The organism is Paenibacillus glycanilyticus (assembly GCF_030161375.1).
Taxonomy (GTDB): Bacteria; Bacillota; Bacilli; order Paenibacillales; family Paenibacillaceae; genus Pristimantibacillus; species Pristimantibacillus glycanilyticus_B.
In genome coordinates this window covers 230,686-332,091 of the sequence record NZ_BSSQ01000004.1, presented here as the reverse complement: position 1 = coordinate 332,091, position 101,406 = coordinate 230,686, and the positions used below count along the sequence as shown (strand labels likewise).

The following is a 101,406-nucleotide window of genomic DNA, read 5'->3' as shown; positions in this document are numbered from 1 at the left end:
CGCGCCAGCGCCGCCAGCGCCAGCGCGAGCGCGCCTAGCGCAGCAGCTGCGCCGGCTGCGCCAGGGAAAGCGCCGCCGGCAAGCTCTGCGGCGCCAAGCGCAATTGCGCCGCCGCCAGCCAGCGCCGCTCCAATCCACAGCGGGCCGGCAACGCCCTGGCCCGCCTCTTGAGCGGCTGCCGGCTTCTGCAGCCGCTCAAGCTCCCATTCGCGCAGCGCCGCATCGCACTCATGCCAAGCCGCTCGCATCGCATCGCTTGTTTGCGGCAGGAAAGCTCCGCCGCCCGTCCGCAGCGGACCGCTTGCCGCCGCTTCCGCGCGAGCAAGCTCCGCTTCCGATTCGGCTAGCTGTAGCGTTGCTTCCCGTTCCTGCTGGGTCACCGACTGCATGTCCGCTTTCAGCCGTTCCGTGCTGCGGCCCGCTTCCGCTTCCAGCTGTTTCTGCCCCCGCACATATTCCCGGTCCGACACGGTGAGCTGCAAGTCAAGCAGTTGCTTTTCTCCCCAGTTCGGCGAGATTCGGCCCAGCAGCCTAGCAAGCATCTCTTCGTCTGCCGCTAGCTCGCTTGCCCGCGTGATGCTCTCTTCCCGCAAAAGCTGCATCCGTTCGCTTTCCAAAAGCAAAGCTTCGGCTTCTTCCTTCCGTCCAAGCAGCTCCTCATCATAGCGGATGATTTCGCGCTTCTGGTTGACCAGCTTTTGCTCCTGCTCTAGCCGCTCTTGCTCACGGGTTCTACTTCCGCGTTCCTTCTGCAGTTCATACCAGCGCAGCTCCGCTTCAGCCGTAATTCGCCGAGCATCGGCCATACTCTCACGCTCCCGGCCAAGCTCAAGTTGCTTCAGCCATACCGGCCTGATGGCCTGCGCTTTCACCGCCAGTTGCGCGGCGGATTGCCGATGAGGCAACTTTTGCTCAAGTCCGCCCAGTTCTAGATGAACTTGCTCGATTTCCTGCTGCAGCTCATTATACGCTCGAATCGCATCTGCCTGCTTCCGCAGCTCCTGCTCCGTTTGCTCTAACGTCTTCAGCTCTTTGTTCATCCGCTGGTTAGTGCCGCGCGGCTTAAACAGCTGCTCCATTTCCTGTTGCAGCTTCTTCTCGGCGGCGGCGATAGCTTTGCCGTTCTCCCAGCCCGCATGGTACAAATACTTGCCGAGTTCATCATGCGACAAAGCTCCGACCTGCTGCAGCTCGGTTAACGTAATCGCATACAATTCCCGGAACAGCTGCTCATTGGTCCCGCCGAGAAAATCCCGTTCCCATTCCGCCTGCGTCGGCCAGTTCTCTTCAGCCAGCTGCGTTTCTTTGCCATGGCTGTCGAGCAACCGTCTTAACTTCAACCGGCCGCCGTTTTGGCTTGCATATCGTTCCGCCAAATAGGTATGGCCATGCTCGTCCTCAAATACAAGTTGCCCGCCATGGGTACCCCCGTTCACGGGTTCCTGCCGCTCGGAAGGTTGATTCCGCCTTGCAAACCCGTATAGAATCATCCGGATAAATCCAAACAACGTGCTTTTCCCGGCTTCATTCATCCCGTATAAAATAACGGAAGGACCGTCCAGCCGGCAGCTGAATCCCTGCAGCTGGCCGAAGCCGTCTATCCGCGCTTCCAGCAGCTTCATTCGTCCTTCCTCCCTTCGCTGCCTTCTGATGACAGCAAGCCGATCGTTAGCTCTCTTGCTTGTTGCAGCCAGTCAACGGGCAGCTCCTCCCATTGTCCGCGCAGCAATCTGCCCAGCTTGGCATGTCCGGCAAGCGGAGACACAGCCGATGCGGCTTCCCTTCTCCATGCCTCATGGTCATTTTCCAGCCGCTGCGCGAGCCGGTATAACTCCATGGCAAAACTGTTCTCGTCTTCCAGGTCGGCTAACCGCAGCTCCGCTCTGGTATGTCCATCGAGACTATATACCCACGCATCGGGGGACAATTGCTGAAGCTGTTCAAGCAATGCTTGAACCGTAAGCGGATCTGCCAGTTTTTGATGCAAAGGACCTTGGCCGGTCAACGCGAGCCGAACCATAACCGTTCGTCCGTCTCCCTCCAGCGCGAGCTTCTCCACCTGTTCTTCGAGCCTAAGCAACAGCTCTTGTTCCGTATGTATTCCCGTGATCGGCAGCTCGTCTTCCAGCCACCTGATCTCGTCTAGCGCTAAGAATGTCAGTCGAACGGCCCGCGCTGCGGACACCTCCACCACATAACATCCCTTTGCCCCGGTCTCTCTTGGGTTACGGCCCTGTATATTGCCTGAATACACAATATGCGGATATTCATGAAGCACTTTTCTTGTGTGGATGTGGCCAAGCGCCCAATAATCGAAGCCTTTGCCTGTAAGCTCTTCCAACGAACATGGCGCATACGGGTCATGGGATTGATCGCCGTTCACGTTGCCGTGCAGCATTGCAATATGAAAAGGCGCTCCGGCCACCGCCGAATAACCGGCCGCCAGATTATCCGTCACATGTCTTTTGCCGTACGACATCCCATAAACAAAAGCAGCCAGCTCACCGCTTCTGCAGTAAGCCGGCCTGTATTCCATTCCTGTAGCTCCAAATTGCGTCACGTTGGACGGTAGCTTCAGTTCTGCCCTTGCGCCGTTTAGCGGATCGTGATTGCCATGAATAACAAATACGGCAATGCCGTGCTGCTGCAGCCGTTCCCATTCTTTGAGCAGGAACAGCTGGGCTTTCAGCGAACGGTCCGCTTCATCGTACAAATCGCCGGAAACAACGATAAAATCAACCTGCTCGGCAATGGCCGTCTCCGTTAACCGGCGCAAAGCGGTGAAGGTAGAAGCCATCAGCTTCTCCTTCAACCTTTCGGGCACCTTGCTCATTCCGCGGAACGGACTATCCAGATGCAGGTCAGCCGCATGTATAAACCGAAAAGGAACCGTCACGATTTATTCCTCCGGCTTCAACGATAAATATACTTTTTTGAGCTGCGAAATAACGCGCTGGAGCGAATAGACCTTTTTGGCTTTATCCCATCCGGAACGTGCTAGATTATAACGGTAGGTCGGGTCCACGACGAGCTTCTCAAGCGCATCGGCGAGTGCAGGCGCATCTTCAGGCGGTACCAGCAATCCGTTCACGCCGTCATCGATTTGCTCGGCAATCCCGCCGACATTCGTGCCAACGAGAGCCAGCCAGCATAATGCCGCTTCCGCGAATACCGAGCCGAATGCTTCCGCTCTGGAAGGCAGGACAAACACGTCAAAGAACGGCATGAACTCTTCCGGATGCAGCATATATCCGTAAAATATAATATCGTCATACAAGTCGAGCGAGACGGCAAGCTGTTCCAGCTCCTCGCGGATTGGTCCGTCCCCGATAATGTGCAGGACAAAAGGATGGCCGCGCCGCTTCAATTCCGCGCAAGCATGCAGCAGAATATCCAGTCCTTTCGCCGGTACGAGGCGGCATACCGTAATAAACTGCGGTACCGCGTTTTCGTGGGCGATAGGTTTGAACCTCTTCTCGTCGAAGCCGTTCGGGATGACTTTAATAACGGATGAATCTTTCATAAAAGGAGATAAATAAGTCCGGAAAGAATCCGATACGGTTAGCAGCCGGTCTAACTTCGCTTCCAGCTCTCCGTAGATGGAGACGAGGAAACGGTGTGCGGTACTGTTTTCTTTAATTCGGCCGTTCAAGACAAGCTCCCGTTCAAAGCTGGAGTGGATCGTCATCATAACCGGCGTATCCGGGTACAGCTGTTTCATGACTAGCGCCGCTATCGGATGATGCGCATGTATAATATCGTATGATTTCTTGAGGCGAAGACGCGTCCACCAAATATAATCGCGTATCGTCTGCAAATATTTATCAACGATGGGATCGCCGAGAAACGGCGTCACATCAAACGTTTCAAATACGATTTCTTCTTGTCCCTTGCCCCGTACCCGCTTCGGAAGCGAGAACAATTCCATCTGCCAGCCCAGTTTCAAAAACCGTTCTTGAATGTAAGGCACCATGGAGGACACGCCGCCCGGTTGTTCCGGCGGAAAAAACAATGCCTGCAGAATATTCAATGTCCTTCCTTCTTTCATCTTTAATTTTGCGGTAGAAAAATCCGATAACATTATTATGGGGGACGATGCCGCGCGCGAATGCTAATTCGTTCTTGGGTCATGCTTTTACGGTCCCGTAAATCATGATATATTAGAACATATGTTTCTGTAAAGCAACACTCAAGTAGGATATGGTGATACTAAATTATGACAATACTAACCTGGTTAACCGGGCCAAACGGCCAACTTATTTCATCCGCATGCGTTATTATTATCCTTATACTCATGCTCTTCATGTCAACCCGACTTTATGCCAGCTACCGAAACAAACGCATTTATCGGCTATTAACGCTGACCATTCCGCTGTTTATGGTGCAAAACACGATTCTTGCGATGCTTGCTTACCCCGGCCAAGCGTTGCCTCCTGGGCTTCACGTCATCTCCATGATGCTGCAAATCGTTTCTTTTATCATTATAAACTTTGTATTCATGAAATTATATACTCATCGCGGAGCGCAAATAAAAGTTATGCCGTTTGTGCTTCTCATCTGCGTTACTTTTTTTATCGCGGCTTTTCAATTCATGTTGCTCGATCCGGCCGGGGATACAACGTTAATACCGGGTGGGCAATACCGTTTCCTTGGCCTCGATTTCTATTCGTTAATCGTAACTTTCCTTATATTGCTAGGCAGCAAAGGGGCGGAAATAAACGGAAAGTTCTCGGCCAGCCTCATCACCTATTTCGTTCTCGACCTTTCGAGAATCGCGGACGGTTACGTTTTCCACGGATCGGTGGATTGGCTGGTGCTGCTCGGCTATTTCCTGCCAATCGTATATTTCATGCAGCTCTTCCTCCTCTTGTTTGAGTGGGTGATCGAACGGCTGATGATGACCTATCAATCATCGATTACGGACGGCTTGACGGGCTTGTACAACCGCCGTCACTTCACCTCGAAAGCCGAGCAGCTGCTTCGCAGGCAAAAAGGACTTGCCGTTATCTTTTGCGATATCGACAACTTCAAGAAACTGAATGATACGCAAGGCCATCACAAAGCCGACGGCGTCCTGAAGCAAGTGGCGGAGATTATGAAGGAAGAATCAGCCGGCATTGGAGCAGCTGGGCGATATGGCGGCGAAGAGCTTCTAGCATGCGTCTCCACCGATCGGGTCAAGCCCGAACGCGTCGCCGAATCGATTCGCAGCCGTGTAGAGAAGGAGACTATCGTAACCGTAAGCGTTGGCGTTAGTACCTCCAAGGATAGCCACGAGATCGTCCAGCTGATCAAACAGGCAGACGAAGCGATGTACCATTCGAAGACCACCGGCAAAAACAAAGTGTCCCTATTCAGCTCCTTGCCTGCCAGCAAGAAAAAAGCACTATCTACATAAACAATAAAGCGCGGCTCCTTATTGGGGCCGCGCTTTTCATAAGTTCGGTTTTGTAGCCTTGGAGACTTAAACCGTCCCCGGCGTTCTCTTCCCTGCCGCGTAGGTGCCAGCCGTATTAGCTACGCGCGCTCCAAGGGATTCGCCTAACAACAGACCCTTCGTGAAGAGGGATTGGCTTAACGCGTCATGAGTATCTTCAACGGGAGATGTGACGCCTACGCCGTAATAACTGCCGTACAGAGCATTCTCTGGAATATTGGCCGGTAAGCCAACGATAATCATCCCTTGGTGCAACATTGGCGTAATCAAGTTCAGCAAGGTAGCTTCAATGCCGCCGTGAATAGTTGCCGTCGTGCAGAAGACGGCTCCGATTTTATCGACCAGCTTCCCGTTAGCCCACAAGTAGCCAAGCTTGTCGATCCATTCTTTCATGCCAGAGCTGATGGTGCCGAAATGGCCGGGACATCCCCAGATAATCGCATCCATTTGATCAAGGTCTTTGACGCTTGCCTTTTTAACGTGATTAATGAAGACCTCTGCTCCTTCCACGCTTTCCGCACCTTTGGCAATCGAGCGGGCAAGTTGTTCCGTATGGCCTGCTTCGCTATCATAAACAATGTAAATTTTCATCGATTAATCTCCTCTCTTGGCTTTGGAATCAAACTCAATTCCTCATTCGTTTTCTTTTGTCGACCGGTTGAGCTTCTTAAGCGACTCCCGGTATCCCTTGTCGTTCATTTCTTCCTGGCTTTCATCCTGTTCAGGTTTGCCTTGTAAGCGAAGAATCGCTTTCCGGTATTCCTGATCGCTAAAATCGTTGTCCTTGTCCTTCGCCGGTTCAGGCGTAAGGAACCCGCGAATGGCATTTCGGAAGTCGCCGTCTGCGTTTTGCCGCTCTGAGCGTTCCGCGTTGCCATCCCGCTCCGAACGATCCTCCATACTCGCGCGTTCCGCTGCAGGTGCTGCCTCCATTGCCGCTACTGCCGCCGCTTTGTCCGGTACTTGTGGTACTTGTACCGCTTCCTCGGCAGGCTTCACCTTGCGAATGAAGAAGGCAAGCACAAGCGCAGCGATGGTTAACCATGTAGCAACGACGAATGATTGGTTAATGCCATAAATCGTCGATTGCACGGTGATATCGCCCATAGCCGCTTTGTCGGTCGGGTTAACGTTGCCGGCGATAATTAACTCCTTCGCATGCGACGCGGCTTTGTTCGTCATAATGGTGACGAGGATCGCCGTGCCAAGCGCGCCGGAGACATTTCGGAGCGTCTGGGACATAGCCGAACCGTGCGCATTCAGGCGGCGCGGCAGTTGGTTAAGTCCTGCGGTTTGAATCGGCATCATCAACATGGACATGCCGAACATCCGCAGCGTATAGAAGAGCATCATGTGATTGTACGACGAGTCGATTTCCAAATGGCTGAATTCGTACGTCGTAACTGCCGTAATGGCAAGACCAACGACGGCCAGCCAGCGCGCGCCGATCTTATCGAACACCATGCCTGTGATTGGCGACATGATGCCCATCAGAATGGCACCCGGCAGCAGCAGCAATCCGGATTCCAGCGGCGTGAAATGGCGGATATTCTGCAGAAAGATCGGCAACAGAATCATCCCTGAGAACATCGCCATTGTAATGATTGCGTTGATCAATGCGGTGAGCGAGAACATCGGATACTTAAAGACGCGCATTTCAAGCAGCGGGATCTTCATTAATAACGAACGAACGACGAACAGAATAAGTGCAACCGCGCCGACAGCCAAGCAAGTGATAACTTCGGTTGAATCCCAGCCTTCCGTACCCGCTTCACTGAAGCCGTACAATAGGCCACCGAAGCCAAGCGTGGACAATATGACGCTCAGAATGTCGAGATTCGGCCGGGATGTCTTAATAACGTCTTTCATCGAAAATGCGCCAAACACGACGGCAAGAATCGCGAGCGGCAAGATGATGTAGAACAATACATGCCAGTCGTAATGCTCAACGACCCAGCCTGAAAGCGTTGGTCCTACGGCCGGCGCGAAAATCATCGCGACGCCCATCAGTCCCATTGCTTTGCCGCGCTCTTCGACCGGGAAGATGGTCAAGGTAACGATGGACATCAGCGGCATTAGAATACCGGCGCCGCATGCTTGCACGAGCCGGCCTATAAGCAGCGAGCTGAAGTCGCCCGACAAGGCGCATACGATCGTACCGATCGCAAATAAAGATGATGCAACCAGGAACAATTTCCGGGTCGTGAACCGATTGATCAGATAAGCGCTGATCGGGACAAGCACGCCGTTCACCAGCATATAGCCGTTGGACAGCCATTGGATCGTACTTTCGCCGACGTCTAAATCTGCCATCATTTTTGGCAGCGCAACGTTAAGCACGGTTTGGCTTAACAATGCCACAAACGCGGCAATGAGCAAGGAGGCCATTATCGGCCCTTTGCGCAATTGATTGGACACCATTGTAGTCATGGCTTAAGCTTCCTCCTTGGATTGTTTTAGTAAGCGCAATACTTCGTTCTGGAGGCGGCTGAGCTCGCGGTGATCTTGTTCGGTCATTGACAGCAGCGGACGCATCATATTCATGCGTGTCGCATCCGTCTCGCGCCAGAGCGCTTTGCCTTTCTCCGTCAGCTTCATCGTCATCGCCCTGCGATCCGCTTCCGTCCGTTCGCGCTCCAGAATGCCAGCCTTCACCATCCGGTCCACGGTTCCGCTCATCGTGCTGTTGCCCACATTCAGCTTCTCGGCGAGCTCCGACAAGCGGATACCGGGATTTTCGTGCAGTACGCGCAGCACCAAGAGCTGAAGAGCGGTCAAGTTATGCTTGCTCGCCGCCTTGGACAAGATCTGGAAGAAGGCTTGATTGATTTCGCGATAAGATTGAAAAATGTCCACGATCCGCTGTTCTTCCACTGCAGCTTCCTCCGTAATTAGTTCGCATGCGAATTATTATGAACTAAAACAATCTTTTATGTCAATCGGACTTCAGGCCGTTAGTTTCCGCAATCGCCATGCTGCTTATCCCAGGTTCGAGGTTTGGCACTTCCTTCCCAATGCTGTCAAACAGTGATATGATGGCGGCAAGTGATTAAAAGCTTCCTGTCTCGACAAGCATTACCATAACCCTATACAGTGGAAGGTGACCGGTCATGTGCAGAAATATTAAAACGTTGTTCAACTTCGATCCGCCCGCAACGACAGACGAAATTCACGCGGCTTCCTTACAGTTCGTACGGAAACTGTCGGGCTTCAATCAACCTTCCAAGGCTAATGAAGCCGCATTCCAAGAGGCCGTTCAAGAGGTCGCCGCCGCCGCGGAAAAACTGCTGGCCTCCTTGGTGACAAGCAGTCCGCAGCGCGATCGCGAGGTTGAAATCGAACGGGCCCGCATTCGCTCCGTCAAGCGGTTTGGTCCTCGGGAAGGCTGATTGACAATAGGCCATATCGGCACGGTAAATCGGCTTTATTCTGTTCGTCTGGTGGATGAAGAGAGGGAATATTGTCTTGGATCGGTTTATCGGGGATTCCGCACCGCCAGGCCTTTCGGCCGGGGGATGCGAAGGATTGAAGCGAATTTCTTAAGTCTTAAGAGTCAATCGGGGTTATCCTACAAAGGGGCTACACCGCAGCCATCCAAGGTATCATTGCCTACTCTTCGCGCTGTGTATCTTGTCATTCCGGTTATAATGCAGGGAGCTGGTCAAATTTGACCAGCTCCCTGCCATTTGATTTCGCTTATTTTCTTGCCATTCCAACAAGCAGCTTGCCCAGTTCTTCAACCGTAGCCGCCAAATAGGTCGGTACCGCAAGCTTCAGCTCTTCTTCGCTGCCGTAGCCATAGCCTACTCCGACAGAGTCTATGCCATGCCTCTTAGCCCCGATAATATCGTGCTTGCGGTCGCCAATCATGATGGCCTCTTCCGCATTCAATCCGCAGGTCTGCATCACATGTTCAATAACTTCGCCTTTGTCTACGCGGGTATTATCCAGATTGCTGCCGCCAATGAATTCGAAGTATTCGCTTAATTCGAAGTAAGCAATAATTTTTTCCGCGAAGAAAGTAGGTTTCGAGGTGGCCACGTACAACAAAGCACCTTGCTCCTTAAGCGCGGCAAGCACTTCTTTGATCCCTTCGTACCGTTTATTCTCGTACATCCCTCTTTCCGCGAAGTACTCCCGGTAATACTTGATCGCATCCGTGCACATCTCGTCGGTAAAGCCGTAGAACTCCTTGAACGAACCGGCAAGCGGTGGTCCTATAAAAGGATTAAGGATATCCAGATCATCTACTTGAATGCCAAATTTCCGCAAAGCATATTGGATAGCGCTTGTTATGCCCAGCTTTGGATCAGTCAAAGTTCCATCCAGGTCAAATAATATAGAAGAATATGTCTTGGTCATAGCAGATTCAGCACCTCGGACAGTTGTTTGATTTCGAATTTGGGTTTGACGGGCGTTGCATTTGGCTTGTTATGCGGATTGTACCAGCAGGTGTCGATTCCGCTATTCAGCCCGCCTTGAATGTCCGAGGTTAAGGAGTCTCCTACAATGAGGACTCGGCCTGGATCAATTCCGCCGCCTAACTTATTCCACGTATATTCGAAAATACCGAGATGAGGCTTCTGGTAACCCGTGTCCTCCGAGACAATAATATGTTCGAAATAATGGTTTACCCCTGCTTTGGAGAAACGCGACAGCTGCACTTCCCGGATGCCGTTCGTAATAATCGCAAGTCTGACTTTGGAACGCAGCTGTTCGACAAGCTCCACTGCCCCGTCGATTAGAAATGAGCCTTCGCCAAGGTAATTCAAATACCGGCCGCTGAATTCGTCGGCGCTAATCGTAAAATCCGTTCCCGCAAACAAACGGCTGAACCGTTCTACGCGCAACTCGGCGAGCGAAACGGCGCCTTTTTCGAAATCGTTCCACAACTCCTGATTAATTGTCCGGTACAATGCTACAAAATCGGTATCCGGAGACTGGATGCCAAACTCTTCAAATACGCTGGTTAGCGCATGATCTTCGGCTTTCTTGTAGTCGAACAGCGTATCATCCGCATCAAACAAAATAACGTCATAATTCATTAAGCGCAAACTCTCCTTGCTTCCTGTAGACTAAACTTCCAGAGCTCCTTGCATAATCATCTTGGCTTGGCCGGTTAACAGCACTCGTCCTCCGCTCGCAGAGACCTTGACGATGCCTCCCCGGCTAGAAGCTTGGTAACCCGTCAATGCCTGCTTGCGAAGCCTTCTCGACCAATATGGCGCTAACGCGCAATGTGCCGATCCGGTTACCGGGTCTTCCATAATTCCCGCATTCGGATAAAAAGCTCGGGACACAAAATCATACGGCGAACCTGCAGCAGCCTTCGCCGTCACGATAACCCCTCTGCCTCCTGCCGCCATAAGCTGCTGCTGGTCCGGCTTTAAGCTTCGTACCGTCTGCTCGCTATCGACTTCTACGATATAATCCATGCGGTTTTTGCCCGTGTATCGCGGGATAAGCCCAAGTCCTTGAATTAAAGACTCGGGTGCATGTACGGGCTGAGGCGCCTCCTCGGGGAAATCCATCGTCATCCAACCGTCCGCCGCATTATAGGCGACCGTCAAAACGCCGCTTTTCGTAACAAACCGGGCTGTCTGATTGAAGCGCAACCTGCCCGTATGCCAGAGTATATAAGCGGAAGCCAGCGTTGCATGCCCGCAAAGATCAACTTCCGTCTCCGGCGTGAACCAACGCAGGTCATAACCGTCGTCGATCGGAACCAGAAATGCCGTCTCGGACAAGTTCATCTCTGCCGCCACCTGCTGCATCCACCGTTCATCCTCCGGTTTGTCGCATAGGCAGACCGCAGCCGGGTTTCCGCGGAACGGTTCATCCGTAAAAGCATCTACCATATAGATCGGTTTCATTGTCCGCCCTCCTCGTCGTTCTTATTATAATTATAATTGAAAAAAGAAAAAACAGGGACCCCGGCTAGGTACCCTGTCTCTTCTTTATTCATCCCTGAGCGGAATAAGAAGTTCAACCTCTTCTTCTTCCCAGTGTTGGTCGCTAATATAAAAAACTTCAATGGCGAGCGCGCTATCGTGTTTTTTCAGCTTTTTCCCGTTCATCCAGGCAAACAGCTGCTCATAAGCTTCGCCAATCCGTTTATTGGAGGTAGCCACCATCGCATAACGATGTTCGGGTATCGTGAACTGCACCATGCCTTCGGGCAGTTCTTCCATGTGATGCACCTCGAGACAAGCCCAATAAGAAGCAAAAACCTCATTGCCGAAATACGGGCTGTACAAGACAGGTGATTTGGACACGGTGTTTAACTCATGCTTTCGGGATAAGAAGTCGCTTTGCAGCCGGATGGCCTCATCCGGAAATGCGGAATACGGACCGCAATAGCTGATTCCGGCCAAATGAATGGCTGGCTTCGTAATGATGGAGCAGTTGTCCAATCGGATTCCTCCTCAAAAGTTTTGCGAAGCAAAACTTACTTCGAAAGCATTGGCCAAAAGTTTTGCGAAGCAAAACTTACTTCGAAAGCAATTGCCAGAATGGGCTTTATTTCGCCATTAGTGTAACATGACTGCCATTTTTAGGATAGACTTATAATCGTTTTTTCCGGCCGTATGCATAGAAAAAGCCGGCTTCGGGAGCCGGCTGTCATGATCTTACATATTAAAAACGAAATCCTCGTCGCGCAATTGCTCGATGTGCACGGTACGCACATAACCGTTGCCTTTTTTCGAGAAGAAATCATGCTGTTTCGTATGCGTGCTAATTCCGTTGAAGACGATCGGGTTAACCGGTTCTTCCGGGAAATAAGGATCAAAGCCCAGGTTCATAAGCGCTTTGTTCGCGTTGTAGCGGACATAAGCTTTCACTTCTTCCTCGAGGCCAATCGCGCTGTACAAGCTATCCGTGTAGACCACTTCATTCTCGTAGAGCGTGTTCAGAAGCGCGATCACTTCTTCTTTAATTTGGGTTTGCTCTTCCGGCGTGAACTCATTGAATAGCTCTTGTGCCAGAACGCCAACATACAGGCCATGGATACTCTCGTCGCGCAGGATCAAGTCGATGATCTCGCCGCTGCTTGTCATTTTGCCTTGGCCAGCCAGATAGAGCGGATAGAAGAAGCCGCTGTAGAACAAGTAGCTCTCGAGGAATACGGAAGCCGCCATCGCTTTGTACAGCTGTTGCTTCGTCTCGATGCCTTGGTACCAAGAAGAGATCAAAGTCGCTTTTTTCTGAAGCTGCTCGTTTGTCTCCACCCACTGGAAGATCGCGTCGATTTCTTCGGTCGAAGCCAGTGTCGTAAAGATACTGGAGTACGACTTCGCGTGGATTTGCTCCATCATCGACATAAACGCTAGTACCGCTTTGCGCTGGAGGCCGTCTACGTGTTCAAGAATCTTCGGCATGCCGATGCCGCCTTGAATCGTGTCAAGAAGCGTCAGGCCGCCAAGCACGTTTTTATATACAGAGCGCTCGGTGTCGCTCATTTCCATCCAGTCCATTTTATCATCGGAAAGTGGGATTTCTTCGTCTGTCCAGAACTGCATTACGTTCTGTTGCCAGAAGGTAAGCGTAAAGTCGTCATCCGGACGGTTCCAGTTAACTGCTTTCATCAATCCTGCTCCTTTGGTAGAAGGCTGCCTTCCGAACCTGTCATCCGGCAGCCTTGTCATTAGTTCGTGTTATACGGCGCAGCTTGTGCATTCCTCAACGGAAAGACGCTTCGTTCTCGTATAGTAGAGCGATTTGAGCCCCTTCTGAGCCGCATAGATATAGAAGCGCGCCAGTTCGCGGGTTGTTACGTTGCTGTTCACGTGCAGGACGGTCGAGATGCCTTGGTCCACGTGTTGCTGAATTTCCCAGATCAGGTCAATCAGCTTGAATTGATCAATATTGTAAGCCGATTTGTAGTAGAAGTAGTTATCTTGAGCCAGGTACGGCATCGGATAATACGTTGTCGAGTTCGCGTAAGTACGGGTCTCGATATGCTCTACGATCGGCATAACGCTCGAAGTCGAGTTTTGGATATACGAGATGCTTTGCGTTGGCGCGATCGCCAGACGGTACGCATGGTACAAGCCGTTCTTTTGCACTTTTTCTTTCAGAGCAGCCCAGTCTTGCGGCGATGGGATTTCCATACCTTCGAACAGTTCTTTCACTTTATCCGATGTTGGACGGAAGTCGGTTTCGGTGTAACGAGTGAAATAAGTGCCTTTTGCATATTCGGAGCGGTCGAAGTCTTTGAAGGAAGCGCCGCGTTCTTTGGCGATCTCCATGCTTTTCTCGATCGAATAGTAGTTCATCATCATGAAGAACGCGCTCGCGAATTCTTTCGCTTCGTCGCTTTCGTACGCGATTTTGTTCTTCGCGAAGAAACCGTTCAGGTTCATGGCGCCAAGACCAACGGAATGCAGTTCTTCATTCGCTTTGCGCACGCCCGGAGCATTGTCGATCTCGGATACGTCGCTGACTGTCGTCAAAGCTTCGATGCCGACATGGACGGATTCTTTGATTTTCTTGCGTTCCATCACGTTAACGATGTTGAGCGAAGCCAGGTTGCAGCTGATGTCGCGGCGAATCACGTCGTCAAAGCCGTAATCGTTAATTGTCGAAGTCTCTTGTACTTGGAAAATTTCGGTACAGAGATTGGACATCTTAACTTGACCGATATCCTTCAAAGCGTGAACTCGGTTAGCGTTTGATTTGTTCATGATGTAAGGATAGCCGGATTCGAGCTGGATGGAAGCAATCTTCGTCAGCATGTCGCGCGCGCTCATGACGGCTTTTTTCACAACTTTATCGTTAGCAAGCAGCTCTTCGTACATAACATCCATGTCCATGTCGTCGAGATGCTTGTCGTATGCTTTATGAACGGAATGAGGACCAAAGACGAACAGCGTTTCGTTCTTAGCCGCTAGCTCGTAGAATTTATTAGGAATGATCAGGCCGATCGACAGGGTTTTGATCCGCGTCTTCTCGTCTGCGTTGATTTTCTTGCAATCCAGGAACTCGATGATGTCCCAGCCGAAGATGTTGTAGTAACCTGCGCCGGAGCCTTTGCGCTGACCCATTTGGTCGGCGTAGGAGAACGCATCCTCCATCAGCTTCAGTACCGGCATAACGCCTTTTGCAGCGCCTTCCACGCCTTTGATCGCTTCGCCGCGTCCGCGCAGCTTGGACAGGTTAACCGCTACGCCGCCGCCGATCTTCGACAGCTGCATGCATGTGCCAAGGACGTAGTTGATGGAGTTCAAAGAATCGTCCATCTCAAGCAGGAAGCAGGATACCATTTCGCCGCGGCGGCTTTTGCCCGCGTTCAGGAACGTTGGAGTCGCCGGCTGCAGGCGTTGCTCGATCATCGCTTCCGCGATGCGGAGCGCTTTGGCGCCGTCGCCTTCTCCGAGGTTCAAAGCTACGATCGCTACGCGATCCGGATATTGCTCCAGGTATTTCGATTTATCGTTGGTCTTCATTGCATAGTCTTTGTAGAATTTCGAAATTGCCATGTAGGATTCGAATTGGAAGCCGCTGCTCTCGGTCAGCGTGAACACCGCTTCAATCTCCTCATATGTATATTTCTCATATACATTCTCGTAAAAGTCGTTCTCGATTAAGTAGTCCAGCTTCTCGCGGAGGGATCCGAATTTAACGCTTTTCGCATCGATCTCCTCCATAAAAGCGGCTACCGCCTCTTTATCTTTATCCAATTGATAGAAGCCGTCCGCTCCGCGTTGCATCAATTCGTTGTTCAACTCGATGTGTTTCAATATTTCGCACCCTTTCGACAAAGTATTCCATATCTAGATTCGTGCCGGACAATTCGAACTTCGAAATAACAGGCACGTTGAACAGGCTCGAGATCGTGTCTGCGCTTTTTGCGAAGCCGTCTCCCCAGTTCCGATTGCCGCTTGCGGATACCCCTTGCAGGTTGTTGCTGTTCCGGTTCAGGAAGCTCATGACACGCTCCGGCACCTGGCCAAAACCGGTTGTATAGGTGACCAGAACGTAAGGCTCGTCCACGATATCAAGGTCGCCAATGGGCATCGCTCTCATATTCAATTTATTGATAAAGCGTTTCACATTGCCTGTTCTTGAATCGTAAACAACCAGCATGGTTCCCTCTCCTTAGACGAATAAAGCCACGGCTATTACTGAAATTTCAGCAATATAAAAGCGCTTCTGACAGCAAAGATGTCAAATGCGCTAGTTGACAATTTCGTTGAAATCTGACTACATAACTCAATATGTAGTTGATGAATTTGATGATACATCAATATATAGGTCTCGTCAATGAAAATTATGGAGAAAATATTTATTCGCCCTTTTTCGGCACTCGACTATTTTAACAGATGCGGATATGATGGGATAGTGACATTTTATTGCTATTATGGAGGTACAAATGGACAAGCCAATAACGCCGGAACAGGCAAGGGAAGCGCTGCTTCAGCTGTTCCAGGATGCCGGTTACGCGGTGCCCGAATTGTTGCCTTACATAGATGGTTTGACGAGAGAGAACGAACGGCTCAAGCAGGAAGCGAAACGTTTGAGACTGGCCGCTTCCCGCGGATCGTCATCCGGTGACAACATGAACAGCAGATTGAAGGATGCGTTAAGGGAATAATGAATAGATCGGATTTTGGAAGACAAACGTTTAGAGCAAAATCTAGATCTAGTGCCGGCAACGCAAAAAATATGTCGAATACCCCTGTTGCAATTCCGACTTATTCTGCTAAAATGATACAACCATTGAAGTAAAGGTAAGGGATAAGTCATGGAGAGAGGATTCATAACGGTCATTATTGGACCCATGTTTTCGGAGAAATCAGGGGAACTCATCCGTCGCTGCCAGAAGCTGATGAAATACGGACGCAAGAAAGTCCAGGCCTACAAACCTGCCGAGGACCAGCGATTCAGCCAAGAAGAAATCGTCAGCCGGATCGGTTATCATCTTCCCGCGGCCAACGTGCCCCGGGAGCTGCCTCCTTCATCCGTCGAGCAGATCTTGCTCGAGACTAGCGATGCAGATGTTGTGGCGTTCGACGAAGCTTCCTTCTTCGGCAAGCCGATTATAGGCCTGGTCGAAGAACTGGCCTATCAAGGCAAGCATATAATCGTGGACGGCCTCAACATGGATTACCGCGGCAAAGAATTTGGCTATATCGGCGGTTTACTGGCGATTGCTGACGAGATTGTGAAGTTGACCTCGTTTTGTGCCGTATGCGGCGACGCCAACGCAACATTCACCCAGCGGGTCGTGAATGGCAAACCGGCAAAGCTTGGCCCGGTGTTTCTAATCGGCGATACGGAGAGCTACGAGCCCCGCTGCCGCTCCTGTTTCGTTCCGCCGCATAAAGTGACGGATGAAGATGCCAAGGAGCTTACAGACACCATTTCAACGCCCCAATCGTAATCGATTGCCCCTCTGCAGAAGAGCATCATTCGTTCACGCAAGGAAACTCAAAACAGGGTTGTCTTCTGTCACTTGGAAGTGACGAAAGACAACCCTGTTTATTTGGTTTGCTGTCATTTATTTTACTGCCGCAAAAAACAATCGTTCCGAGCCGTCCGCCGCCGGTTCAAGCTCGAAGTCCGCATAACAGTCAACGGTTCGAAAACCTGCGCGCATCAGGGCAGCCTCCATCCAGCTGCGGTCGTATGCCCGCTGGGCGTGCATTTCCTCGAAACGTTCGAACTTGCCGCTCCGCTCCTCGGCGAATATCGTCAGATGATGCTCAATCTGGAGGCGCGGTTCGTCCAACTCGCAGGTCCATATATAGGCCACCTCGTCCTCGTCCAGCACAAAAGGCTGCTCCTCCGCGTAACGAAGAAACACTTCAGGCGCATGAACATCAAACAGGAACAATCCGCCTTCCCGCAAATTGTCGTACGCAGACTTAAATGCCGCTTCAACATCCTCTGGCTCGGTCAGGTAGTTCACGCAGTCGCAGAAAGAAATAACCGAATCAACGGGCACAGCTAAGGTCCAATCCCTCATATCCTGCTCCAGCCAAGTCACGTTGCCCTTGGCCCGGACGTTATTGGACGAACCTTCATCCCATTTGCTGCGCGCAACGGTCAGCATATCGGCAGACAAGTCGATGCCGTACACTTCGAGCCCGGACAAGGCAAGCGGGATCGCGATGCTGCCCGTGCCGCAACCCAGATCCGCAACCGTCTTAGGCATGCCGTAACGTTCCCAGCTGTCCCTTGCGAATTGCAGCCACTCTTCATAAGGCATGTCCTGCATCAGCCGGTCATAGACCGATGCGAATTGACCATATGCATCCATGCCGCTATTCCTCCGAAATGTCTGAAGATGCAGGTGCCGCATCTTCTTTGGACGGATCCGCCAGATAAGTCCAGCTTCCCTTTTGCGTGATCTGACCTTCGCGCATCAACTTTCCTAATGCCCGTTTGAAAGCCGATTTGCTAATGCCGAAACGCTGCTTGATCGTATCGGCCGGAGAATCGTCGGAATAAGGCATCCCGCCTCCCGGACGTTCCTTCAGAAACTCCAGAATACGGTCGGCATCTTCAATCCGTCCTTCTTGCTTCAGCTTGGCCATCGACAGATTAACGCGGCCATCTTCGCGGATGAACGTCACGCGCGCAGATACTCGTTCGCCAAGGCGAAGAGGACGAACTCGTTCAGGCGCCGGTATCAATCCGTATACGCCAAAGCCAACAACTCCGCCGTCCACAAGCACGAAGGAGCCCATTTGAAGGGATTTGGTTACCCAGCCTTCAACCCACTGATTGCGCCAAGCTTGGGGAGCTTCGAATACAAGCGGTCCAAGTTCGTCTTCACCCGCGGTTCTAGCGAGAAGCCTGCCCGCTTTATCGTGGCCAAGCACCACATGAACTTCGTCGCCGGGAAGCGGACGGAACTCCACCTTCTCCGGCAGCTCGGAAATCGGCAGCAGCAGCTGCCGGCCAAGACCAAACTCGAGGAAGCAGCCAAGGCGAGGATGAACGTCGGCAACCTTTAGTCGCGCCATCTCTCCAAGGAGCAGCTTTGGACGTTTCATCGTTGCCGCAATCCGGTCCTCGGAATCATAGAAAATAAATACTTCCACTTCATCGTTCATTTTCGGCTTCTTGCCAACCAGTTCCGTGTAGTGCAAGAGCACTTCCGACTCTTCATCCGTCAAAAAATAGCCGTAGGGCGACACTTCGCGTGCCACCCTTAACGTTACAATCGTACCCGCAATCAGACTCATGCGAATTCCACTACCTTCGCATCGGACCACAGGCGTTCGATATTATAGTAATCGCGCTCGTCGCGATGGAACACGTGGACAATGACGTCACCGAGGTCAATAAGTACCCAACGGGCGGAATCCATTCCCTCAATGCCTTTTACGCGTACGCCGCGCATCTCCGCCTGTTTGCGGATTTCCGTTGTGATCGCTTGCACCTGCGTATCTGAATTACCGTGACAGATAACGAAAAAGTCTGCCACCAGCGAAATTTCTTTCAAATTTAATGCTACGATGCGCTGCGCTTTTTTGTCTTCCGCAGCCTCCACCGTAATTTGCAGCAATTCGTCCGAATGTACGGTCATAGCTCAACCTCCTGTTTTTACTGTTCAATTAAATCATTGCGGCATTCCACGGTTAATGGATAAATACGATTGCCTTTCTCCAATAAGAAAGAGATCGTGGAGTTAAAACCGGCGATAAGCGCTTGCTCGAGATCGGTCTCGCTCAGCTCGCGAATACGGTCTACCCCGGGAAAATCCCGTCCGGGCTCCATATAATCGGCCAGACAAACAATCTTGTCCAGCTTGGTCATTCCGACCCTGCCGGAAGTGTGGTACCTGATGGCGTCCAGCACTTCCCGATCCTTAACGCCATATTCATTCTCGGCTACCCAATAGCCAACTTCGGCATGCCAAAGCGCTTTATCATGCAGCAGCAGCCCTTGGTCAAGCTGCTGCTCCCGAATAATTTGTTCCATCTTTGCGATCGGCCAATACTTGGCTACATCATGCAGAATAGCCGCAAGCTCCGCTTTGACCGGGTCTTCCCCGTACCGCTCGGCCAGCAGGATCGAGGTCTCCATGACCCCTTCTACATGCTTCCAGCGTTTCTCCGGCATTTGCGACTTGACCGATTCAATCATTTGTTCACGATTCATAAAGCCCTCTCCTCTTTATAAACTGATGAACGGTGTCCGGCACAAGGTAGGCGATGGAACGGTCCGCCTCTACCCTGCTTCGGATATCTGTCGATGATATGCCGATCGGCGGCATGGCCGTCATCATCACGCGCTCGCGGATATACGCAGGAAGCTGTTCCAGCCGCAAAGGCGTACCTTCGCGCTCAAGGCCGATGAAGGTGACGAGTTCGGCCAGCTCTTCGATCCGGTGCCACCTAGGCAAATCGTTGATCCGGTCCGAACCTATAATGTAAGAAAACTCGGCACCGGGATACCTGCTTCGCAGCTCAAGCACCGTATCGATGGAGTAGCTCATACCTCCGCGCTTCAGCTCAATATCCAGAGCCTTGAAGGCTGATTGGCCTCCAATCGCTTCCTGAATCATCTGAAGCCGAAGTTCGCTGCTTACACCCGGTTCATTATCCTTTAGCGGAGGATGATAAGTTGGAATGAACCATACCTCGTCGAGTCCGCAGCCGTCGCGCGCCGCTTCCGCCGCAATCAGATGGCCGGTGTGGATCGGGTCAAACGTGCCGCCCATAATACCGATTCTGCTCATGAAACGCTACCTTCCTCTTTTGAATAAAGGGGCTATTACTTCGCAGCCTTGGGCAGCTCGATTTTACGGTTTTTCTCTTCCGTCGCTCGTTTGTACAGCACAATCGTTTTGCCGATTACTTGTACCAGCTCGGCGCCTGCAGCTTCTGCCACTTCCGCTCCGATTTCTTTCGGATCGTCCATGCAATTGTTCAGCACCGAAATTTTCATTAATTCGCGCACTTCAATGGCCTCTTCAATATGGCGGACCAGCTGTTCGTTTGTACCGCCTTTACCAACTTGGAACACTGGCGTCAGGTGATGGGCCAGCGATCTGAGGTGACGTTTTTGTTTGCCTGTTAACATAGTTGTTCCTTCTTTCATCTCTATAGGGTTGTCATTCTAGTTAGTACTTATTATTAGACCAAGGACTGCAATACCGTCTCGCGCATTGCCGCGACCGGAGCCGATTGACCTGTCCAATATTCAAAAGCGTAAGCCCCTTGATAAATAAACATGCCAAGTCCGCCGTGAACGCGGCAGCCTTGCTTCTGCGCATCGAGCAAAAACTTGGTACGCAGCGGATTATAGATCAAATCGCTTGCAACGGCGCCGGGCTTGAGCCAAGCCGCATCTACCGGACTGGCATCCACATGCGGATGCATGCCAACGGAAGTCGTATTGATCACAATATCCGCTTCCTCGCACGCGGCCTTAAGCCCGTCACCCGCAACAGCTCGTACCTCCGCAACAGTCTCGAATGCCGCAGCTAGCTCCTCCGCACGCTCGACCGAACGGTTCGCAATCGTAATGGAAACAGGCTGCTCGCCGGCTAGCGCATAGACGATGCCGCGGGATGCGCCGCCTGCTCCAATAACGACAATTCGTTTACCGGCCAGATTCGGCTCCGCTTCTTCCTTAAGAGAGCGGACATAACCGATACCGTCCGTGTTGTAGCCGATCAATCTTCCGTTATCGTTAACGATCGTATTGACCGCCCCAATCGCTTGCGCGCCGGCGTCAATCTCATCCATATACTTCATAATATCCAGCTTATGGGGAATCGTCACATTAACGCCCCGAATGCCCATCGCCCGAATAGCCGCGGCGAAATCTCCGAGTTTGTCCGGGGCAATATGGAAGGCCATGTAGGCACCGTTAATCCCCGTCTCGCGAAATGCGCGATTCATCATAATCGGCGATTTCGAATGTCTGATCGGATCGCCGATCACGCCATACAACACCGTTTGGCTGTCAATCCGGTTTCCCGTAATCCCATGGTCGCTTACCGTCAATGTTCCCGTTCCCCTCTCTCGTCTATACAAGCGAATCGCGAAGCAGTACCTTAATCCCCTTAGGCGCATAAATATCTACAATCGCCCCGGATGTTCCGTTAGCTTGAATCCAGCCAAGACCGGAAATGAAGACGTCCTTCTTGGTGTTGCGCGGAATCCGGATCGAATGGCGAGTCCAAGCCGGCATCTCGTCCAATTCTTCGGGCGAAGGCCCTCCAAGCAGCTCGCCGCGGTGTTCCTTGTACAATTCTTCAGCCCGCTCCAGCTTTGTACGATGCACGTTCAGCGCATTCGAAATGTACAGCGTGAACGACTGGCGTTCACCTTCAACAAAGTCGAACCGCACCAAGCTGTTAATAAACAGCGACTGCTGATCATTTAATTGGTAAACAAGCGGTTTGATCGGCTTATCCGGCAGCAAGGCTTGCAAAGTGCCGCGAGGTACGATTTCAGTCATCCGGGTCGGATAAATAATGCCCGGAGTATCGATAATCGATTTGCCGTCATCGAGCGGAATATGGACCGCGTCGAGCGTTGTTCCCGGGTAACGGGAAGTCGTAAGCTCGCGTTCCATATCGCTGTAATCGCGAATCAGCCGGTTAATCAAGGTCGATTTGCCGACGTTGGTCGCGCCAACGACATAGACATCCCGGTCATGGCGATGATGTTCCAGCGCTTCAATCACATGATCGAAGCCGATATTGCGTTTAGCGCTGCACAGAACAACGTCCACCGTGCGCAGCCCTTCCGCTTTCGCTTGCTTCTGTACCCAGTTCCGAAGACGGTTCAAGTTAACTGCCTTCGGCAAAAGATCGATCTTGTTCACAACGAGCAAGACCGGATTATTGCCTACAAACCGCTGCAGGCCGGAAATCAAACTGCCCTCAAAATCAAATAAGTCGACAATATGGACAACAAGGCTGTCCGTCGACCCGATGCTGCCAAGCAGGCGCAAGAAATCATCCTGGTCGACCGTTATCGATGAAGCTTCATTATAATTACGAATGCGGAAGCATCTTTGGCAAATGACCGGTTCGCGGTTTAATGCCGCTTCGGGCAAATAACCCGACTCTTCCGGACGTTCCGTCTGGAGCTTTACTCCGCAGCCCGCGCATGCATGCGACTGACTATGCTGCTCTTCTCTCACTTTGTATCCTCCTCATACCATGTCCCTTTTTTGCGTACGCGAGAAAGAACAAACCGTTCAATTCTCCTGTTCACGCGGGTCATGATTCCTTCGTCAGCAGGAGCGATAGGCGTGACCAGAATCGTATAAAGTCCCATACGTTTCCCGCCAAGCACATCCGTTAACATCTGGTCGCCGAGCACAACGGTCTGCTCCACAGGCAGTCCCAATACGCTTAGCGCTTTATGGAACGATTTGTTCGCCGGTTTGCGTGCGGCATGAATAAAAGGAATGCCCAGCGGATCGGCGAATTTGGACACTCTCGTCCTATTATTATTCGACACAATCACAACTTTAAAGCCATATTCCCGAACTTGTGCCAGCCATGTCGTAAGCTCTGGTGTCGCAAGCGGCTCGCGCGCTCCAACGAGCGTATTATCAAGATCGGTGATAATACCGCGGACACCTTTGTTGTACAACTCGTCCAGCTGTATATCGTACACCGAATTTACGCGTAAATGCGGCAATAATCTCTCGAACATCTTGTCTTTGACCCCTTTGCTCTTCGCACTTCTCCTGCTATCTTACGAAACTATACCATATATTCGGATTTTGTTGCAAAGAAATACCGCTCGCGTGCAGCGAGCGGCTTAAGCTTACCTCATGAAAGGATATCTTATCATAATTCCTCTTTGATCGCTTTTATCTTCAATATAAAACGGTCAGTATCTGCGCCGGTAGACTGTACGCTGCTGTATTTGGCCCGCTCGAAATCATCCACTACCTCATGGAATAACTGATTCAGCCGTTTATGGCTCGGCGACCACCGCTGGATCGCTTCGCGCAATGTCTCATGCTCCTTGCGGTCGTAACCTTTGCGCCGGCACAAGCGGAGCAGCTTTTCGGTCTCCCATACAATCCGGTCATTCCCGCCGTACGAACGGTACCTGGAACGGATCCAAGGCAGGCGAATGAACGCCAGAAGCAGCAAGGCAACGACCACGACAGCTGCCGCGATCCAAATAATCGCCGAATAATTCGTTCCGGCCTTGTTATTGGCAACTTCCTCTGTCACCGGATCCGTCTTCACTTCGGGAGAAGGTGTCGGCAGCGCTTCCTGCTTAACTTCGGTAACCGAATACGGGAAAGTAAATCCAGCCGTAGGTTCAAACGGAATCCAGCCATAGCCGTCAAAATAAATTTCCACCCAAGAATGGGCATCCGAGTTGCGTACCGTATACGTACCCGCACCATCCGGATTCAATTCCGCTCCGGTTGGAATCCCTCCGGCCTGCGGCACATACTCGGAGGCCGGCAGCACGCCGGGCGCGAACCCTTTGACCCAACGTGTCGGCAAGCCGGCGGACCGGGACAATACAGCCATCGCCGTGGAGAAGTAATCGCAGTACCCTTCCTTCAGCTCGAACAAAAATTGGTCAACGAAATCCTTGCTGTCACCGTTCAGCTTCGATTTATCAGGCTTATTCGTATATTGGTAATTCGTGCGAAGATAGTTCTCGATCAACTTCGCTTTATCGTAATCATCCACCGCGCCGGAAGTTATGGTCATGGCCAAAGCCCGTACGCGGGAAGGCAATGACTTCGGAAGCTGCAAATAAGCTTTCGTTTCGGCGGGATCCGAGAATTCCGCCTCGGTCTTGCGAAGTCCTTCTTCATCTAATATAGGAACTTCCGAAGTGACGGAATAGCTCTGCGGGAATTTCCGCTGCGGTTTGTCGGACCAGATCAGCTCCTGCTCATTAACCGCCCATTTCAAGCTTTTTGGCAATACCGTTGCATCCGGATCGTCTACCCAATGAACGGAAGTGATCGGCGAAGCCGCGAACAAAACCGGGTAATTATCATTCTTGGCCATTTTGACTACTTGATCAACCTTTATCGTCTCCGCCTTATCCCGGCTTTCGATCAAAGGAAGCTCCCAGTCTTTCCCGACCGAAGCGATTCGTTCGCGATTTGTCTCATCGTTAACTTTCCAACCGGCTCCGGTATACTCCGTCTTCGTCTCGCCGCGCCAATAACTGCGATGGGAAGTCGTAATGGTCATGACCGGCGAGTAATCAAAATCAAATCCGCCGCCAAGCTGGGAATCTTCCCGCCCGTAACCGGAGCTCGAGTCGCTGCTGCTTACGTCTACGGGAGCCTCGATTCCTTTATCCCCTAGAAATACATTAACCTTCTCGCCTTTAGACTCTTTCCACACCGTGTATGGATCTTGAATGACGGGCGAAATGGAAGGCATCAGCACGCCTGCCGTCATCAGCAGGGATACGACAACAACAATCGGCAACATCAGTTGAAGCGGATATTCGATCAGCTCTTTCCAGCTTCCCGGATGTTGTCGCTCCAGCTTATGCAGATGATTGGCAACGAGCCATAACAAGCCCAATAACACAACCCATGCTACCTCATCCCATAACCAGATCGGGGTGAAAGAATCCGCAATCGTCAGAACGAGAATATTCACGCTGATAAAACCAAACAAGCGGGGTCTTGTCTTTATCCATTGGTCAAATAGCAAATATATAAGCAGTAATGCGCCGCTAATCCAAATCATAGGATGAAGTTGCTGCGCATAACCCCAAATCGTCCGGAACGAATCGTTAACTGTCCGCTCCTGCTCGGGCAAGGTCAACGTTACTTTCTTGAAATCAACGAAGTAGACCGTTGACAGAGCAGCAAGCACAACTTGCGATACGATTCTTATTGCCCGCATTCGGCGCGGGAGCAGCCAATCCACGGCAACGGCTAAGAGCAGCGTTGAAGTGGCGGCTGCCATCGTCTCTTCCCACCAGTACCCTTCAAAAATCCGCAAAGTGTTGATGACGATAAGAGCTATAAATAATTGCGAAAGCTTCATATACCAATCCGAAACAACGACTATACGGCGGACAAAAGCTGAAACTCGCGATAATAGGCTCATGCCCGGCCTCCTTCCAGAACAGCCGGCAGCTCTTGCAGCTGTTTCAGCTCGAATAAAGACCAGCCTTTGCTGCGGATCATCAGGCGCGATTGCTCTTCCAGCCGTTTGACGCCGCCAATATGCATCAGGCACGGAGTTAATCCTTTGCGCGACAGCCATTCCATGGACAGGATCGCTTCTTTGCCGGAGGTTCCGCTAATGATAATCGCGTAGGAGCCCGGTTCCAGCCGCGAGTCGGCTGCCATCACGGATTTGTACAAGCCTTGCTCCGCATCCGCGTCCACAAACGTTAAGTGCCTCAGCAAGACGTTGCGCTGGTCCACGCCGGACTTCGGCGGCAGCATCGTCAGCTTTTTCCCGGAGGACATTAGGCCGATAGCCGTATCGCCTTTTAGCCCGCTGTCGATGAGCGAAGCCGCGGCTGACACCGCCAGCTCGAATTTGTCCATCGCCGGGGCCGGGTAGTCGGCCGAGTAACGATCCAGAATGATAAGAGTCCGGGGCAACGATTCCCGCTCGAACGCTTTCGACTTCCAATCGCCTGTCTTCGCCGTCGCATTCCAGTGAATCCGCGATAACCGGTCCCCGTACAAATACTCCCGTACCCCGTTAATTTGCGTCGTTTCTTTCGCGGCGCGCGGGGCAACCGCATGCGAATATGGTCCACGGAAACCGCTCTGGATACTATGCCATTGACGAAGCGGTATGATTTGCGGAAGAACGCTGAATACCGCCTCCGAGCCGAAGGAGCCCGAATGCTCGAACAAGCCAAAAATATCATGGGAGATACACTCCGTGGAATCGAAGCGGTATTCCCCGCGCTCCAGCGGCGGTGTCTGGTACAACACTTCGCCGGCCCTCTTAAAGTTAGGAACAAACGAGGCTTCGAACTTAAGTTGTTGTCCGTTATGCCGAAGCAGCTTGTCTCTTAAGAGAACGTAAGGAATCGGGTAAACACCCGGAACCTTTACCGTTAGCTGGACATCGAGCGTACTTCCCGCCGTCAAGGATTGGTCGCTAAGCGCCGCTGCGCCGCTTAGGCGATAGCTGCGAATGCCGGATACCTTGCTGATTCCGCTCCATCGCCCTAGAACGAGATATAGCAGCAATACGTTTAGGATGACAAATAACATGAGTGCTGTTTTACCGCCTTGAAATAATAAATAGAGCAAAGCGGCTCCATAAATGAACGCGATTAGCCTCCATCGTTTACGGGTTTTCATTCCCTTCACCGCGCTCATCCGATCAACGCTCCAGTCTGACGGGAACCTTCGTCTTCTCCAACACCTCGGCAATTATATCTTCGGCTCTTAAGCCGTTCATCCGCGCTTCCGTCTGTAGAATCAGCCGGTGGGCAAGAACATGGGCCGCTAATTGCTTGATGTCGTCAGGGGTAACAAAGGTACGCTGCGCAAGATACGCGCTTGCCTTGGCCGCACGGGACAGAGCAATAGCCGCGCGGGGGCTTGCGCCAAGAAGAATTTGCGGATGCGTTCGCGTCGCGCGGACAACCTGAACCAAATAGTTGCCAACGGCCTCATCCATATGAACCGCAAGCACCTGGTTTTGAATTCTCTCGATATCGTCAATCATCGTAATCTGCTCGATCCGGTCCGACGGATGGCCGGCTTCTCTTGCCAGAATCATTCGTTGTTCATCGGCTTCATTCGGATATCCAAGCGATAGCTTCATCATGAAGCGGTCAAGCTGGGCTTCCGGCAAAGCATACGTTCCGTCGAAATCAATCGGATTTTGCGTTGCAAGCAGGATAAAAGGAGCAGGAAGCATATAGGTTTCGCCGTCGACCGTGACATGCCCCTCTTCCATTGCTTCAAGCAACGCGGATTGCGTTTTGGTCGTAGCGCGGTTAATCTCGTCTGCGAGCAGAACATTGGTCATGACCGGACCGGGACGGAAAATAAACTGCTCGTGTTTGGGATGGTAGATCGATACGCCGGTAATATCCGTCGGGAGCAAATCCGGGTTGCATTGAATGCGGCGGAACTGTCCGCCGATGGTTTTTGCCAGCGCTTTCACCAATTGGGTCTTGCCCGTGCCGGGAACATCCTCGAGCAAGACATGGCCGCCCGCCAGGACGGCTATCATCAAACGTTCAATTTCGCTTTGTTTTCCGAGAATACAAGCATTCAGGCTATTTAGAATCGAAGAACATAATTGCATATCAGCTAGACGGGTTTCCATGAATACATACCTCCTGCGGAATAATGAGTGCATAAAAAAGGGGATTTAGTACTATTTTACAGCAGTACCTTCAGCTAGCACAAATGAACGAACTGCCGAAAATAATTGGAGGATTCCACATAGACCTCATGCCGCTCGCCGACAAGAGGAAAAGTGGGAATTGCCCGGTCCGTGTGATATATTGGCAATATCCTTACTTGTAGACGAACGTACAACCAAAAAGGTTCTGTTCGAGTAAAACATTCCCGTAAGAAGGTGCCAAACGTTTGCTGAATCATCTATCCCGCTTTACTAACCGGTTCAAAAATGTATTCAAACTGCTGCTCCCCGTCGCCATTCTTCTCTTCCTGTACACCCAAACAAGCGGTTTCATCAAAGAAATCAAACCGGCAGCCGCCTTGCATTTGCTGAAGCATCTGCACTGGATCGACCATATCCAGCTTGCCGCAATATGTTTCCTTGCGGTAGCGGTCATGTCCGGGTATGACTTTCTATTAATCAAATGGAATCAGGCTCGAGTGCCTAAGACGGCCGTATTCAAAATTAGCTGGATCGCCAATTCCTTCAACAACGCTATGGGATTTGCAGGATTAACCGGCGCAGGCCTCCGTGTCACGCTTTACCGCAAATGGGGACTTCAAGGGCCAGCCTGGCTCCGGTCGCTGGTGTATCAATCGTTGTCGGCGCTGACCGGCTTGTCCATTCTGGCCATTATGCTGCTCGCGGGCATATGGAATGACCATAGCCTGCTTGCCCATCATCTGTGGCTGTATCTGGCTGTCATTCTAATCGCGGCCTATGTTGTGATCTTCGCCTCGCTCGGCAGATTGCCCCGGCTGCGGAATTTGCTTGGACTGGCCGATAAGGAGCAGGAGGAGGAATTGTCTTTATCGAAACCTCCGGTTCTTCGCATGATCGCGACATCGTTTGCGGAGTGGCTGATGGCCGGTTTGTCCTTCTGGCTGATCGTCCATTTGATGCACCTGGATATCGGACTGCGGGAAGCGATGAGCATCTTTGTCGTTGCCGCCGTTGCCGGCGTGGCAAGCTTTGTGCCAAGCGGTCTAGGCTCCTTCGACGCCATCGTCCTGCTTGCTTTCCAGCATCTTGGCTTATCGCCGGATCAAGGGCTAGCCGTACTTGTGCTCTACCGGATCTTTTATTGCTTCCTGCCATGGGCAGCCGGATTAGCGCTAGCCACAACGGAATGGATACCGGGCAAGGAACGGTGGACACAAACGCAGGAGCAAGTGTTGAAGCCGGCCATCAAACGCTGGCATACGGTGTGGAATTGGCCTAGCCAATCTGCGGTACTTAGCGATATCAGCACATGGGCGCTGTCGGCGCTCGTGTTCATAAGCGGCATTCTGCTGTTGCTATCATCCGCCACGCCGGGCAGCTGGCACCGGATGCATCTGCTCGAGCAATTCGTTACGCCATTTACGATGAAGGGCTCCCATCAGCTGGCCGTCCTCATCGGCCTGCTTATGCTGATGGTGTCCGAAGGCATCCGTTTCCGCGTCAAACGGGCTTATTTTCTTGCTATGGTCCTGCTCATTGGCGGGACATTCGCTCTAATTCTGAAGGGCTTCGAGTACGAAGAAGCGATCTTCCTGCTGTTTGTGTGCTTGCTCTTATGGCTCTCCAAGGACAGATTCAACCGGAAAGAGGCCATCTTCACCTTGCGCAAAACAATCGGATGGGCAGCCATTTCGCTGATCGTTATGGTGCTCTATCTTTCTCTCGGATTATCCACCAACGAGCTTCCGCCAGGGCTACTTCACCATGCCAAATGGTATGAACGCTATACGCTGAAAGACGAAGATCTGCTGCGGGAAGGCATTGTTGCCCTAACGGTGAGCTGGATTCTGCTTACGGTGAGACGAATCTTTGTGCCAAGCCTTCCTCCCGCCCCGCCGCCGGGGCCGCAGGATTGGGAGAAGCTGCAACGGCTGCTCGAGCAGCATCCCGGCAATTATCTCACCCATCTGCTCTACATGGGGGACAAAAGCTTCATGTGGACGCCCGACCATAAAGCGGTGCTTGCCTATGGCCGCATCGGCAAAATACTCGTTGCGCTCGGCGACCCGATCGGCGATCCGGCGTCCATACGGCAACTCGTCAGACAGTTCCGGGATTATGCGGACCGTTACGCGGCTACGGCCGTCTTTTACCAGGTCAAAGCGGATCAATTGCCGGTCTATCACGAATACGGCTACCGATTCTTCAAGCTTGGCGAAGAAGCTGTTGTCGAGTTGGATAAATTCCAACTGTCAGGAAGGCGCAAAGCGGACTTGCGGTCAGCCTGCAACAAATATGAACGGAACGGCTTTACGTTCGACATCCTGAAGCCGCCTTTCTCAACCAAGCTGCTTGCCGAGCTGAAGGAAGTATCCGATGAATGGCTGGATGAGGACAAGGAAAAAGGCTTTTCGCTTGGCAGCTATAATGAAGCTTATCTGGAGCTGGCACCTGTCGCCGTTCTACGGGATAACGATGGCCGGGTTGCCGCTTTTGCCAGCATCATGCCCGTGTACGACAACCACAAATCAATCTCCATAGATTTGATGCGCCATCGGGACGGACTTAGCGGCGTAATGGATGTCTTGTTCGTTCATTTGCTTCAATGGGCTAAATCCGAAGGGTACGAAGTATTTAATTTGGGAATGGCGCCTCTCGCAAGCGTTGGGGAATCGGTCTACGCCTACCGGGGAGAGCAGCTAGCAAGATGGGTATTCCTGAAAGGAAGCCATTTCTACGGGTTTCAAGGCATCCGAAAGTTCAAGGACAAATTTGATCCTGCGTGGGAGCCCCGTTATCTGGCCTTCCCGCAAAACGGCTTATTCCTGAAGCTGATTATTCAAGTGACGCGATTGATTTCGGGTAAAAAATAAAAAAGAGGTGTCCCATCGTCATCTTCATTTCATGACTTAAGGGACACCTCTTCCTATTTATCCCTTCGGACGAACGACTAGCGCCGCCAGGAAAGAGAATATAATCGCGGCGGATATGCCCGCGCTTGTCACTTTGAATATGCCCGAGATGACGCCAATCCAGCCGGAATTCTCAAGCTCGGTAAGCGCTCCATGTACAAGCGCATTACCGAAGCTTGTAATCGGGACGGTTGCGCCTGCTCCGGCAAAATCAACAAGCGGTTCATACCAGCCGATCCCGTCAACAATAGCCCCCACCACAACAAGCGTAGCCATCGTATGCGCAGGGGTTAACTTGACAACGTCAAACATCAGTTGGCCAACGACGCAAATCGCTCCGCCTACTACAAAAGCCCATAGAAATTGCATCTTCTGCTTACTCCTTTCCGCCGCTGATCGCAACGGCATGCGCGATACAAGGAATGCTCTCTCCCTGTTGGAAGGAAAGCGGGGACAACAACGCGCCGGTTGCGCAAATCAACACGCGTTTCAGCTCTCCCTTGGCGACTTTCTTCAAGATATGGCCGTAAGTAACAACAGCGGAGCAGCCGCAACCGCTTCCCCCTGCTTGTACCTTCTGCCGGTTCACGTCATACACCATTAACCCGCAGTCTTTAAACGTCGTGTCATCCATCGGCACGCCGTCACGCATTAAGAGCTCCTTAGCGAGCGGATGGCCAACGCTGGCCAGATCGCCCGTGACGATCAGATCATAATCTTTCGGCGTCCGGCCGGTATCGTTGAAATGCGCTTGGATTGTATCCACGGCCGCTGGCGCCATCGCCGCTCCCATATTGAATGGATCTTTGATTCCAAGGTCGACAACCTTCCCGATCGTCGCGTATTCCACAACCGGGCCTTCGCCGGATGCCGCAACAACGGCGGCGCCGGCGCCGGTTACCGTATATTGCGCCGTCGGCGGCTTCTGCGAGCCGTATTCCGTTGGGTAACGGAATTGCTTCTCGGCCGTGCAGTTGTGGCTGCAAGTTGCTGCGATCACATATTGACCGGCCCCCGAATTGACCATCAAGGACGCAAGCGCCAGCGACTCCATTGACGTGGAGCAGGCGCCAAATACGCCGATATTGGGCACGCCTAACGTTCTTGCCGCAAAGCTGTTGCTTATAATTTGATTCATCAGGTCCCCGCCGACATAAAATTGCAGCTGCTCTTTGGCAATGCCAGCATTATTCAGCGCAAACTCCGACGCTTGCTCAAGCAGCAGCCGCTCGGCTTTTTCCCAGCTTTTCTGCTGCATGTCCAGCTCCGGATGCACCAGATCAAAATCCGCGGCAAGCGGACCGTCCCCTTCATCGGGACCTACAACGGTAGCCGCCCCGATAATGACCGGACGGTTCTCAAACTTCCATGTTTGTTTTCCTTGCAGCATCGTTAATGAGCACCACCCGTACCAAAGATCAGATGAGCGATGCCGACAAAAAAGGCCGCAACCGTGCCAAACACGATAACCGACCCGGCCAGCTTGAACATATTGCCGCCTACGCCAAGAACAAGCCCTTCGCTGCGATGTTCCAAAGCTGCCGAACACATGGAGTTGGCGAACCCGGTAACCGGAACGGCGGAACCGGCGCCGGCCCACTGCGCGATTTTGTCATAGACGCCAGCGCAAGTCAGGATGACGGAAAGAATAATAAGCACGGCTACCGTCGGATTGCTCGCCTCCTGCGGCTTCATCCCGGCCAGATGGATAAAGAGCTGCTGGATCGCCTGACCTAACAAGCAGATCGTGCCGCCCACAAGAAAGGCGCGAATGCAATTGCCGAATATGGAACGCGACGGTTCGCGTGATTTGGCAAAAGCTTGATATTCTTTTGGCGACATGGACATTTTGCGGTATTTGCCGCCTCCAGCGCTTTTTACGGCCATAACGTTACACTCCTTTATAGGTACACAAGCTATGTACATTATTTGTAAATGGAAGAAAGGATATGTATGAATGGTTGAAATGCGCAAGCAGGCGCGCTACAAAAAACCGCAGGCGCGAGGCATGCGGCTTCATTCGTACAATTTATCCTTTTGGCTTCACAAACAACGCAGCGATGAAGGAGAAGATGATCGCGGCGGAAACCCCGGCGCTTGTTACTTTGAAGATGCCCGTAATAATGCCAATCCAGCCCGTCTTCTGCATCTCGTCCAAAGCGCCGTGAACGAGCGCATTCCCGAAGCTAGTAATCGGAATGGAAGCGCCGGCGCCGGCAAACTTGATCAGCGGGTCATAGATGCCAACGCCGTCTCCGATCGCCCCAAGCACAACGAGCAACGTCATCGTGTGGGCCGGCGTCAGCTTGAACACATCAAAGCAGATTTGGCCAAGCACGCAAATCGCGCCGCCAATGAGAAATGCCCATAAAAAAATCATTGCTGCCTCACCTCGTTTTCGATGGAAACCGCATGCGCGATACATGGAATCGTCTCGCCTTGCTGGAATGAGATCGGAGACAATAAAGCGCCGGTCGCAACGACCAAAATCCGGTTCAATTCCTTCTCGCGCAGGCGCCGTAGCAAATGGCCGTAAGTGACCGTTGCCGAACAGCCGCAGCCGCTGGCTCCGGCTTGTACCTTCTGTTTCTCGTAGTCGTACATCATCATGCCGCAATCCTTGTAGACGGTCTGGTGAATCGGAAACTTATGTTTCTCGAACAGCTCATTGGCAATCGCATAACCAACCTTGGATAAATCACCCGTTACAATCAGATCATAATAACCGGGTTCGATGCGCAAATCACGGAAATGGGCTTGAATCGTATCGACTGCCGCCGGCGCCATTGCCGCTCCCATGTTAAACGGATCCGTAATTCCCATATCCACAACCCGGCCCATCGTGGCTGAAGTGACAAACGGGCCTTTGCCTTGTTCGGTCACGATGCTCACGCCTGCGCCCGTTACCGAGAACTGCGCCGTCGGCGGTTTTTGCGAGCCGTATTCCGTCGGGTAACGGAATTGCTTCTCGGCAGTGGCATTGTGGCTGCAGGCGCTCGCCATCGCATATTTGGCCGATTTGGAATTCACCAGGTTTGCCGCAATCGCAAGGCTTTCCATAGAAGTTGAGCAGGCGCCAAATACGCCGATGTATGGGATTTGAAGCGTTCTTGCGGCAAAGGTCGAGCTGATGATCTGGTTCATCAAGTCGCCGCCAATCAGGAAGTTGATGGATTCCTTCGTAATCTGCGCTTTCTCGATCGCCAGGTTAGCCGCTTCTTCGAGCAAGGTCCGTTCGGCCTTCTCCCAGCTGTCCTGACCAAGCCTAAGATCGCCGTGAACGATATCGAAATCTTGCGCCAGAGGGCCTTGCCCTTCGAACGGGCCAACGATAGCAGCGGCTCCTGCAATGACGGGATTATTTTCAAAAAGCCAGCTTTGATGGCCTTTCAGCATAATTAATGCCCTCCTCCAACGGCGTCCGGGTTAAAGATCAGGTGGACGATGCCAACAACAAAAGCCGCCACTACGCCAAATACGATAACGGGGCCGGAAATTTTGAACATTTTGCCGCCTACGCCCAGTACCAGCCCTTCGCTCCGGTGCTCGATCGCGGCGGAAGACATCGTGTTCGCGAAGCCGGTTACGGGAACGGCCGATCCTGCCCCCGCCCATTGGGCGATTTTATCGTAGACCCCCAAGCTCGTCAGAATAACGGAGAGCATGATCATAACCGCAACGGTTGGATTGCTGGCCTTCTTCTCGTCGAAGCCTGCCCAATGCACGAACATTTCCTGAATGGCTTGGCCAATAATGCAAATTAATCCGCCAACGAGAAAAGCTTTCAAACAGTTCATCAATAGCGGCCTTTTAGGCTCGTGTTTTTTGGCTAATGCCTGGTATTCCTGCTGAACAGGCGTGAACTTCTTGTTCTTGCTCGACATGATACATGCCTCCTCCAGTATTGAATCATCGAATCAGTGATGGAGCAGCGGCTTCATCTCCGTAATAACCTGCCGCATTTCTTGGGCGCATCGCTCGTACATATGTTTGGCATCCGTGTTTTTCGTCGACAGTCCGAATAGTTCGAGGTCTGCTTCGATTTTTTTGAGCTGAGCATACAACTCGGCTTTGAGCTGCGGCTGCGGAACCTTGATATGATCGTCAAACAGATCGACGTAGAGCTGACGGTACGCATCTACTTGTCCGATAAACACATTGTCGGGTGTTACGCCGATTTTCTCGAGCTCCGTAGCAAGCCATCTGCGGTTTAGTCCGATCGTGGACAAAGGCTCGTCCATAATTTTGCCGTCCATGATGACCGTCTGAGGCTCATGCTCGGGCGCAACCTTGATGCCGAGATGCGCAGGGGTGATCGGTTGATTTTCCCTGGTCAGCAGCACGCTAAGATCTCCGCTTGGCTCCATAATGGCGAACTCGACGTCCGCCAGACGAAAGATGTCTTTCTTGCGCAGCTGCTCCAGCAGCTCATCGGTAGTTAACCGTTCCTTCTTGAGGTTATCCTCCAGCACTTTGCCGCCTTTCACGAGAACCGTCGCTTTGCTGTCGATCAAGTCGCGGGCACGCTTGCTCTTTAATTGTAGGAACTCGATAACGACGGAAACGGCAACCCAGACGCCTAGAGAGATCAGTCCCAGATACCAAGTCGCTTCCAGATCAAGCGATACGTAAGCAGCCAGGTTGCCGATCGAAATACCGGTAATGTATTCGAAAAATGAAAGCTGGGATATTTGCCGCTTCCCTACGAGCTTCGTAAGCAGGAAAAGAACAAATATCGACAGTAAGGTGCGTAGAGTGATCTCTAACCAGTCCTGCACAATGCTTATCCCCCTGTCGCTTGTTTCTACGTTAAGATTATTTGTCAAAAAGCCCACAACAACACGAATAACCATTTTCCACAGCAGGAAAATGGTTCAGGAACATGTGGATTTTATTTCCATGGATGGCAAAAGTCAAAGCCTGCCATATTAGTTTTGTTGCCAGTTCAAGTTCGTGAGGGAGGTGTTAGAGATGACCGTAGCATCCGATGTAAAAACATGCGTCGCTTCTCTGAAAAGCGCGCAAGCAAGCCTGGAGCAGTTCGCTCTGTCGACGGAGAACAAATCGGCTAAGCAAATGTTCGAGCAGGCTGCCCAGCAAACGCAAACGATCGTTGATCAAGTAGCCGCGCGCGTCCAAGAGCTTGAGAATGAAGAGCCTCAATATATAGGTTTTTAAGGACGGAGCATTTAAACAGAGCATTTAAACAGAGCATTTAAACAGAGCATTTAAACATAACATTCTGGGAACTGAGCATTTAAATGTTCTTCCGATCGCCATTGCTCAGGGATTCCTTCTAATTGAATTTGGAATGGAGGGAATCCCTGAGCAAAAGCGAACACTTCGTTTCTCCAGAATCATTTAAATGCTCCGTCCATTCGGGGGAGACGAGAAACGGCCGTGCGATTGATCCGCACGGCCGTTTTTTTATTAGAAGCAGAAAACAATAAAACAACAAGAAGCACATAAAGGCTAATAAGGTTTTTAAGGACGGAGCATTTAAACAAAGCATTCTGGGAACTGCGCATTAAAATGTTCTTCCGATCGCCATTGCTCAAGGATTCCTTCTAATTGAATTTGGAATGGAGGGAATCCCTTCACAAAAGCGAACACTTCGTTTCTCCAGAATCATTTAAATGCTCCGTCCATTCGGGGGAGACGAGAAACGGCCGTGCGATTGATCCGCACGGCCGTTTTTTTGTGATTAAAAGCAGAAGAACAATAACACTACAAGAAGCACATAAAGGACTAGTACAAAGGTCGTTATGGATGGCCTGCGGCCAGCTGATGCTGTGATGCTTTTCATTGGCACTCCCCCAGGTAGGCTTCTGCCAATAGCGTATGCAGCTTGGGCGGTTGCGGTTCATCTTTTATACAGCAACGATGATCTCCTTGCCTAACGGACTGACTGCCCGCACCCGATTACCTTCCAAATAGACTTGGACTCGTTGGCGCCAGCCATCCGGATTAACCGGTTCTTGAGCTCCCGGTTCTCCGTACACGGCGATTATTAATAGATGCAAGCCGGGTTGCAGCTTTGTTTGAAGCGTTGGAATGGCCGTCCGCTCATGCATCAGATTCGTATTCGCCTGGACAGAAATCCATTCCGCTCGTTCATAACCTATTAGGCTTGTAATTCCGCTGCCTCCAAAGCCGGTCAGGCCACATACGCTGCCGGTTGTTTCACTGACGGACAGCGACGCGTCAAGCGGAAGGGCAAAACCTCCTTCTGCCGCATCCAGAGCTCTCGCCGTTTCGATCCGGTGAATTCTGACATGCCAAGGCAATCCGGCAATTAAATGAGTCGTCACCGTTACATCCCGCCAAGGTTTCCATATGGAAGTCAGCACATCGCCGTCCAAGTTTGTTGCCTCGTTGTTCCGGCGAACGCGGTATAGGTTGTCTCCTTCACTCAAGGCGAGCATGGAGTCGTAAGCTCCTTGGGACAACCCCCATTCCGCACGGGGAACACTGAAACCAAAGGATGCGGAATAAACAAACTTTTCGTATTTGGCCGATGAATGGGTATGATCGTTAGTACTCCGGTGTCCGGCATTAAAGGCGGCAACATGGTCGCGGTTGTTGTCTCTGCAGATAACCACATGCGGCGCATGTTGGACGGACACATCGGTTAGCTCCGGCAACGGAAGCTCTTCCGCCAACCAGAACGGATGATCATCCGGCAAAGCCAGCGGCAGAAAAGCTTTAAACGCCCAATAAACGGAGCCCGGCGCATTATAGTTTTCGGCCATAATTAGATTCGGATAGCGGTAACCTACCGTTAATAAGCCATCCGGCGAAAATATCGGCTGGCGAAGCCACCAGCGGAGATGACGCATGTACAATCCCTTTATGACTCCAAGTTCGAAAGGCTGTACACCGGCAAACGCATACGCCCCCCATACCGCTCCTTGGGCAAAACGATAAGTCAAGCTTCGCCCATACGGAACAGCTCTCCCGTCTTCCGTGAACCAATTCGCAAATTGCCCCGCAAACAAGGCAGCACGTTCCTCGAAGCGCGCGGACCGTTTCGGATCTTCTTCCTTCATCAGAGCCGCATAAATCAGTCCGCAATAATGGAATGCAAGCGGGACGTAATAATCGCTGTGACCGTTCGTCCCATCCTCATACCAGCCATCCTCCAAATAAAACTGTTCCAGCCGGTCCAGATTCGCTTCAAGCTGCTCCTTCGCATACGGGAGGCCAAGCTTATAGAAGCCTACATTGACGAGTACGTGGAAAAACAGCCAGTTGCAATCATGAACCTTAAGCGAGTTAATCTGATTCAGCCAGTCATAGAAATGCTGCTTCGCCTCCGCGCTGAGCGGTTCCCACATGCGGTGGGGAGCAATCGCTAAAGCGAGACCGAGAGAAGCCATCTCCACTAAACGCTGATCATAATCTGCAGGTATCCCCCAATATTCCTTGTGCCCCGGATTCGTTCCGTTGGTTATTCCTCTTAGGACTAGCTGCAGCAAGTCTTCGTCAACATGCCCACTGCCTGCCGCAAGTGGCGCCAGCCCCCAAATAATCCGCGAGAAACCTTCCATCTGGCTAATGTCAGGCGATTGGCCCGCACCCGATCCAGGCAGCTCCAGCCGTGCTCCGCCCGCTGAATAATAAGGCAATAGCGGTTTGGTTAACTGTCTGAACGCCCGCTCCAAGTCCGCTTTGCTGCAGAGCGGGTTATCCGCAATCGGCAGCTTTACTCCCATGGGATAGTGACGTCTCCTCTAAGACGCGCCAATCCTTCCACGAAGAAATAATCGCCGTAAATAAGCGGTACGTCCATGTTTTTGCGTTCCGGATAATGGCTCGTCCCGTGCAAAATAAGTCCTTCTTCCTCGTCTTGGCCAAACGCCCCGTAGTTCTCATACAACGATCTCAGAATCCGCTCGCCGGCGCTGCGGTAACCGGCCGCTTCAGCGGACGGCACCAGCTCGGACAGCAGCAGCAAGCCGCATGCCGCGCAAGCACCCGCCGAGGAATCGCGCAGCGCTTTCGTCTCTTCCGGCGCGCGGAAGTCCCATACCGGCACGCTGTCTTCAGGCAGCTGCGACAAGAAGAAATGGGATACCTGTTTGGCCGTGTCCAGCAGTTCCTGACTGCCTGCGTGCTTGGCCGCCAAAGTCAAGCCATATACCGCCCATGCCGTTCCCCTTGACCAGGCAGATTCCGGTCCGTAACCTTGTCCGCCAATATATTCCGCCACTTCGCCAGTCTGCGGGTCGAATCTTACAATATGGCGAACCGAACCGTCTTTGCGAATAAAATGGTTCCTTACCGTTTCCATATGGGCTTCCGCCACTTGCTTGTATCTAACGTCGCCCGTCTCTTTGGTTGCCCATTGCAGAAGCGGCACGTTCATCGCGCAATCGATAATCGCCCAGCCGCTGTTGTCCTCCCCGGCGCTCCATGGGTTCCACGCGCGGATGAAATTGCCTTTGAGATTAAAGCGCCCCATCAAATAGTTGGCTGCTTTCAGCGCTCTTCTCTTGGATAACTCCCCGCCATATTGCTTATAATTAATCACGCTAGTTAGCGTCCACATAAATCCGATATCATGGTCGAGTCGGTCATAACCGTCCAGCACCTCATCGAGCTTGAGCTCGCATTCTTCCGCAATCCGGCGGAAAGGCAGATCGGCATTCCCCTCTCCTTCATGCAGAAGCCATAGCAAACCCGGCCAGAAACCTGCCGTCCACCAATGCGTCGCTTCCAGCACATATTGGCCGCCTTGGCTGGCATGCGGAAATTCCGCGCCAATGCGAGCGCTCGTTCGCAGCACTTTTTGCACCGTTTGATTCCAAGCTTCATTCACCCATGGTGCCGTTTCAAGCTGAGTTGCAGCAGTCGTATTTATCGTCATATATGATTCCACCTATGCTTGAAATTTGAAATTCAGATTAAAGGCATGATTCAAGGATGTAACGTCTGTCGAATGAAGGGATATGCGATAATAGCTTTCTTGCTCGCCTGAATGATTAGAGTAGAACCGTTCTTCATAGGAAACGTCCAGCAGACGAGGTTCATACGACAATATCGCGGTATGCCGGCTGCCCGTCAGTGCAATGCGACCTTCCGCCAATACGACCGGTTTACATTTGCTCACGATCACTTCCGTAATCGGTCCGCCCTCTTCATGGAATTGGAACGTATCCGTCAGATCAAGCTCCGGAACAAGACCCGCTTTGCGCCAAGTGAACTTGCGATCGCAGGAAGCAAGTCCGCTGCCTGGGTAACAAGCAGCCATATCAAGCTCGAACCGGTCTTCCAGCTCGCCGTTTTCCACCTGCCGGACGACTGCTGCTCTTGTTCTTCCAACCGATTGAAGTTGTCCTTTGACCATAGGCAAAGAATGGCCTTGCGCTCCGTTGCAGTCAAAGCCGTATCTGCCTTCGCCGAAATATTGCGCGGTGTACTCCCCGCTCCCTAAATCAACGGCAAACGCCGGATCGTCATCTGCAATGAGAATAAAGTGACCCACGTCAATATGGTTATGGGGCTCATCGTTATGGCCGCCTTTGGCGGCAAATCCAAAGCTGCCTGCCGTAGTAGTAACCCGTGATACTAACCACTGGGCATCCGCCAAATACGAGCTGCCGCTTGTCCAGTCCAACTGTCTTGGCGCATCCGGCCTATACCATACCAGATTGCGCAAAGCGTGGGCGAACCGGCTGCAATGATCGTCCGTAAAACCGGCACGGATAGATATTGGCGCATAACTGACTCCGCTTATCTGAGTCGCCAAATAATCGGACAAGCCCATGTTTACGCTTACATGATGAGCGGCATCCGAGAAGTTGGCCGGACGATTCCGCACCAGATACGCTTTTTGCTGAAAGCTTGCGATTGTCCTGACATGCCCGGAATCTAGCAAATCCGCCTTGCCATCGGTTCTTCGTTTCAGAAGATCGGCAAAATAAACGAAATATCCAAAGCCATAATTCCAGTAGCCCGGTCCTTCGGCACAAGCGCCATCGTCTCCAAATCCGGATAAATAACAGTCCATCGTCCTTACAGCGCGGTGAATGATCGCGGCTCTGCGCTCTGACTCCAGCTCCAGCAGCAACGCTGCCGAACCAATCGATCCTGCGCATACCGCGGCCCAGTTATGATCGGCGGTCTCCCAATGGTACGGCGGATATTGTTCGTCCAGATAGTTGGCAAAGATTCTGCGTTCAATCTGCTCGCTCATCGCTTCCCGAAGCGCCGCCGGAAGCGATAATTCCGTAATCGCCAATATTTCGGCTAACGCAAAGCCGGTCTCGGATGCAAACAAATCGATGTGGCGTTCGAGCGACTGCCCTCTCATATGAGCCGGCAAGCACCAGGTTTGCTCCTCCAGAACCGCTTCGATCGTCTCTATCAACGCTCCGCGGTATTCGGATATTTCCGGAAAAAGACAATGCAATAGAGCAAACGATGTCAATCTGCTCCTGCGCTCGAAATACAGACCTTCATAAATAAGCCGATTGCCGTTCAGTTCAAACAGATCATATATTTCCTGCGTCAACTCGGGAATCGGACGGTCAAGCAACCTCTCGCCTTCCGCTTGAATCTCCCTAATCAAGTCCGCATACAAGGGGGATGACGCCATGCCGCTCCAATCCGCCTTGTTCCCGGAGTACGTGTAGATTCGGCTGTCTGCCGCACGCAAATTGTCCAGCGAAGCTTCCAGGACATCTTTCTCCCAAATGTCGATGATTCGCAACTTTCTCTCCTCCTAACCGCGGTATTCGGTTGGCGTTAAGCCGGTCTGCGTCTTAAATGTCTTAATAAAATAACTTTGATTATCATAGCCGAGCATCTCGCAAATCTCGCTGACGTAATAATTCGTCTGATCGAGCAATTCTTTCGCTCTTTCAATCTTCTGGTCGGTGACATACTCAATAAAGGTTAAGCCGGTCTCCTTTTTGAAAAAACGGCTGAAATAACTTGGATTCATATGCAGATGGGCCGCTACTTCTTCCAACGAGATCCGTTTGCCTAGATTCAAAGAGACATATTTGCAAGCTTCGGATACTTCGCGGCGTTTGCTTACCGGCAAATCTCTGGCAACAATATACGATTGCAATTGGGACCCAAACCACTCGAACAATCCCCATAACGAATCCAAATTAACGATTTCTTTGTGCAGCTTCTCAGCCGTCATCGCCTGTGACGCAAACAACATCGCATGAAGCTTCAGGCGCATGTCGATAAGCAGCTTCAGCACCCAATCCCGCACTTCTTCCGAGGTGTACCGTTTGCTGCGGACATGATTCTCCCACGTGCCGGCCAATGATTCAATCTTCTTGCCGTCTCTTGCAACCAGTGCTTCCCGGATTTCCGCCGCAGCCTGATCGTACTTAGCAAGCAAGCCAGAATTAGACGTTACCGCCTCCTTCTGCCATTTGGCGATTTCCCCTCGGGACAAGTAAAACCGCTGCTCATCCGCTTTCAGCAAATTGCACAAAGCCTGCTTGAGCAATTGGGGGTTGTCGCAGCTTGTTCCGATCACGAAGGCCATTTGAATTTTGAGCACTTGGCCAAGCGTCCGCTGTACCTTCTGTAGACTGGTTTGCACTTGATCGTATACATTTTGCTTAAGCCCTGGCTTAAACGAGAACAGAAGCAAGGATTGTCTGCTGCTGTAGCCGATATGAATGGCGTGAAGCGGCAGTTCTGACAGCAGCTCCTCCATTACGTTGCTAATGGCAAAATGCAGCGTCTGATCCGAGTCGAACCGATGTTTTATCATGTTGTAGCTCTCAATAAATCCGGCTACCGGCAAACATAATTCGCCGGGCTGAAATAACCCGTACGACCCGAAATCCCGCTGCCATTGTTCCGCGGAGATGAGCGGCTGCTGAACAAATTCGCGGAACAATTTCTCCTTCCGCAGAACCTGTGTTTCGCTAACCACTTGTTTCATCCGGTTTTGTTCGGACAACAGTTGGCGTTCGCCGTCAAACCCCGTTTTAAACTTCTGCAGAAGCTCAACCAATTCCTCCGGATCAAGCTGGTCCTTCAGCAAATAATCCTGCACGTCAAGCCGCATCGCCTGCTGGGCATATTGAAATTCGCTATGGCAGGACAAGATGACAATCCGTACCGAAGGATTTAATTTTTTTGCTTTTTGCGCCAATTCCAAGCCATCCATCTTCGGCATCCCGATATCCGTCACCAGAATATCCGGCGCTTCCTCCTGCATGTGTTCCCAAGCCGCGAGGCCATTCTCATGTTTGCCGCATAAGGAAAGACCCAGCTTCTCCCATTCTACCACTTCCGATAACAGCTCAATGACCGGATAATCGTCATCCACGAGCATCACTTTATACATGAGGACGCCCCTCCTCCCGAACCGGGATATGCATCATAATTCTTGTTCCTCTATCGCTATCAACGGTTATACGGAAGGCATCGCCAAACATAATCCGCATCCGCTCCGCTACATTCGTTACTCCAATGCCGGACAATCCCGGTCCTCTCGAGCGCTCCGTTTCCTGTACCGGCTCCATGCCGGTAGCGGTTAACCTCGCCCTCAGCCTATCCAATGCTTCTTTCTCTATTCCAATCCCGTCATCTTCTACCGAAAGTTCAAGGAAATAATCCGATCGCTGCGCGACAATCCGGATAATGCCCGCGCTTTGATTCAAACCGTGAATAAGCGCATTCTCGACGAGCGGCTGCAAAATAAACCTCGGCACCAGAATGTCAAAGCAATTGACATCCACCTCGACAACAAGTTGGACTTCTTCCTTCTGACGAAGATTCATCAGCTCTACATAATGCGTCAGCAGCTCGATCTCTTCATGCAGCAGAATGGCGTCTTCGTCCCGGCTGATCGTCATGCGCAAGAGCTTGGATAAGGACGCGATCATCTTCGCGCTGTCTTGATCGCCGCCGCGCATCACTTTCATCCGAATCGAATTGAGCACGTTAAATAAAAAATGCGGATTGATCTGCGCCTGCAGCATCGCAAGCTCGGCTTTGCGCTTTCTAGCTTGGGTAAGCGACACCTCGCTGATCATCTCTTTAATGCGGTCTAGCATTTGGTCGAACAGAAAACCCAATCTCCCGATTTCATCCGCTCCCCGAATACTCGAACGAACTTCCAGATTTCCCCGCTGCACGCTGGAGGCGACTTTGCCAAGTTTGATGAGCGGCTTCGTTAATTGCCTCATTAAGAGCAGCAGCAATACAAGAAAAGCGATGAAGGAAATGATCTGGAATAGAAATACCCGGCTAAAAATCGAGCTGATGTTCACGATCGCATCCTGATAAGGCTCCGTTGCTACCAGATGCCAGTCATTAAAAGATAAATCCGCCGTCGTCAGCAGAAGTTTCGTATCTTCGTCTTTAATTATGGAGGAGCCCGCACGGGGATCTCTCTCCGTCATCTGCCTGCTGTAATGGAAGGTTTGATTCACTTGATTCTTATGAGGAGAAGACAAGATCTTCCCGTCGCCATCCACAAGCAATACCTCTTGACTACCCGTCAGACTGCCCAAAATTTTGCTGAATTTGTTCTCCAACATCGTAACAATGACATAGCCGTATATTCGGGTGCTGTCAAACCGGAGTGTCCTCGCCACCGAAATTTGATATGGACTTGTCACTTTGTCATAAGGGAAAATCGTCGGCGACGTGCTGACCCAATAAGACTGCAAGCCCGACAGCTGCTTCAGATTGTTGAACCACGGCTCTTGCTGAAAGGTCAAAGGATCTACTTCATCCTTGGAATAATTCGTGAACGTCTCCCCGTTCGTCAGAATAATCGTAATGTAGCTCTTCTCCCCGATATACGTTAACGTCTCCAGCTGCTGCATAATCCGGTTGGTTGCCGTAAACTTCTCGTTGAAATCAAGGTCGGCATTAAACATCTTAATGAAGCTGGATTTCATGTCGGAATTAACGGTGAGGTAGTTTGCGGTGTTCAGCATGCCTTGGAACAAATTATTAATCGAGCCGTTGACCAGCTGCATGGAATCGTTTGCATTTTCCTTCGCCTGCTGCTCAACGGCTTCACGTGTCAAAGAGTTATAGATCAACATCGTTAACACCGCGGGAATCAGAATACAAATAACCGCCACAAGCGAAAGTTTGCCGCGCACAGAGTGAATATAAGACCGGATGCGGTACATTCCTGATGCCCCCCTTAGAGAAGAAAAGGGGGACAGTAACTCCCGTCCCCTTTGGTTATTCATTATACCGTATTATTTTTTGTTCGCCGCAATAATTTCGTCCACGCGTTTCTTCGCGTTCTCAACGGTCTTGTCGATGTCTTGGTTGCCAAGGATCAACTTCTCGTATTCTTCGTTAATCGCTTTGTATACTTCGGCTTGGTAGGAAGCCGGAGCAATAATTTCAGTCGCTTTCGAGTTCACAAGCGTGTTAACCAGGCTTTCTTTATCAACCAGCTCTGGGTTTTTCGTGCCGCTAAGAATCGTATCGATAATGCCGGCTACTTGATCGTTGCTTACGCCATTCCAAGCCGGAATGTTTTTGCCTTGCACGACTTGGCCTTCCGTTGTGTACCAACGAACGAATTTATAAGCTTCTTCCTTGTTTTTGGAGCTTTCCGATACCGCTACATAGTCGGTTGTTACCGGCGTAATGCCGGACTGGTCGCCAGGGTTGTTTTTCGGGAATGGCGCAACCGCTACGTGGAAGGTCAGAGGCAAAGTGTCCGTGCCGCCGATTTCCGTATTCATCCAAGAGCCGATCGTGAGCATGCTTGCCGATTGGTTAAAGAACTGGTTACGGTAAGCGAGCTTTTGCGAGATCATATCCGAATAAGGAACGGAGGACTTATCCTCTTTCTCCATTTTGACGCGAAGCTCAAGCGTTTTCTTGAAGTTAGGATCATCCAGGTTGGACGTGCCGTCTGCCTTCAGGAATTCGGAACCGGTAGGCTGGTTCTCCATCATCAGCTTCAGGTATTCCATCCAGCCGCCGTTTTGCGGACCATGGAAATAAGTACCGTAACGTTTCGTCGCGCCTTCGCCTTTCGTCAACTGTTTCGCATAGTCCGCGTATTCATCCCAAGTCCAGTCCGTCGGAACCGCAAGTCCCGCTTCGTCCAGATTGTCCTTGTTCAGAAGCACGTACCAAGGGTTGAATTTGCCTGGCAACGCGTAAACTTTGCCGTTCAGATGCGTGTCAACCTTGTAATCCTCTTCTACCTTGTAGCCGTCTTTCGCGAGGAAATCATCAAGCGGAGCAGCCATGCCAAGCGCTACGCGTTGCGCATAACCCGCCGGGTCGCTGAACATCAGGACGTCGATCTGCTCGCCGGACGCAACGGCCAAATCCAGCTTTTTCATCGATTCTTGCGTATCGCCTTTTTCGCTCAATTGCACAAGGTCCACGGTTACGTTCGGATTCTTCTCATGGTAAGCATCAAGCGTTGCTTTCCAGTTATAGGCTTGCTCCGTGCCGTAAGTGTAGAGTCGCAACTTTACCGGATCGCCGCCGGCACTGCCGCCTGCGTTCGAGCTTGCTTCCGTTGATGGCGCTGCGCTTCCATTGTTGCTTTTGCCATTGCTCGAATCATTGTTATTGGAGTTCCCGCAGCCCGCAAGTACCCCGGTAAGCAATAAACTAATCGCCAATCCCGATGCCCATCTCTTTTTCATTTCTAAATGCCCCTCTCGGAAATGTAAGGTTATAGGATGTTGATAGTTCTCATTATAGTGAGCGGCAATTCGGTAAGGATGAAACTATCTTTACCTAAATTGCAACAAATTCGACTTTCTTGCTAACGCTTTCATGATCACTACCCTTTAACCCCGCCAAGCGCAATCCCCTCGATCACGCTTTTTTGACCGATAATGAACACGATCAGAAGCGGCAGGATCGCCGATACGGCAGCAGCCATAATAAGCGAGTAGAATTCACCGCTAAGCGACGTGAACTTTTGCATGGCCAGCGGAATGGTGAACAAGCTGTCCGTCCGGAGGAAGATGAGCGGATTCTGGTAGTCGTTCCACGTCCAGATAAAGCGCAATATGGCGTATGTCGCAACCGCCGGCTTCACGAGCGGGAATGCGATGCTCCAGAAAATCCGGAAATGATTAGCCCCGTCTATTTTAGCAGATTCGATATACTCCTGGTGAATGCCCATGAAGAACTGCCGGAGCATAAAGGTGCCAAGTACGCTGAAGCTGCTAAGAATGATCAGACCCCAATGGCTGTCGAACAGTCCAATCTGGCGGTACAAAATAAACTGCGGGATGAGGATCGCTTGGCTCGGCACCATATACGTCGCTAGAACGATCAGGAACACAAAGTTGCTGCCTTTGAATTTGATCTTCGAGAAGCCGTAAGCGGCAAGGGATGAGAATAATGCCGAAATACAGGTCGTAATGACCGCGATCTTAACCGAATTAAGATAATATTTCCAGAACGGATAGTCTCCCACCCACACTTCCTTGTAATTCTCGATCGCATGCCAGTGGCGAGGAATCCATTCGATCGGATAAACAAAGACGTCCTTCTCGATCTTAAACGAGGTAACCAGCATCCAAATGAACGGAAGCAGGAACAAAATACTGACGGCAAACATGAGGACGGTGAGAACGCCTTTGCGCCAGTTGAAAGCAGTTTTGGATGTCTCCATGAGCGTAATCTCCTTCCGTTAGTAATTAACCCATTTTTTCTGCGCGAGCCATTGTCCGAATGTAATGGCCAAGACGAAAATAAACAACATAACCGCGATGGACGACGCATAACCCACTTTCAAATTAACAAAAGCCGTATCGTACAAATACCAAACCATAAGCGAGGTTGAGCCAATCGGCCCGCCTTGCGTCATTACGGCGATAATATCGAATACTTTAAACGTTGAGATGATGCCGGTAACAAGCAGGAAGAAAGAAGTTGGCGATAGCAGCGGGAACGTGATCCGCGCGAATTTGGTCCAGCCGTTCGCTCCGTCGATATCGGCCGCTTCATAAAGATCTTTCGGAATCGACTGCAAACCCGCAATGTAAATAATCATGTTGAAGCCAATGGAGGTCCAGACAACGATCATCATAATAGAGATAAGCGCAAACTTCGGATCCGCGATCCATTTCGGCGGATTGCTTACGCCAAGCGTATGCAGAATCTGGTTGATAGGGCCAAAGGACGGCTGGAACAAAACCTGCCATACGATCGCAACGGCAACGATACTGGAGATGTAAGGCATGAAGTAAGCAACCTTGAAGTAGCTTTTCAAATAAACATGTCGGTCAATGACGACGGCAAGCACCATCGAAATAATCATATAAATCGGTACCGCGAACAAGAAAATAAAGTTATTGCGCACGGAACGGATAAATTGATCATCGTGGAACAACTTCTTGAAGTTCCCGAAGCCGACCCAGTCGATCCCTTTCCAGCCCTGAACAAAGTTCCAATCGGCGAAGCTGAGCACGATTGTCGCAACAATCGGGAGCAGAACGAGAATACATACGCCAATGAGCATCGGACTGACGAACAGCCAGCCTGCAAGTGTCTCTCCGCTTTGCAGCGAGCGTACTTTGCGCGGCTTCTCCAGCTTGCCCATCACTTGTGGTGAAGTCTCCATATAAGCACCTCGAATTTCTTAGAATAGTAGGATGTTGTGAAGTTGTTTTTATTATAGATAATGAGGGGGCGCGGCCTATGCCGTTATTTTTACTTTTTTATGGTCAGAATTGACTTCTTGGTTTGATAGAAGGACTCGGGTCTGTGCTGCGGCTAGGCTATTTGGCTAAGCAATCTGCTAAGCATTTGGCTAAACCTTTGGCTTAGTATTTGGACAACCATCGGCTAGCCCTTTTGATAACCATCGGATAGCCCATCGGATAACCCTCGGTTAGCCTACTCCGGCTCTAACGAAACTGGAGAATCTTATTGCGAGAAAATCAGCAGTGTTTAGAACTCTAACGAAACCTCATCACGTTATTGCCTAATTTCTAGTCTTACCGAGGTGACCAATAGGGAATTAACGATATGACGTTTCGTTACAAAATAAAACGCTTCCCTATTGAACTCATAACGCTATGAGGTTTCGTTAGGAACAAAATAAGACTGTCCTGTCGTCAGCTTCACTGGCGATAGGACAGCCTATTGATTGCGGGAGTTCTATAACTCCCCCTTTAAATAATTGACCTCGATGAGATGTTCCATCTTCATCTCCAGCTTATCTCTCAAGTGATTATACTTATTCAATAAATCGAACTCGTCTTGGAGGTTCCTTGCGATCAATCCGATAATCGAATCGTCATGGTCACTGTTGCTCCACTCAAACAGCTCACGATAAATATCAAATATCGATTCATCATTGGTAGCCGCAAACCGTAATGGCTGATGTTGCAAGGTCAATTTGCATTCCAGCATCTCAGACAACACGGAGAGGCGATGGAATAGATCCCTCTTGGGGATCTGAGCGGATTTCAAATCTTCAATTAGCTCGCGGAACGTTAACTGAACATGCTGCATAGCCGCGTAAGACCAATTGCGCGTCCCCGTGCTTGTATCGTGGGCTTCCCAATTCTCGCTCCACAAAATATCCTTGATGACGTCTTTATAGTCGGGTCCATACAAGGCAATGCCAAGTATGATTCCAGCATTACAATCCGTTGATACTATGCTGTTTCCCCATTCAAATAACTTAGGCACCATCTCGTTGTTTGCCACTTTATAGCTTAATGCCGGGACAAACTCGTCAAATAGGCTTTTCCCGATTGAATTGTCTATGATGGTTCTAATTTGTTGTTCATAGCCATGACAAGGAAGATGCAGCAATCCTAATGCAGCGTCTTTTGAAAGGTGCCAATCCTCAGATGTTAAGAGCGATACGAGCGTTTCCGTGCATCCCGTATAACCGAGGTATCCCAGGACGTGAAGGATTTCACTCGGCATGTCTTCTTTTAGCTTATGCTGCTCTATAGCGAACTCATATAAATCTTCAGCTAGCTCTAAATCTCCATGCTTCATAATTGGTTCAAGCAGCAACGTCCTATTGTAATCCGCCGGTTCTTCCATAAACACTTGTAATAGTCCCCTTGCGTCTTCAAGCCCACCGTAATTGGCAATAACGGCTAGATAGGAACGTACAATACTGGAATCTAGTTCGGGATTGCAATGTATAATGTCTTTTAGTTTTTTAGTCGTTGCAAGCAATCTTGTTCCCTGCCTTAAATTTTAATCTTTATCCTGCTCGAAAATATTGCCTATTCGTTCAATCTTCATACCTTTTGCCCGTATAGGACTAGTACCAAAAAATTTCCCTGTGAGTTCATATTTCACGGTATCGCCGATTTGTAATGCTTGGATCTCCTCATGATGGTCCACAACGATCCATATCGCCTCCGGAAACGCGTCACCCATTATTTGATCCGTACGGCTAGCACGCAGCTCATTAGCAGTAATCTCTCTAACAATCGCAACTTCTTTATCTTCAATTCCGACAACGATCCCCTGCTCATAATCCCAAGCCTGTTTCGGACCTTCCCATCCCACGACTTTTCCTACAATTGTTGAACGGACAATCGGCCCTATCGTTTGACTGTCATGAAAGCTGCGCTGCCAATAATCCCCAAGCACAAAATATTGTCCCGCTTCTAATCCAACAGGTTGTCGCATCGAGGTCGGATGGTTCTCATATTGTTTATTCCCGCTGAACTCGCTGGCGTAAAACGCCTCAAGTTTCTTCGAGTTAATATAAATACGTCCGTCTTTCAAGTTCACTTCTTCCTCGGGCAAGCCTATAATTCTCCCATAATCGAGAGGAAAATCCGCATCGCCTGTCTTATATAACACGATGTCGCCACGAGCAACGTTTTGGTCCTTATAATAGGTTTTATCTACATACACATCATTGCCCATCGCTACTGGATTATAGGTCGTATTGTTCAACATGGAATCGGTATGTACGGCTAGCTTCTCCTGTGTAGCGCTAGGACTCTTTATGATCTCCAGTTTTTCTTGGGTTACGGTATCTTTTACCGTGTCTGCTGTACAACCGCTAGCGAGTAGGAGTGCCAATATACAAAATAATCGTCTTCCCATGTCCGATACCACCTTTCAGCAATCAAGAAAAAAGCAGCCGACCGGCTGCCTCTACCTTCTAATCCTTCATAAACGGCATGCTGCCTTTGTAATTGCAAACGGGACAAGTTGCAACACGCTCATTGATAACTCCCGTTTTGCGCGCAAAAGCAAATTCCTTCTTGGATAACTTGAATCGGCTGCGGCATGCGGGGCAGACAAAATGAGTCGTTTTGGTTCGAACATCGATGTATTTGTAGACCAACAAAAAGACCAAAGCCATTGGCACAACAATCTGAATGAGGATAAAGCTGTCTTGATTCATTTACTACCACCCCAATTAATCTTCGACTACCGCAACCGCTCTAACAGGGGATCCGTCTCCTCCGGCAATCCGCAACGGAAACCCGTAGAACATAAAATCCGTATAGGCAGGAAGCCGATCCAGCCCTTGCAGCCCCGTATAAGTGACAATGCCGATCCCGAGCAGCTCCCTCTCCAACGCTTCAGACAAGTCACCGCCAACAAATGGGGGCCGTAATGCCGCGATGCGATTGAAATAGGGTTCGTCGACGGATTCGATAAAAAATAATCCCCGGCCTTCCGGCCAAACCGGGTCCGAGACTCGTACGATGCGCGATTTGCCGAAGAATCGTTCCAATGGCAGTTCATCCAGCGTCGCTGCACCGTGGTGCATATGCGAGGGCGCATCCACATGCGTTCCGGTATGGCTTCCCATGGACAGTTGGCGCAATTCCCACGAATGGCTCTCATACGTATGCGCTACCCGGACTCTCACTTCCGGATCGCCAGGGTATACGGGCATTCCTTCGTCAATTGGCACCGACAAATCGTATATTTTCACTCCGGTACTTCCTTCCATAACTAAAATACAAATAAGTATCTATTGATACTCTCCCTGTTTGCGAAAGTTGCGACCTCACTTTTTACTCTTTTTAGAGGCCATCCAAAAGACCAGAATAACGGCCGGAATAAAAATGAACCAAGGGATGTGAATCGAACTTTGCGTAATAACCGCAATTACGAACAATCCTAACACGCCAAGGATGAGCCACAGGCAACCTCTGCCGAACGTTTCCATCTGTTTTTCCTACCTCCTCTTTCCTTCGCTTATAAATACGATTGTATGTTCCGCTTTTGTCCATTAATACAAAAAGCGACTGCGCATGACAGCACAGTCGCTTTCCTATTGCATACTCTACGAATTCATCAATTCTGCCGATACGAGCAGCCGCTTCAGAAGCGTTGCCGCTTCGGCGCGCGTCACGTTGCCTGTTGGCGCAAAAGACCCGTCCGGTTTGCCTTTCAGCAAGCCTGCGCCCGTCGCTTTTCCTACGGCATCGGATGCCCAGTCGGAGACCTTGCCAGCATCTTTATAGTTAAGATCCCCAGCTGCCAATTGACTGCCTGAAGCAAGCTCAAATGCTTTGACGGCCATGATGGCCATCTCTTCCCGGGTGACCTTATTGTTCGGACGGAAGCTTCCGTCCGCATAACCATTAATGATCCCTGCCCCGGACGCGATGCTTACCGTCTCCGCATACCAGCTGCCGACTGCCACATCCTTGAAGCTGCGGGCTTCATTCGCGGAGCGAATGCCCAGCGCGCGTACCAGCATCGCGGCAAACTCCGCGCGGGTAACGGCTTGCTCCGGCGCAAACGACTTCGCCGACACGCCGTTCAAGATCCCCTTCTTCGCGAGAAGCGCAATATCCGCTTGTGCCCAATGATTCGCGATATCGGCAAACGCACGATCCAGCTTCGCAGCCGTATAGATGCTGTTCCCCATGCTCTTGATGGTTAGAACGGTTTTGCCGTCTTTCACGGAGACAAGAGCAGGAACCGCGCTAAAACTTCCGGATGCCGGATCATAGACAAGGACGGTCATTTGATCCGCATCCTGGACACCGTCAAGCGTAATGGAACGTTCTACATAAGATCCGCCAAAAGCCGTAATCACGACGGTCCGGCTTCCGTCTTGAACCGTAATGCTGAAATCTAACGGATTGCCAACTGGCGTAATCCCTTGTTTGCTTGCATCCTGCTGCAGCTTGCTTGCCATATCCGCGCTTAGTTGCTGAACGCCAAATGTCCAGATCGCCGACGGATTTGCAAGGCTATTCGCTTGAAGCACCTGCTTCAGCAAATTTAGCGGGAAGCTGTAGCTGGCATTGCCTGCTTGAATAACTACGACCGCATTTGGATTTGCTAATGCGCTATCCAGCAAAGCCTGCACGCTGAAGGAAACTTTCCCTCCCGCAGCTGCCGAGCCTGCATCAACAATTACACTGCTGCTTGTTTTGACCGCTTCTTTTAAAGCTTTGTCGTTGTCTTCCGTTTTTGTGGAAGCCGTCATATTCGGGCCGGCATTATTGACGCCGGACCCGGAGCCGCTGCCGCCCGTCCCCGGATTCGTATCCGGCTTCTTCAGGCTGGCAAATCCTTTGCCCTGTTCTTCAAAAGCGAATTGCGCATTGGTATCGTTCACGACGGAGATCCGCTCGCCCCGTACAATCACGTTGTCTACGATTGCTGAGCCCTTCACGTTTGGCGTGACTTCAACGCCGTTTGTGCCTGCGCCGTCGATGACGATATTCTCGATCGTGACGCCACTCACCTTATAATCGCCATGAACGATTAATCCGGCATACGTGCTATCTAGCACCGTGTTATTGCGCACGATCACATTGCCGCTGAAATCCTTGTCGCTAGCAAATAGCCAGATCGCTCCAAGATTTACGCCGTAGCCCGTATCAAAGCTGCCCGTGCGGATAAGCGTATTGCGTTCTACAACGGTCGTACCGCTGAACGGTACCGGATTAAACCGCGTCGATACGGCAAGACCCGCGCCGTTTGTAATCGTATCCTTCGCGATATTATCCGTCATCTTATTGTCCTTGCCGCCGAATATAACCATATTGTCGGCCAGCCACGGCAGCGATACGGTATTAAACCGCGCCGTATTATTGACGCTTGCCACCCCTTCAGCCGACCACATCGCAATGCCGTCATCGCCCGGATAACGAATATCGCTTTGCTCCATCAAGCTGTTGCTCGTACCCACGCAGAAGTTGATGCCGTCCGCCATCAGATTGCGGAGCCGAAGACCAATCATGTGCAGACTGTCGGTGAAGCCGGTGCTGCCTTTAAGTCGGGTCAGCCACAGACCGGTCTTGGAATGCTCCACCCACACATTCTGTATGACGGAGCCCGGGCCAAACTCGCCTTCAAAACCATGCGTGCTTGCTTCGTCGTCACGGACATTCAAATCGCCGTCGACCAGCAGATCGTATACGCCGATTGTGCCGCCTTGACCGATAAATCGGGCGCCAAGCAGCGTCGTATACCACATGCCCGCTCCGCGGATGGATATGTCGCTTATATTCACGACGCTTTCGCGGAATTCGAATGTGCCTTCCGGAATCCAGACGCCAGTACCCGCTTCTTTCGCTGCCGCCATCGCGGCCTGAAGTGCGGCGGTATCGTCTTGACCGTCATTAGCCGTTGCCCCATAACCCGTAATGGACAAGAACCCGTCCGGCTTCGCAAGCGGACCATCCACCTGCTCCATATCGGCCAAATCAATGACATAATAGTCTGCTGTGCTATCCGCGTCCTTCTCGAGTCTAATCGTTGCGCCAGCCGGTACATCGCCGATCAAGGCATGGATCTCGTCAAAAAAGCGGTGCGCGCTGCCCTGCTTCGGATCATTGGACCATGGATAGCTGCCATATTCCCAGGCGTATTTAGAAGTTAAATTCAACTTCTGCTTAAACTCGCCGTTTACGTATAAACCAAGCGTTTCCTGTAAGCCGCTGCCATCCGCGCTATCCGGAATGGCGTAACGAAGCACGATTGAATTTGCCGGCTGCGTCAACGTAAACTCCACGTATTCGCCAGTCTCATCAAGCGAAACCGCTTGTCTGCCGGAAGCTTCGGACGCCATTTCGCGGTATGCTCTAGACGGACCGATAAGGGTTCCCGTCGTGTCGGCATGTTCAGCCTCATACGTGGTATACCCCACTGTCGCACCGCGATAGTCGAGATTGACATCGTTAAGCAACGTAAGCGAATCAACCGAGAGGATAGCGGAACTATTATTTTGAACCGTTACCGTGTTGACGCCTGCGCGAAGATCCAGTTGAATTTCCGCAGACTTCCAAGTTTCGGTTGCCGCCGTAAGTGTCGCCGATTCGGCATCCATTCCATTCACCGATACGCCTACCGACCCAGAGTCGGAAGACAAATACCGGATGGTAGCCCGATACGTCCCCGCTTCCTGCGCATGCACAACAAATCGCACAAGCTCATCCGAGGAGCTGAATCCGTTCAAGTATCCCGTTCCCGTATAGCCGGATACGGAATCTGCCGTCGCAACAGCCATGCTATGGAAAGCATTTTCCGCTTCATAAACGACAATACCCGCTACCGGGTTGAACAGCCATGCTGCCGGATTAGCCAAACCTTCCTCTCCATAATGAAGTCCTGTATTGTCGGCATAAAGCGCTCCTTGTTTCGAAGCGTTCACTAGAATGAACCGTCCAAGCCGTTCTTCCATCGTCCATTGCTCGGCATCCGTAATCGAGTTGCTGTTCTTGAGCTTCAGATCAGCTGACAGCAGCTTGCCGGTTGCGCGGTTCTTGATCAGCTTGCGGCCGTTATAATCCTGCAGCAGCCACTGAGCGGAAGGTTGACCAGAAGCCGATGCGCCGCTTAGCGCAGCCGCTCCCGACGATGCGTTTAACGCTTTGCCGCCTGATGTGATCGTAATGTAATTGGTATCATCAAAAATCGGAGTTGACGTTACTTCGTTCCGGTCCTCGCCCATCTCCGGAGCCGTAAAAGCTTCCGGCGCGCTTACGACGTTCCATTGCAGCGTGCCGTAGGACGCCGGGAACAATCCGCGCTCCGCATAACCCGCTCCGTTCTGCACGTTGATATATTCATCCTCGTAACCGTCTAACAAGCTATGGATTAAATAGGCGGAGCCTTGAGGTTCTACGGACCAGCTGTCCGCTGCCGCGCTGCTCTCCTGCTTTGGTCCGGTCGTAATGTACCGGTAGTCGCCGGTAACCATCATGTAGTCCCCGGTTACCCGGTTGCGGATTCGAGTCTGTCCGTTCTCCGTTTCGAGCAGCCAATGGGAGTACCCGTTATTGTCCGCTATATTACCGTACAGGACAATTCCGCCATGATTCTCATAGAGGAACTGACCGGTTGCAGCGTTCTTCAGCCGAATTGGGGTTGCAGGAAGCGGCGCTTCCGGCAGTGCAATCTTTTCCAGCGCGAATTGGCCTTCATCATTGCTAGCTACTAGTTTACTTACCTTCGTGTAACCCGCATCATTACCGCTTGCGGCATATACGTAATGTCCTGCCCATGCGCTTTTGATGTTTACGTATCCGGCATTTGCACTATCCTGCAAATACCATTTGGCGCTGCCCCATTGCGGATAGATGCTTTCCGCAACAAGCTTGAAGTCCGGCGCATCCTGCTCGACCGTTCCGCCAACGCCTTCCATAGACAAATAATGGCCGGTTCCCTGGTTTTTCAGCCGTACGGATCCAACGCCGTCTCCCGCATCTTCCGGGAACCAGATGGAATCTGCATCCGACGCGGCAACGTCGCCGTATTTCACTTTTCCTTTGTCTGGGCCGTCTGCCGTTACCTCATACAAGTATTGATTGTTCAGTTTGTTCTTAATCCGAATGTTGCTTGGGGTATCCGCAGGCACATTCACAAACCGCCAGCGCGGGCTACCCCAATTCGGATTAATGATGCCGTACTCGGCGTATTTCGTAAGGTTTTGCAGATTGATATATTTCTGCGCGCCAGCCGTATCATTCACATCTAGCACATTATGAATCAGCCTGGAGCCGCCGCCTTTGTCTTCAATGACCCATACCGCGCTTTTCCAATCCTCCTCCACATCCGTAACCTTGATGCGTCCATCCGTGATGTTCTGGAGATTGACGTAATGGCCGGTCTCCCGGTTCTTAATCCGCTTGCGGCCTTGGAACCGTTCAATCAGCCATTGATCACGCTGATCGTCATTTCTTATGTTGCCGTATTTCAAATCGCCATTTGTATCTTCATACCAATACATCGACTGCCAGTCATTCATGATCCGAACATATTGCGGGGAACCGTCCGTCGATGCGGAAGGATCCGCAAACAGCCACTGCGCGGGATTCGTGTCAGGGTCGAGCTGTCCAGCCTGAGCCGAACTTGCCCCCTCGGCCGCATTCACGTATTCATCCGGCCTTGCAGCGCTTTGAATCGTTTTGTAATCGTCATAAATGTTGGAATTATCGATTGTCCACTGGTAGGTGGCATCCATAGCGGAGCCATTATCGGCTTGAAGCGGATCTGTCGGCGCGCTAGCGCTGCCGTTATGCACGTAATGGCCGGTCGACAGATTGCGAATCAGCGTATTGCCGTCATAGTCCTCCAAGATCCACAAGTAACTCGGATCCGCCGAATTGACGGTGCCGTATTGGACAATGCCGTTACTCTCGTGCAAATACAAAGCTGCCGCCGGATCATCCGCATACCCGGCAATGCGGACCGGCTGTACATCGGATGCAAGCTCCAGCCTCCACTCCGAACTGCCCCAAGTGATATCCGCCCAGTCATTGGCGCGAACGTTCGTATCATCCGGAAACTGGGTGTTCAGCACATAAGGCTTCGCCGGAGCTTGCGGACTGCTCGCATTCGTGAAGGTGACAAAACCTGCTGTTGCGGCATCCGCCATTAGCCACTCGCTTTTTACGCCGTCCGCCGCGCCAGCCTTCAACTGCATCCACGCTTCCGCTTGCTGCGTTATATAATGGCCGGTGGCACGGTTGCGCAGCAATACGCCAGAGGATGCTCCGTCATGCATTGCGGTCTCAAGGAACCAATGCGAAGCGGTATCCGTCACGGCCGCATCGCCAAACTTCACAAAGCCATCTTTGTCTTCATACAAATATTTGCCCGCTTTGAACTGGTTCGCGATTCTAACGGGAACGCCAGCGGGATCCACCGGTTCAAGCGCCCATTGCGGACTTTCGAACGTAATGTTAATATCGCCGCTCACTTCGGCGAACCCAAGCTGGTCCTCCTGGTGGATCACCAGATTCGCTGCCGGCGCGCCCGCATTCTTAATGACAACATAACCGGGACGGCTGGACTCCTCGATCATCCACTGGTCATTTGCCGTGCTTTCGGTGATGCTTCGGCTGTACAACGCATCGCCGCGCTTCGCCGTTTCGGCCATCGTCACATAGTGGCCGGTAGCGCGGTTTTTAATCCGCTTTACGCCATTGCTTTCTTCAATAAGCCATTGCGAGAACGTATTGTCCATTGCCGTATTTCCATATCGGACAACGCCGTCCGAGCCTTCGTACAAATAGTTGCTTTTCCATTTGTTCTTAATCCGTACATAGTTGTCTGACCCGCTGCTAACGGAGCTGACTGCTTCGTTGCCCTGATCCGCCGCATAGACCGGAAATGCGGTGAACAACAGCAGCAGCGCCATTAAAGCAGACAACATGGTCTTGCTTCGTGCCATTCCTACTCCCCCTTAATTCCTGTTCAAGAGTTAGTTGCATCTCCCATCTTAGAATGTAAGGGTTTACAGGACGAGGTGTATTATTGGGAATATTAGGTGTTATATTAAGATACTTGCCAGTTGCGCTCATCATCCGCTCATTTTTTTGCCAATAAGAGCCAGGGAGAGCAAAGCCCCGCCGAACAAAATAACAGTAATGATACCAAGCGAGAGATGCATGCCGGAGATAAACGAATCACTGCCGCTGATCACCGCCCCCAGAAGAGCAACTCCGAGAATGGATCCCATCTGGCGGCTTGCATTTACAGCTCCGGTGACGGCACCCGTCTCATTTTTTGCGATCGAGGACATCACCGCCGACATCAGCGAAGGAATGGTTAAAGATATCCCGAAGCCGATTAGTAGCATGCCTATACACGTCCAGACATAAGAGGTAGTCAGATCGATCCGCGATAGAATCACAGTTCCTCCTGCCCCTAGGCTAAAACCGGCTGCCATTGGCAAGCGGGCTCCGATTCTGCTTACGATTTTACCGGTAACAATGGGATTAAAAGCTAGAGGCAGCATCATCGGCAGTAGAGATAGACCGGAAGAATGGGCCGACAATCCTTGCATCTGCTGAAAAAACAAAGGCAAAACAAACAATACGCCAGACAAGCCGAGATTAATGACTAAGCCCGCAACCAACCCCGCAGATACGGTCGTATTGCCAAACAAACGCAATGGGAACAACGGCGAGGTCCCTTTTGCTTCAATGATAACAAACAGCAGCATCCCCAAGAAAGCCAAAGCAAATGCTCCAATAATCCTTGATGAATCCCAGCCAAACCTTTCGCCCTCCATCAGACCATAGGATACAGCAGCAATGGCAATCATTGCGGCAAGCTGACCGGCTAAGTCGAAACCTTTCTGCACGGTGCGCTCTGTTTCCCATGCGTAAATCCAAGTCAGAAGTAGACTAATCGCGGCAATTGGAACATTCAGAAGAAAAATGCTCCGCCATCCAAGGGAATCCGTCAATAGTCCGCCAATTACAGGACCGGATGCCATCGCCGCGCCGGTGACCGCCGTCCAAATGCCAAGTGCCTTAGCCCGCTCAGCCGGCTCAGGATAGGAATGGGCCATAAGCGCAAGCGAAGCTGGCAACAGTGCGGCTCCCCCAATTCCTAGTAGCGCGCGCAAGACGATTAACGCGCCTATCGACGCCGCGGTTGCCGATATGGCAGACGCGACAAGGAATAGGATCAGACCGCCGATATATACGCGTTTCGCGCCTAATCTGTCCGCAAACACCCCCATCGACAACAGCAATCCGGCAAATACAATCGTATAAGCATTTACTACCCATTGAAGATCAAGGAGACCGCCGCCAAGATCAGCATGAATGGCGGGCAGCGCAACGCTAACAACCGTCATATCCAGCAGCACCATGAAATAACCAAGCGAAAGTCCAAGCAGAAGCATACTCTTTCGGCCGGATGTGATTGGCAAAGCTTTTTCCATTTGCATTCTCCACCTTTAATTGTCATTTCGGATTCTTGGTAGAGTGTATAATGGATTAGAAACGAGATTAAGAGGAGAGCTTATCCTAGGAGTATTTCTCCTACGATAGACATCCGATATTGGGAAAAAGAAAGTAGGTACTGACTCATGGATGATTCGGTGAGATTAAGGGAGCTTGCGGAATTCCTGACGTCGAGGCGAGCCAGGCTGTCACCGGAGCAGGCTGGACTAATAGCAAGCGGCCGCCGGCGAACGCCTGGCTTAAGACGCGGGGAAGTAGCATCGCTGGCAGGAGTAAGCGTAGATTGGTATACATGGCTGGAGCAAGCCCGTCCCATTCAGGTTTCCGCGCAAGTACTCGACAGCATCAGCCGCGCGCTTCAGCTAGATCCGGACGAACGGAAACATTTGTATCTGCTTGCCCTCCAGCAAATACCCGCCGAACAGTCGCACGTCCTGAATGATGTCAGCGGGACTTTGCAAAACTTCCTTGATCTTCAAGGTTCAAGCCCCGCTTTTATAACGGATCAACGACTGATTATAAGAGCATGGAATAAAGCGGCAAACCTCATTTACGGCCCATTCGAACGGATGTCGGAACGTGAACGCAACACGGTATGGAGATCCTTCCAAATGCCTGAAGTCAGAGAGCTGCTGCGCGAGAACTGGGAGAAACATGCCAGACACCGGCTAGCCCAATTCCGTGCGGGTTACGCTAAGTTTCCCGGCGACTCTTGGTGGATGGAGTTGATCAGCGAGCTGCAGCAGACAAGCGTGGAATTTCGGGAATGGTGGCCTCAGCATGACGTGCTGAACGGTCCCGAAGGAAAAAAGATCAATTATCACCCGTCAGCGGGCAGATTAGAGTTCAATCAGCTTTCATTTATTGTGTCTGACTCTCCGCAATACACCGTCACCATTAATATGCCGGCCGATGAACAAACAACTTCCAAGATCGAGCAGCTGCTACATTAGATATAGACCATAGATGCCCCTCTCCAAAACAAAAATAATATATTTCAATTCAATCGAAATATATTGTAAAACGATAAACAACATCATATAATAGCATTGACATCTGCCAAAGAGGGGTAAAAGGATGAAACATGCTTCTGTTCTTTTCTTACAACTGACGGTCTTTCTAATGGGCTTGCCGGCACTAGCGGCATGCGTAATTGGGGTGATCGGATTATTACAAAACAACCCAGATCAATTTCCCGGCAAAATGCATCCAACCGACATCGGATTTTTTGTTGCCGTCATTCCCTATTTCATTGCCTTGTTCCAGGCTTATAGGCTGCTTGGGTATATCGATAAAAGCATTGCCTTCTCCGAACTGTCCGTTCAGGCTCTTAAGAAAATTAAAATCTGCGGCTACAGCATCAGCCTAATATTCCTCGTTATGGAGCCGGTATTGTACGTTGAAGCTATGCAGGAAGATGCGCCCGGCCTTATCGTGCTCGGCCTCGCCGTCGTGTTTGCTTCCTTTATTATTGCCGTGTTCGCGGCTTTGCTGGCCCGATTACTGCATAATGCCATTCAATTGCAATCGGAGAATGATCTCACGGTTTGAAATAAAAAACAGGCTGTTGAGAGCTCTCAACAGCCTGACTGCATATCCACTCTATAATCTCACCGACCGGGCTTGTTCCCGATAATCGTTTGGCGCGAGACCGGTAACGCTTTTGAATACCCGGTTGAAATGACGAATATTTCCAAATCCGGTGCTTTCGGCAATGATCGTCACCTTCTCGTTCGAGGAAGCCAGACGTTTCTTCGCATCATTAATCCGCAAATCCGTCCAATATTCCACAAGCGAAGTACCCGTCCGCTGCTTGAACAACGTTGATAAATACGCCGGGTTCAAGTACACCTGCTCTGCTACCTGCGTCAGCGATAGCGGCTCCTGATAATGTTGGTTCACATATCGGATGACCTTATCGATCGGATCCTGCTCTGCCTTCCGCTGGCCATCCGCCGTACATTCGGCAAGTTTGCCCAAATAGCCGCAGCAGCAATCGATTAGCTCCGTCCGGGAGTTCAAGGAGCAAATTTCGAGCAGTACCGCTTGAATCGTCCGCTCTCCTAGCCAGTTTTGCGTAATCCTCAGCTTTTCCGCTTCCTCGTAGCCATGAATCAACAGCTTGCAGATTTGCTGATGGATCACTTCGGGACTTTTTGCTTGCGAACATAATCCCGTGATAAAGGCCGCGGCATATTGCTTGGTCTGCTCCGGCTTCCCTTCCCGAATCGACGACTCAAGCAGTTCAAGCGGCAGTTCAAGCAAAGAGCTCCATGGGAGCTCAGCATTACTCTCTTTAATTCTTTCATAACTGATAACCCGGTCGCCGCCTACGATTAACCGGTGCAGCTGGGCGATCTTCGCTTCTTGGAACGATTGCGGGATCTGCTTGATACAGCCAACCGTCCGCCCAAGTCCAATCGTTACCGTTAATCTCGACAAAGAGATCATCCGCCTGCGGATCGTCTCCGACAGTTCGAATAACGGATCTCCCGCCTGCGGCCGGTCGGCCAGATTCACGAGCGCCACAACTTCCGTCTCGGACAAAATAAACGAAAACCCTTTCGCCCGTTGATCCAGCAGTTCCTGCACAATCTGTTGGATATAGAGCTGGAACAAGCTTGGATCCGCTTTATCGTAACGTTCCTGGTCCAGCGTATCCTTGTCCAGTTTAATGATCATGCAAGCAAAACTTGGCTCCTGGAAAGTAACGCCAATCCGCGAAAGCAACGCCAGATCGCTCTCGTTGACATATCCTTTAAGGAGTCCTGCCACAAGATGCTCGCTCACGTGCTGGCGGATCATCCGGGCATCCGCCGGTTCATCCGTGTATAACTCCGTAGTTGGCTGCGGCTTCACCGCGAGCTCCGCCTCCAGCTTCCCAAGCGTCTTGAACAACTCTTCCCGCTCCACGGGCTTCATCAGATAATCCCGTACGCCATGCCGCAGCGATTGCTGCAAATAAGTAAATTCATCAAAACCGCTAAGCACGATGACAAGCAGCTTCGGATAACGCTCCTTCGCGATTTGGATCAACTGCAGCCCGTCCATCTTGGGCATCCGGATATCCGTCAGAAGCACGTCGGGCTTCAGATTCTCCACCATTTCCAAAGCTTCGTATCCGTCTTTGGCTTCACCAGCCACCTGCCAGCTGCCGGAAGAGGACTCGATGATTTTACGCAGTCCCCTGCGGAATATCGCCTCATCATCAACGATTAGAATGCTCGGCATACTCTGTCTCCTCCTATCCAGTCATAGAATAAGCGATTGGCATGGTCAATATGACCTTAAGTCCCTGGAATGGCATGCTTTCCAGCTGCAACCCGTATTGCTCTCCATAATGCAGACGGATTCTGCGGTGCACGTTCATCAGGCCGTTGCCGGACGTGCCCCCTAGATCGTGAATTTTATTAAGCCGCTCGCGCATCGCGTTAAGCTGCTCGCTCGTCATGCCGATGCCGTCATCCTCGATCACGATCATCAGCATCCCCTGTTCCTGATAACAAGACAGCTGAATGCGACCTTCCCCGATTCCTTTGTCGAGCCCGTGATTGATCGCATTCTCCACAATCGGCTGAATCATGAGCGGGATCACCGGACAACCATACAGCGATTCATCAACCTCGAGGCGGAAGTCGATCCGGTCCTCGTAACGCATTTTCTGAATCGTCATATAGCCCTGCACATGATCCAGCTCATCGCGCAGCGTCACAATGTCCTTGCGTCCGCTAAGGGAATAACGGAGCAGCCTGCTCAAATTGTTCGTCATCTTCACGACTTCCCTATTGCCTTCCACTTCGGCATACATGGAGATGGAACCAAGCGTATTGTATAAAAAATGCGGGTTGATCTTGCTTTGCAACGCCGCGATTTCGGCATCCTTTTCCCGGATTTCCGTCTCGTATAACCGGTAACCCAGCTCGCTCAGATGCGACACCATCATGTTAAAGGCATTGCCTAGCTGACCTACCTCATCCCATTGGGTAACGGGGAAAGATACTTTCAGATCGCCTCGCTCGACCTTTCTCATTAAGGAACGAAGCATCCGAAGCGGACTTGTTATGCGGAAAGCGATAAACACGGACAATAATACGGCCAGGCCAATACAAATGCCGCCGATTAATATAATCGAATTGCGGACAACCAGACTGTCCTTCATCAGCTCCGATATAGGGACAACGCCAATCGTCGTCCAGCCGGTTACTTCCGAACTGACATGGGCGACCAGCAAGCTTCTGCCGTCCACCTTATGATGGGAGACGCCCTCCTCCGACAAACCTTCAATAGGAGGATAAATGGCCGTTTTTTCCTTACGGAGCACGAGATCGCCCGCGCTGTCGGTCATATAAAGCGATTCCTTGCTGCCAAGACTAACCTGCGACATCAGCTTGCGTACGGCAGCCGGGTCAATATCGATCACGATGTAGCCAATCGTATCCCCGCTGTCAAAACTTCGCAGTTCGCGGGCGATCGAAAATACCTGATAGACCGTGCCGCTGGTCGAACTGACATCATGCGTCGTAATAAAAGTCGGCTGCCCGAAGCGGCCCTTCGCTTTCTCCAGCCATTCCGTATTGCCGCCAAGCTGATAAGTGGTCATATATTGGCTTTCCGGCAGCACGACATAAGAAGCGCCATGCTCGCCGAATAAAGAAATGCCCATAATATCCACGCGGCCGTTCAAGAACACTTTCGAAACAAAGTTGTTCAGGTCATCGATCTCCTGTAAAGATAACGGCTCCCCTGACTTTCTGGTTGTCGAGAGAAAATCCAATATCTCCTGATACTGGTACGGCATAAGCGACAACCGGTTCAGTTCGTTCATATACGTATCGATGTTCAGCGTCACTTGCTTCAGCATTTGCAGCTGATATTTACCAACCTGCTCCTCCATCTTGGAAGCAAATAAGGAGAAGGAATAAGCTCCAATCACGCTAAGCGGCACAACGATCAGAAGCACGTTGACCAGAATCAACTTGCGGGCCAGCGCCAAATTTTTGAACCATTGCTGCAGACGTCCGAGAAGTTTGATCATATGGCTCCTCCCGCTACTTCGACAACTCTAGATTGATTTGATTCTGAGCCTTCTGAAGCGCCTGCTCCGGTGATTCCTGGCCATAATTCATGCGCTCGAACTGCTTGATAATATCCTCGATGAAGCTATGCTGCTTCGTATTCTTAGGCCATAACGCAACTGCGTTTGCGGCCGCCGCATAATCGCTGCGATAATTAAGCGCCTTGAACGCTTCGGTATCCAAAATCGCCGATTCGCTTGGCACATGACCGGCTTCCGCCCATTTGGCCCCATGCTCGGCTAGCCACTTCATGAACACCATCGCCGCTTCGCGTTTCTCCGCGGACATCTCGTGCTGCGTCGGAATGGCTAACGTATGGGAATCTGCCCATGCCGCGGGTTTATCGTAGATCGTTGGCAGCGGAACCACGCCGAAATTAAGCTGGTCGTTTTTCTCCAGCGCCCCGGTCGCCCACACGCCCGTAATCAAGACCGCGGCTTTTCCTTCATTAAAGAGCTTAAACGCATCGGGAATATTAGGCGGGATAAGCTTGCTCTTGTACAAGCCGTCTACGTAACGGAGCGCCTTCAGAGCTGCCGGATTATTAAATACCGCCTGGGAGCCTTTCTGATTGTAGAATTGTCCCCCGCCTTGAATCTGATTGTACAAACTCCACCATAACCAGACCGAATCAATCCGGGTGCTTGGCTGCGCCAAAGGAGCGACATCGCTTGGAACCGCTTGTTTAATCGTCTGCAGAAATTTCGTAAACCCGGCCTCGCCCTTGCTGATGACAGGTTTGCCCGCCGCATCCAGAACTCCAGCCTGCTCAAGAAACGTTTTGTTGTAATACATGACAAGCACATGTGTATCAAGAGGAACGGCATAAGGCTTGTCTTGGAATAAAGCCGCCTTCATGATCGCTTTGTTATATACGTTCCAATCCAGGCCAATCTCTTGCGCCGGCCTGGATAAATCTTCAATGTAACCGTTCTGCACGAATTGAGGCAGAGAACTTGCGTGGATAATTGCAACATCCGGCGCATTGCCGGACAATATGGCTGTTCGCAGCCGGGAATAATAATCGTCCAGCCGGGAATTCATCTGGACGACTTGAATATCTTCATGCTCTTGGTTGAATTCATCCACCATCTCGGTCATGAACAAATTGTCTCCCCCGCTGAAGGGGGTCCAATAGTTGAGCTGGATGGCGGACGCCTTGCGTTCGGCGGATGCCGCCTCGTTATTATTGTTATGGCTGCAACCAGTCAAGATCAGGCTTGCCGCTATTCCGAGTGTGAAGCCAACCTTGATGAATGATCGATAGGACAAACCTTTCATGACTAGCGCCTCCTGAAAAATCTTATTACATGATCACGAACTTATGAATTGCTTCTAATTAGGTCCAGATAGTCAATGCGAAGCTCTGCAGTCGCATTCTCCAGTATAATGGCGTTCTTGCCAGCCTTCAATTGCAATGTGATCGTTTGGGTCTGGTAATTGTTGCGCTTTCCGGCTGGGAAAATTATCTTTTTCCCTTTTCCGTCCTCCACGCGAACCTGAAGCTCGGCTTCATCGCTCTCGGACGGATTGGCCGCGGCAATCCGGATATCATATTTGCCGCTAACCGGCACTTGAATATTCGTAAACCGAACCGCTTCGCCTTCACCTGCCCCCGCAATTACGATTCCCGTGCCCGAAGCAAAAGCATTATCCTCCGCTTGGCCAAGCTCTCCTTCCGAAGCATATTCCGCTTCGTAGCGCGGAAGTTCAATCGCCTTAATAAGTCCTTCTCCGCCTTGAATGGAGAGAGTGATTTCATTCATGCCCGCATCAAGCGGAATGTCCGCATAAGCATAGCCGGTACCATCAAGCGCCGGCAGCTCGACGGTTGTTGCCTGCTCGCCGTTCACACTAATCGCTGCCGTAAGTGTCTCAGCCGCTGCGATCTCATAGTGGATCATAAGCGGCGCCGTCGTATGCACATTCGACGAAATATGGTCAAACGCGACTTCGGCCGAAGGTACCGCCGCCTTGAAGATTCCCATTCCGGATGGGACCTCAATCGCGGTAGTCAAGCTTAATGGCTTGCCAAGCTGCAGCTTGCCCGTTTCATCCCACGCGAGCTTTTGCGCTCTAGCTTTGCGGTTGCCCCATCCATCCGTTGGCGCGGTTGTCGCGTGATACACGATCCATTGCTCGGTACCATCGGGCGAAGTAATGAAGGAATTATGCCCCGGACCGTATACTCCGGCTTCTTCGTCCATCTTCAGAATCGGTTCTTGCGATTTCGTCCAATTCTCCGCGACAAGCGGGTCCGCCCCTTGCTTCAGCGTCAACATGCCAAGCGCATAATACGGCGTCCAGCTTCCCGCGCCCGAGTAGACGATCGATACGTCCCCGTCATGATGCAAGATGGAATGCCCTTCATTAATATAAGGAGGGCCGCCGGCTTTCTCCCAATCCAGATCAGGCTCGGACAGCAGCACCCTTGGACCGCTGATCGTGAGCGGATCGCTCATAGGCGCGATGTACGTATTTTGCTGGACGTTAATATCGCCTTCCCATCCCGACCAGACAAAATAAAGCTTGTCGCCGAGCTCCATGGCTAGACCGTCAATCGCCCATTTGTTGCTATCGTCCGTTACCTGGCCTTTGAACGTGTAGCTTCCCATCGGATCATCGGTGTCCGCTTCCAATACGAACATCCGGTGATTTTCGTTCAAGCCGTCATCCGCAGCGAAATAGATGTACCATTTCCCTTGAATGAACTGAATTTCCGGAGCCCACAGCTCCGCGGAATAGTTGGTGCCTATATCCGGGTACCAGACGACTTTGCGCTCCGCCTGTTTGAAATCGATGGTGCGCGATTTCATGACCATGATATCCGCGCCGTTATGCGTAAACGTCATATAATAGTAGCCGTCTTTGTACACAACCGCGGGATCGGGCGTATCGATTTCGGCAAGCGTATTCTTGAACGTACCGCCATGTCCGTTATATTCGGCGGCTGTCTCGTTTTCGTTATTTGTGTTACCGTTCATTGCCCACGCTCCTATTCCGGCTGCCGCAACCAGCAGAATCGCTGCCGTTAGGACAAGCCAACGTTTTGAACTCATTTCACACCTGCCTGCGTAATCGCTTTAACGAAAGATCGCTGACCGATAATAAAGATAATAAATACCGGAAGCGTCGCAATAACCGTCATCGACATCAGCTTGCCGTATGCTTGCGTATAGCTGCCTTGCGCCATCATCGCAATACCGGCCGTAATCGTGCGCATCTCCGGCGAAGTCGTCGAATAAAGCGGCCATACAAAATCATTATAAATGCCCATAAACGTAAAGATCGCCAGCGTCACCATAATGGACACCGAAGCCGGCAGCAAAATGCGGGAATAGATCTGCCATTTGTTCGCGCCGTCAATGCGGGCTGCTTCTTCAATTTCCTTCGGGAAAGCAACAAAAAACTGGAACAGCAGGAACACGCCAAACGCGCCGGACGAGTATGGCAGAATAAGCGCGGCATACGTATTGATCAAGCCTAGTCCATTAAACTCCAGGTACATCGGCAGGAACGTCAAGACGCCCGGGATCATCATCGAACCGATAAACATCGGGAACATCAGCTTTTTGAGCGGAAGATCCTGCAGACGGGCCAGCGCAAAAGCGGCCATGGAAGAGAACAATAGCACAATCGCCGTTCCCGCTGCGCCTACGAATAAAGAGTTCGTAATCCAGCGCGTAATAGGTACGTTCATCAGGTTGCCTTTGAGGCCGTCCAAATAGTTCTCAAAGGTGGGTTTCTTAGGGATCAGATTCATTTGCCCCGCTAATGCTTCGAAGTCATTTTTGAAGGAAGTTGATAACATCCAGATGAGTGGAAGCAAGAAAAATGCGGCGATAATGACTGCAAGTACGATAAGCAATGTTTTTTTCATGCTTCTACTCCTTCCTTCCGTAAGCGATCTTGTATTGAACAGCCGAGATGATAATGATGATAAGTGCCATCAGAATCGCCATTGCAGAAGCCGAACCGACTTGCTTGCCTTTAAAGGCTTCGTCGAGAACGTTCATGAGCAATACTTTCGTGCTGTCGCCAGGACCGCCGCGCGTGAGCAAGAACGGCTGCGCATACACGTTAAAGGAAGCAATCGTCGAAGTGATAATAATAAACAGCATTACCGGACGAATCGACGGAAGCGTAATGCTGACGAACTTTTTCCAGGCGTTGGCGCCATCGATCGAAGCCGCCTCGTAATAATCCTCCGGCACTTCATTAAGCGCATTCGTGAAAATAATCATATTGAAACCAATCGTCCACCACAGCGTGGTGAGCACAAGCGATACCCACACCCATGGCAGGTCCGTCAGCCAAGCAACCGGATCAACATGCATCTTAGCGAGCAATCCGTTCAAGAATCCGGCGTTTGTATCAAACATCATGAGCCAGATCACTGCCATGACGGAACCGGAAATCGCGTAAGGCATGAAGTAGAACGTACGGAACAATCCGCGGATCCGCTTCGGCAGCTGGTTCAGCAAGATCGCGAGTGCAAGGCCGAGGATCACAAGAAGCGGCACCGAATACAAAACGAACTGCAGCGTATTCCATAGACCGTTAAAGAACGAATCGTACAAGTAAGTGCCTGGCGTAAAGATTTTGACATAGTTATCGAAGCCTACGAATTTATGCGAATCCGACAGCAGCTCGAAATTATGGAAGGAAATATAAATGCCGTACAAAATCGGGATCAGCAGAAACGCACAGAAGCTGAGTAAATACGGCAGGACAAACAAGGATGACGTGATGCGGGATTGCAAACTGCTCTTCATCAATTACAGCTCCTCCATTTCCGGTTAAAGGTGAAAACAGAGGAACGAAGAAGCTTGTTGCCTGCTTCTCCGTCCTCCATTCTTCTTTTACGCAAGTTGCGGTTTATTTTTTCATTGCTTGTCTGGACTTCGCTACTGCATCGTCCATCGCTTTTTGAGCGTCCTTCTTGCCAAGAATCGCATTGCTCAGCTCGCCCCATACCGGATCGATAATCGTACCCCAGTTCAATACGTTAGGCGCGAATTGCACGTAATCGAACGATTTCGCTACGTTGCTTTGCATATCAAGAGCTTTGAATTCTTCGCTTTCCAGCATTGGCTTGGAAGCCAGTGCTTGACCGGAAGCCGCCCAATCCATCGAGTTGGTCGATACGTATTTCAGGAAGTCGCCGATGCCTTTAACCACAGCCGCGTCCGTTACGCCTTTAGGAAGCACGAAGTTATGGGAGCCTGCGTATACCGCTTGTTTCGCTTTGCCGATTTGCGGAACCGGCGCTACGCCGTAGTTGATGCCCGCTTCGTCGAATTGGCCTTTCATCCAAGGACCATTGAATTGAATCGCGTTTTTGCCTTGCAGGAACAAGGTGTTCTCGCCGTCTTGCTGTACGTTGCCAGGGGACACGCCTTTGTCTACGAGGCCGCGCAGCCATTGCACCATCTCAACCGCTTCAGGCGAGTTGTAAGCTACGTCCGTACCATTCCACAGGTCGCCGCCATTTTGCCATACGAGCGTCGGGAAGATAAATTGTTGCGGCCAAAGCGTCGGAACAACATAACCGTATGTGCCTTTAGCTTTGTCAGTCAGCTTCTCTACGTCCGCCTCGAATTCCGCGCGGTTCGTTGGCGGAGCCGTAATGCCGGCTTTCGCGAACAAATCTTTGTTGTAGTACATTACAAGCGGATGGATATCGAGCGGAATACCGTACCATTTGCCGTCGATTGTCTCGTAGTTCACCGGAGCGTCTACGTAATCCGTTTTGTTGATTGCCGCTGCCCCCGCCAAATCGTCCATCGGTTGAAGCTGGCCTTTGTTCACGTACGTCGGAATTTGGTCCACGTGCATGATCGCCAGATCCGGACGGTCTTTGCCCGCGCTCAGCGCAACGTCAAGCAGCTTGTAATATTCGCCGTTTGGCTGGATAACGAGTTTTACTTTGTAAGTGTCCTGGGACGAGTTGTATTTCTCTACAATCTTCTTCATGAACTCGCCGTCGGCGCCGGAGAACGGCGTCCAGAACAGAATGTCTGCCTTTTCCGCTTTTGCTTCCGTGCTATTGCCGGCAGCAGCGTTTGTACCGCTGTTTGCTTGTTTATTGCCTTCCGCATTGTTGCCGCCGTTGTTGCTGCCGCATCCTGCTGCCGCAACCAGGCTAAGTGCGATTAACGATGTACCCAAAAGCTTGAACGATTGTTTCATTGTCGCTTCCCCCTAGAATGTTTGTCGCTCTTTCTGATACTCATTCTAGCTGGCGGGGAATCGCGCGCACATGTCGCTTTTTTAGAAGGAGTGGACATATTTATAGATGGTTGTACAACCGTTCGACAAAAAAACCGGACAGCTTGTTGCTCATGCTGTCCGGTTTCCGCTGCGCGTTATTTGCCTTCGTTAATCGCTTTAATCAGCTCAAGAGGTACCTTCGGCTGACGGTCGTACGTGAGTAGTCCATTGATCTCTTGCTCGACGTCAGTCAGCTGCGTATAGCAATAGCCTTGTACAACGCCGGAGAAGATCATCGGCTGGATAACGTTGCGAAGACGTTCTACGAAATCCTCGTCGCTAGAAGCGCCGGAATAACCCCAGCCTTCCCATTCGCTTTTCTTGTACGCGATGCCGCCGAACTCGGTGATGATGATCGGCTGGCCGTCATATTCGTAACCCGCTACGCTAAGGCGGCGGTTAGCCGGCATTGCCGAGACCGCTTTCTGGGCGCTGCCGTAACGGTCTTCCAGTACTTCGCGTCTCCACTCGTAGTCATGGATGTTGTACAGATCGGTAGCAACCATTTCCCAACCGTCGTTGGAAATAACAAGACGCGTTGGGTCAAGCGACTTGGTCAAATGATACATCGCTAGCGCATGCTGCTGCTGGCGCACGTCGATCTGAATGTTTGGCACGCCCCAGCTTTCGTTCAGCGGTACCCATACGGCGATGGAAGGGTGGTTGAAGTCGCGGTCGATCGCTTCTTGCCATTCCTTCGTAATGCGGCGGACGTACTCTTCCGAGTAATCGCAAGCGTTAGCCATCTCGCCCCATACGATAAGACCAAGCTTGTCACACCAGTACAGGAAACGCGGGTCTTCCACCTTCTGATGCTTGCGCGCGCCGTTAAAGCCCATTTCCTTCATCAGAACAACGTCTTTCTTAATTGCTTCATCCGAAGGAGGAGTCAGATTGCCGTCCGGGAAGTAACCTTGATCCAGAACCAGCTTGCTATAGTAAGGACGGTTGTTCAGATTGAATTTGCCGTTCTCGATGGAGATTTTGCGCATGCCGAAGTAGCTCGTTACGCGGTCAACTTCAACGCCGTCAACCGATACCGCGTATTCCACGTCATACAGGTTTGGACGTTCAGGCGACCAGAACCGGTCCATGCCGTGATCGTTCAAGCCGCTCAGCTTGATCTTCCGGCTTTCTTCGCCCGCGCGAACCAGGAACGTATCTTCGGAGATAACTTCACCGGCGAACGAAATGTTAACCGACAGGCTAACGTTCTTCGCGCCCGGAACATAACCGCCAACAAACGAACGGATCTGGATTTCGTTGGTATCGATATCCGCCACGTATTTCACTTTGCGAAGATGAACCGGCGATACCGCCTCCATCCATACGGACTGCCAAATGCCCGTAGTACGGGTATACCAGATCGAACGGGATTTCTCTTCCCAGAACTGCTTGCCGCGCGGCAGGAATACGTCCGTGCCATGATCGACAGCTTTTACGACAAGCGTATTGTTGCCGCCGGACTGCAAAGCGTCCGTAATATCCGCCTGGAATGGGGTATGCCCGCCTTCATGCATTGCAACCAGTTGTCCGTTCACCCACACCGATGCTTCATAATCTACGGCGCCGAAATGGAGAATGATTCGTTTTCCTTGGAAAGCTGCCGGAATATCCAGCTGTCTGCGGTACCATACCACGTCATGGAACGTTGGATCGCCAATGCCGCTTAATGCGCTTTCGAAGCTAAACGGAACTTGAATCTTTTTCGTGAAATCTCTTTCCCCGGTAAACCAGCCCTCAGAGCTGCCTACGCGCGCATCATCAAAATCAAAATCCCATTCACCGTTTAAGCAAACCCATGCATCGCGGTTGAATTGTGGTCTTGGATATTCTGCTCTTGGCAAGTTTGTCATCGTTTACGCCTCCGTTAGTTAACCAATAAGTTGTTATATTAACGTATAAGTTTGATTCTGCAGCTTATTCTAACGTGCGGATGCGTTTATCGTCAACTAAAAAGTTGTTTTATTAACATTTTAGTTATATAATTGCCAAGAAGATAGAAAGCGAGGAACCAACGTGCATATACAAGTCAGCACCAAATATATGGCCATGCTCGAATGCTTCTCATCGGAGACGCGGGTGAGAATGATTGAACTGCTTAATGTGAAATCCATGAGCATCAAAGAGCTTGCAGAGACGCTTGGCCTCTCCTCGGCAATCGTCACCAAACATATTCAAAAGATGGAGGAAGGCGGCCTCATCAAGACCGAAAGCTTGTCCGGTACGAGAGGGAGCCCGAAGATGTGCTCGCTTGCAATCGACTCGCTTACTCTGCAGCTACGCTCTCTGCCAACTGATTCCGGTGCTGAAGCGGAAACGAAATATTCCGTCGAGATTCCGATCGGCCAATATTCGGAATATGCCGTCAAGCCAACCTGCGGGCTTGCTTCGGAGAGCAAAATATTAGGACTCGTTGACGATCCGAGATATTTCTCTAATCCAGAACGGATGAATGCTGCTCACTTGTGGTTCGGAAGCGGATTTGTCGAATACCGGATTCCGAATTACTTGCATGCTGCCCAGGATGCAAGCCAGCTTGATATTTCGCTCGAGCTTTGTTCCGAAGCGCCTTCTTATAATGAGAACTGGCCCTCCGACATCAGTTTCTATATCAATGATATCGAAGTTGGCATATGGACCTGCCCGGGCGACTTTGGCAGCAAACGCGGCGCGCTTACTCCTTCCTGGTGGCAACTCGGCACCCAGAACGGTTTGCTCAAAAGCTTATCCATCCAAGCGAATGGCACCTTCCTCGACGGCATGAAATTATCCGATGTAACCATTGAAGATGTTGGATTAAAGCTTGGCGAAGACTTCCGATTCAAGCTCGCTTCCCTGGAGTCGGCCCGGCATTGCGGAGGAATCAGCTTGTTTGGCAAGCAATTCGGCAATTACAAGCAAGATATTCTCGTAAATGTGTATTACAAGGATCGGAGCAAAGCGGACTAGCGCCGATCTATTATTAGAATATTCTAACAATTATATTTTGTCGGTAAGCGATTGCATTCGTTGACTCTTCCACCCCCTTCCAGTAGGATGAAAGTACGCTTAATCTAACCTCTACAGGGGCAGATCGGTCGTGCAATTAACTTATTGCTTTTTAAGCGTGACCCTGTGCATACAGGGTCTTTTTGCTTATCTGCCCCCTTACGTACGCCGGCATCACGCCGGTACCACGACTACGAAGCGCTGAGAGCGCAAGGAGGAGAACGCAATTGGCAAAAGCACTTATCTTTGATTTTGACGGCACTATTCTTGACACCGAGACGCCTTGGTATGAGGCATTCCGCGAGTTGTACGCAGAGCATAATGTCGAACTCACCCTCGAGCAATATTCGCAATGCATCGGGACCAGCTTGCATCTATTTAATCCTTATGAATATTTAATAACGGATTGCGGCATAACGATTGACCGGGATGCGTTCCGCGCGCGAGTGCACGAGAAACATGCCGAACTTATGAGAAATGAGCTGGTGCGGCCCGGAGTTGTCTCCTTCCTGGATTCCGCCAAAGCCGCGGGTCTCCGCATCGGTCTTGCGTCAAGTTCCAAGCTGGACTGGGTGACGCGCCATCTTGACCGCCTTGGTCTTGCCTCTTATTTCGAATGTATCCGTACCGCGGATCACGTTACCCATGTTAAGCCCGACCCTTCCCTTTACCTTCAAGCGATTTCTGAGCTTGGCATTGAGGCAGCAGATGCCATTGCGATCGAAGATTCCCCCAACGGCGCCAAAGCAGCTTTGGCAGCAGGACTTCATTGCGTTGTTCTTCCGAATAAGATTACGAAACTTCTTGACTTCGGTACCATAACCAAGCACGGTCAATCGCTTGAGGATATCAGCTTTGAACATCTCATCCGCGATCCTTCCGGCTTCTTAGCAAGAGCGGCAGTATAAATTCCCTTACCTTCCTTAAGTCTTTGCCTATCCATTCGGACGAGGCACAGGCTTTAGACCGCTTTAATTATCTGAATATTCAATTAATTATATGGAGGGATGCAAATGAAAGCCGTACACTTTGGAGCAGGAAACATTGGCCGGGGCTTTATCGGGATGATGCTCTCAAAATCCGGCTACGAGGTATGTTTTGTCACGAGAAACCGCAAGCAGGTCGCCGCCTTGCGCCAGCGGCAATCGTATGTCGTCACTACGGCGGGAGATATTCGGGAGCACTTTGAAGTAAAACACGTATCGGCTTTGCATATTGACGATCTTGATGAAGTAAAAGCTCGAGTCGCGGATGCTGACCTCATCACGACAGCTGTTGGGGCAGCCTCCTTACGAAATGTGGCGGCTCAAATCGCACCCGGAATCGAGCTTCGGCTTCAGCGCGGAACTAAACCGCTGCATATTATGGCTTGCGAGAATGCAATCAAAGCTAGCACGCAGTTAAAAAAATGGGTCTATTCCTTGTTGCCAAGCGAGCTGCATGATCTCGCGGACCGGTTGCTCGCTTTTCCCAATACGGCCGTTGACCGGATCGTTCCCGTTCAGAGAAACGCGGACCCGCTAAGCGTTGTTGTTGAACCGTTCAGCGAATGGGTCATTCACAAGGATGCGCTGCTGGAAGGATTCCCGGGCATTCAAGGCGCCAAATTTGCGAATTCCCTCGAGCCCTATATTGAACGCAAGCTGTTTACCGTTAATACCGGACACAGCAGCGCTGCTTACCGCGGATATTTGAAAGGTTTGTCTACCATCCAAGAAGCGATGCAGAATCGGCAAATTCGCAGCCACGTGGAGCAAACGCTCGCAGAGACCTCCAAGCTGCTTGTTGACAAGCATGGCTTTGACGCCAATGAGCAACAGAGGTACGTCAATCAAACGATTCGCCGGTTCTCCAATTCGGCTCTGACCGATTCGATTACCCGCGTTGGACGTTCACCGCTGCGCAAGCTTTCCACATCCGAGCGGCTCGTTCGGCCAGCCATGCAGGCTTATGACCGGGCTATTCCGACCAAGCATCTTGCCTCTTCGATTGCATCGGCCCTTCATTTTGACTATATGGCCGATCCGGAAGCCGAAATTTTGCAGCTTGCTATCGGGCAAAAAGGAGCCAAACACATCATTCGCAAACATATGGGGATCCCGGAGGAGCATGCGCTCCATGCCGAAATCATCGAGCAATATAACCGAATGTTAACGACGAGAGACTAACATCAGCAAAAAAAAAGAGGCGATTGATAGCTGCTTGGCATACTTCTGCCTTAGCGCTATATTCGCCTCTTTCTATACGAATGGACAAGCTGCCTACCGTACCAAAGGGAACTCGGCTATGCGAAGTCTTGCGCAGCCATACGGGATAAGTTCTAGCCGTTCAAGCGGCTCTTTACTGGAAACCGGGCTTTGCGGAGGCGTGCCAGCCGAATTCATCTCCATCGTCCACTCTGGAATTCTCCGGCCGCTTACCTGCATGCGAAGCGGCGGATGTTCGGCGGAGAACGGCTGACGGACGATTTCATTGGCGAAGACATGTCCCAACTCCGCGGCTGACTCTTCATTTAACTGCAAGCCGTAATTCCATGGTGATGCCGGATACAGCTCCCAGTCGTCATAGGGGGGGAAAGTGCGATGCTTCTGCCATTGCTCCTTTACCGGAATAACGAGCATTAAAGCTCCGTACTGAACCCCGGCTGCGCCATTGGCTCTCGGAACCAGCCGCGCTGTCTTCGGCAAAGTCAGCAGCAATTCATCTCCCTTCTGCCAGATCCGGTCTATTGAAGCAAAGCCTCTTTCTACATGCAACTGGTAGCGTTCGCCATTAATAAGCAGTGTAGGAGCTGCGCACCAGCTAGGTATGCGCAATTTTACGGGGAACCTAACCGGCATCTCCGGGTTAACCGATATTTTGACGGTATCCAGGAACGGGTAGGAAGTCTCCACTTGTATGGATGCAGCGGTTCCATTCCCTTGGCCTACCTTAGTAGCAATTAAGCAAGGAGCATAAGAGATCGCCGCCAATCCGCCATCCTCGGCAGACATCCACAATCTGGCGGCAAACTTCGGCCAGCCTTGATGCATGTTAGCCGTACAGCAGCCAAAATGAGGCTCAATGCCGAACATATTTGCTTCATTGTTATTTTCCGTCCAATTGCGTTTGGCATGCGTGCACATGATCTGGTTCGCCTGCTGGTCGTATTGATGGACCTTCCAGTCCGGACTAATCGCCGCTGGCAAGGCATTATAAGCAACCTTCTCCAGCAAATCCCCGAAATAACCGTCTCCCGTAATCCGAACAAGATGCTCTAGCGAATACATATACTCCACGACGGCGCATAATTCGGTGCCTTGGCTCGGATGCGTACCCGCTAGCCATTCGTCTCCGGAGAACATTCCGTTTACTTGGCCGTGATAGTTCATCACGCTTCGAATACCTGTATACACGGATTCCAAATCCGCTGTTTCCCCTGACAATAAGAAGCGGAGCGCAGGTTGTTTGAACGACATGGCAACATTCACGACATGCACGCGGTGATCAAAGGAGGTTTGACGATACCAGTAAGGATATTGCTCGTACAACCCTTTCCAATCCTCGGTCTGTTCACCGATGAGACGGGCAAGTTCCAGCAGAAACGGCTCCCGAGTCCGGCTCCACCAATCATCATTGGTTGAAGGGCCGAATTGCCCGTCTTCCCTGCCGCTTCCAAGCGTCCATTCAATCCAAGGCTTGACCTTCTCGATCAGTCTCTCGTCTTCCAGCAGATAAGCAAGCGGCAATAAGCCATCTAAGTAATAGGGCCCTCTCTCCCAGCTTTCTCCGGTTCCTCCCAGCCACCCGCTGTTTGGTCTGACAGAAGGCCAGAACTCATCCAAATGTCCTGTCATGCCTTTTGCTTGAATGTCCAATTGGTCTTTGAGCCAACCTTGCGGCTTAATTGCGCCTAGCGGCAGCTCCGCGAAAGTTGTTGCCGTAAGTGAAAGATTCATCTGCTACCTGCACCCCAATCTTCTTCATGCTGTTCTTTAAAATTTAATATAGCATTTATTTTAAATATAATAAATAATACATTTATAAAACTTATCGTTTTTTGCCCGAGTTGACATTAAATCTCTCAGCTTTTATTCTCATTAATAGAGGAATTTAGGCAAAAATTGGAGGACTGATTGCGTACATGGACATTCGAACCGAATTTGGACAACGAGTGAAGGAGTTGCGTGCGCGCAGCGGCATGTCGCAAGAGCTGCTCGCTCACCGGTGCGGACTTGATCGGACGTACATCAGCGGCGTTGAGCGGGGAGAGCGCAATCTCAGTCTTGTTAATATGGAGAAGATCGCATCCGCCCTTCAAGTGTCTATCAAATATATGTTCTCCGGCGAGCGATTCTCCGCTAATCCGGCTTATCAAGCCAATAATTTCGCCGTGCCCTTCAAAGATCGTTTTCATTATCACCTCGACCATGACAAGAAGGTGCTGGCATTTCAAGTTAACGGTCTGTTCTCCGGCCAAAAAGATGTCGATTACCTAACTTCGGTTATTATTGGCATTTGCTCCGCTTATGGCAAAGACGAACTAAATATATTGGTAGATCACCGGGAAATGAAATCGATCGATGGCGAAGCCGTTGTGTACTCACCCGAAATATCGGAAGCGGCCGTGAAATTCCAGCAGAAACTGATGACCTATAGCAAGAAGGTCATTGCCTTATGCAACTCGGAGTTTATGGTCCAGCAGTTGAACCATGTCGCCCAAGAAAGCGGCATTCACGAAAAAGCCCTCCATCTGTTCGAAAAGGATAAAACGATGGTTGAACGCGCTTATTCCCTGCTCGATATTCATGGCAATGAGCTGATTAGAACTTCCGGCTAAACGGCAAAAATCCCCTAACGGCCCAAAAAGCTGTCCGTAGGGGATTTTTTCATTTCGATTTATTTCTTTTGCAGTTCCTCAATCGCTTTTCGCGTCTCGGCGCTGAACTCCTTGAAGAACTTCACGAGCTCCGCGTTGCAAAGACCCGCGTTGTACAACATTTGAATCGTAATAAATTCCGGCATTCCCTTGTCGTTAACCGAAGTGATGATACCCGCCTTCATCGCGGCTGATGTGGATGTCTTCGTCCAGCTTGGCGGCGTTTGGTTACCCGACATGTTCACATGTTTCTCTAGTAGAGCTACCCGATCCTCAAGCTCTTTCATTTGCTCTTTTTCCGCATCCGTCATTGGCTTATCCTCCTCTGGTCCATAAGCGTTCAGCAGGTCGTCTTCCGTTCCCGCGTATTCGTTCAGATCGACGTTCCCGGCAATGCCAGCTACCTTTCGGCTGCCATCCGGCAATGTTCCGCCGGAGCTTCCGTCGCTATATTGCCAAAACGTCCATTTCTTCCAGGCTTTTGCATCGTCCGGCGGCTCAGAAGCGTTATATCTGGCTATCCATAACGGATAACTGCCTAGCGACGAATCGAAATGGTTCGCAAACGCATTACCCGTATAAAAAATTGGCTTTTGGCCAAATAATCGCTCCGTCTCCTCCAAGAAAGCTTTCGCTACCGCACTCATGCTGGCATCGCTCAGATTACCCGAATTGACCTCGTAATCCATCACCGGAGGCATAAGCAGCTTGGAAGCCTTCGAAGCCGCCTGATAGAAGAACTGCGCCTCCCGTTTGGCCGCTGCCGAAGAAGTAGCCCGCAGAAAATGATAGGCTCCTACAAGAAGTCCCGCTTCCGCTGCTTCATTCGCATTGCCGAGGAAGGTTGGATCCTGGTAAGTTTCTCCTTCCGTTGCTTTTACAAACACGAACGAAATGCCATCGCCTGCCACTTTTGTCCAATTAATGTCTCCCTGGTAATGGGATACGTCAATGCCTTGGGCGTATCCTTTGGTTCTTCCTTGCATGACTTTCCCTCCTTCAGGCCGTATATATACTATTCTTACTATTAATAGATTCAACTTTAAGTAGCCAGGTCACGGCACATTGGCATGAAAAAGCCGCCCTGCGCGAGGGCGGCTGCTCAAAACCTATTGTCTCTTTGCCTGTTACGGTGCAGCAGTGAGAGTAAAAGCTTCCCAACCGCTGATACTGTCCCGATTTGCGATCAGCATGCCAAGGTTCAAATCCGCGCTGACGTATTTGTTGTTGGCTACCGACTTGAAGGACACGGTACCGTCGGCATTCGTTATTTTGGTGAATTTCTCCCACGCCGCAATCCCTTGAGCCTGCGCAATCAGTCTGCCGCTGTTGTTCTGATCGGCGCTTACGTATTTGTTGTTGGCAAGCGACAGGAACGATACCGTACCGTCCGCATTGGTCACGACAATAAATTTCTCCCAGGTGCCAACGGACGTCCGGTTAGCCACAAGCGGCGAAGTTCCGGTATTCTCAGCCGTCACATACAGGTTGTTTGATCTCGCTTGAAGGCTGGAAGGAGCGCTTAGTTTGGCGTAAGCTTTGAACATGTTAATCAGCGTAGTATTAGGCGTAAAATAATTCGTCGTAAATTTCGACAGCTTCGATTGCATCGTTGCGATGCTGTCGCTGCTTACGTTCGGGAACGGGTTCGTATTGTTCTGGTACAAGCCCCAGTTGCCGCCGCTTGTTACTTTGTAAGACCAGTTCGTCCAGGATACATCCAAGGCGTCAAGGCCGGACAGCCATTTCTCCCAGAGGTCATTATGCGTAAACAACGTGAATTCGCCGGAATAGACCGGCACGTTCCAGTTATTCTGATGCCAGATGATATCCGTGAACCATTGGTTAATGCTGTTGTTCTGGCTGTTCCAATCGGTGTCGTTCCAATCATAACTGTGAACCTCGTATACGACGTTCGTCCAGCCGTAGGTGGAAGGTGCCACGATATTGTTCCAATAGCCGAAAGCTTCCACGTAAATCATATGATCCGGGTCTATGGCACGGACGGTATCATACAAACGATCATACATCTGGCTGATCGATAGCGCGCTGTTATTGCTTACCGGCTCATTGAGCAAATCGTAACCGGCAATCGTCGGATTGCCTTTGTAATGGGTAGCGATCCGCTGCCACAGCTGAACGACCCAGTTCTGATAAGTCGTATTGCTCCACAGCTCGTTAGCTCCTTCGCGTCCGCCGCTCTGCCAGCCGTTCATATTGCCCGGAACGCCGTGCAGATCAAGCAGCACATACAGACCGCGGGATTGCGCATTCGAGACAAGCCAATCCAGATTGCCAAACGATACCGCATCTGACTTCATCGTGCCGTCCCGGTTCATCATGTTCTCCCAATAGATCGGTACCCGAATGAAGTTAAGACCCATATTCTTGATCGTATCGAGATCGCTTGCTTGAATCCATAAGTCCTGATAACTGTCCTTCAAGGTATCTACCGCAGATGAGCCAAACCGGTTAATCAGCGTTCCGCGCACCGTCCATTCATCCGTTCCTCCAAGCGGGGACATCCAGTTTTCTTCCATCATCCAGCCGCCCAGATTAGTACCGTGCAGGCTGACTACGCTGCCATTACCGTTATTATTTCTAATCTGCTTCCCGTTTGTCTTCAGGAAATCGCTTGCTCCAATTGCCGCATCCGCTTGCCGCACGTGGATAGATCCAACCATGCCTAACGCAAGACATGCCGTTACCGCCAAGGTTAATGCCTTTTTCCAATTCATTATAAGCCTCCTCGAATGGAATGAAATGAGTTACCACTTACAAATGAAATCGATTTCAAACAATAATATAACGATCCGGCAGAAAAAAAGCATTGGCTATTTTTTAGATTCAATTGTATGGTTTTCAGGTTTCCCAAAAATAAATAAGCGCCCGTGACCTTGGTCACACCGGACGCTCTGCTATCAATTCAATCAACTTTTGGGCTGCTTTGCTCAAATAATGCTGCTTCAGCCAAATGATCGCGGAGCTCGAGGTCACTTCCGGGCCGGCAATCGGGTACGCTTTGATCCGATGGTTCTGGTATCGGTTAACCGAGGTGCGCGGCAAGATGGAAGCCCCAAAGCCGGAAGCAATCAGCTCGATGAGCATGCCGATATCCGAGCATTCTCCGATTACGGACGGAGACAATCCCCTCGAATGAAACTGGTCAAGAATCAGGTGATACAAACCAAGACCTTCCGTGCTTGGCAGTACTAGCGGATATTCCGCAATACGATGATAAGTAATGGCATCCTCCTCCGGATGCCCGGTACCCGTTACGAAAAACAACGGCTCGGCGCCAAGAATGACATGATCAAATTCTTCCAGGCTGATTGGAAGGCGGACAATAGCGAGATCTAATGCTTTGTCCTTAATAAGCCGAGTTAACGTTATGGTCTCGTTTTGTTGAATTTTGAACGTCACCTTCGGATATAACAGCCGAAATGCGCTAAGCACGCTGGGAAGGCGTTCATCCGACAGCGTATTGATGCCAATGGACAACTTCCCTCTTAGTCCAAGGCCGGATTCCGTGACCTCCTCTTTCGCTTCTTCCATAAGCCGCGTAATGGTTAAAGCATGCTCATATAACGTTTTGCCCGGAACGGTCAACTCCAGATGGCGGCCGCTGCGGATAAATAACGGAACGCCAAGCTCCTCTTCCATTAATTTTAACTGTTGGCTAAGCGGAGGCTGCGACATATGGAGTCGCTGTGCGGCTGACGTCACCTGCAGTTCTTCGGCGAGTGCAATGAAATAACGCAATTGTTTGATATCCATCTCGTCTGTTCCCACCCGCTAAGCCCGATATATGTTTTTCATATACGAAGGCAATTTATTTAATATTTTTAATATAGTTATGCCCATGATACCATAAACGGAGCATTCGGGAGAAAAACGAAGCTCGAAATGAACGGAAATTGTGAAGAAAGCTGGGGATAATCATGTTTAAACCAAAAGAAAGCTTTACTGTATGGCTTGCGGGTATGCAGTGGCTGTTCTTTATTTTTACGAATACAGTTATGGTGCCGCTCTCGATTGGCCATGCACTCGGACTTGCACCGGAGGATATCGCCTCTTCGATGCAGCGGTCCTTTATTTTGACCGGCGTGCTGTGCATCGTGCAAGCCGTGTGGGGGCATCGTTACGCTTTGATGGACGGACCGGCAGGCGTATGGTGGGGACTTGTTCTTAGCATTTGCGCTTCCGCGCCGGCAATGGGAATGGATGTCGGAACGGTAGCGGCCAGTCTAAGCAGCGGCTTTATTTTGTCCAGCGCGATCGTCATCGTACTCGCTTTAAGCGGTTTTCTCAACGTGTTGAAACGGATTTTCACCCCGATGGTTATGGGCGTGTTCCTGCTGCTCCTCACCTTCCAGTTGGCGAACACCTTCTTCCAAGGGATGATTGGTTATGATCAAGGCGGCAAATGGGATTTGAAGATGGCTGCTTTATCGTTGTTTATTATCATCGTCGTGGCGCTTATCCATCTGAAGGGCAAAGGGAAATGGGGACAATTTTCTTTGCTTGGAGGCATTATTATCGGCTGGACGTTGTACGCGATCCTGTTCGGTAGCTCAAGCCGGATGGGGACAGCCGGCGGCAGCAACGGCATTTGGCATTGGCTCCCTTGGGGAACGCCTGGTTTTGAACCCGGCATTATAATGGTCGGCCTGTTGGCGGGCCTTGTGAACATGACGAATACGTTAACCAGCCTGACGGCAGCGGGCAGACTATTCAAGCGGGAAGCTACGAACAAGCAGTTCGTACGTTCGATTCTGTTCACGAACGGTTTCTCTATCCTTGCAGGGTGTCTAGGGCTCATTCCGTTCGGAACGTTTGCTTCTTCGATCGGGTTTCTGGAGAATACGAAGGTGCTGCGCCGCGCCGCGCTTATTGCGGGTTCCATGATGTTTATTATCGTGGGCATCTTCCCAGCATTGGGAGGCTGGTTGTCCACACTTCCGTTATCCGTCGGGAATGCCGTCTTATTCGTCGCTTATCTGCAAATGTTCGGCACGGCGATCCGTTCTTTCCAAGGAACAACGTTTAATGCCAAAACGATATATAGAGTTGCCCTGCCGGTGCTTACCGGTATCAGCATCATGAACATTCCCGCTTCGGCCTTTGCGGAATTCCCGCCACTCTTGACGCCGATTTTGTCCAATGGCCTGATCATTGGCGTCATTCTGGCGATCATACTTGAAAATCTTGTCCGCTGGGAATTATTCGAGACCAAAGCGGCTGAACCTAAAGCTGCGGAATCCAAAGATCACGCGATGAAACCGGCAGCGCAAGCTTAGAAAATAGAGCTATCCCGTTAATCTTGCTAACGCAAGGCATGGGGTAGCCTTTTTTCGTCTCCCCAATTCATTCACCCATTCGGACCATTTCTATTGTCCATAAGCTAGAAGATAAGCCTCAGCTAGCGGGGAGATGCGAGTCTTGTATGTTTAACTGTATCGGGAAGGTCATTATCATTAATAACAACGGCATTATTCATTTTGGATTTGCCAAGCAAATTGCTCCCGAATCGATTCAGGTCGGTAATGGGAACGGCTCAACGACATCGGAGGTAGAGCTCGAGGAAACGGGAAGGGAGACGGAAAGCCAAGCCATCGGCAATGGCGTGAAGAGCAGCGTTAACGGAAGAGCCTCAACCGGGAAAAGCAAAGGCGCGAAGAGCAAAAGCAAAGGCAAGCAAACCGTCAAGACGCCTGCCGCCGCGAAAAAGCAAACGGCACAAGCTGCTCCAGCTGCATCTAATCAGCCATTAGGCAAATCGCCTTTCGAAAACTTCGGCCGCAACCATCCGCTCCATAAAATGCTAAAAGGGTTCAAATAAGCAACTTAAGCTTATTGAACCCTTTTATTTATTCGATAATATGGGATAAACGCGACCCGTTATTGTTCCATAACCATTTGCGCGTTTTTGAATTGCCTTTTTCCGCATCCTTCAGTTGACCGCTAAGCTCCATAAACCAAGCTTGATCCTGCGCCGATAACGCCAGGTCAACCAAGCTTCGGATCTCGTCTTCATCCGGCGACCAATCTGCCTGTTTTCTCAAATGATGAGCCTTGGCAAGAGCAATCCGTCCGGCAGAATCTTCGTTATCCGATTTCACAACATGTACTTTCATAACGCCTTGTTCCAAGTCGATTTGTTCGACATAGCCGAAAATAAATTCGCCGCTGATCGTTTGTCCCTGCACCCAATCGCTGACTGCAATATTCACGGTCATCACCGCCTTTTAATGTAAAGTAAGCAACTGTAACTTTTGTTGTTACTGTTATAATAATGTATACAGTTATTGATGTCAACAGGCATATGGTATTTATTCCTTCAGCAAACTTTCGGCTAAGAACTCCTCTATCCGACTCAAGTATGGCGTCTCCAGTACGATGCCTTTCCGGTCGAGAAGGACATACATCGGGAAGTCTTTAATCCCGATTGCTGAAGCCCATTTCACGTTCCGCTCCTGCTCCTGGTCCCAGAACTGAACTTTCGTTATAGCTGTCGTTAACCTCTGGTCTGAGTTATGAAACTTATTGAGCTCTGTAGTCTCACTGTCAGGGAGAATGTTCTCGTAAAACAAATGAAGAGCGTATGTTTCATTGTTGTCAGGTTTCAGCTGATTTAGTACGTCATCTTGCGAAGGATCTCCTCCACAGCCAGCGATCGACGCAAGAATGAATACGGCTGCCATGCAAATTCCGGTTACTCTGATTCTGGTTCTGATTCCGTTCATGTCCTCCTCCTCTACGTACGGGATTACCCTATATACGTAAATACTTGGAAGAAGTTTTACTCAAAGTCACCCAAAATCATCTCATCCAGAGCCGTGCCGCCAAGAACCATCGGATATACATTCTCGTCCATTGGGATAACAAACTCCACAAGTACCGGACCCGGCGTCTCGAGCGCTTCCTTCCAGGCTGCATTTGCCTCCGCCTTATTCGATGCACGGAGTCCTTTAAGTCCATAAGCCTCGGCAAGCAAGACAAAATCCGGACTGCCCGCGAGATCGATCTGGCTTAAACGGTTCTCGTACATAAGTTCCTGCTGTTGTCTAACCATTCCGAGTACTCGGTTGTTCAATACGACGATCTTTACGGGAATCTGCTGCACCGCGCATATCGCCATTTCTTGGGCGCACATCTGCATGCCGCCGTCGCCGTTAATCGAGATGACGAGCCGGTCGGGATTGCCGATCTGAGCGCCTACCGCTGCCGGAAAACCAAACCCCATCGTGCCAAGTCCACCGGAGGTGAGGAGCGAACGCGGCTGATTAAACTTGTAGAACTGCGCGGTCCACATTTGATGCTGGCCTACGTCCGTTGATATTATCGCGTCGCCATTGGAAGTCTGGTGAAGCATCTCGAGAACATATTGCGGCTTCAGCTCCGTATCCGAGTCGTTATAGCGCAGCGGATGCTGAAGCTTATATTCGCGCAATTGTTCCATCCAACCCGTTGCAGGGGATGGCGCCGCTATTGCCGAAGCATACGCCAGAATTCCTTTCAAATCGCCTACGATGCTGATATCCGCTTTAACGATTTTGTCTATCTCCGCCGGATCAATGTCGATGTGGACGATCCGTCTCGCTTGCGGCGCAAATCCGCTAACCTTCATTGTCAGCCGGTCGTCAAATCGCGAGCCAAGCGAAATGATCAGATCCGCCTGTTGGATAGCCATATTCGCTGCGTAATTACCGTGATGACCCGCCATGCCAAGGGCCAGAGGATGTCCGCTTGGGAAGCCGCTCAGTCCATGCAAGGTTGCTACAACCGGAATTTGGGTCTGATCAATAAAACGAATAAGCTCATCCGAAGCATTCGCATGCACAATACCGCCTCCAGCGATAACAACAGGCCGCTTCGCTTCGGAAATAGCCAAGAGCCATTCCCCTATGCGTTCCGCATCGATCTCAGGATCCGGCTCATACCCGCGAAATTTCACCTCCGCCGTGTACGGTTCATAGAGCAGCTTCGCATTCGAGATATCTTTCGGAATATCGATCAGCACCGGACCTTTTCTCCCCGTATTGGCCAGATAGAAAGCTTCATGCAAAATCCGCGGAATGTCTGCCGCATCGCGCACCGAGTAGCTATGCTTCGTAATCGGCATCGTAATGCTGATGATGTCCGCTTCTTGGAAAGCATCCGTTCCAATCATGTACGTAGGGACATTGGCCGTGATGATAACCATCGGGATGGAATCCATATGCGCCGTTGCGATGCCGGTTACCAGATTTGTCGCCCCCGGTCCGGAAGTCGCAATACATACCCCGACTTTACCGGTCGAACGCGCGTAGCCGTCAGCGGCATGTACGGCTCCTTGCTCATGGCGGGTAAGAATGTGCTTGAACTCTTTATTTTGCGTCATCGCATCGTAAATATATAACGCGCTTCCACCCGGGTAACCAAATACCGTATCAACACCTTCATCCAATAATCCTTGCAGCAATGCTTCCGAGCCCGTCATCCATCTTTGCGTTTGCGCTTCTGTCATTTGTTGCATAATTAGCAGCCTCCCGAAAAAAATAATAACCCCTTTCTTCCCCGGCTAATCACAGCAATGCTGCAAGGCCATAAGGGACGAAAGGGGTTTAGTCTTCGCGGTACCACCCTGGTTCACCGAAATTCTCGCGAATCCGGTCTCAAGAGGCAGGAGAGCTCCTGCCTGCTGCACGTTAACGTGTGCAATTCCGGTTGAGCCTACTTGGCTGAAGTTCAGCTTTCGGTCAACAGCTCCGAGATGACCGCGTCCATCGCTTATGGCAAAGGTTTCACCAATCCCTCTGCTCTCTGGGCATAAGCCGCATGACGCTATTTCTCTTCCACGCTTCTTTTATGAAAATCATAAAACCCCTTTCTTCCACAGGCGACAGCATACAGCTGAACGTGCCTAGGGACGAAAGGGGTTATCTTCGCGGTACCACCCTGATTCACCGGCATTATTGCATTCCGGTCTCATGAGATAAGCTTCTGCTTACCTGCCGCACGGTAACGTGTGCCAATCCGGTTGAGCCTACACAGCCGACATTCAGCCTTCAGTCAACAGCTCCGAGATGACCTCATGCATCGCTTAAGGCAAAGGTTGCAGCGTTCCCCTTGCTCTCTGAACATAAGCGGCTTGCATGTTATTCTCTTCTGCGCTTTTTGCTTTTGCACATCATAGCATATCGATTTCGGCTTTTCAATCGGTATTTTTCCCGATCATGTTGTTCTTGCGGTTCAATGCTTTATGCACAATCAGAAATATAACGATAGCAATAAGTACTCCGGCAAGCGCCGAAGTCATATCCTTCTGCGAATCAAACGGATCGCCTTCAAGCCCGATATACTTAGCCGCCATCTTCTTGTTAAACAGATAAGCCGACCACATTTCGAGCAATTCGTACAAAGCGCTTGCCGTCATAATCATCGTAAAGGTCACGATATAGGAGGGCCACTTCCTGTGCAGCTTCAGAAAATACTGAACCGCCTCCCGTACGGGAAAGGCGATCAACAGGCCAAAAGCGAAATGGACAATCCGGTCGTAAAATCCTCTTTTGATATGAAAAAGCTGCTTCAGCCAATCGTCTATCGGCGTTTCCTGATACGTATAATGCGCGGCATAGGCATGCATCGCCAGGAAGATTGCGATTAGCACATAAGATAAATTGCTGAGCGGAAACTTCCGGTACACCACAATCAGAACAACAACAAAAGCAACCAGGAGCGAATTCTCGACCGCCCATATTTTCCAATCGGATGGCTTGATCGCCATGATGATCCAGAATACGGCTAGTACGGCAATCGCGACCTGCAGCAACCTGTTCTGCTTGAACGGAATCAGATGGCTTCGCAGCCATTTGGAATTGTCAGTCATGCGGATGCAACCTCTTTTTCTTCATGTTGAGGATTATCTTGCCCCAAATGGCACAGGTTATATAGCAAAAAGAGAGGGTCCTCCCTCTCCTCGCTCAAACCTTATTTCGCAGCCTTATGCGCCCAGAACTCCACGATACTGTTCCAGCCGTTTAGTTCGTTGCCGTAACCTACATATTTGATGAATTTGGCTTTTACCGGCTTAGGGAACGGAAAATTCTCAATCGCATTGGGCGATGGCTTCCGACTCTTCTGGTGATCGAGTATTTTCTCATAATGGACGCCGTCCTCCGATACTTCAATGTCGAAGGTACTGTACCGCGTATTGCCGTTGTAGAACAAAATACTTACCTGGTCAATCTTCTGCGCCTTCGCCAGCTCAACCAGCAAATATTGACCGCTGCCGTCCGCCGACCAGCGGGAATCCGGATCTCGGTCCATCGTATTGACCGGCAGATTGCCGTCATTGGCGCTAGCCGTTACTTGGCGGATGTCCGCAAGCTTGCCTTCCGGCTCCGCCATCGGTTCCAGCACTGTAAAGGTTCTGGTACCCGTAACCGTTACGCCGTTCATTTTGCTTGTTGCGGTAATCGTAACCGTTCCCGGCTTTTTCGCTTTGAACACATTGCCTTTCATGTTGCCAAGCTCCTTGTTGTCCAACGTATATTTCACCTTGATTCCGGCTTGCAAGGGATCGATGGTTTCTCCGTTGTTAAGCGTAATTAACGATTTCAAAGTACCTTCATGCCCGGCGCTGATCGCATCGCTTGTTGTTCTCCAGCCCAGAACGGAACGGTCGGGAGAAAGCGTAATGCTCTGCGGCAGAGCCGGATTCGCCGCAACCTGGAAGGTCACTGTGTAATCCTGTGTCCGGCCGTTATTCGTGACATGAATCGTACCGCTGCCGTTTGGACCGGCCGGCTGTTCGATTTGAATGGATGCGCTGCCGGCAAGTGGCGTTGCCTCAAGGATTGGCGTGTTTTTCGTTCCGTAAGGAAGGACAACCGTATACGCGGTTTTCAGGAATTGTACGCCATCCACCGGCTCCCCGTTCACCAGCACCGAAGCAAGTCCTGCCGCAAGCTGGCTGTTCCGCCTCTCGAACTGATCCTCATAGAGGCTTTGCGGCGATAACCGGTCGCCTTCGCCAATACCCTCCGCCATATCGAACGGCTTCGTATCGGCTTCCGGAATGGAACCGGTGATTTGTACGTTAACCCCGCTTACCGGACCTTTTGTTCCGATGACATAGCCGTTGCCGAATTGCTCGGATTCCACGATGATGCCGTTTTTGCTGCTATGAGCTTTAAGCCCCGTCGTGTTCCAGAACACGCTTTCTGTAGTAACAACACCATGCCGGTTAGTTGCCGACGAGCCATAATCCCGCGTAATGGCAGAGATGCCATCGCCGTTTACCGTCATGTTGTCTATCAGATTCGCCATGCTCAGATACATATGAAAGTCGGTCATTAACGAGGAGTTCTCCGAGTACACGTTGTGCATCACGTTGCCGTTCGCGGAGAAGTTCGCATAGGTAAAGCTATGTCTGGCTCCTATCGCATTGCTGTCCGTAATCAGGTTGTCATTGCCGATGAACTGGTACAGGTATCCGTTGCCGTTAGCTCCGCGATATTGCGGGTATTGCATCGTGACGTGGTCGACGGTTATATTTTTGGTCCGGTCAAGGATGATGCCTTTCGATAAAATGTGGTAGGTAGAGTTGCCCTCCGGCTTATACGTGCTAATGTTGCGGATCCAGCTGTTAGCGGCCGCTATGACGTTGATGGCTTTTGCGTTATCCGTCTCGTAGCCGGCCGTTCCTTCCACCTTGTAATCATCTTCGCCAAGGCCGCTCTTGGAATTCTGGACGTTTGCTATCGAGAAGTCTTCCAGTCCGATCTCCGAGATTGGCGCTGCCGTCTTGGTTATGGTGATGTTATCTCTTATCTTCAGCGGATAACGGGTAGGAACGTCTACCGTCAGCGTATTATGCGCTTCGTCTACGGCGACAATCTGCCGGTAAAAGATCGGCTCCACCTTGCCAAGGCGCGAAGCCCACTTGTTTTGCATCCCCAGTTCCGCCAGAAACTCCTCCGTTGTATCGAAAGTAATCAGCACGTAATCGCCAACGGCAAAACCGGCCGCATGGTCAACCGGCAGCAGAACGGTAGGTTTGGTAAGCGATTTGCTCAGCTTGGCGGACGTATCCGTCTTCGCCCAGTCGCCGCCGCCAATCCGGATAATGTCCTTCTGTTTCATATATTCGGAGGCATTGTATAGGAATGTCTTGCCGATCCCCGCGCCTTTGAGCACCACGTTGCTTGCGTTGATGCCAAGCGCATAGGCTTGTCCGGCAGGCGGATTCACCTTATAGGTGCCTTCGGGCAAGTAGACAACACCGCCGCCAGCGGCAGAAGCATCATTAATCGCCTGCTGGATAGCCGAGGTGGCATCTTTTTGTCCCGTGGAATCCGCAAGGTAAGGCGCTTTCGTCACATCAATGCTTCCGACCAGACCGACAGTGGGAAGCGGTGCTTCGCCCCGGTGATAACCAGCATAGGAGAAGTCATGAAGAAACCTTCCTTCCCCGTCCTCAAAACCCGGATACCAATTATCCGGGTAGAGCTGGCTTCGCCCGTCCGCTCCAAGCGGAATCGTTCCCGGCTGCAACGCTGCGTCGGCCGCATAAGCGGCTTGCCCCTGCGAACCCGTGATTACCGTGCTCATTAGCAAGCAAGCCGTCATCATGATTAACAACCATCTTCTCTTCATCCATCAATTCCTCCTTATCGCGATTCCATATCAAATTCAAATGATAACGATTACAAAATTTCTCCTGCCCTCCTTCCGCCTTAAACATCCAAATTATAGAATGTCTGTAATCCAAATGGGTATGGGCAAAAGCTTGATTCCGATTGATGATTTGTTCAGCGAATTGGCAAAACGAACCATTTTATTGATTATTTCTGTAAAACGAACGAAAAAAAAAGCTGTCCCAAAAGTCATTAACTGACTTTGGAACAGCCTTTCTGTTGATGCGATAGATTAACTGTTGATGCGATAGATTAACCTAGATCTTTTGAATTATCGAATGGTTTGCTGACTGGCCGCCTCGGCAACAACCTCTTCCCACAGCTCCTCGGCGATTTGCTTCAGAAGCAGCGCCTCCTGCCAGCGGTCGGTTGTCTCGACCTCGCGGCCGTCCTCTACCAATCTCGTAATCGCGTATCCAGGTGGACCAAGTTCCGGGATAAAGGAGAGAATATCGCCAGGAACGGCATTCGCATACCAATTCTGCATCCCTTTGCGCCACCAGCGTTTGAAATGGTTGACCATCGGATGGGCTCCGCTCGCCATATCCACCTGAACCTGTTCTCCATTGGAGATTCGGCCGTGGATGCCGGCAGTCCGCTGAAGAAGCACGTCAAATTCCGCTTCCGCACGGCTATGGTTGCCGTCTAATTCGCCGCCAACAATGTAATGCGACAGATCGATAATAAGCTTTAACTGCGGCAATGCCCGAACGTAATCGGTCGTGCGGAGCAGATCCTGCGTAATTCTTCCCCGATGGGTTTCGATAAATTGCGGAATGCCCGCTTCCGAAGACGCGTCCAGAAGTCCTTCCAGCAATTGAACCGCTTCATCGCCAATAACAAACGCATCCATAACTTGCGAGTTGATATACTGTACCCGTCCGAACTGTTTCGCGGTTTCAAGCGTATCCAGCATGTCCTTCACGTTCGCCGGAAAAGCAATCGTGCTGAAGCTGAACTGATGTTTATCCAGCAGACTGTGCCACTGCGCATAATCTTGTTCGGAAGGCATCGTTGCGCTAATGCCGGTAAAGCCGGCTTCGGCAATCTTCTCAAACTTCTCCTCCATCGTCCATTCCCGGCCGTTCTCGCCAAGCCCAATCATCGCCCACCAGGACTGTTGGATTTCCATTCTCGGTTGACGCGAAGAACCGTCGTTCAAATGATAGTTAGAACTCATAAATTCGCACACTCTCCTAATTTCGCAGGTATGTTGCAGCGTTTACAGCGCCTATTATATCAAGCTGGGAAAAAAGAACAATCCGGAAGAATACCTACTTCCGGATTATCTTTGTCTCTTATTCTAATTCTTGTAAATATTGTACAGCATGACGGCCACTTCTGCTCTTGTTGTTGTCGCCAGAGGGGACAATTTGCTTCCCGAGCCTTGAACGATGCCGTTCTTCACGAGCGTCGCAACGCCAAGAGCGGCATAGTTGCTGACCTGATCCGCATCAGCGTATCCGCTCATGTCCGCGGCTGTCCCGTTGATGGCAGGCAGCTTGCGAGCAACGACCAGCGCTTGCGCCGTTAACGTCATCATATCTTGTCTGCTGATGCTCTCGCGCGGGTCAAAGCGGTTACCGCCAGATCCGTTTGCAATGCCAAGTTTTCTCGCGATGCCTACGGCGTTATAGTAATAATCGGTAGAATGGACATCGTCGAAGTTGGATTCAAATGTAGCTGTCAATCCAAGCGTAGATACAAGAAGCTTAATGAAATCGGCTCTCGTTACGGCCGAATTCGGCGAGTAGGTTTGAACGGAAGTTCCGTTAATAATCCCTTTCGACGCGAGTGCTTCAATCTGCGTTTTTGCCCAAGGCACCCCTGTCAAATCGGCAAACGTTTTATGAACGTAAGCAACGGCGTATTTGCTAAAATGCGTCGTCGCAAACACCATGACGCCTGCTGCTTCATCGTAACGTCCGCTTGGCACCGGCTCGGTTGTGCCGTCATCCTTCACGTACACAATAACGAGATGATCCGGAGATTCGCCGGCAGCCGGAGTGTACGGAATCGTAATGATGACCGGTGCATCTTCATTATGGAATGCGAGCGGTTTGTTGTCTGCCAATAAGCTCACTTCAATGACGGGTTTGGCTGCTGTAGAGGAATCGGCAAGCCCGATGTGCAGGGTGACCTGTTTGGCAGAGGCAAGCTCATCAACCGGGAACATACCCGCAGGCAAAGTAACTGTGCCAAAAGCTGTCTTGATCCGGATCACTTGATTGTGATCAAGCGATGCAAGAACGGAAGCAGGCAGTTGTTGCCGGTACGCCGCTGCTCCTGTTGCCTGCGGCAGCTCAATCTCGACGACTTTTTCCCCCGTACGCAATACGGGAGCGAGCAATATCGCTTGATTCAGCTCAGCTTCGGTTACCGTTCCTTGTACAATTTTACTGCCTGGATCCATAACGCCATTTACCGTCAATTTCGCCATATCCGTCGTCACTACGGGCGTCAAGCTATTAGATGAGCCTGTCCCGCTGCCGTTGCCGCTTGGGCTAGATTTCGCCGGTACAACAACCGCGATCGACATGGTATCCGCCGTCGTGCCGTCCGATGTTCTCGTGACACGCAGAACGAGATTCACCGTCGTGTCAGCTGCAGGCGGCGTAATGGCGCCATCCGTGCCGATTGTTTCATTGTCCGAGGATAGGATAGCCGCGGTGAACGCCGCTGGAACGGCTGGCAGCGTCAACGTTGTTGCATTGGTTGCCGGCGCCGTAATGCTCGTAATGCTATCCGCAACCTCCTGCGCGGTACGGGCGATGGCAACGCTTGTTGAAGTGGACACGGCAGACTCCGTACCCGAAGCGCCGATAACGCCTACTTTGTAATAATAGGCATGTTCTGAAGGCAAGCCCGAATCGGTATAGCTTCCAGCCGTGCCGCTGTACACTAATGCGTACGTGCCGTCTTCGCTGCCTGAGCGGTACAGGTTATAACCAAGCGCACCGGTTGTTTTGTTCCATGCCAGTTGAACGCTTGTCGAAGATGCTGCCGTTGCCATAAGTCCCATCGACGGATCGGCTGCCGGCGTTAAATCCGGATCCACGATCATGATCCAGCTGATCATCGGATCTTGTGCCGCCGTGTTTCTGACTGTTATATTAAGCGATCCGTTTGTTACATTTACGCCGGTGAATGCCTTTGTATTGCTTGGCGTAAAGGTGATAGCCCCTTTGTTCTCGCCGTTGAGAAGCAGATCCGCTTTTCTCGACGCGTTGGACCATGGATCGTTAAAGCCCAAATACACATCATAAGAGCCGCTCGCAAGCGTGAACTGATAAGACAGATCCGTGCCTTTTGGCGAGTTCGCCACGTTGCCGCCGTTCAAATAACGGACCGTGGATACAATATCCCCCGATACTGAACCCGAAGGCAGCGAGTCTGTGCCAAGGTAACCCCAAGGCGTTGCGTCGTCCGCGTTATAGGCTTGTTCAACTACCCCTTTATTCGCCAATGAACCTTGCATATAAGAGGCAAGCAGGTTGTAGTCGGAAGTCGCATATCCGCCCGCATTCACAAAATAAAGCGCATTATCAGGCACGACATACATTTTGACGCTTTGTACCTTGTTGTGATATTCCGGCAATGTCATTTGAACCGTTATCGGACCCGGGTTGGCAAAATCCGCAGCGGTAAGCGCATGGGAATTGACTGACCACGTAACCGGTGTCGAGACGGTTCCCGTCTTGCCCGATACATCCACTTGATTCGGCAGACTTGGTACTGCTCCAAGCTTAACGGCTTCCGGGAATTTGGTCGTTACATTCACTTGTCCCATGGCATCAAGCAAATCCGGCGTCCAGCTCGCATACCATTTGATCGCAATATCCGTACCCATTCCAAACTCGATTGGCAGGAATACATACTTCGCGCCGTCATTGGCAAAGTTGCCGCCGTTCCAAATATCACCCACATAAATAAATTTGCCGTTCTCCGGATCAACCGGAATGACATAGGTGGACTGCGTATTAAACGCTTTGGCCGGATCCGGATCGCTTGCCGAAGTACGGACGAACGGATCCTGCATCGGTGCCCAAGTACCGAAGATATTGTCGGCTACCGTATATTTGTTCTGGTTCGCCGCCCATCCGGTTGCGCCGGAAGTAATCATGTAATAATGGCCGTTGTATTTGAACATCGCCGGCGCTTCGCGCTGCGCGCCCGGGAATACGCGCACATAGTCTACGCCGTATTCCGCTTTGTAGGCCGTGTCGCGGACAGCGTTCCCGTTCTCGTCGTGGTTGCCGTCTTTATGCCAGCCGGTTACATCCAGATAATCCGGCGTCAGCTTCGAGATGTAGATAGACAGATTCTCTTCGCTCGAATAGATGAGATAAGCGGTTCCGTCGTCATCCTTGAACAGGTTCATATCCCGTGCCATCCCTTTATCATTCGGATGGTAATCGGTCTCTCCGGCCGGAGCCAGATCCATCCGGTAGCTGCTCTGATAAACGAACGGGCCGGTCGGCGAATCGCTGATCGCTACGCCAGCTTGGGCTTTGCCGTAGTTGGCACTGTTGTTATAAGGGTCTTTATCGCCGTCGATGTGAGCCCACATGACGTATTTCTTGGTCTCGTCGTTATAGACGACTTTCGGCCGTTCAATAATGCGTCCTTTGCGGATATCCGCCCAGATGTTAACCGTATCCGTTCTTCCTTCATACAGCTTGGAGATGAGCGGATCATTCGTGAAGTCATCCATTGAATTGATTAACGTCAGCGCCATGCCTTCGTCTTTCCAATTCATCAGGTCCGTCGAGGAATACACGCGGACGCCGGCAGCAGGCCAACCGCCTTTGTGATATTCGCCGTACCAGTAGTACTTCTGCGTCTTCTCGTCATACATGACTCCTGCGCCATGCGCGTCAATCGGATTGCCGGTTGTATCCGCCCATAAAGCACCAGGCGTCAAAGACGTACGCACCGCGCTCGCGCCAAGCACGTCGGAAACGGAAGAAGCCGTGCCGTCTACTGTCGCGCTAATGGTATAGAAGTAACCGGTACCTTGCGTTAATCCGGTGTTCGTATAGGTCGTATCCGTTCCGTTATAGATCTCTGCGTAAGTGCCGTTCGCGCTTGCCGCGCGTTTCACCGAATAAGTGACCGCCGTCCCCGGTACCGCATCCCAAGTCAGCGTTATGGAAGAATCGGTAACGGTCCCTGCCGTAAAGTTCGCCGGCGCGTCGAAGGAATACGTCGTTGCTTGAACCGAAGCTTTCTCCGACTCGCCAAACGCGTTATAAGCTGAAATCTGATACTTGTAAGCCTTGCTTGCCGTTAGTCCCGTAGCCTGGAAGCTTAATGCCGTACCGTCGTAAATGACGTCATACGTCTCGCCGCCGTCTGCTGACTGGTACACTTTATAACCGGTTGCTTTGGCAACAGCCGCCCAGCTTAGATTGATCTTCGAGGCATTGACTGCCGCGGCCATCGGACTTGCAGGTGCGGCCGGAGGCGCGCCATCCGTCTTCGCGTTAAATTCCGGAGACCATTGCGATTCGGTCACTCCCCCGTTCACATAAGCCATTTTATAATAGTAATCCGTATCGGAACTAAGTCCCGTGTCCGAATAACTGTTTGTGGTAGAGTTGCCCACATAACTGTATCCGCTGCCCGCTGTAGAAGATCGATACAGATTATAGCTGCTTGCCCCGTCTACAGCATCCCAGGTCAAGGACACCGAGGAGCTTGTTCTAGAATCCGACCGGATGGCGGCCAAATTCGAGGCAGGAATATCCGTAACCGTCACATCGTCCACTTGAACGGACTGCCATTTGTTGCGAATGCCGATTTGACCGCTTGCATAAGTCGTATCCACGGCATCAAAAGCTAGCTTATCCTTGCCGTTCTCGACGATGTAACCTTTGATCGAGCTGCCGATCAGCACAAGCTTGAGCGTATACCAGGTGTTCTTGCTGAACGTATAGGCAACCGACTTGATAGTCGTATCCGTCCCGTTTATCCGCTTGGACAACACGAGATTGTTCGAAGCTTGCATCTGGAAGTAATAAAAGTTTTTATAGTCTTGGACCCGGGCCAGTATCCCCGGATAAGCACCGCCGGCGCCGGTATAAATGCGCATCGTAACGGTGGAATCGGTCCAATTGTCTCCTGTCGTTATAATGCCTTCGCCCGCATCAGTCTGGCTGAGCACTTTATTGCTTGCATCAGCCGGATCCGCTGCGACGGTCCATGTGCCGGAGGCGACGGTCCACTCCGGATCAGCCGTTAAATCTCCGTCCGTAAAGTTATCTTGAAAAGAAATCGTTTCTTCTGAAGCTGCCGACACCTTCGGAATCGGCGATGCAAAGTTTAATAATGAGACACTAAGCGATAACAGCAATAGCCAAGCGATCGGTTTTTTCCGCACTTTCTTTTCGCTCCTTTGGATGGATTAGAGTACGTTCAAACGCGGACTATACCTCACCTCCAAGATGAGGTTCATCTAAGAGCTCCCCCCTTTTTGTTTCGGAAACCGGTTTCATGAAACCCGTTTCACAATAGGCATAAAAAGATGAAACCCAGCATGGCTTCTCGCGGCCACAAAAAAGAAGAAAGCGGTTTCATGAGACCAATTGTACTGCTTTCTCTACAACTTGGCATCCAACTTTCTTCTCATATCTAGTATTGGTCCCGCGAAATTTTTGTCAAAACTTGCCGGATTTCATTGTCTGCCACAGCTAGCGCTACAAGCTGATCTGTTCGCCGCCTTTTACGACCGCAACCTCTCCGTCAACATTAAGCCATACGCTGATCGCCGTCGGATTGTAGACAAAGCTTAGGTCTGCCGCAAACCTTAAGTTTTCGAATGCTTTCGCATAATCCACAAGTTCCATGTTCGTGCAATACCAAATGTCCGCTTTACCGCTAATGAACTGTCCGAATTGTTCCATCAGCTCCCAGTTGTTGTCATTGTCAAATTCATAACTATGGCCCCACACGTACATGAGATACAAATGTTGCGTCTTGTGAAGACTAACGAATTCCTCCGCGTGTTTCATCAAATCCCGGTTATGATGGCAGGTCGGCTGCCACTCGAGCCAATCTTCCGGCATATGATATTGTCCCGTGCTTGGAACAACCCGGGCATATTCGATGCCAAGACCGGGCAGTAGACTTTTAATCCTCTCGTTATAGGAGCCGTTAGGATAGGACATTCCCCGGACCGTGTAACCAACGATACGTTCCAGATTGCGCCGATCCTCCGTCACCTCTTGGACGATTTGCGCATTCGGGCAGCGGGCAATCGACGGATGCGTGAGCGTATGGGCCGATACCTCGTGGCCGGCATAAAGCGGCTTAATGTCGTCCTCTCCCAACCGGTCTTTGGAACCAAGCAAACCAGAATTTAGATGAAATGACCCTTTCAGCCCATACCTGTTAAAAATCTCGACAAGCCGCCGGTCGGCGAACCTGCCGTCATCGTAGCTAAGCGTTAGCGCCTTATGTCGCCCCTCCGGGAAGCACATTACAATTGCCATTTTTTAATCCCCTTTACTTTTTATTATCGCGGACAACAAACAGATGTTTGAAATGTTTCGTACTGATTATGCCTTTCGTCAACTGCCCCCTGTCTTCCTGCGTCTTACAAAACACCGGCATATAAAATAATCGCCAGCTACCTGTACGAACAGGCGAAGCTGGCGAATGTTTTTTACATTATCGTTCCGACAATCTCTCAATTTGAGGGGGACTTAGCGCTCCGTCAAACAGTTGAAGCTCATCAAGCTGGCCTTTGAACGGGGCATCCCACCAGTTCACGCCTAAGCTGAAGACCGAATCCGATCCGGTGAAGATGTCCGGGAAATTCGAACCGCTGAATGTCTGCTTTCCGTTGACGTAGACTGAAAGCGTGCCGTTATCTACCGAATAAGCCAGATGCGTCCATTCTCCGGTCGGTATAGTTAATCCGGTAGCGCCGTCGTACCAGACACCGCTGCCGGACCATACCATCGTCTGGTTGGCTGCCGGTCCTTGCGGCACTAGACTTACCCAATTAAAGCCGTCCTTCGCGCCAAAAAAGGTAGTCGTATAAGTCGTCAGCTGATCCGGCTTCACCCATAGCGATACCGAATATTGATTGCTGTCGATCAGCTTATTCGGCAGCTTTACGCCGGAATTGCCGTCAAAGACAGCCGCTTGCCCGGCTACTCCGGTTGCATACGACATCGTGCCGCCCGTGTTATCGATTCGGTTGCCGGTAATCGTGCCATCGCCAAAGCTGCCGGTCGAATCGCTTAAGTCATTGTCAAACGAGTATTTCGCGAGCAGAGCCGCATCCGTATACGGCAGAACGGTTAATTTAAAGCTTTTGGTTCCGCTAGCCGCTCCTTTGGCAACCACTGCGGTTAAGGTCACTTCCGCGGCCGGCGTTCCGGATGCCGGCCGCGTCACCACGCCTTCTGCCGACACGATAGCCGGATCGCTGGACGTCCATGCGATAGAAGCATGCCGCGCCCCTTCGGACGGCAAATCCAGATTCGCAATTACGCGGCTTGTGTCCCCTACGTTCAGATCAGCTATTACATCCCGCACAAGCTGAACGTCCGTCTTCTCTTGTTGTTTGCTGCCCCAGATTGCCACTCCGTCGCTGGACATCGCGGTAAATGTCATCACAAACGACTCGGCGAGCGGATCCCAACCTTGCACGAACACCCCTTTGTACGTCTTGCCATCCAAAGTTAGTTCCGCATCGTTATGGCCGGTTGTTTTCCACGAGCCCGATTCATCTCCGGTCACTTTATTGTTTTTGTTCAACGTCACATAGCTAGACTCTACAATATCGGCCGTTGTCCCTTTGCCGTGATTAATAAACTTATATTCGCCAATCAGATCCTGACGATTCACCTTCGCAAGCGATTCTCCCGCATACCGGTAAGGCGAAGCGACGAGCCAACCGTCCTTGTTCATAAACATTTGATGCACGCGAACTTCGTGAACCTCGCCTTGTTTCGGGAACCGGGAATGGAATACGAGAAACATCTTGCCCGTCTTTGGATCCTGGTAGAAAGAGTTATGCCCCGGAGATACGTAACCGTATCCAATGCCCGTACCCGGGTCGCCAACCTCCCGCTTGAACAGGAAATTGCCCATCAGCTTGTTGCCCACGGACGAGTTGTCCGTGTCTTCCGCAAGCACGGCGCTTTGGCCAGCCGCATCCACAAACGGTCCAAGCGGATTGTTCGAACGGTACAGCCGCATGTTATATCCGCCGTCTGCGCCTAGCCACCCAATCGTTTCAAACAAATAGTAGTAGTCCGTATCTTTGTTATAGACCATATAAGGTCCTTCACCGGACTTATAATAACCGCCTGCAATCTTGGTACCGAAGTAGCGGTCTACCATCCGGCCGTCCTTCGTTACGGAATCTTTGCCCGGATAAATCGCTTTGCCCGTCGCCGGATCAATCTGCAGCGTATAAATGCCGCCGGACCAAGAACCGTAGGACATCCATAGCTTGCCGCTCTTATCCCACATCAGCTGCGGGTCGATGGCGTTAGGATATTGAAGGTTAGCGAACGTTCCGTCCGCATTAAACCACTTGTCGCTCTCTTCGCTCAGCTTGCCTTCCTTGATTAACTGAGGAATATTGGTGTTCGTCCACTTCTTGTTAATAACGCTATTTGCATCATAAGCCTCGTTTGCCGTAAAACCGGAATACAAAAGCGTATCCCCATACGTATAAGGACCTTCGATATTTTGCGACACCGCAAAGCCAATCGCCGAACGGATATACGTGGATGACGTGCAGTAAAAGAGCATATATGCGCCTTTTGTCCCGTCCGAATTTCGATAACTGGCATTCCAG

Annotated in this window: 82 protein-coding genes (1 of these 82 only partly in view); 14 read left to right on the top strand and 68 right to left on the bottom strand. The window is 51.0% G+C overall.

Going from position 1 to position 101,406, the window contains the following annotated elements; translation table 11 throughout:
* The 3 genes from QQK89_RS06040 to QQK89_RS06030 all read right to left on the bottom strand — a co-directional run.
* Positions 1–1,622, bottom strand: a 1,622-nt coding sequence (locus tag QQK89_RS06040; RefSeq protein WP_284237589.1) for an AAA family ATPase, incomplete at its 3' end; no start/stop codon positions are given.
* Positions 1,619–2,896, bottom strand: a complete 1,278-nt coding sequence (locus QQK89_RS06035) for a metallophosphoesterase family protein (protein WP_284237588.1) — start codon at positions 2,894–2,896, stop codon at positions 1,619–1,621. The genes QQK89_RS06040 and QQK89_RS06035, both read right to left, overlap by 4 nt.
* A 3-nt stretch (positions 2,897–2,899) precedes the next feature.
* A complete protein-coding gene (locus QQK89_RS06030; RefSeq protein WP_284237587.1) occupies positions 2,900–4,030 on the bottom strand; it encodes a glycosyltransferase family 4 protein in 1,131 nt (376 codons plus the stop codon).
* Between the two features lie 186 nt (positions 4,031–4,216).
* Here QQK89_RS06030 and QQK89_RS06025 point away from each other — a divergent pair, with 186 nt between their 5' ends.
* Positions 4,217–5,398 (top strand): GGDEF domain-containing protein, encoded by a 1,182-nt coding sequence (locus tag QQK89_RS06025; RefSeq protein WP_284237586.1) that lies wholly within the window; start codon positions 4,217–4,219, stop codon positions 5,396–5,398.
* A 66-nt stretch (positions 5,399–5,464) separates the two neighbouring features.
* On the opposite strand, the gene QQK89_RS06020 is transcribed toward QQK89_RS06025, so the two are convergent.
* From QQK89_RS06020 to QQK89_RS06010, 3 genes are read right to left on the bottom strand one after another with little or no spacing between them, the layout of a single operon-like run.
* Positions 5,465–6,028: an NAD(P)H-dependent oxidoreductase gene (locus QQK89_RS06020; RefSeq protein WP_284237585.1), complete on the bottom strand. Its 564-nt coding sequence runs from the start codon at positions 6,026–6,028 to the stop codon at positions 5,465–5,467.
* A gap of 42 nt (positions 6,029–6,070) precedes the next feature.
* Positions 6,071–7,867 carry a DHA2 family efflux MFS transporter permease subunit gene (locus QQK89_RS06015; protein WP_284237584.1) on the bottom strand — a complete coding sequence of 599 codons (1,797 nt, stop codon included), beginning with the start codon at positions 7,865–7,867 and terminating at the stop codon, positions 6,071–6,073.
* 3 nt (positions 7,868–7,870) lie between these two features.
* Positions 7,871–8,311, bottom strand: coding sequence for a MarR family winged helix-turn-helix transcriptional regulator (locus QQK89_RS06010; protein ID WP_284237583.1), 441 nt, complete (start codon positions 8,309–8,311; stop codon positions 7,871–7,873).
* A 236-nt stretch (positions 8,312–8,547) separates the two neighbouring features.
* Between QQK89_RS06010 and QQK89_RS06005 the strand changes: the two genes are divergently transcribed.
* Positions 8,548–8,826, top strand: coding sequence for a DUF2277 domain-containing protein (locus QQK89_RS06005; protein WP_284237582.1), 279 nt, complete (start codon positions 8,548–8,550; stop codon positions 8,824–8,826).
* Between the two features lie 307 nt (positions 8,827–9,133).
* On the opposite strand, the gene QQK89_RS06000 is transcribed toward QQK89_RS06005, so the two are convergent.
* The 7 genes from QQK89_RS06000 to nrdI form a co-directional block, all read right to left on the bottom strand.
* Positions 9,134–9,799: an HAD family hydrolase gene (locus tag QQK89_RS06000; protein WP_284237580.1), complete on the bottom strand. Its 666-nt coding sequence runs from the start codon at positions 9,797–9,799 to the stop codon at positions 9,134–9,136.
* Complete coding sequence (locus tag QQK89_RS05995) at positions 9,796–10,482, bottom strand: YjjG family noncanonical pyrimidine nucleotidase (RefSeq protein ID WP_284237579.1); 687 nt, start codon at positions 10,480–10,482, stop codon at positions 9,796–9,798. Before QQK89_RS05995 ends, QQK89_RS06000 begins: the two co-directional genes overlap by 4 nt.
* A gap of 30 nt (positions 10,483–10,512) precedes the next feature.
* On the bottom strand, positions 10,513–11,310 hold the full coding sequence (locus QQK89_RS05990; protein ID WP_284237578.1) for a PhzF family phenazine biosynthesis protein: 798 nt from the start codon (positions 11,308–11,310) through the stop codon (positions 10,513–10,515).
* Positions 11,311–11,394: 84 nt separating this feature from the next.
* Positions 11,395–11,850: a GyrI-like domain-containing protein gene (locus QQK89_RS05985; RefSeq protein ID WP_284237577.1), complete on the bottom strand. Its 456-nt coding sequence runs from the start codon at positions 11,848–11,850 to the stop codon at positions 11,395–11,397.
* A gap of 216 nt (positions 11,851–12,066) precedes the next feature.
* Positions 12,067–13,023 carry a class 1b ribonucleoside-diphosphate reductase subunit beta gene (nrdF, locus tag QQK89_RS05980; RefSeq protein WP_284237576.1) on the bottom strand — a complete coding sequence of 319 codons (957 nt, stop codon included), beginning with the start codon at positions 13,021–13,023 and terminating at the stop codon, positions 12,067–12,069.
* 69 nt (positions 13,024–13,092) lie between these two features.
* Positions 13,093–15,177 carry a class 1b ribonucleoside-diphosphate reductase subunit alpha gene (gene nrdE / locus QQK89_RS05975; protein WP_284237575.1) on the bottom strand — a complete coding sequence of 695 codons (2,085 nt, stop codon included), beginning with the start codon at positions 15,175–15,177 and terminating at the stop codon, positions 13,093–13,095.
* The gene (nrdI, locus tag QQK89_RS05970; protein ID WP_284237574.1) at positions 15,110–15,523 is read right to left on the bottom strand and encodes a class Ib ribonucleoside-diphosphate reductase assembly flavoprotein NrdI; all 414 of its coding nucleotides are present in this window, start codon (positions 15,521–15,523) and stop codon (positions 15,110–15,112) included. Before nrdI ends, nrdE begins: the two co-directional genes overlap by 68 nt.
* 286 nt (positions 15,524–15,809) lie before the next feature.
* Between nrdI and QQK89_RS05965 the strand changes: the two genes are divergently transcribed.
* Both QQK89_RS05965 and QQK89_RS05960 read left to right on the top strand, forming a co-directional pair.
* A complete protein-coding gene (locus QQK89_RS05965; protein WP_284237573.1) occupies positions 15,810–16,031 on the top strand; it encodes a hypothetical protein in 222 nt (73 codons plus the stop codon).
* Positions 16,032–16,181: 150 nt separating this feature from the next.
* The gene (locus QQK89_RS05960) at positions 16,182–16,820 is read left to right on the top strand and encodes a thymidine kinase (RefSeq protein WP_284237572.1); all 639 of its coding nucleotides are present in this window, start codon (positions 16,182–16,184) and stop codon (positions 16,818–16,820) included.
* A 117-nt stretch (positions 16,821–16,937) separates the two neighbouring features.
* Here QQK89_RS05960 and QQK89_RS05955 read toward each other — a convergent pair whose 3' ends face one another.
* The 12 genes from QQK89_RS05955 to QQK89_RS05900 form a co-directional block, all read right to left on the bottom strand.
* Positions 16,938–17,699 (bottom strand): class I SAM-dependent DNA methyltransferase, encoded by a 762-nt coding sequence (locus QQK89_RS05955; RefSeq protein WP_284237571.1) that lies wholly within the window; start codon positions 17,697–17,699, stop codon positions 16,938–16,940.
* Positions 17,700–17,703: 4 nt separating this feature from the next.
* Positions 17,704–18,630 (bottom strand): CvfB family protein, encoded by a 927-nt coding sequence (locus tag QQK89_RS05950; RefSeq protein ID WP_284237570.1) that lies wholly within the window; start codon positions 18,628–18,630, stop codon positions 17,704–17,706.
* Positions 18,627–18,974, bottom strand: coding sequence for a ribosome silencing factor (rsfS, locus tag QQK89_RS05945; protein WP_284237569.1), 348 nt, complete (start codon positions 18,972–18,974; stop codon positions 18,627–18,629). Before rsfS ends, QQK89_RS05950 begins: the two co-directional genes overlap by 4 nt.
* Before the next feature lie 17 nt (positions 18,975–18,991).
* Positions 18,992–19,549, bottom strand: coding sequence for a bis(5'-nucleosyl)-tetraphosphatase (symmetrical) YqeK (gene yqeK, locus QQK89_RS05940; protein ID WP_284237566.1), 558 nt, complete (start codon positions 19,547–19,549; stop codon positions 18,992–18,994).
* A complete protein-coding gene (gene nadD, locus QQK89_RS05935; protein ID WP_284237565.1) occupies positions 19,539–20,129 on the bottom strand; it encodes a nicotinate-nucleotide adenylyltransferase in 591 nt (196 codons plus the stop codon). Before nadD ends, yqeK begins: the two co-directional genes overlap by 11 nt.
* Before the next feature lie 35 nt (positions 20,130–20,164).
* Complete coding sequence (gene yhbY, locus QQK89_RS05930; protein WP_284237564.1) at positions 20,165–20,473, bottom strand: ribosome assembly RNA-binding protein YhbY; 309 nt, start codon at positions 20,471–20,473, stop codon at positions 20,165–20,167.
* A gap of 53 nt (positions 20,474–20,526) precedes the next feature.
* Positions 20,527–21,402, bottom strand: coding sequence for a shikimate dehydrogenase (gene aroE / locus QQK89_RS05925; protein WP_284237563.1), 876 nt, complete (start codon positions 21,400–21,402; stop codon positions 20,527–20,529).
* A 22-nt stretch (positions 21,403–21,424) separates the two neighbouring features.
* A complete protein-coding gene (gene yqeH, locus QQK89_RS05920) occupies positions 21,425–22,549 on the bottom strand; it encodes a ribosome biogenesis GTPase YqeH (protein ID WP_284237562.1) in 1,125 nt (374 codons plus the stop codon).
* Positions 22,546–23,070, bottom strand: a complete 525-nt coding sequence (locus QQK89_RS05915; RefSeq protein WP_284237561.1) for a YqeG family HAD IIIA-type phosphatase — start codon at positions 23,068–23,070, stop codon at positions 22,546–22,548. Before QQK89_RS05915 ends, yqeH begins: the two co-directional genes overlap by 4 nt.
* 137 nt (positions 23,071–23,207) lie before the next feature.
* Positions 23,208–25,469: a DUF4129 domain-containing transglutaminase family protein gene (locus QQK89_RS05910; RefSeq protein ID WP_284237560.1), complete on the bottom strand. Its 2,262-nt coding sequence runs from the start codon at positions 25,467–25,469 to the stop codon at positions 23,208–23,210.
* Positions 25,466–26,710, bottom strand: a complete 1,245-nt coding sequence (locus QQK89_RS05905; RefSeq protein ID WP_284237559.1) for a DUF58 domain-containing protein — start codon at positions 26,708–26,710, stop codon at positions 25,466–25,468. Before QQK89_RS05905 ends, QQK89_RS05910 begins: the two co-directional genes overlap by 4 nt.
* A 4-nt stretch (positions 26,711–26,714) precedes the next feature.
* Positions 26,715–27,671, bottom strand: a complete 957-nt coding sequence (locus QQK89_RS05900) for an AAA family ATPase (RefSeq protein ID WP_284237558.1) — start codon at positions 27,669–27,671, stop codon at positions 26,715–26,717.
* A 266-nt stretch (positions 27,672–27,937) separates the two neighbouring features.
* Between QQK89_RS05900 and mprF the strand changes: the two genes are divergently transcribed.
* Entirely contained in the window at positions 27,938–30,565 is a 2,628-nt protein-coding gene (mprF, locus tag QQK89_RS05895; RefSeq protein WP_284237557.1) for a bifunctional lysylphosphatidylglycerol flippase/synthetase MprF, read from the top strand.
* 57 nt (positions 30,566–30,622) lie between these two features.
* Here mprF and spoVAE (QQK89_RS05890) read toward each other — a convergent pair whose 3' ends face one another.
* The 7 genes from spoVAE (QQK89_RS05890) to QQK89_RS05860 all read right to left on the bottom strand — a co-directional run bounded on the left by spoVAE (QQK89_RS05890) (position 30,623) and on the right by QQK89_RS05860 (position 35,382).
* The gene (spoVAE, locus tag QQK89_RS05890) at positions 30,623–30,973 is read right to left on the bottom strand and encodes a stage V sporulation protein AE (protein ID WP_284237555.1); all 351 of its coding nucleotides are present in this window, start codon (positions 30,971–30,973) and stop codon (positions 30,623–30,625) included.
* 7 nt (positions 30,974–30,980) lie between these two features.
* Positions 30,981–31,994 (bottom strand): stage V sporulation protein AD, encoded by a 1,014-nt coding sequence (gene spoVAD, locus QQK89_RS05885; RefSeq protein ID WP_284237554.1) that lies wholly within the window; start codon positions 31,992–31,994, stop codon positions 30,981–30,983.
* Positions 31,995–31,996: 2 nt separating this feature from the next.
* Entirely contained in the window at positions 31,997–32,491 is a 495-nt protein-coding gene (gene spoVAC, locus QQK89_RS05880) for a stage V sporulation protein AC (protein ID WP_284237553.1), read from the bottom strand.
* A 142-nt stretch (positions 32,492–32,633) separates the two neighbouring features.
* Complete coding sequence (gene spoVAE, locus QQK89_RS05875; protein ID WP_284237552.1) at positions 32,634–32,984, bottom strand: stage V sporulation protein AE; 351 nt, start codon at positions 32,982–32,984, stop codon at positions 32,634–32,636.
* Positions 32,981–34,000, bottom strand: a complete 1,020-nt coding sequence (gene spoVAD / locus QQK89_RS05870; RefSeq protein ID WP_284237551.1) for a stage V sporulation protein AD — start codon at positions 33,998–34,000, stop codon at positions 32,981–32,983. The genes spoVAE (QQK89_RS05875) and spoVAD (QQK89_RS05870) overlap by 4 nt, the downstream gene beginning before the upstream one ends.
* Before the next feature lie 2 nt (positions 34,001–34,002).
* Positions 34,003–34,488 carry a stage V sporulation protein AC gene (spoVAC, locus tag QQK89_RS05865; RefSeq protein WP_434481627.1) on the bottom strand — a complete coding sequence of 162 codons (486 nt, stop codon included), beginning with the start codon at positions 34,486–34,488 and terminating at the stop codon, positions 34,003–34,005.
* Positions 34,489–34,521: 33 nt separating this feature from the next.
* A complete protein-coding gene (locus tag QQK89_RS05860) occupies positions 34,522–35,382 on the bottom strand; it encodes a DUF421 domain-containing protein (RefSeq protein ID WP_284237550.1) in 861 nt (286 codons plus the stop codon).
* A gap of 193 nt (positions 35,383–35,575) precedes the next feature.
* Here QQK89_RS05860 and QQK89_RS05855 point away from each other — a divergent pair, with 193 nt between their 5' ends.
* Positions 35,576–35,782 carry a DUF1657 domain-containing protein gene (locus tag QQK89_RS05855; protein WP_284237549.1) on the top strand — a complete coding sequence of 69 codons (207 nt, stop codon included), beginning with the start codon at positions 35,576–35,578 and terminating at the stop codon, positions 35,780–35,782.
* Positions 35,783–36,474: 692 nt separating this feature from the next.
* Here QQK89_RS05855 and QQK89_RS05850 read toward each other — a convergent pair.
* The 15 genes from QQK89_RS05850 to QQK89_RS05780 all read right to left on the bottom strand — a co-directional run bounded on the left by QQK89_RS05850 (position 36,475) and on the right by QQK89_RS05780 (position 59,684).
* Positions 36,475–38,319, bottom strand: a complete 1,845-nt coding sequence (locus QQK89_RS05850; RefSeq protein ID WP_284237548.1) for a DUF2264 domain-containing protein — start codon at positions 38,317–38,319, stop codon at positions 36,475–36,477.
* Complete coding sequence (locus tag QQK89_RS05845) at positions 38,310–39,473, bottom strand: glycoside hydrolase family 88 protein (RefSeq protein ID WP_284237547.1); 1,164 nt, start codon at positions 39,471–39,473, stop codon at positions 38,310–38,312. The genes QQK89_RS05850 and QQK89_RS05845 overlap by 10 nt, the downstream gene beginning before the upstream one ends.
* 12 nt (positions 39,474–39,485) lie before the next feature.
* Positions 39,486–41,318 carry a hypothetical protein gene (locus QQK89_RS05840; protein WP_284237546.1) on the bottom strand — a complete coding sequence of 611 codons (1,833 nt, stop codon included), beginning with the start codon at positions 41,316–41,318 and terminating at the stop codon, positions 39,486–39,488.
* A 12-nt stretch (positions 41,319–41,330) separates the two neighbouring features.
* Entirely contained in the window at positions 41,331–42,929 is a 1,599-nt protein-coding gene (locus QQK89_RS05835) for a response regulator transcription factor (RefSeq protein WP_284237545.1), read from the bottom strand.
* Positions 42,922–44,733: a sensor histidine kinase gene (locus QQK89_RS05830; protein WP_284237544.1), complete on the bottom strand. Its 1,812-nt coding sequence runs from the start codon at positions 44,731–44,733 to the stop codon at positions 42,922–42,924. The genes QQK89_RS05835 and QQK89_RS05830 overlap by 8 nt, the downstream gene beginning before the upstream one ends.
* Positions 44,734–44,805: 72 nt before the next feature.
* Positions 44,806–46,227: an ABC transporter substrate-binding protein gene (locus QQK89_RS05825; protein ID WP_284237543.1), complete on the bottom strand. Its 1,422-nt coding sequence runs from the start codon at positions 46,225–46,227 to the stop codon at positions 44,806–44,808.
* Positions 46,228–46,367: 140 nt separating this feature from the next.
* On the bottom strand, positions 46,368–47,210 hold the full coding sequence (locus tag QQK89_RS05820; protein ID WP_284237542.1) for a carbohydrate ABC transporter permease: 843 nt from the start codon (positions 47,208–47,210) through the stop codon (positions 46,368–46,370).
* A gap of 18 nt (positions 47,211–47,228) precedes the next feature.
* The gene (locus tag QQK89_RS05815) at positions 47,229–48,161 is read right to left on the bottom strand and encodes a carbohydrate ABC transporter permease (protein WP_284237541.1); all 933 of its coding nucleotides are present in this window, start codon (positions 48,159–48,161) and stop codon (positions 47,229–47,231) included.
* Positions 48,162–48,700: 539 nt separating this feature from the next.
* Positions 48,701–49,741 carry a hypothetical protein gene (locus QQK89_RS05810; RefSeq protein ID WP_284237540.1) on the bottom strand — a complete coding sequence of 347 codons (1,041 nt, stop codon included), beginning with the start codon at positions 49,739–49,741 and terminating at the stop codon, positions 48,701–48,703.
* 21 nt (positions 49,742–49,762) lie between these two features.
* Positions 49,763–50,629: a signal peptidase I gene (gene lepB, locus QQK89_RS05805; protein WP_284237539.1), complete on the bottom strand. Its 867-nt coding sequence runs from the start codon at positions 50,627–50,629 to the stop codon at positions 49,763–49,765.
* Positions 50,630–50,687: 58 nt separating this feature from the next.
* Positions 50,688–50,933 carry a hypothetical protein gene (locus QQK89_RS05800; protein ID WP_284237538.1) on the bottom strand — a complete coding sequence of 82 codons (246 nt, stop codon included), beginning with the start codon at positions 50,931–50,933 and terminating at the stop codon, positions 50,688–50,690.
* Between the two features lie 15 nt (positions 50,934–50,948).
* A complete protein-coding gene (locus tag QQK89_RS05795) occupies positions 50,949–51,473 on the bottom strand; it encodes a cyclase family protein (RefSeq protein ID WP_284237537.1) in 525 nt (174 codons plus the stop codon).
* Between the two features lie 75 nt (positions 51,474–51,548).
* Positions 51,549–51,710, bottom strand: coding sequence for a hypothetical protein (locus QQK89_RS05790; RefSeq protein ID WP_284237536.1), 162 nt, complete (start codon positions 51,708–51,710; stop codon positions 51,549–51,551).
* 117 nt (positions 51,711–51,827) lie between these two features.
* Positions 51,828–58,181 (bottom strand): S-layer homology domain-containing protein, encoded by a 6,354-nt coding sequence (locus QQK89_RS05785; protein ID WP_284237535.1) that lies wholly within the window; start codon positions 58,179–58,181, stop codon positions 51,828–51,830.
* 129 nt (positions 58,182–58,310) lie between these two features.
* Positions 58,311–59,684 (bottom strand): MFS transporter, encoded by a 1,374-nt coding sequence (locus QQK89_RS05780; RefSeq protein ID WP_284237534.1) that lies wholly within the window; start codon positions 59,682–59,684, stop codon positions 58,311–58,313.
* 147 nt (positions 59,685–59,831) lie between these two features.
* On the opposite strand from QQK89_RS05780, the gene QQK89_RS05775 reads away from it, so the two are divergent.
* Positions 59,832–60,659 (top strand): helix-turn-helix transcriptional regulator, encoded by an 828-nt coding sequence (locus QQK89_RS05775; protein WP_284237533.1) that lies wholly within the window; start codon positions 59,832–59,834, stop codon positions 60,657–60,659.
* A gap of 124 nt (positions 60,660–60,783) precedes the next feature.
* Positions 60,784–61,257 (top strand): DUF2975 domain-containing protein, encoded by a 474-nt coding sequence (locus QQK89_RS05770; protein ID WP_284237532.1) that lies wholly within the window; start codon positions 60,784–60,786, stop codon positions 61,255–61,257.
* Between the two features lie 51 nt (positions 61,258–61,308).
* Here the strand turns inward: QQK89_RS05770 and QQK89_RS05765 are convergent, their stop codons facing one another.
* The 8 genes from QQK89_RS05765 to QQK89_RS05730 form a co-directional block, all read right to left on the bottom strand.
* Positions 61,309–62,937, bottom strand: coding sequence for a response regulator (locus QQK89_RS05765; RefSeq protein WP_284237531.1), 1,629 nt, complete (start codon positions 62,935–62,937; stop codon positions 61,309–61,311).
* Positions 62,938–62,950: 13 nt separating this feature from the next.
* Entirely contained in the window at positions 62,951–64,741 is a 1,791-nt protein-coding gene (locus QQK89_RS05760; RefSeq protein ID WP_284237530.1) for a cache domain-containing sensor histidine kinase, read from the bottom strand.
* 13 nt (positions 64,742–64,754) lie between these two features.
* Positions 64,755–66,062, bottom strand: coding sequence for an ABC transporter substrate-binding protein (locus tag QQK89_RS05755; RefSeq protein WP_284237528.1), 1,308 nt, complete (start codon positions 66,060–66,062; stop codon positions 64,755–64,757).
* Between the two features lie 41 nt (positions 66,063–66,103).
* On the bottom strand, positions 66,104–67,840 hold the full coding sequence (locus tag QQK89_RS05750; RefSeq protein ID WP_284237527.1) for a family 43 glycosylhydrolase: 1,737 nt from the start codon (positions 67,838–67,840) through the stop codon (positions 66,104–66,106).
* Complete coding sequence (locus tag QQK89_RS05745; protein WP_284237526.1) at positions 67,837–68,661, bottom strand: carbohydrate ABC transporter permease; 825 nt, start codon at positions 68,659–68,661, stop codon at positions 67,837–67,839. Before QQK89_RS05745 ends, QQK89_RS05750 begins: the two co-directional genes overlap by 4 nt.
* Positions 68,662–68,665: 4 nt before the next feature.
* Entirely contained in the window at positions 68,666–69,556 is an 891-nt protein-coding gene (locus tag QQK89_RS05740) for a carbohydrate ABC transporter permease (RefSeq protein WP_284237525.1), read from the bottom strand.
* Positions 69,557–69,659: 103 nt separating this feature from the next.
* A complete protein-coding gene (locus QQK89_RS05735; protein ID WP_284237524.1) occupies positions 69,660–70,973 on the bottom strand; it encodes an ABC transporter substrate-binding protein in 1,314 nt (437 codons plus the stop codon).
* Between the two features lie 176 nt (positions 70,974–71,149).
* The gene (locus QQK89_RS05730; protein WP_284237522.1) at positions 71,150–72,910 is read right to left on the bottom strand and encodes a glycoside hydrolase family 2 protein; all 1,761 of its coding nucleotides are present in this window, start codon (positions 72,908–72,910) and stop codon (positions 71,150–71,152) included.
* Between the two features lie 163 nt (positions 72,911–73,073).
* Between QQK89_RS05730 and QQK89_RS05725 the strand changes: the two genes are divergently transcribed.
* From QQK89_RS05725 to QQK89_RS05715, 3 genes are all read left to right on the top strand, one after another.
* The gene (locus QQK89_RS05725) at positions 73,074–74,006 is read left to right on the top strand and encodes an ArsR/SmtB family transcription factor (protein WP_284237521.1); all 933 of its coding nucleotides are present in this window, start codon (positions 73,074–73,076) and stop codon (positions 74,004–74,006) included.
* Positions 74,007–74,272: 266 nt separating this feature from the next.
* Positions 74,273–74,953: an HAD family hydrolase gene (locus QQK89_RS05720; protein WP_284237520.1), complete on the top strand. Its 681-nt coding sequence runs from the start codon at positions 74,273–74,275 to the stop codon at positions 74,951–74,953.
* Between the two features lie 105 nt (positions 74,954–75,058).
* A complete protein-coding gene (locus QQK89_RS05715) occupies positions 75,059–76,213 on the top strand; it encodes a mannitol-1-phosphate 5-dehydrogenase (RefSeq protein WP_284237519.1) in 1,155 nt (384 codons plus the stop codon).
* Between the two features lie 93 nt (positions 76,214–76,306).
* Here the strand turns inward: QQK89_RS05715 and QQK89_RS05710 are convergent, their stop codons facing one another.
* On the bottom strand, positions 76,307–77,983 hold the full coding sequence (locus QQK89_RS05710; RefSeq protein ID WP_284237518.1) for a beta-L-arabinofuranosidase domain-containing protein: 1,677 nt from the start codon (positions 77,981–77,983) through the stop codon (positions 76,307–76,309).
* Between the two features lie 185 nt (positions 77,984–78,168).
* On the opposite strand from QQK89_RS05710, the gene QQK89_RS05705 reads away from it, so the two are divergent.
* Positions 78,169–78,864, top strand: coding sequence for a helix-turn-helix domain-containing protein (locus tag QQK89_RS05705; RefSeq protein ID WP_284237517.1), 696 nt, complete (start codon positions 78,169–78,171; stop codon positions 78,862–78,864).
* A 59-nt stretch (positions 78,865–78,923) separates the two neighbouring features.
* On the opposite strand, the gene QQK89_RS05700 is transcribed toward QQK89_RS05705, so the two are convergent.
* The 3 genes from QQK89_RS05700 to QQK89_RS05690 all read right to left on the bottom strand — a co-directional run bounded on the left by QQK89_RS05700 (position 78,924) and on the right by QQK89_RS05690 (position 82,680).
* Positions 78,924–79,889 carry a glycoside hydrolase family 25 protein gene (locus tag QQK89_RS05700; RefSeq protein ID WP_284237516.1) on the bottom strand — a complete coding sequence of 322 codons (966 nt, stop codon included), beginning with the start codon at positions 79,887–79,889 and terminating at the stop codon, positions 78,924–78,926.
* 141 nt (positions 79,890–80,030) lie between these two features.
* A complete protein-coding gene (locus QQK89_RS05695) occupies positions 80,031–81,641 on the bottom strand; it encodes a cellulase family glycosylhydrolase (protein ID WP_284237515.1) in 1,611 nt (536 codons plus the stop codon).
* A gap of 163 nt (positions 81,642–81,804) precedes the next feature.
* Complete coding sequence (locus QQK89_RS05690; RefSeq protein ID WP_284237514.1) at positions 81,805–82,680, bottom strand: LysR family transcriptional regulator; 876 nt, start codon at positions 82,678–82,680, stop codon at positions 81,805–81,807.
* Positions 82,681–82,844: 164 nt separating this feature from the next.
* Here QQK89_RS05690 and QQK89_RS05685 point away from each other — a divergent pair, with 164 nt between their 5' ends.
* Both QQK89_RS05685 and QQK89_RS05680 read left to right on the top strand, forming a co-directional pair.
* Positions 82,845–84,203, top strand: a complete 1,359-nt coding sequence (locus QQK89_RS05685) for a uracil/xanthine transporter (protein ID WP_284237512.1) — start codon at positions 82,845–82,847, stop codon at positions 84,201–84,203.
* Between the two features lie 146 nt (positions 84,204–84,349).
* Complete coding sequence (locus tag QQK89_RS05680; RefSeq protein WP_284237511.1) at positions 84,350–84,745, top strand: hypothetical protein; 396 nt, start codon at positions 84,350–84,352, stop codon at positions 84,743–84,745.
* A gap of 28 nt (positions 84,746–84,773) precedes the next feature.
* Here QQK89_RS05680 and QQK89_RS05675 read toward each other — a convergent pair whose 3' ends face one another.
* From QQK89_RS05675 to QQK89_RS05635, 9 genes are all read right to left on the bottom strand, one after another.
* Entirely contained in the window at positions 84,774–85,136 is a 363-nt protein-coding gene (locus tag QQK89_RS05675; protein ID WP_284237510.1) for a hypothetical protein, read from the bottom strand.
* A gap of 99 nt (positions 85,137–85,235) precedes the next feature.
* Positions 85,236–85,649, bottom strand: coding sequence for a hypothetical protein (locus QQK89_RS05670; RefSeq protein ID WP_284237509.1), 414 nt, complete (start codon positions 85,647–85,649; stop codon positions 85,236–85,238).
* A 56-nt stretch (positions 85,650–85,705) separates the two neighbouring features.
* Positions 85,706–87,421: a biosynthetic-type acetolactate synthase large subunit gene (gene ilvB / locus QQK89_RS05665; RefSeq protein ID WP_284237508.1), complete on the bottom strand. Its 1,716-nt coding sequence runs from the start codon at positions 87,419–87,421 to the stop codon at positions 85,706–85,708.
* 678 nt (positions 87,422–88,099) lie between these two features.
* Positions 88,100–88,774: a DUF2238 domain-containing protein gene (locus tag QQK89_RS05660; protein WP_284237507.1), complete on the bottom strand. Its 675-nt coding sequence runs from the start codon at positions 88,772–88,774 to the stop codon at positions 88,100–88,102.
* Positions 88,775–88,875: 101 nt separating this feature from the next.
* On the bottom strand, positions 88,876–91,545 hold the full coding sequence (locus tag QQK89_RS05655; RefSeq protein WP_284237506.1) for a discoidin domain-containing protein: 2,670 nt from the start codon (positions 91,543–91,545) through the stop codon (positions 88,876–88,878).
* 312 nt (positions 91,546–91,857) lie between these two features.
* Complete coding sequence (locus QQK89_RS05650) at positions 91,858–92,766, bottom strand: sugar phosphate isomerase/epimerase family protein (RefSeq protein ID WP_284237505.1); 909 nt, start codon at positions 92,764–92,766, stop codon at positions 91,858–91,860.
* A gap of 123 nt (positions 92,767–92,889) precedes the next feature.
* Positions 92,890–97,968 carry an S-layer homology domain-containing protein gene (locus tag QQK89_RS05645; RefSeq protein WP_284237504.1) on the bottom strand — a complete coding sequence of 1,693 codons (5,079 nt, stop codon included), beginning with the start codon at positions 97,966–97,968 and terminating at the stop codon, positions 92,890–92,892.
* A gap of 316 nt (positions 97,969–98,284) precedes the next feature.
* Positions 98,285–99,079 (bottom strand): polysaccharide deacetylase family protein, encoded by a 795-nt coding sequence (locus QQK89_RS05640; RefSeq protein WP_284237503.1) that lies wholly within the window; start codon positions 99,077–99,079, stop codon positions 98,285–98,287.
* A 178-nt stretch (positions 99,080–99,257) separates the two neighbouring features.
* Positions 99,258–101,406, bottom strand: partial view of a LamG-like jellyroll fold domain-containing protein gene (locus QQK89_RS05635; protein WP_284237502.1) — the 3' portion only. It continues 377 nt past the right edge of the window; 2,149 of the gene's 2,526 nt are visible here — the last part of the coding sequence; the start codon falls outside the window, past its right edge; it ends in the stop codon at positions 99,258–99,260.

Coding starts and splice junctions, on each gene's coding strand:
- QQK89_RS06025 (WP_284237586.1), top strand. CDS start 4,217: ATGACAATACTAACCTGGTTAACCGGGCCAAACGGCCAACTTATTTCA.
- QQK89_RS06020 (WP_284237585.1), bottom strand. CDS start 6,028: ATGAAAATTTACATTGTTTATGATAGCGAAGCAGGCCATACGGAACAA.
- QQK89_RS06015 (WP_284237584.1), bottom strand. CDS start 7,867: ATGACTACAATGGTGTCCAATCAATTGCGCAAAGGGCCGATAATGGCC.
- QQK89_RS06005 (WP_284237582.1), top strand. CDS start 8,548: ATGTGCAGAAATATTAAAACGTTGTTCAACTTCGATCCGCCCGCAACG.
- QQK89_RS06000 (WP_284237580.1), bottom strand. CDS start 9,799: ATGACCAAGACATATTCTTCTATATTATTTGACCTGGATGGAACTTTG.
- QQK89_RS05995 (WP_284237579.1), bottom strand. CDS start 10,482: ATGAATTATGACGTTATTTTGTTTGATGCGGATGATACGCTGTTCGAC.
- QQK89_RS05990 (WP_284237578.1), bottom strand. CDS start 11,310: ATGAAACCGATCTATATGGTAGATGCTTTTACGGATGAACCGTTCCGC.
- nrdF (WP_284237576.1), bottom strand. CDS start 13,023: ATGAAAGCAGTTAACTGGAACCGTCCGGATGACGACTTTACGCTTACC.
- nrdI (WP_284237574.1), bottom strand. CDS start 15,523: ATGCTGGTTGTTTACGATTCAAGAACAGGCAATGTGAAACGCTTTATC.
- QQK89_RS05965 (WP_284237573.1), top strand. CDS start 15,810: ATGGACAAGCCAATAACGCCGGAACAGGCAAGGGAAGCGCTGCTTCAG.
- QQK89_RS05960 (WP_284237572.1), top strand. CDS start 16,182: ATGGAGAGAGGATTCATAACGGTCATTATTGGACCCATGTTTTCGGAG.
- QQK89_RS05955 (WP_284237571.1), bottom strand. CDS start 17,699: ATGGATGCATATGGTCAATTCGCATCGGTCTATGACCGGCTGATGCAG.
- QQK89_RS05950 (WP_284237570.1), bottom strand. CDS start 18,630: ATGAGTCTGATTGCGGGTACGATTGTAACGTTAAGGGTGGCACGCGAA.
- rsfS (WP_284237569.1), bottom strand. CDS start 18,974: ATGACCGTACATTCGGACGAATTGCTGCAAATTACGGTGGAGGCTGCG.
- yqeK (WP_284237566.1), bottom strand. CDS start 19,549: ATGAATCGTGAACAAATGATTGAATCGGTCAAGTCGCAAATGCCGGAG.
- nadD (WP_284237565.1), bottom strand. CDS start 20,129: ATGAGCAGAATCGGTATTATGGGCGGCACGTTTGACCCGATCCACACC.
- yhbY (WP_284237564.1), bottom strand. CDS start 20,473: ATGTTAACAGGCAAACAAAAACGTCACCTCAGATCGCTGGCCCATCAC.
- QQK89_RS05915 (WP_284237561.1), bottom strand. CDS start 23,070: ATGTTCGAGAGATTATTGCCGCATTTACGCGTAAATTCGGTGTACGAT.
- QQK89_RS05910 (WP_284237560.1), bottom strand. CDS start 25,469: ATGAGCCTATTATCGCGAGTTTCAGCTTTTGTCCGCCGTATAGTCGTT.
- QQK89_RS05905 (WP_284237559.1), bottom strand. CDS start 26,710: ATGAGCGCGGTGAAGGGAATGAAAACCCGTAAACGATGGAGGCTAATC.
- QQK89_RS05900 (WP_284237558.1), bottom strand. CDS start 27,671: ATGGAAACCCGTCTAGCTGATATGCAATTATGTTCTTCGATTCTAAAT.
- spoVAE (WP_284237555.1), bottom strand. CDS start 30,973: ATGCAATTTCTATGGGCTTTTGTAGTAGGCGGAGCGATTTGCGTCGTT.
- spoVAD (WP_284237554.1), bottom strand. CDS start 31,994: ATGCTGCAAGGAAAACAAACATGGAAGTTTGAGAACCGTCCGGTCATT.
- spoVAC (WP_284237553.1), bottom strand. CDS start 32,491: ATGGCCGTAAAAAGCGCTGGAGGCGGCAAATACCGCAAAATGTCCATG.
- spoVAE (WP_284237552.1), bottom strand. CDS start 32,984: ATGATTTTTTTATGGGCATTTCTCATTGGCGGCGCGATTTGCGTGCTT.
- spoVAD (WP_284237551.1), bottom strand. CDS start 34,000: ATGCTGAAAGGCCATCAAAGCTGGCTTTTTGAAAATAATCCCGTCATT.
- spoVAC (WP_434481627.1), bottom strand. CDS start 34,488: ATGTCGAGCAAGAACAAGAAGTTCACGCCTGTTCAGCAGGAATACCAG.
- QQK89_RS05855 (WP_284237549.1), top strand. CDS start 35,576: ATGACCGTAGCATCCGATGTAAAAACATGCGTCGCTTCTCTGAAAAGC.
- QQK89_RS05850 (WP_284237548.1), bottom strand. CDS start 38,319: ATGGGAGTAAAGCTGCCGATTGCGGATAACCCGCTCTGCAGCAAAGCG.
- QQK89_RS05845 (WP_284237547.1), bottom strand. CDS start 39,473: ATGACGATAAATACGACTGCTGCAACTCAGCTTGAAACGGCACCATGG.
- QQK89_RS05835 (WP_284237545.1), bottom strand. CDS start 42,929: ATGTATAAAGTGATGCTCGTGGATGACGATTATCCGGTCATTGAGCTG.
- QQK89_RS05830 (WP_284237544.1), bottom strand. CDS start 44,733: ATGTACCGCATCCGGTCTTATATTCACTCTGTGCGCGGCAAACTTTCG.
- QQK89_RS05825 (WP_284237543.1), bottom strand. CDS start 46,227: ATGAAAAAGAGATGGGCATCGGGATTGGCGATTAGTTTATTGCTTACC.
- QQK89_RS05820 (WP_284237542.1), bottom strand. CDS start 47,210: ATGGAGACATCCAAAACTGCTTTCAACTGGCGCAAAGGCGTTCTCACC.
- QQK89_RS05815 (WP_284237541.1), bottom strand. CDS start 48,161: ATGGAGACTTCACCACAAGTGATGGGCAAGCTGGAGAAGCCGCGCAAA.
- lepB (WP_284237539.1), bottom strand. CDS start 50,629: ATGGGAAGACGATTATTTTGTATATTGGCACTCCTACTCGCTAGCGGT.
- QQK89_RS05800 (WP_284237538.1), bottom strand. CDS start 50,933: ATGAATCAAGACAGCTTTATCCTCATTCAGATTGTTGTGCCAATGGCT.
- QQK89_RS05790 (WP_284237536.1), bottom strand. CDS start 51,710: ATGGAAACGTTCGGCAGAGGTTGCCTGTGGCTCATCCTTGGCGTGTTA.
- QQK89_RS05785 (WP_284237535.1), bottom strand. CDS start 58,181: ATGGCACGAAGCAAGACCATGTTGTCTGCTTTAATGGCGCTGCTGCTG.
- QQK89_RS05780 (WP_284237534.1), bottom strand. CDS start 59,684: ATGGAAAAAGCTTTGCCAATCACATCCGGCCGAAAGAGTATGCTTCTG.
- QQK89_RS05775 (WP_284237533.1), top strand. CDS start 59,832: ATGGATGATTCGGTGAGATTAAGGGAGCTTGCGGAATTCCTGACGTCG.
- QQK89_RS05770 (WP_284237532.1), top strand. CDS start 60,784: ATGAAACATGCTTCTGTTCTTTTCTTACAACTGACGGTCTTTCTAATG.
- QQK89_RS05765 (WP_284237531.1), bottom strand. CDS start 62,937: ATGCCGAGCATTCTAATCGTTGATGATGAGGCGATATTCCGCAGGGGA.
- QQK89_RS05760 (WP_284237530.1), bottom strand. CDS start 64,741: ATGATCAAACTTCTCGGACGTCTGCAGCAATGGTTCAAAAATTTGGCG.
- QQK89_RS05755 (WP_284237528.1), bottom strand. CDS start 66,062: ATGAAAGGTTTGTCCTATCGATCATTCATCAAGGTTGGCTTCACACTC.
- QQK89_RS05750 (WP_284237527.1), bottom strand. CDS start 67,840: ATGAGTTCAAAACGTTGGCTTGTCCTAACGGCAGCGATTCTGCTGGTT.
- QQK89_RS05745 (WP_284237526.1), bottom strand. CDS start 68,661: ATGAAAAAAACATTGCTTATCGTACTTGCAGTCATTATCGCCGCATTT.
- QQK89_RS05740 (WP_284237525.1), bottom strand. CDS start 69,556: ATGAAGAGCAGTTTGCAATCCCGCATCACGTCATCCTTGTTTGTCCTG.
- QQK89_RS05735 (WP_284237524.1), bottom strand. CDS start 70,973: ATGAAACAATCGTTCAAGCTTTTGGGTACATCGTTAATCGCACTTAGC.
- QQK89_RS05730 (WP_284237522.1), bottom strand. CDS start 72,910: ATGACAAACTTGCCAAGAGCAGAATATCCAAGACCACAATTCAACCGC.
- QQK89_RS05715 (WP_284237519.1), top strand. CDS start 75,059: ATGAAAGCCGTACACTTTGGAGCAGGAAACATTGGCCGGGGCTTTATC.
- QQK89_RS05710 (WP_284237518.1), bottom strand. CDS start 77,983: ATGAATCTTTCACTTACGGCAACAACTTTCGCGGAGCTGCCGCTAGGC.
- QQK89_RS05705 (WP_284237517.1), top strand. CDS start 78,169: ATGGACATTCGAACCGAATTTGGACAACGAGTGAAGGAGTTGCGTGCG.
- QQK89_RS05700 (WP_284237516.1), bottom strand. CDS start 79,889: ATGCAAGGAAGAACCAAAGGATACGCCCAAGGCATTGACGTATCCCAT.
- QQK89_RS05695 (WP_284237515.1), bottom strand. CDS start 81,641: ATGAATTGGAAAAAGGCATTAACCTTGGCGGTAACGGCATGTCTTGCG.
- QQK89_RS05690 (WP_284237514.1), bottom strand. CDS start 82,680: ATGGATATCAAACAATTGCGTTATTTCATTGCACTCGCCGAAGAACTG.
- QQK89_RS05685 (WP_284237512.1), top strand. CDS start 82,845: ATGTTTAAACCAAAAGAAAGCTTTACTGTATGGCTTGCGGGTATGCAG.
- QQK89_RS05680 (WP_284237511.1), top strand. CDS start 84,350: ATGTTTAACTGTATCGGGAAGGTCATTATCATTAATAACAACGGCATT.
- QQK89_RS05670 (WP_284237509.1), bottom strand. CDS start 85,649: ATGAACGGAATCAGAACCAGAATCAGAGTAACCGGAATTTGCATGGCA.
- ilvB (WP_284237508.1), bottom strand. CDS start 87,421: ATGCAACAAATGACAGAAGCGCAAACGCAAAGATGGATGACGGGCTCG.
- QQK89_RS05660 (WP_284237507.1), bottom strand. CDS start 88,774: ATGACTGACAATTCCAAATGGCTGCGAAGCCATCTGATTCCGTTCAAG.
- QQK89_RS05655 (WP_284237506.1), bottom strand. CDS start 91,545: ATGAAGAGAAGATGGTTGTTAATCATGATGACGGCTTGCTTGCTAATG.
- QQK89_RS05650 (WP_284237505.1), bottom strand. CDS start 92,766: ATGAGTTCTAACTATCATTTGAACGACGGTTCTTCGCGTCAACCGAGA.
- QQK89_RS05640 (WP_284237503.1), bottom strand. CDS start 99,079: ATGGCAATTGTAATGTGCTTCCCGGAGGGGCGACATAAGGCGCTAACG.